This window comes from Methylomarinovum caldicuralii, from assembly GCF_033126985.1.
GTDB classification, from domain to species: Bacteria; Pseudomonadota; Gammaproteobacteria; order Methylococcales; family Methylothermaceae; genus Methylohalobius; species Methylohalobius caldicuralii.
Genome location: NZ_AP024714.1, coordinates 1,620,271 through 1,733,337, shown reverse-complemented (window position 1 = coordinate 1,733,337; position 113,067 = coordinate 1,620,271). Strand labels below are relative to the sequence as shown.

Genomic DNA, 113,067 nt, shown 5'->3' with positions numbered 1-113,067 from the left:
GGAGTACCAGGGCAGGGGGGGCTTGAGCCAGCCGTAATTGACTTCCTGGATTACCCATTCGATACCCATCTCTTCGAGAAGGGCACGAAACGCGCCGTCGTCGGGCAGGACCACCAGGGGGCGAAAGCGGGAGCGATCCATATGCTGGAACACATCCCGCAGATAAATTTCCCCGCCGGCGATGTCGGAGCGGCTGGCGATGTAGAGGATGGTGTTCATGATGAGACTCTTATCGGGCGCAATCTAACGGCCTCGCGCAGGCTTTGGAGGATGAACCCCAGTTTCGCCATGTGCCAAGCACGGGCGTAAAAAGGCAATCCGCGGATGTGCCAAAGGATTTTTCTGGGATTCCAGGAGGGTCCTTTGAGCCTGTGGAACAAATCGCGCGTTTCTCTGGCTGCCTGGGATACCAGGGACCCCCGGCTCAAGGGAGAATCGATTTGCCGGTGAACGACATCTGAAATCCCTTGCCAATAGCTGCGCCTGAGCACCCAGGATTTTTCGGTGCGCGCTGCCGGGATCCGGTGCCAAAGCACGGCAAAAGGAGTATAGAGGACTTGATAGCCTGCAGCGTACACTCGCTTGAAAAAATCGGCCTCTTCGCCGGAAAGCAGTGATTTGCCAATCCTGCCCAGCCTGGGGTCAAACAATCCGACTCGCTCGAAGACCTGCCGACGAAAAGCCATATTTACCCCGTAAGGATGCTTGGGAGGATCAAACCAGCAGATCGCATCTCCCGAATTGGTGGCGCCATACATATAAAGCAGTTGCTCATGTAGCCAAGGCGGTTCTCCACTTTCGAACAGAGGAATGGTCTTGCCGCCCACACAACCTGCGTCGGGATGGATACGAAACGCTTCGGCCAAGGCTTTCAGCCAGGCGTTGTCAAAAAAGACGTCGTCGTCAGCGAACGCCAGGATGTCACCACGCGCTTCCTGGATGCCGCGGTTTCGCGCATAGGACAGTCCGGTTTCGGGTTCAAACACATAGCGCGCCCACGCATGGCCGGCGGCAAAACATTTGCCGATTTCTCCGGTCGCGTCGCTTGAATGGTTGTCGACGAGGATCAGTTCCACTGCAACGCCGTTTGCCTCTGCTTCCCCCACGGCAGGCACCAGGCTTGCCAGCGTATCGCCTAGAATATCTCCCCGGTTGTGGGTGCAGATGATCACACTGATCATGCTTTGTACTCGGCGATGACCTGCAAGGCTTCCTCCCGGCTCAAGTGGGGGGTGGCCGCAAGGAAAGATTCCATTTCCCGAAACGCCGCATCTTCACGATAGGCTTTGGCCGGTGGGCGCAGCGAATGCCGTACCGGGGTCTGGTCGACGATGCCCAGGCGCAGACCTTGCCGCTCCAAAATCACCGGCCAGACGAAATCCAGCCCCCACCCCATTGGACTGGTGTCGGGAAAAGGCAGAAGTAAGGGAAGGGCATCCTGCCGGATACTGAACAGTGGGCCGATCTCCACGAACCGGGTCTGCCTGGCGATCATGCCCGGAACCTGGCGGACGATGGCGTGGTCGAGGTGGCTGTTGGGGGTGCGTGCCGGCTGGGCGAGGGCGAAGTCGTAGCGCTGCTGGAGGGTGAGAAATTCGTCCAAGAATCCGGCAGGAAGCTGGATGTCGTCGTCGCATACCAGCACGAACGCGTATTTTTCCAGGGGGATGCCGGCCAGCAGGCGGTTGAGCAACTGGAATTTCGGAATTTTCCGGTCAGGTCTTAAGGCAGTCGCCCTGGTCACATGCGGGGCGGGAGGCGGGCCGCCGACGGCGGCCCAGCGCTGGGTGACCCGGAACAGGCGGCTTTCGCCCAACTCCTGCACGATGTGGCGGATGAGGTTTTTCCGGTCGGCAAGATAGACGCCGGCGACCAGCACCCTGGGACAGCCTAGTCGCGCAGGATTGGCGCGCCGGAGGAGGCGGCCGATTTTACGCCGGATTCTTACGGTAAGATCGTTCATCGAACTTTTTCAAGCACCAACAGCCAGTCGGAGCCGGCAGGCCTTGCCGGCAGGGTGAGGTATCCCCCGCTGGCGGGGGAGAGCGCCTTCGGCAGGGAGGCGAACACCCCCAGGCGCGGATCGAACCACTTGCCGGCATAGACGCCCTGCGGCATCTCCTGCAACCGGACCGGGTGGCTGGCATCCAGATAGCGGGGAAAATAGACCGCCCACCACCGAACACCATCGCTTTTTACCAGCACGCGCCTTTTGTCATCATCGCCGATGTTATCGATCACCTGCCCCGGCCGGGGAGCCATATTCCACCACGACAGGGACTCATAGAACCGGCGCAGATAACCCATCTGCTCTGCGCCTGGGCGTTTGAGGGCCTGCCACCAGGGCAATGCCTTCCCCCATGCCTCCAATGAAGGGATTTTCTCATCCGGATACAGCAGCGGCAGCCATAAGCCGTGGCTGCCGTAAGTATAGCCGAAGCTTCCGGTCTGGATGGCCCGGTAGGCGGCGTGGCGCACATCGTCCGGTCCGGCGTTGAAGATGCCCTCGTAGCGGGCTTCGGTCTCCAGGAAGGGTTTGGCGGGAGGACGGTTGAAGATCGAAAGGTAATATTTTATCGGCGGTGGATAGCCGTGCCCTCCCTGAACCATGATGAAGTCGTACCAGGGCCTGTCCCAGAGCTGGCGCTTTTCCTTGGTGTAAAGCCAAGGGTGAACGCTCATCGCCCGTTTGTAGGGGTCGAGTTTTTTGATGTACTCTCCAAGTTCATCGACCTTGGCGACGCGTCGGCCGTCGTTTTGAAAATTGTATTCCCCCACGATCAGCCAGCCGACCGCATATGCCCCGTAGCGGGCGATGAGATAGCGCCACAACAATTTCAGCTGGGATAAGGGAACCTTGTCCAGGGCTTTGTGAAAGCCAGTGCCCAAAACCGGGATCAGTCCTTTTTGATTGGCATAGGAAATATAAGAGTCGACAAAACGCCAATTGCGCAGATAGCTTTCGTCCCACTGGCCCGGGTACAGGAATGTGGGACTATGGCCGGCAAAAAGCATCAGCGCCGTCGTATATCCCTGCTCCGCCCGCACATCCACCATGTGCTTGTACATGGAACCAATTTTAGGATTTGATAATCGATTGATTGGGCATCGGCGTCCGGGGCAGAACCACCAGGTGTCGCCCAGCCAGAAAAAGGGGGTTCCATCAGTATAGGTGAGATAGTGCCGGTTTGCCGAGACTTGGAGAAAGCCGCCGTGTCGAAACAGGGGGTTGGTGGAGTGGGAGGTCTCCACCTTGAAGGTTCCCTCTTTCCCCTTGAGACTAGCTTCCGAGGCATAGGTCCGGTAAGTCCAGGTGCCTGGCAGGGTGGGGGTAAAGCGGATCTTGAAAGTTCGGCCGCCGTCCCAGAATCCGGGAACGGTCAGCCGGGATTGCTCCGGCCCTCGGAAAACTGCGCCGAATTTGACGCCTAGCGGGTGTGGGATAGATCGGTTAACTTCGAACTGGAGTTCGGTGGGGTGCCACTGGATAGCAGTGCGTGCTTCAGCGTCAGCAATAATGACGAGCAGAAAAAACAGCAATCTGATCATGTCCTAAAGCGCCACGCTAAGTGGCGCTCGTATTCGATTTGCAGAGATTTGGTCAGGCGTTCCCGCCAGGGTAAAGGTTTCGGTTGACTAGCCAGGATGTTTTCAAAGGTCTCCAACACCTGATGTCTCAAGGATTCTTCAGAATAATGTTCACGGATGAAGTCCCAGCCGGCAAGCCGGATTTTTTCGTAGAGGATTGGATCTTTACATAAGCTGACGATGTGCTCGGCAAAGACTTCAGGCGTATCGCCGACCAAGATATGCTCGCCTGGGGTGCATCCAAAGCCTTCTGCGCCAACGGACGTGGTGACCACCGGGAGACCTGCAGCCATAGCCTCGCCGATCTTGCCTTTCATGCCCGCGCCGTAACGCAAAGGCGCGATGGAAATGTGGCTGCGTTTCAAATACGGTAGAGTGTCTTCGACGTGCCCGGTGACAAAAATCGAGTTGCTATTTAGCTTGCACAGTTGCGGCGGAGGGGATGAGCCAATTATATAAACCTCAACTGGAATCCGGGCTGCTATTCGGGGGAGCACATCGCGGCAAAAGTACAGCACCGCGTCGATATTAGGATCATGCTGAAAACCGCCTACAAATACCAGGCGACAGGTGTTTTCCGGGGAGTTGAGCTCCGGTGAGTGGATTTGGTGAATATTGGGGACGAGGGCTGTTTTTGCTTTGGGAAGATAATGGTTAATGTGCTGTTGATCCGTTTCCGTGACGGCAAGGATAAAATCGGCGCGATTGTAAGCTAAAAGCTCTCCTCTGCGGGTTTTTTCAGCTTGCTCAAAGTCCTTTCGTTCGCCGGTGATTTTGGCCTTTTCATGCAGGCGCTTGAAATGGACATCGACGGAATCTATAACAAGCTTGGCCTTGGGGTTATGGTATCTGGCTTCGATGATCCATTCGGGCCGGGCAGCATGGTAGAATTCAAATGCGATGATTTCCCAATCTCCCGAGCGCAAGAGAGCAGGCACATGTCCTAAGTGGAGATGGATTCCATGCTTAGAAAGCAGCGATTGGTAGTGATCGAATCTTGTTTCTCCGAGCTTTGCTTTTTGTGCGGGCCAGCCAAAAACAGCAAGATGGACTTCGCTGGTTGCTGTTAGGATGTTTAATAGGGAGAAAAACCTGAGGTCACCGGAGGCATGGTCGGGTAGGGGGAGCTTTTCAGAAATAAATAAGGTTCTTGTCATAAAAAAATTCATGAAGAAAAATTGTTCGCTGCTAACCGATAAACTGCATCCAGCTTACTTCGTACGATGGTCTGCAGTTCCAGCCGGTTCTCGATCAGTCGACGAAGAACTGTTGAAAAGGCATCTAGATCAAGGCGGATTGCATCCGGTAACAACAAGCCCTCCAATCCGAAAAGTTCCATTAAGCCTTCGAATTTACCTTGGTAACCAATAGCGGCGATTGGTACGCCTTGGGAAAGACAGGCAATGCCAAAATGCATGCGGCAGGTGAATGCGGCATCCAACTGAGCGCAAACTGCCTTTGTTTCAGCGCTATTGAGGGGTTCTGCCAAATGTACGATTTGATTTTTACCTAATTGTCCCTCTAGGCCTGCTGCCAGTCTTTCAGATAAAACCCGGTCATTCATCGGGCCACGTAAATCATGCGGAATTAATACGAAACTGATGTTTTGTTTTAGAGTTGCTATCTCAAGAAGCGTGCTCCTGACTTGAGCAAGCAAGGAATCTATATTAGCCAGTGTAGGAGCTTTCCCCAATATCAGATAAGACACATTAATGCCGACTAAGATACGGCCTTCGCGTTTAAGGCTAAGCAGCTGATCTACTAAATTTCTTACTGCTGATCGGCTCGTATCTGGTGGAAGGAGAAAGGCCAAGTCTGCACTGAATAGAATGTTACGGCCAAGATGCTTTGAAAGGCGGCGATGAGATACTGGGTCGCGCGCATTAACATTAACATGATCCGGAAAGGTTTTTAATGCATTAACGCACGCCTCGTCTGGATTGGCGTTAAAGCTAAATCCTAATAAGGTCGTTTTAAGTCCGCATAGGGCTGCCACTCTGGCGAGTTCTATTTTTGCGATTGTCTCTGCGCGCGAATAATACCCGTCCATTACATCTGCGCCTATCAAGTAAAAGTGCGTGTGCTTTTGAGCATGTGCGACAAAACGCAATAGTCCCTCTTCCGATTTGAACCTAAAAAAGTCCCTCATTTGGTAATGCGTGATATTTGGATCAAGTGTATATTTATCAGAAATATTGTAAGTAAGGATGCCAATCTTGTGAACACCATGCTGCTTGAGCATGTGCAATGTAGCTAGCAACATTGCTTCATCTCCAAGACTGCCGGGAGGTGCCGGTGGAAGTATGAGTGCGGCAAAGCCGGGATGCCGCATGCTGCGCCGTAGTCGGCACAATGCAAAGTGATAATGTAACTTGGCAGAGATGCTAAACATTTTATATTCGACGAACCAGTAATTTTTTGAACTCTTCTTTGATGGATTCACGAGTCATCCAGGATCTCCAAACTGGCCACAATAATTTGAATAAGGTATTACGCCACCCTATTACCCACATCTTCCCCCTTCTCATAGGAATCAATGTCTTATCCGTTTTCTCTGAGGGAACTTGGTTACCGTTCACGGGCTTGCCACTGGAAGTGGTTGAGGTTCCGGCAGGGGCAGGCGGAAGGTGACCTCGCCCTCTGCCATGCCCTGGGCGCAGATGGTCCGCAGGGTCTGATAGACGCCGATCTTGAGGCGCTTGCAGGTTTCGACCAGCGACAGGATCATGGGCCGGAAGCAGTCACCGCGATGCGACTGGCTGAAGAAACTGGTCTTGCGCCAGATGACATAGGGGCGTAGGGCACGCTCTGCCGTGTTGTTGGTCATCGGTACCCCGGGATGGTCCAGGAAGGTCCAGAACCTGGGAAAATCGTCCAACAACTTGCGGCAGCTGCGACCGGTTTTGTTGTCGCCATGTCTTTGGGCGGCCTGTTCCAGTTCGCGCCGGAAGAGGGCTTTGAGGCGTTCCAATCGCCTTCGGTAGCGGTCGGATGGGTAATGGCTCTGTTGCCAGAGCTTGCCGCAGTGAACCGTCAGGCGGGCGGCCCGGAGCAGGCGTTCGCCATCTTCGCCGGCCTGTCCCTTGCGCCCGGCGATCCGTTCCAGGTTGCGGATGAGATGCGCCCAGCAGTATTGGTGTGAGTCCTGGGGATGGTCGTTGTAGGCCCCGTGGCGGTCGGTCACCAGGATCCCCTGGAAATCCCCCAACCGCTCACCGGCCGCACCCTTGCCGCGGGAATAATGGGTCAGGAAATACGCCATCTGATCGGTCGTCAGCGCCCACAGCCAATAGATGCTGCGGCCCCGGTAGTGGCGGGTCTCGTCGGCATGGGCGATCAGCGCTTTTCTGGCCGCCTCGCCAATCTGGTTGTAGACCGGACCCAGCCACGCCTGCAGCGGGATCTGGCTCTGGCTGATCGCCCCCAGGCTGAATTTCAGACCCCATTGTTCTTCCAGCAGCGCTTCGACTTCCCGCAGCGACAGGTGATAGCGCCCCGTCATCAAGCCAATCCACGCCACCAGCCCAGGTCCCATCTGGCCGCGGGGCACCTCATCCGGTAGCCGCCCCTGGTGCTTCTCACCACAACACCCACAGCGGCCTTCATACACCCGGTGTTCGACCACCCGGTAACGAATCTCGGGCAGGTCGAACACCTGATGGGGACGGAATCCCCGCACCGCCACCGACCCACCGCACTCGCAGCGGCCATGGGGAAAGTAATGCCGGACCTCGTCCACTGCTTCTGCCGGAACCAGAGCCCGCTCGTGCCTGGGATGTCCCACCTGCGCCCCTTTCTTGCGTCCCGTCGGTCGCTTGCCCTTGCGCTCGGCGCGCTTCTTCGGGCTGTCCCGGGAAGGTGGTTGGGAGGAATTGTCGGACCCCAAGGCCACCTGTTCCTCCAGTTCTTCCACCCGCGCCTTGAGCTGCTGAAATTCTCCCAGCGCCCGCCAAAGCGCTTCGATCACCCGGTGGCATTCCTCCACCGTCCCGGGCAAGGGAGGTGGGCGGCTCAGGTCCAGATCAAGTCTTTCCATGCCCGCATTCTCCTGAATCTTCAGGCACTTGGCAAGACCGTGAACGGGTACCCCGCGACGCCGCCGGATTTGGGCGCCATCGTCCGCATTGTGGCCGGCTTTGGCGGCTGGCTGGGGCGCAAAAACGATCCCCCACCCGGCCCCAAAGCCCTGTGGCAGGGCATGACCAAACTGAGCGCCTACGTGGAGGCCGTGACCGCCATCCGGGCGGCCGAGATCAAGTTCCCTCAGAGAAAACGGATAAGACATTGATTCCTATGAAAAGGGGGAAGATGTGGGTAATAGGGTGGCTTTAGGGCACCCTATTACCCACATCTCTCGCCCCTGTAGTAAGATATTGATTTCTTTGGATAGGCGTTGACATGAGCTGGGCTGAACAAGAATTTTTTCCCTGGCGCTGGGCGATGCCCGCCTGAACCGGCGGCTGTGCCGGGTGATAGAAGCGATGGCAAACGATCCGATGGCGAGCGTTCCCAACGTTTGCGGGGGTGGCTGGGCGGAGACCAAGGCGGCCTACCGGCTGCTGGACAATGCCAGGCTGGATTTTCGGGAGGTGTTGCGGGCCCACAGTGTGCCGACCCTGGAACGGATCCGGCAGCAGTCGCGGGTGCTGTGCCTGCAGGACACCACCGAGCTGGATTATTCCGGGCGGCCGTCGATGGCGGGGTTGGGACGGCTGAATTACGAGCAGCGTCAGGGGTTGTACCTGCATCCGACGCTGGTGATCAGTGAGGCGGGCGTGGCCCTGGGGGTGACCGACTGCTGGCACTGGGCGCGTTTGCCCAAGGGGGAACCGGACCTGGCCGAAAGCCTGCGTTGGGTGGAAGGTTATGAGCGGGTGGCCGAGATGGCCGCCCTGGCGCCCGAGACCCGGCTGGTGTATGTCGCCGACCGCGAAGGTGACCTTCGGGCCCTGATCGACCGGGCCGAACAGCTGGGCTTTGCCGCCGATTACCTGATCCGGGTGCAGCACGACCGTAAGCTCAATGACCCCCTCGATGGCAAACTGCGGGCCGCGGTCGAAGCCCAGCCGGTGTTGGGGACGATCGCCTTTGACCTGCCGGCCGGCGGCAACCGCCCGGCCCGGCAGGTCACACAAACAATCCGGCTCGCCCGGCTCGAACTGAAGACCCGAAGCGGCCCGGGTCCCCAAGTCACCGTCATCCTGGCCCGGGAAGAGGCGCCCCCCGAAGGCCAGGAAGCGGTCGAATGGTGCCTGATCACCAACGAAGAAATCACCACCCTGGAACAGGCCAGAGCGCGCATCGAATGGTACCGCAAACGGTGGTGGATCGAGGTCTACTTCCGCATCCTCAAAAGCGGCTGCCGCATCGAAGCCCTGCAACTTCGCACCCGGGAACGCCTGGAACGGGCCCTGGTGCTGTATCTGATCGTCGCCTGGCGCATCCTGATGCTGATGACGCTCGGGCGGGAACATCCCGAGTGGTGCTGTGAAGTGGTGTTCTCTGTCGAAGAATGGCAGACCGCCTGGGCCATCCACCATCGCACCCCGCCGCCCGCGACGCCGCCGGATTTGGGCACCATCGTCCGCATCGTGGCCGGCTTTGGCGGCTGGCTGGGGCGCAAGAACGATCCCCCGCCCGGTCCCAAAGCCCTGTGGCAGGGCATGACCAAACTGAGCGCCTACGTGGAGGCCGTGACCGCCATCTGGGCGGCCGAGATCAAGTTCCCTCAGAGAAAACGGATAAGACATTGATTCCTATGAGAAGGGGGAAGATACGGGTAATAGGGTGGGCTTTAGGGAACTTAATCATGGCTAGATGGTAGGCCTCACCACGCTGATTGAAGATAGATTGTTTTGGTATCATACATTATATTAAATGTTTCTTATCACTCTAATAGATCAAAACATTAGCGGACTGGTAAGTATCATTCCATTTCTTCGGGTTGGGAAGAGCTTTCATAATCCACCTTTTCTGGGGTCTTAACTTCGTCGATCCACCATTCACAATTCATTCTAACGAAACCTTCTATATCTTTATTGAATTTTGGATGAGTTACTTGAAAATGCTTTAGATTTTCACCATAGAAGACAGTGCTGCTGTATACTCCAGCATCAATACTTACCCGCAATGAATATAAGCGTGGGATGAAGGGAAAGTTGCGAATTTTACACAAGACAGTATAAACTCCAGGTTCTAGTATAGATCTAATGCTTGTTCCCTCCGTAGCTAAATATAAGAAGTCTGTGGTATGAATTCCTAATGCTATTTTTGGATGAAACAAGGGTTTTTTAATTTGTATTTGAATTTTGACGAAGGCGTCTTCTCCATAGTTGATTACATCAACAGGGATGCCACAGCCGTCTGTTAATTGAATATTCAGTAGATGGACTTCCTCTGTTGATTGAATTTTCGTGGTCGCGCCAGCCCTGTTTGTCTGGATCCTTTTCTCGCTTAACTCATAAAACATGTTGCAAGTTGGTTCTGGATTTCCATCTTGAATTATTTTGCCGTGGTCAAGGAGAATTACACGGGTAGATAACCTCTGTATCTGCCTGAGGTTATGGCTTACTACTAGAACAGTCTTCCCCCGGCGCTTAATTAGTTCCTCCATCCGGTCAAAACACTTCCGCTGAAACGCCAGATCCCCCACCGCCAGCACCTCGTCGATGATCAAAATCTCCGCATCCAGGCTGGTGGCGATGGCAAAGCCCAGCTTCACCTGCATCCCGGAGCTGTAGCGCTTCACCGGGGTGTCGATGAACTGCTCCAGCTCCGAGAACTCGATGATCTCGTCGATCTTGCGGCGGATGATCTTCTTGGGGATGCCGAGGATCGAGGCGTTGAGGTAGATGTTCTCGCGGCCGGTCAGCTCCGGGTTGATGCCGGCGCCAACCTCAATCAGGGGGGCGACCGAGCCGCCCACGTACACCCGTCCCTTGGTGGGGGTGGTGACCTTGGCCAGAATCTTGAGCAGGGTGGACTTTCCGGCGCCGTTGTGGCCGATGATGCCGACCACCTCGCCCTCCTCGACGCTGAAGCTGACGTCGTCCAAAGCCTTGAAACGCTCGCGCTCGAGGGGAGGGCGGCCGGTCAGGCGCCGGCCCAGGTTGGTAAGACTGTCCCTGAGGCTGGTGAGGGTTCCCAGGCGGTATTCCTTGGTGAGGTGTTCGACTTCGATGATGGGCATGACCGCTTCAAATTTCCACGTTTCTAAGTTGGGTAGCCAGTTGTCGCATGGCCTGATGGAAAGCCGGCAGCTGTTCGTAGATGGCCAGGGCGTTTTCGGCGTGATAAGTGTGGGACATGCGGTTTCTGGCCGTCAGCATTTCCATCCAAAGGTTCTCGTCGTCGATCCAGCCCTGTTGGAAGGCAAGTTTCAGACAGGCCTTGGGCGAATTGCATTCCAGGCCGAGTTCGGCGGCGACAGCCTTGATCGCCTTCCAGACCGGTTCGAAGCAGAATTCGAAGTACTTGATACAGCCGGCCTTGATGAGGTCGGTGTCCGCCGGCGTTTCCAGGGCTGCGGCAAGTTGGCCCAGTGCGCGCTCGAAATCATCCAGAATTCTTTCAGGCTTCATAAATCACCTAGCCTTCCTTCAGGGCTTCTTCCTTATAGTGTAGCCGATGTGCGGTTCAAGTCCACCCAACAGGGCAATCGCATCAGGGCAATCGCATGAATGAACGCCCACTCAAAGATCATAGGGTTACAAGGCTAACAAGCGCGCCGTAGGCCGGATAAGCGTAGCGCATCCGGCACGATGCGTCCTCCAGGCATGCCGGATGCAGCGCTTGACGCGCCTTATCCGGCCTACGAACCGGTACCGGCCGGTGACCCGCATTTTCGACCCTGTTCATGCGATTGCCCTGGTGTCGTTATAGGGGCATTTTTGCATGTCGCCTCACAGTCGGCGTAGCCGGTCCAAGGGGCAGGATCCCCTGCATCTGGTCAGTGCCTTTGCGGCTCAGTACCGGTTGGTGGTCGGTCAAGAGGCGGTGGCCGACAAATCCAACGAGAAGACGGCCATTCCCGCCCTGCTGGAGACCCTGGCCTTGAAAGGATGCGTGGTGACCCTCGATGCCATGGGGACCGATCCCAAGATTGCCAAGGCCATCCGTGACCGGGGGGCCGACTATGTACTGGCGGTCAAGGACAACCAGAAAGGTCTGGCCGAATCGATCCGGGATTTCTTCCAAGCCTTCCAGGACGCGCCGGACAAAACCCCACATCAGCAATGCGAGACGGTCGACAAGGCGCATGGTCGCCTGGAAGTGCGCCGCTGCTATGTGTTCGACCAGCTCGACGGCCTGGACCGGCCCCAGCGCTGGCCGGATCTGGCCTGCTTTGCCGTGGTCGAGTCCGAACGTACCCGTTCATTGCGCCAGGCCAAGCCTGGAGAAGGAGGAAGTTATGTAGAAGGAAAGACATCGCTGAAACCTTCAGAGCGACCTGACAGGTGCAAGTCCTGTCCGGCCAAGGCTGGCCACCAGCCGGAACCGAGTGTTGCGTGGTCGAGGAGCGATCCCGACTGCGAAGCGTACACAGGGGGCCTGTAGGCCGCGTGATGGAGCCTCGAAAGTACGGAATGCGGAGCCGACGTTGTTGAACGGACGGAAGGCAACAGGGGTGGTGCTGTACTGGCCTGGCATCATCCCTCCGCCGGGGTCGAAGAGCGGGGCATGCAGGGCAAGGGTCGCCCAGGAACCTGGGAGGGCTCGATCACTCCTTGCGGGAAGAGCGGTGCGGGCGCCGTGTGAGAAAAGGCCCAGGCCCATCGGAGCGGTGTCCGGCCGATGGGAGCGAACGGGACACGAAGCAGGGTACCGGCGCGCGAAGGCGACGAAGCGCGCTGGGAAGGTGATCGAGCAATCGGAGCCTGCCGATAGTACCTGGGAAGTCGGGGAACCTGCCCCAAGGGACCCGATGGAGGGAAGCGGCAGGTCGGACGATGGGGCTTTCGGAGGGACAGATGGCCGGGACATCGAGCCAGGAGAACATCTCAACACGACAACGGAAGCTAGCGGAACTGGCCCGGATCGAACCGAAGCTGGAACTGACCACGATTGCCCACCACATCGACGTGGTGTGGCTGGAAGAAGCCTGGCGGCGCACCCGCAAGGACGGGGCCGCCGGGGTGGACGGCGTGACTGCATCCCAATACGCAGCCGACTTAGAGGAGAACCTGACGCGCCTGCTGGAACGGTTCAAGACCGGCCGGTATCGGGCGCCTGCGGTACGGCGCGTCCACCTGCCCAAGCCGGGAACGGGAAAGACCCGCCCGATCGGCATTCCCACGCTGGAAGACAAGGTGCTGCAACGGGCGGTGCTGATGGCGCTGGAACCCATCTTCGAGCAGGACTTTCTCGACTGCGCCTACGGGTTCCGGCCCGGACGCAGTGCCCACCAGGCCCTGGAGAGGCTATGGGGCGGGCTGATGGCCATGGGCGGTGGCTGGGTCATCGACCTGGACATCCAAAACTTCTTCGACGATGTGGACCGGGACCGGCTGCGGAACTTTCTGGGGCAGAGGGTGCGCGACGGCGTGATCTGCCGCGTGATCGGTAAATGGCTGAATGCCGGCGTCATGGAGAGCGGACAGCTTCACTACCCCGAACAAGGGACACCGCAAGGTGGGGTGATCTCCCCGCTGCTGGCCAACCTCTACCTGCATCACGTGCTCGACCTGTGGTTCGAGCAGACGGTCAAACCGCGACTGCAAGGCAGCGCCTTCGAAGTCCGGTTCGCCGACGATGCGGTCCTGGTGTTCGAACGGGAAGAAGACGCCCGGCGGGTATTGGCCGTTCCGGGCAAGCGCCTGGCCAAATACGGCCTGCGCCTGCACCCGGACAAAACCCGCCTGCTCGACTTCAGAAAACCCGGACGGAAAGGCCAGAGCTTCCAATACCTGGGATTCACCCACTACTGGGGACGCTCAGGGAAAGGGCGTTGGGTCGTCAAACGCAAGACCGCCCAAGCCCGGCTCAGCCGCTCCCTGCAGGCGATCAACCACTGGTGCCGGATGCACCGCCACTGGCCGGTTGCAGACCAACAAGCGGCCCTGAGCCGCAAACTCAAGGGGCATTATGCCTACTATGGGATCGTCGGCAACAGCCAATCGCTGGCCCGCTTCCTGTACGAGGTCAGACGGCGCTGGTACAAATGGTTGTCCCGCCGCAACCGGGAACGGATGAACCGGGACCATTTTGGGCGGCTGTACAAACGATACCCACTCCCCCCACCGCGCGTGGTTCACGGAATTTCCCGTTGCGTAGCGACGCCATAGTCCGAGGAGCCGGATGCCTTAATCGGGCACGTCCGGATCTGTGGGAACCGCGGGTGAGCAATCGCCCGCGGTCACCCGGCCGGTCTTGCCAAGTGCCTGAAGATTCAGGAGAATGCGGGCCATGGAAAGACTTGATCTGGACCTGAGCCGCCCACCTCCCTTGCCCGGGACGGTGGAGGAATGCCACCGGGTGATCGAAGCGCTTTGGCGGGCGCTGGGAGAATTTCAGCAGATCCAGGCGCGAGTGGAAGAACTGGAGGAACAGTTGGCCTTGGGGTCCGACAATTCCTCCCAACCACCTTCCCAGGACAGCCCGAAGAAGCGCGCCGAGCGCAAGGGCAAGCGACCGACGGGACGCAAGAAAGGGGCGCAGGTGGGACATCCCAGGCACGAGCGGGCTCTGGTTCCGGCAGAAGCAGTGGACGAGGTCCGGCATTACTTTCCCCATGGCCGCTGTGAGTGCGGTGGGTCGGTGGCGGTGCGGGGATTCCGTCCCCATCAGGTGTTCGACCTGCCCGAGATTCGTTACCGGGTGGTCGAACACCGGGTGTATGAAGGCCGCTGTGGGTGTTGTGGTCAGAAGCACCAGGGGCGGCTACCGGATGAGGTGCCCCGCGGCCAGATGGGACCTGGGCTGGTGGCGTGGATTGGCTTGATGACGGGGCGCTATCACCTGTCGCTGCGGGAAGTCGAAGCGCTGCTGGAAGAACAATGGGGTCTGAGATTCAGCCTGGGGGCGATCAGCCAGAGCCAGATCCCGCTGCAGGCGTGGCTGGGTCCGGTCTACAACCAGATTGGCGAAGCGGTCAGAAAAGCGCTGATCGCCCATGCCGACGAGACCCGCCCCTACCGGGGCCGCAGCATCTATTGGCTGTGGGCGCTGACGACCGATCAGATGGCGTATTTCCTGACCCATTATTCCCGCGGCAAGGGTGCGGCCGGTGAGCTGTTGGGGGATTTCCAGGGGATCCTGGTGACCGACCGCCACGGGGCCTACAACGACCATCCCCAGGACTCACACCAATACTGCTGGGCGCATCTCATCCGCAACCTGGAACGGATCGCCGGGCGCAAGGGACAGGCCGGCGAAGATGGCGAACGCCTGCTCCGGGCCGCCCGCCTGACGGTTCACTGCGGCAAGCTCTGGCAACAGAGCCATTACCCATCCGACCGCTACCGAAGGCGATTGGAACGCCTCAAAGCCCTCTTCCGGCGCGAACTGGAACAGGCCGCCCAAAGACATGGCGACAACAAAACCGGTCGCAGCTGCCGCAAGTTGTTGGACGATTTTCCCAGGTTCTGGACCTTCCTGGACCATCCCGGGGTACCGATGACCAACAACACGGCAGAGCGTGCCCTACGCCCCTATGTCATCTGGCGCAAGACCAGTTTCTTCAGCCAGTCGCATCGCGGTGATTGCTTCCGACCCATGATCCTGTCGCTGGTCGAAACCTGCAAGCGCCTCAAGATCGGCGTCTATCAGACCCTGCGGACCATCTGCGCCCAGGGCATGGCAGAGGGCGAGGTCACCTTCCGCCTGCCCCTGCCGGAACCTCAACCACTTCCAGTGGCAAGCCCGTGAACGGTAACCCATCTGGGCGATGAGCATTTCAAAGCGCTTGTCGATTTGCTCGAAGCGTTTGTCCACCTGCTCGAAACGCTTCTCCATCAGGCGGAAGCCCTGTTCCATCAGCTCGCCCTGATGGCGGATGGCCTCCTCCACCCGCACGAGGCGCTCGCGCAGCTCGATGTCGCGTTCGGCCACGAAGGCGCGAAGCTTCTCCTCCACGATCCGTTCCACCAGTTCGCGGACGTGATTGTCGTCTTCTGTCACCGGCATGATGCGTTTGTCTGTCGATCCTGAGCGTCAGTATACCGCGTCTGCCTCAGATCACATCGGCGAACCAGCTTTCCGCCCGTTTGAAGAACAGATAACTGAAAGGCAGCATCACCGCGGTGACGATGGCGCCGGGAATCAGGGTGTCCCAGTCCGGCGGCAGGCCCTTGAGCAGGACCCGCTGGAAGGCGTCGATGATGCCGGCCAGGGGGTTGCACAGGTACAGGGTGTAGAGCCGTTCCGACCAAACGCCGGCGGCCTGTTCCACCAGCAGCTTCTGCTTGACCAGGTCGAGGGGATAGATGATGGGGGAGGCGTACATCAGCAGCGACAGGGCCACCGGCAGCATCTGGGCCACGTCGCGGTAATAGACGTTGAGGGCGGCGCCGAAGAAGCTGACGGTCAGGGCCACCACCATGGTGTAAAGGATGATGGCCGGCACCCAGACGGCATGGACGGTCGGCACCATGCGGTAGTAGTACATCAGCCCGGCCAGGATCAGGAAGTTGATCCCCAGTTCCACGGTCTTGGTGACCATGGCGGTGAGGGGAAAGACCTCGCGGGGGAAATAGATCTTGCGGATCAGGGCCGCGTTGCTGGTGACGCTGTTGACTCCCTCCGCCGCCGATTCCTGAAAGAAGATCCAGGGCATCAGGGCGGCGAAGGTGAGCACCGGGTAGGGGATGTTACCAGTGTCGATGCCGACGAAGCTGCGCACCAGGGTGAAGATCAGCATCAGCATCACCGGCTTGAGCACCGACCAGAGGATGCCGAGATAGGCCTGCTTGTAGCGGACGATGATGTTTTTCCAGGCCAGGGCGGCGATCAGTTCGCGGTAGGTGTAGAGGTTTTTGGCGACTTGGAGCATGTCAGCATCAGCATTGATTGATGTTACGATTTTGATTTCAGTTTTTTGATTCTTGCCAGTTTTTTCTTTATGTAGGCTTCATGGCGCGGATTCTTTTGAATTTTGAGGGCATATTTCAGCGTCTTTTCGGCCTTGTCGTATTGTTTGGTTCTGATAAAGGCATCGGCAAGGCGGATGTAGGCAGGCAGATATTTGCGGTTCTTGCGGATTGCGGTCAGATATTCCTGAATCGCCCGGAAATAATCGCCAGCCTCATTGAAGAAGTTGCCATATTCGGTATAGAGATAAGGCAACATAGGGTGGTTATTGAGCTTTTTTTGTTTTGCGTTGGCGATCAAATCATTGATCCCTTTTGCCAGGGCGACCAAACAGGCCCTGCGATCCTTGCCAGAATACCTGAGGCAAATATGGTGTTTTACCTTTGAGTCACAATAATGGTTCACGCCGGAAAGCCCTGGTCCCCGCCAACCCGGTCCGCTTTTCGGGCTGAGGGTATGCTCGCAGAATACCGGCACCGGTTCCGGGGTGCGTATTTCCTTCCAATAACCGCGCAGTGCTTCCGGCCAGGGAGGCAGGGCTTGGGATTGGAGTGGAACAAGGGACAGAGCTGCCAGCAGGACGGTGGCCAGTTTTATCTCGGCTTTCGAATATAGTATTTCCAGGTGCATTTTTCGTGGGGTTGGGGTTTTTCTGGTTTGTCGGCAAAGAATTCATCGATCGCCTTGGTCGCTCCGGGCCAGCGTTGGTCACCGTATTCGTCGAACATAACGATGCCGCCCGGGGCCGCCTTGTCGTATAAAGTCTCCAGGGCGATCTTATAGGATTCGTATAGATCGCAGTCGAGATGGAGCAGGGCGATGGTGCCTTGGTATTGCGGGAGGGTGTCCTGGAACCAGCCCTTGACCAAATGGATGTATTCCCGGATGACCTGTTCCGGGAGGCGGCCGTCCCGCAGGACTTTCATCACGGTTTCCGGTGGGCTGGCCCAGAATCCCTTGCCTTTGATCGGTGTGGTTTCATCCTTGTCGATGGGGTCAGGAAAACCCTCGAAAGAATCGAAGCCATAATAGTGGCGCATCTTCCCCAGGTATTCGTTCATCAAGGTGAACAGCAGGGCGCCGTGGCCGATGGAAACGCCGCATTCGACGATGTCACCGTCTATCTCCCTGACCTTCTCCAGCTGATCCAGGAAGTACAAGTAGCGATCCAGGGCGCCGCGGTATATCCGGGGCAGAAAGGGGGAACGGTTGTAGTCTGCTGGGATGGATTCTTCCAGAGGATCCAGACGTTCGACCTTGAGGCCGAGGGTGCGGAAAGATTTCTTAACGATTTGTTTCAACATGGGGTGTTCCCTGGATTTCGCTGACGACGTAACGATATTTGCCGGATTTTTCGGCAGGAATGTGTCCTACTAGGTCGATGTTTATGGCGACCTCCTGCCCCAGGCGCTGCCGCAGTCCCCGACGGATGGTGTCGAGATTCGCATCCTGCCATAGATCGGGTTCGGGAACGATGAGCACCTCCACCTGGGTCGGCCGCTGCTGGATGATTTTGAACCGGCGGACGCCCGGGATTTCCCGCAAAATATAAATGAGCGCCAGAGCATGCATGACGGTACCGTCCGGAGAGACGATGAAGTCGGTGGACCTTCCCTCAACCTCCTCCAGTACCTCGAGGCCGCGCCCCTGGCGGCAGGGTGTAGCGCTGCGGCGGGCCCGGTCGCCGGTGCGGTAGCGGATGAAGGGCTGGGCCTCGGAAGCCAGGTTGGTGATCACCACTTCCCCGCTTTCCCCGTCGGGGACCGGGTTTCCCTTATCGTCCAGAATTTCGACGATGAGCCACTCGGAGTTGACCAAAAGCTGGCCTGCCGGGGATTCCAGGGCGATCAGTCCGGCATCGCGGGCGCCGTATTCCCGGGCTACGGGAGCGGCGAACACCCGGGCGATGATTTCCTTCTGGTGGGGGTAGAGGGGTTCGCCGGTGGCATAGACAACCTTGAGCTGGGGCAGGTGTGGGACGCGGTTGCGTTTTTCCGCATGCTCGGCCAGGAGGGCCAGACTGCTGGCATAGCCGTAGATCACTTTGGGCTGGTAAGCCTCCACCTGATCCAGGTAGGCGTCCATGCGGGCCTCGGACATCTCGAAGGCGTTGAGGAGCAGCTGGTTGCACAGCCGGTCGCGCAGCGTTTTGAGCCGGTCGGTGCGGTTCAGTTCCACCGGTGCGCCCCAGAGCAGCACTTCCCGGTCCCCCGGCTCCACGCCCCACCAGCGCCGGGCCCGGATGCGGCAGGCGGCGTCGGCGGCCTGGCGTTTGCGGCCGAAGTAGAAGATCAGCGGCTCGCCCGAGGAGCCGCCGGTGTTGTAGCGGTAAATGCCGCCCGGTGCCTCCCGCCAGACCATCTCATCCCCGTGGCGGCTGGCATCCTCCCGGGTCATGGTCGGCAGGCGGCGGAAATCCTCCCAGGTGAGGTTTTCCGGATCAATGCCGCTGTTGCGAATGCGGCGGGCGTGCCAGGGACAGTGGGCCAGGCATATGGCCAGCAGCGCCCGCAGTTTCTGCAGCTGGAGCGATTCCAGTTCCTCTCTGGCAAGCCATTGGTTGTGTTCCAGGTCGCCAAGATAGGCAAAAGTCGGTCTTTTCAGGGCTTGCTCCTGGAGGCGGTACAGAGTTCTCGACAGTGGAGGCGGCAGGCTGACCATGGCTTTCAGGAGTTCCGGAGGTTCCGGATGGTTTCAGCGCCCAGTCGGGCATACCGGCCGTTTTTGAAGCGGCAGCTGCCCACGAAATGGATGAAATGGGTGTCCGGGGTCATTTTGCTGCAGTCGGTGTATTTTGGGTGGGGCAGAACCCGGGCTTCGGGAAGGTTGGCAATGACCACGTTGGACATCACCTGCTCACTGCCCCATTCGTGCCACTTGGACCCGAGCAGGCTTTCCATTGCCTGGGAGAATTCGGAGATGAAGCCGCGTTCGATCGATCCGGCAGGAAATCCGGCGAAGCCGGCGCAACCACGCACATAGTTGAGTTCGTCGACACGGGGCAGGCGGATGAAGGCGGCCTCGGCTGCCAGCTGCACGTGGGCGCACTCAAGGCTGGAGACCCGCTGCTGCACCCGTTCGGAGCAGGCGCGCATCGTCTCAATCCCCTGCCGGTCCCAGGTGCCGATGACAAAAGCGGTGTTGCTGTCAATGTGGTTGCAAACCTCCTCCAGAGGCGCCCGGGTCAGGGTGTCGCTGTCCAGTTGGATCACATAGCGGTCCCTGCTGAATTCGGCAATTGCCAGCAGCCGCTCCCAGGCTCCTCCCGCGGGACAGGCGGGATCCCGGAAGCGGGTGATGGGAATTGTCCGGGAATGGGGGATATGGTGGCCGATGGTTTGACGGTCTCGGGGGGTAAGGCTGCCGTCATCCAATATGATTGCCTCGCGAAACGGGACCCGGCTGGCAAACGACTTGATGGCGACCAGATACAGAATGACGTCGCAGTGACGGAGTTGGGTGACCACGGTCACCGGCAGGGCATTACGGGTGTCCAGGGGAGGGGTGGCATAAATTTTCCGGCACGCCCAGGCAAAGTGGGTGCGTCCTGCGGTCGTCTTGAGTCGGTAAAGCATCGGTTCTGTTATCCGTTATCCGTTACTTGTCTTCGTCGAGCAGTAGCCTATACAATACACTCCCGCAGCGGGTGTAGTTCAATGGTAGAACCTCAGCTTCCCAAGCTGATGACGGGGGTTCGATTCCCCTCACCCGCTCCAGTCTCACCGCCCGATCCCGTAGTAGTGGAACCCCATCCCCCGCAGGATGGCCGGGTCGTAGATGTTCCTGCCGTCGAAGAGCACCGGCTGTTTCAGCTTTTCCCGCAGGGCGGGGAAATCGGGGCTGCGGAAGACGCGCCACTCGGTCACCACCGCCAGGGCGTCGGCCCCTTGCACCGCCTCCATGGGGGAGTCGGCCAGCACCAGATCCTCGCGTTCGCCGTAGATGCGGCGGGCCTCGTTCATGGCCACCGGGTCGTGGGCCTGCACCCGGGCACCCGCCTGCCATAGCTGCTCCATCAGCACCCGGCTCGGGGCCTCGCGCATGTCGTCGGTGTTGGGCTTGAAGGCCAGGCCCCAGAGGGCGATGGTCCTGCCCGCCAAATCGCCGTTGAAGTGGTCGCAGATCTTCTCGAACAGCCGGCGTTTCTGGCGCTCGTTGACCTGCTCCACCGCCTGCAGCAGGCAGGCCTCGTAGCCGGCTTCCCGGGCGGTGCGTTCCAGGGCTTTGACGTCCTTGGGAAAGCAGGAGCCGCCGTAACCGCAGCCGGGATAGATGAAGTGGTAGCCTATGCGGGGATCGGAGCCGATGCCGACGCGGACCTTCTCGATGTCGGCATCGAGCTTCTCCGCCAGATTGGCCAGTTCGTTCATGAAGCTGATCTTGGTGGCCAGCATGGCGTTGGCGGCGTACTTGGTCAGCTCCGCCGAGCGCACGTCCATGGCGATGAGGCGGTCGTGGTTGCGGTTGAAGGGGGCGTACAGCACCCGCAGCAGCTCGGCGGTGCGGGGGTTGTCGGTGCCGACGATGATGCGGTCCGGCTTCATGAAGTCGTCGATAGCGGCCCCTTCCTTGAGGAATTCGGGATTGGACACCACATCGAATTCCAGCACCTTGCCCCGCCGGGCCAGAATTTCCTGGATCCGGTCGCGGACCCGGTCGGCGGTGCCCACCGGCACGGTGGACTTGTTCACCACGATGCGGTAGTCGTCCATGTGCTCAGCGATGGTGGCGGCCACCGCCAGCACGTGGCGCAGGTCGGCGGAGCCATCCTCGTCCGGCGGGGTGCCGACGGCGATGAACTGGAACAGCCCGTGGGACACGGCCTCGGCCGGATCGGTGGTGAAGGACAGGCGTCCGGCGGCGGCATTGCGCGCCACCAGCTTGTCCAGATCCGGCTCGTAGATGGGGATCTCCCCGCGTTTGAGGCGGTCGATCTTGTCCCGGTCCACGTCCATGCACAGGACTTCGTTGCCGACTTCCGCCAGACAGGCGCCGGTGACCAGGCCCACGTAGCCGGTGCCGAAAATGGTGATTTTCAAAGCCTTACTCCATCATGCAGGTTCCGCCGCCGCAGGCGGGCATGCCACAGGTGCCGCCGCCGCAGGGCTCCGGATTCTTCAGACTGGCGCTGGAAACCACGTGGCCGCCGGTGATCAGCCGTTCCACGGGCGCATCACCCGGGGTGTCGCCGGGGTCGATGCCGGCCAGTTGGCACAGCTCGCCCCAGGTGCGCACGGTTTTGGCCATCGGATGGCGCACTTCCACGACCTTGCCGTTGGTTTTGCAAAGGTAATCGTAAGTGGGCATGATGTCCTCCTTGCTTCCAAGTATAGACGACCGAATACGATAACCCAATCAGGAGAGGGGAATGGAGCGTTTCGTGCTCGACACCAGCATTTTCACCAATCCGGACGTTTACAGCCAGTTCGGTGAAGAGCCGGATGTGGCGATGCTCGCCTTCCTCAGCCTGGCCAGGCGCACCGGCGCCAGATTCTACATGCCGACTTCGGTGTTTGGCGAGCTGCAGCTGATGCGGGAGAAGATCGGGGTCCCGCCGGAATTCGAGGCGGTGGTGCGGATCCGCTCGCCGCGGCGCTTCAATCTGACGATTCCGGCGGGGATTCTCTACGAATTCATCGACGAGGTGCGTCTGCGCATCGACCGGGGGCTGCGGATCGCCGAGGAACACGCCAAGCTGGTCAAGGACGGGGCCGAGCAGGAAGCGGTCGGCAAGGTCATCAACCGGCTGCGGGGGCGCTACCGGGAGGCGCTGCGCCAGGGCATCATCGACAGCCGCGAGGACATGGACGTGCTGCTTCTGGCCTACGAACTGGACGCGGTGTTGCTGTCGGCGGACGCGGGGCTGCGGACGTGGGCCGACAAGGTGGGGGTGATGATTGTCCGCCCGGAGCATCTGATGCCGGTGCTGGAAAAGCTGGTGGAATACCGCGAAAGCTGAGTCAGTCGAAGACCAGCCGGCCCGCCAGTAGATCCCCGAGCATGCCGGTCAGCGACGGGTAGATGCGGTCGAACGCCAGCAGCCAGTGATCGCCCTCGCGGCGCAGTTCACGCCGGCGGATCTGAACCTGGTGGCTGGCTCGCCTGAGGTGCTCGAACATCAGTTCGGCGTTTTCCCGCTCCCGGAACCGGCAGCGGAAAGTGGTATAGACGCGGTGTTCGCGGCGGAATTTGGCGACCGCCTGATGCAGCCCCTCGAGCAGGGCCGCCCCCAGGGCGCGTTCCAGCTCCGCATCCACGGGCAGGCCGTGTTCCTCCACGAACAGGCTCAGGCGCAGCAGGCGGTTGGTGACGTATTCCGCCGGCAGGTCGAGTAGGTTGTCGGCCGCCGCGCGCAGGTCGTCGATGTTGATGTTGCCGGTGACGTACTTGGCCCGGTGGTCGCGTGGCGAGTCCTCCTTGAACACCAGTCCCTCGCGCCATTCCTCGTGCAGACGCAGCATGATCTGGCGGATGCGCCCGACCTCGTGGGGATGGAAATAACCATGCAAAGGCACCGGCGGCAGGTTGAAGGTCTCGATCAGCCGCTGCTTGTCGCGGTAGGGCAGAAAGCCGGCCTGGTTCTTCCGCATCAGGTCGAAGACGAACAGTTCCACGTCCTCCTTGACGAAAGGAGGGCTGCTTTCCAGATAAGGGTTGTCCGGGCCGGCCACCTCGGCGCAGACGATCAGATCCGGGTGCCGCGCGAAGATCTCCAGCGGCATCAGGTCGGGCAGCCGGTCGGTGGTGAAGGGGCAGACGAAGCCGCCGCGGGAAAGGGCCAGAACCTGGTCGCCGATGCGGGCGATGCGGACGTTGAAGCCGTTGATCTTTTCCTCGGCCCAGAAGGGTGCCTGGAAATGGGCCTTGAGCCCGGCCTCGAGTGCCAGGACCCGGCCGATGTGGGGGTAGCCGTAGATCACCGTGTCGCCGAAGACCGCCGTGCCCCGGGGTATGTGGCGCCAGGCGTCACGGTAGTGACGATAGTCGATGTCCTTGAAGCGGCGCTCCAGGGCCTTACGCTGCTGCAACGCCTCGGGCAGCTGGTCGATGACCGTGACGGGGTTGGGAACCTGGCTCATGGGAATCCGGATTTGTCATGGGGGAGCGATGATTGTAGCCTTGTCCGATGCCTGACACCATGATTTGCCGTCCCGGCTGCGGGGCCTGCTGCATCGCCCCCTCCATCACTTCCCCCATTCCCGGCATGCCCGATGGCAAGCCCGCCGGTGTCCGCTGTATCCATCTAGGCGAAGATGACCGCTGCCGCCTGTTCGGCCGGCCCGAGCGGCCGGCGGTGTGCGAACGGTTTCAGGCCGAACCGGAAACCTGCGGGGAAAGCCGCGCCGAGGCGCTTGTCAGGCTGCAGCGGCTGGAGAAACTGACCCAATCGTGCCGCACGAGTCCCTGATCTAAGCAACGGGATAAGCTGCGCCCTTCAAGTCCGTGTGTCGCTGGCATCGGCCGCTCGGGTACAAGATAATAGTCTGGTTTGCAGACCGATAACGAAAAATGGGAGGAATCACATGGGTTTTTTGCAAGGCAAGCGTGCATTGATCGTGGGATTGGCCAGCAACCGTTCCATCGCCTGGGGCATCGCCCAGGCCATGCACCGGGAGGGAGCGGAGCTGGCCTTCACCTATCAGAACGACAAGCTCAAGGAGCGGGTGGAAAAGCTGGCGGGGGAATGCGGTTCCGATCTCACCGTTGCCTGTGATGTGAGCAGCGACGAGCAGATTCAGGGGGTGTTCGAATATCTCAAGCCCCACTGGGAGGACGGCCTCGACATCATCGTCCATTCGGTGGCCTACGCCCCCCGCCGCGCACTCGAAGGGGATTACCTGGAGTCGGTGGACCGGGAGGCCTTTGGCATCGCCCACGACATCAGTTCCTACAGCTTCGCCGCCCTGGCCAAGGCCGGCCGCGCCATGCTGCGTTCCGGCGGCGCGCTGCTGACCCTGAGCTACCTGGGGGCCGAACGGGTGATTCCCAATTACAACGTCATGGGAGTCGCCAAGGCCAGCCTGGAGGCGAACGTACGCTACATGGCCGCCTCCCTGGGGCCACAGGGAGTGCGGGTCAATGCCGTCTCCGCAGGGCCTATCCGGACCCTGGCGGCTTCCGGCATCAGCAATTTCCGGGAGATGCTCAGCAAGGCCGAAAACGCCTCGCCGCTGCGCCGCAACGTCACCATCGAGGAGGTCGGCAACGCCGCCGCCTTCCTGTGTTCCGATCTGGCCTCCGGGATCACGGGTGAGGTGGTGTATGTCGATGCCGGTTACAACATCATGGGGCTGGCGTTCGGGGCTTGACCGTATCACGCGCCTGGCGGTACCTGGCTTCGAACTGCGCCAGCGGCAGCGGCCTGCCGAACAGGTAACCCTGGCCTTCGTCGCAGCCGAACCGGCGCAGGCTTTCCCACTGGCTTCGGGTTTCGATGCCTTCTGCCAGCGTGGTCAGGCCGAGGCTGTGGCCCAGCTGGATGATCCCGTGGACGATGGCCTTGCTGCCGGCATCTTCCGGCATGGGGCGGACGAAACTCTGGTCGATCTTGAGAGTGTCGAGGGGAAAACGGCGCAGGTGGTTCAGGGACGAGTAGCCGGTGCCGAAGTCGTCGAGGGCAAGGCGGATGCCGAGGTCCTTCAGCTGCCGCAGGATGCGGATCGTATGGTCCACATCGAACATGGCGGCGGTTTCGGTGATTTCCAGTTCCAGTTTTCCCGGATCGACCGGATGGCGCTTCAGGGCGGCCTGCAGCAGTTCCGGCAGGCGCTGCTGATGGAACTGGTAGGCGGAAATGTTGATCGCCAGGCGCAGCCGGGCGAATTCGCTTTCCCGCCAGCGTTCCAGTTGGCACAGCGCCTGTTCCAGCAGCCATTGGGTGATCGGGCCGATGAGACCGGTTTCCTCGGCCAGGGGAATGAACCGCTCCGGGGGCAGCAGCCCGTGTTGGGGATGATGCCAGCGCAGGGTGATTTCGGCCCCCAGGAGGCCGCCGTCATCGAGGCGGACCTGGGGCTGGAAGTACAGTTCCAGCTCGTCGTATTCGACGGCGTGACGCAGATAGCCTTCCAGCGCCAGCGGCTGGCCAAGGGCGGGTTCCAGTTGCGGGCGGTAGCGACAGCAGGTGCCGCCGCCACGGCGCTGGGCCTGGCGCAGCGCCAGTTCTGCCGCCCGTATCAGGGCGGGCAGGGTTTGGCCGTCAGCGGGATAGCAGCTGATGCCGATGCTGACCGAAAGCCAGAATTCCCGGTGATCGACATGGACGGGGCGGTGGAGCGCCTCGATCAGGCGGCGGGCGGTCTGGGTGGCGGTGGCGCCTTCATGGAGCACCAGCGCGAAGGTATCGGTTTCCAGCTGGTAAAGACAGGCGTTCTTTTCCGGAACCGCCGCCGCCAGACGGTTCGCGACGGCCCTGAGCAGGCGGTCGCAGGCCGAGTGCCCCAGATTGCCGAGGAACAGGCGGAAACGGTCGATCTGAAGCAACAGGATGGCGGTCTGCCGCCGCCCTTGGAGCATCGGGCCGGTCCGGTGATAGAAGAGGCGCCGGTTCGGCAGGCCGGTGACGGGATCGTGATGGGCCTGCCACTCGAGCCTTCGCAGGGTCAGATGCGTCAGCATCGCGCGCGCCAGCGAGGCCAGGCAGAGCAGGACGAGCAAGGCGGTGGGCAAAGGATCGGCGTGACGCCAGAAAAGCGGCGCCAGTACCGACAACAGCCCGACGATCGCGATGTCCAGCGCGGTGGCCAAGCGGGCGAGCTGGTGGGACGAAAGGCGGACTCCCATGAATGCCTCTGCCGTATCGGGAACCCCATTCTAATCCAGCAGGCAGATTCAGGGGGGACAAAACCGCCGGCCCGGGGAGATCGGGATGCTATAATCGCCAGCTTGAATCTTGGGTCCGGGGATTCCGGTGTGTCGCCAACCGCATGTGAGGATAAGCAACGACCATGAAATGGCTTAATCTCGGTTTGATCCGTCTGTTCGAATTCATCACTTTGCTGCTGTATTCCTTCTTCGTCCTGACTTATTTCAGCGCTTTCCTGCTGTTGCCGCTGGACGCGGTGACTTTGCTGGTCAGGGCGTTGGGGCTGGTAGGGTTGCCGGCGCTGGCGAGCCTACCGGTCGCCGTCGCGGTGACGGCGTATCTGTGTTATCTGGTCTATCGCCTGCCCGGTCTGGTCCAGACCGTACTGAAAGGCGGCATGGAGCTGACCAATGCGGGCTATGCCCAGCTGCGTCAGCTCGAGGCGGTCGCTGCCCAGATCAACGGCAAGCCGGCCGGGGCTTCGGCGGCAGCTTGAGGTCATGATCCGCGGTTTTCTCGCCGCAGTTTTCCTGCTCCTGATGACGGCCGCTACGGCGGCCGTTTTTCAATGGCGTGATTCCCAGGGGCATTACCATTTCAGCGACCGCCCCCTGGCGGCGGACGCCAAGGCGCTGCAGTTGGAGCGCCTCCCCCGTTATCACCGGGTCGCCCACATTTACGATGGCGATACCGTCCGTCTTGCCGACGGGCGCAAGGTACGCCTCCTCAATATCAACACCCCGGAGATCGAAACCGAGCGCAAGCGCGGCGAGCCGGGCGGGGAGGAGGCGAAGCGGCAGCTGGAGGCCCTGCTCGAGGGGCAGCAGGTGCGGCTGGAGTATGACGTGGAACGGCGCGACAAATACGGGCGGACCCTGGCCTATCTGTTTCGCCGCGATGGTCTGCATGTGAACCTGAGGCTGGTCGCCCTGGGATGGGCGATCGCCAACATCCATCCGCCCAACCTCAAGTACGCCGCTGCGATTCTCGAAGATCAGCAGCAAGCGGAGCAGGCCCGGCGGGGAATCTGGGGGATGGCGGCCTATGCGCCCAAGCCGATCGAGGTCCTGCGCCGCAAGCGGTTGCACGGCTGGCAGCGGCTGGTGGGGGTGCCCAAGGCTGTGAAGCCGGGGCGCAAGTATGTCCGATTGTTGTTCGCCGCCGATCTCTATGTGACCATCCCCCGGGCCAATTTGCGCTGGTTTCCGCCCCTGGAATCCTATCTCGGCCACCGGGTCGAAGTGCGCGGCTGGCCGTCCAGGCGGGGGCGCCAGTACGCGATTCTGGTTCGCCATCCCAGCGCCCTGATCGTGCTGGACCGGTAGCAGGGCTTGACAGTGAAAACCGCTCCGGGAATAATATGCGCTTCCTTGCGACGGCTACGTAGCTCAGCTGGTTAGAGCACAGCACTCATAATGCTGGGGTCGGTGGTTCGAGTCCACCCGTAGCCACTCTCCCTTTCTTGTCCCTCTCCGCGCCGTCGGCGTCCTCATATAAACATTTTCTTATGCTAACTTTTCCACGCCGTGATTTGGTAAAGTGGGGGGCGGCCTTCATTTGTCGTACCTGATTTGGCACAATACGAAGAGCCCGTATTCCATAACAACCTAGAGAGTGGAGGAGCTATGCGCAGTTTATTCCAATTTTTCGTTGCCCTGATGCTGGGATTCGCTTCCCTGACGCCGGCTTTCGCCGATGGTGGTGGCGGCGGTGGCGGTGATTTCTGCCGCGTTCTTGTCGGTGACTTCACCCTGATGTTTTCCGCCTATCAACCCCAGCTGACCGGCGACCGGAAGTATTGTACCCAGCTGCCCGGCCTGGGCCGCACCAACCTGGTGTTCGACTATGAATCCAAGGAAGGGACCACCTCCGTCGGTGCGACGCGGGCGCTGGATCAGAAGATCAAGGAAATGAAGCTGACCTTCAAGGTGGTTCGCGAGTCCGACGGGACGGTGATCGCCGAGGTGCCGCCGAAAAAGATGCGCGGCGGCATCGTGGAAACCGTGGTGGATTTCGAGCAGCCGGGAAACTATGAGGTCGAGGTCAAGCTGGTCGATCCCAACGGCAAGGAATACGAAAACCATCTGGAATTGCTCGTGGGCGTCGACAGCGGTTCCCAGATGCGCCTTTACATGATCGTCGGCGTCGTGCTGCTGGCGCTCGTTTACATCCTGTACCTGTCCCACGCCGGTTTCCGCGCCAAAGTGGATGTGGTATTGGGCAAGTTCAAGAACTTCTGACGATAAAACCAACAACTCCATGCAGCGATACAGTATGACTTTGGCAGGGGGCGTTTTCGCCCTCTGCTTCTCTTTTGCCGTGACGGCGGACGTCTCATCGATGCCGGACGCCCATGCCAAACCCGCCCAGGCGGCGGCACCGGAACCCTTCTGTCCTCCCGAACGCCCCGTGCAGTGGCGTGACGCCCAGAAGATCGACGGGGTGGAAATCGAGGAAGAGCGCGTCTGTCTGCCGGACAATCCCTATGACATCGCTGCTTTCGTCAAGGGAACCAACAACATCTCCATGCCGACCCTGATGAAGACCCGGCTGGCGGCCGACAGCGTCATCAAGCGCAACGACCGCGACGGGGACGGGGATCCGGACGAGATCATCATCAAGCTGGAGGTCGCCGAACTCAACGGCGCCTCCCCCGATACCACCGAGCCGGTTCACAGCTTCGCCATCGCCCCCGGGATCAAGCCGGCCTTCTGGGTCTTCGCGCCCAAGGTGCGCGGCATGGCGACCAAGGACGCCCACAGTATCGAGGCCAATCCGTTGTTGCGCCCCCCGTCGCCGACGATCCGCGTGGAGCAGGGGGACACGATCAAGATCGTGCTCGAGAACACCCATTACTTTCCCCACACCATCCACCTCCACGGTGTGGATCATCCCTACGTCGACGCCAAGGGGGAAGGCAACGACGGTGTGCCCCAGACCAGCGAAGGGTTCGTCATTCCAGGGCAGGCACGGACCTACGACATCACCCCGCGCCAGCCGGGTACCTTCATCTATCACTGTCACGTCCAGACCCACACCCACCTGGCGATGGGGCTGATCGGCATGGTGGTGGTGGAAGAGAACCGCCCCGACAACTGGGTGCAGACCCTGAATGTCGGCGCCGGCAAGGTCCGCCATCCTTCCAAGGCGGTGCGGGAGGAATACGATCAGGAATACGATCTGGTCTATCAGGCGGTGGACAAGGAGTTGCACGGGATCGTGCAGTCCTCTAACGACCCGCGGGTCATCGCCAAGCGCATGAACCGCGAATATGACTTGACCGACGCCACCGAGGACTACTTCCTGCTCAACGGCCGTTCCTTCCCCTACACCTTGAGGGAATCCCTGCTGGTGGTCGAGCCGGATCAGAACATCAAACTCCGCATGCTCAACGCCCAGGGCGAGCTTCTGGCGGTGCATACCCACGGCCACAAGGCGACCATCACCCATTACGACGGCGTCGCCGTCAATCCCCAGGCCCGGATCACGCGGGACATCTTCGATCTCGCCCCAGCCCAGCGCGTCGATCTCAGGCTCACCACCACCGACGACGGCCTGCACAATTACGGTCAGGGAATCTGGGTGTTCCACGACCACGTCGAGCGCGGCATCACCACCGACGGCATGAACCCCGGCGGCAACATCAGCGCCATCGTTTACAAATCCTATCTGGGGCCGGGAGACGTTCCCAAGGTGCAGGGCGTCGATCTCAGCCGCTATTTCACTGAAGCCTTCCACCAGCGCAAACTGCCGGTTTGGCAGAACATCGACGCGTGGGACAGCCTGGGCGATCCCGAAGCCCGCAGTCAGGAAACGGCCCAACCACCGGAGGCCGGGGAGGAAGCCTCTCCGTGGGGGCGTTTTTGGATCGGCCTGTTGATCGGCCTTCTCGCCTACGTGCTGTTTTCCAATCGCGAACGTGCCCGTGAGCTGTTCTGCCGCTATGTTCTGGAGAAATCATAAGATGAAACGGACTGGCCTCTGGATCTTGTGGGGGGTGCTGCTGTCTCTGCCCGCTTGGGCGGCGAAGATGCCGATGATGAACCACGGCCGCATGCTCATGGACATGGGCGGCAAGATGGTGATGGGGCAGAACACCGACCAGCTGCCGCCGGGTTGCCGCCGGATTTCGGAGGACGTGAAACTGACCGTCCATGCCGGCCACAAGTATTCGCGCGACTTCCCCGGCACCATGTTCGGTTACGACCGGCGCAAGTGGCAGGTCGAGCCCTGCGCCCGGGTCACCGTCACCCTGGTCAACGAGGACCATATCCGCCATCAGTGGATGCTCCACGGCCTGCCCGAGGAAGTCTATCCCCGCGGCATGTTCCACCTGGAGGTGACCGGTCCCGGCGAGGTGACCGGAACCTTCATCGCCCCGGCTGAAGACCGGACCTATCTGGTCCATTGCGACATCACCCAACACACCGAGAAAGGCATGAAGGCCGAGCTGGTGGTCGGTGAGGGCAGTGGTGACCTGCCCGGAATCGCCGGCATCACTCCGCCGGCGGTCGTCTATCCGGATCATGGCGAGGCGGGCGGGCCGGTGGCGGCGGACGCTGGGGCACCGACGCCGGAGTCCGGCCGCCGCCCCCTGCTGTCGGGCCTGCTGGTTCTCGGTTTGGTGCTGGCGATGCTCGGCGCCCCCTATCTGTTCGACTGGGTGGGACGGCGTTTCTTCGGCATGAGCGGCCGGGAGCTGAACGCCTATCTGTTCGAACGGATCATGGCGCTCTTCTGCCGGTTGATCAGGCTGATCCGGTCGTTGACGGCCGCAGGTTCGACCAGCTGAACCTTTCTCTTCCGGACGGTGAAACAAAAGCCCTCCTCTGCGAGGGCTTTTTTGACGGGCGCATGATCGAATCCTTTCCCCTGTTGGCGCTGTTCGCCAGCGCCTTCGTGTCGGCCACGCTGGCGCCGGGCGGCTCGGAGGCGTTGCTGGCCTGGTGGGTGCTGCAGACGCCGGAAGCGGCGCTGCCGTTGTGGTTCAGCGCGACCCTGGGAAACACGTTGGGGGCGATGACGACCTGGTGGTTGGGCTGGATGCTGGCGAGGGGATGGTCGCCGCAGCGGCTTCTGGCCCGCAAGGTGCCGGAAGCGGCATTGGTAAAGGTGCGTCGTTACGGCCTGCCGGTGCTGTTGTTGTCGTGGCTGCCACTGATCGGTGACGGGCTGTGCCTTGCGGCCGGCTGGCTGCGTCTGCCGTGGCTGCCCGGTCTGATACTGATCGCCGTCGGCAAGGGGGTGCGGTATGCGGCTTTGGTCTGGTGGCTGGGATGAGGCCGTCCCTGGCCTTGGAGTGTCATCGATAGAGCGCGTAGGCGCCGAAACGCATCTGATGGGGGCGACCCAGTTTCTCCTTGAGGAAGTCGATCTGGAACAGGGGGGTCAATTCCTTGCCGTCCCAGCGGTAGGCTTTGACGAACTGTTCGTTGTCCTTGCCTTTCTTGTCCCACTTCGACAGCAGCGATGAGCTGAAATAGACCCGCTTGCCGTCCCAGCTCTGGGACACCATGTTCACCTGGCTGCCGATCTTTTTCTGATAGATCTGCTTGGGGTGGAAGGGGTCGGAGATGTCGAACAGGCGGGCGTTGCCGTCCATGAAGGTGGTCACCCACAGGCGCCGGTCATCGCTTTCGATGGAAATGTCCACCGGCAGGGGGATCTTGGCGGGATCGCCGATGTCCGCCACCGCCTGGGCGTGCCATTTCCCCTGGTCGTCCAGATACACCAGCCAGATCTTGGCGGTCAGGGCGGTGCTGGTGAAGCAGTAGTTGTGGTTCGGCTCCCAGGCGCAGCGGATTTCCAGGGGGGAACCCGGTACGTCGAAGATCAGCTTCGGTTTGCGGTCGTGCAGATCCCACAGCACCATGGTTTTGCCGAATTCCTGCATCGCCTGCTTGTCCTGCATCAGCTCCCCCAGATCGCGCATGTAGTTGCGGTGACCGGTGAATGAGGAGGTCAGCATGATGTCGAGGCGGGGCAGGGCGCGGACGTCGTAGCCGTAGCCGTCGGCATACTTGCCGGTCTTGACGGCGCCCTGCAGGTTGTCGTCGGTGGGCATCCAGTAGGTGGCGACGTACTGGCCGTCGTTGGTGTATTCCACCAGGGCGGTGCGGCCGCCGTAATCCTTGTCGTTGGACAGCCCGCTGATGATCATGCGGCCAGGCAGGGCGTAGGTGGTGTGGGGGCCGACCACGCCGCCGCTTTTCTCCACGAAGTCGTCGATCACCTTAACCAGCTTCGGCCTGGCGGGATTGGTATGGACGTCGAAGATGAAGATCTTGCTGGTGTCCAGGCCGCCGGCCCACAAATAATTGCGGTCGTCGGTGAAGCCGGAGTGGTGGGCCTCGTGACGGCCGCCCACGGAGACGGTGTGGATGACCTTGCCGAAGGTCTTGGATTTGGGATTGGCGTCGATGGTGACGAGCTTGTCCGAGCCGTCTCCCAGCCCCTCGATGCCCAGGGTCCAGACGTAGATGAAATCCTCTTGGCCGACGATCTTGGGCATGTAGGGGGACAGCGGCGTTTCATCGGCGCTGGCGGGGAGGGCGGCGGCCAGAAGGCTCAGGCTCAGCAGTAACATTCGGATCATGGCATACCTCTTCGAGAGGGCGGGCAGTGCCCGCCCGATAGTTATTTTTCTTCGATGGCAAGTGCGCCGGAGGGGCACAGGCTGACCACCCGGCGGATTTCCGCCTCCGCGGCGGCCTCGGCGTCGATCTTGAACTGGCCGTCCTCGACCTTGAACACCTGTGGCAGTTCCTTCACGCAGATGCCGGCGTGGCAGCAGCGTTCCTCGTCCCAGTGGATCTTCATGGCTCAGCCCTCCGCCGTGGTGGGGTCGATCTTCGTCTTCACCTCGCTGATGCGGTCGGCGGGAAAGCCGCCCTTGGCCGCGTGCTCGCGCACGGCTTCTTCATTGGGAGCGATATAGACGCAATAGATCTTGTCCTGGGTGACATAGCTTTCCACCCATTGGATCTGGGGTCCCATTTCCCGCAGGATGCCGCAGGACTTCTGCGAGATGGCGGTCAGCTCCTCCGGCGACAGGTTGCCGGCGCCGGGGATCTCCCGTTCGATGACGTACTTGGGCATGGTGCTTCTCCTTTCAGGTTTCACTTGACGCAGGGTGAAGGCCGGTCCTCGGACCGGCCGCCTCTCCGGGCAACAGTTCCCGGAAAATCTGATTCATGAAGCGTTCCAGGGGGGCGTTGCTGCGTTCGACCTTCATCCGCAGCAACGCCCCCTGCCAGTTGTCGACGATGCAGTCGGCCAGTTCCTCCGCCGTCCGGTCCCGGCGGACGAAGCCGGCCGCCTGGGCCTGGGCCAGCATCGCGGCGATCTTGTCGCGGTAACGGTGGAGGGCGCGCCGCAGCGCCTGGCGGCACAGCTCACTGGTGTCTCCCACCTCCCCCATCAGATTGCCCAGCAGGCAACCGCCTTTGAAATCGTTGCCCTGGAGTTCTTCGATCAGGGCGCGGAAGTAGTCTTGCAGCGCCTGGAGCGGCGTGGCCGCGTTCTGGCCGAGGTGGTGATCCAGTTGCTGGATGAAAGGCTCGATGTAATGTTCGATCACCGCCGCGCTGAAGGCCTCCTTGCTGGGAAAATAGTTGTAGAAGGAGCCTTTGGGAATCCCGGCCCGGGAGAGGATCTCCTGCAGGCCGGTGCCGTGATAGCCCCGGGCCAGCAGCAGCCGCAGGCCTTCGTCGAGCAGTTGGCGTTTTTTGGCCTCTTTGTGCGTTGTCGCCTTCATGGGGAAAATAATACGACCGGTCGTCTCGAAACACAAGCAAAAGAAAAGGGGGCATCGCCCCCTTTGTCAGTCTTCCGCTGCCACGTGCACCCATTCCGGGGCCGAGAGCCATTGTCTGAGGGCGGCCGGCAGGGTCTGCAGGCGCTGCCATTGCAGAAGCAGCCAGCCGGCGCCGAACAGGGCCACCGCATCCACCAGACAGTACCAGGCGGCGACGCCGCTGGGCGGGTTTCCCTGGGGCAGCGACAGCACCGGATCGATGGGCACCCAGGTCCAGGTTTTCAGGGCGGTGCCGATCAGCTCCAGATGGGTGGTGACGAAGAAAGCCGCCAGGTAGACCAGCGGCGCCCGGCCCCACAGCACACAGGGAACATAGACCAGAAACAGCAGCATGCCGACCCAGTCGCCCCGTTCGGCGAAGGTCACCCCCCACAACGACCACAACCCCATGACCAGCAGCACTCCCCAGGTGACCGGTTTCTGCCACAGCTGGAACAGCGGGGAGCGGGCCATGGCCACGGCGGTCAGATAGACCATGCCGTGCCCCGGGGGAATGTATGCGGGGATGTTGTGGAAGTAGTAAATGTAGCCGTGCATCATGCCGGAGGCGAAGTGTTCGCCGGCGGTGGCGAAGGCGACCGCGATCAGCACCTGCAGCCGCACCAGATTGCTTTCCCACAGCAGCAGGCCGATGAGGACGACCCAGGCGCATTTTCCTAGGGCGTTCTGCAGCTCGAGGTCGTGAAACGAATCCAGATAGAGACAGCCGGCAATGCCGGCGAAAGTGATGGCGGTGATGATGAGGTCGTGGATGCTGTTTCTGGCGGCCTGAAGAAACATCGGTTCTCCCGCGCGTTGCTCGGATCCAAAGTAAACTACACCGGAATCGGGCCGGGCTCAAGCCCTGCTGGCCAAGGCAACGGCGAGGCGGTATCCTTCCCTCTTCCCAAGGGGAGAGAAACTTGCCGCCACGGCCGGCGTCGAAATAAAGATAAGGTCGAAGACTGGAGTGAGGAATCATGTTCGAGAAACTGGTGCGCAACAAATACTCGATGTTGTTGCTGGCGATCTATATCGTCGCCCTTTACGTCATCCTGAACAAGGCCATCGTGCCGTTCGTCTTCAAGACGCTCGAGGCGGACTTTTTCACCGGCGATCCCTCCAAATCGGGGCAGGTGACCGAAGTGCACGACAACCGTACCGCCATGGCGCTGTTGCAGTGCAACCGCTACGTCCGCGAGCGCTTCGACGACAAGGCCGATTTGACCTTCGAAAACAAGGATTACCATTCCTGGGACATCGGCTTCGGCCGTTTCCTGGTCAAATCCAGCGTGGATGTGACCGAGCCGGGTGAGGCGATGGTGCGCAAGAACTACGTATGCGAGATCAAGCACACCGGCGGCGACCTGGCGGACCAGGATAACTGGAAGCTGACGGGGCTGGCGCTGAACGACGTGAAACAGCCGTAAGCGCCGGGCATTGACCTGTCCCCCGATGGGGGTTAGGGTTTAACGGCCGGGATCTGCCCGGCCTCGTTGTTTTTGTTGGGTCCATGAACAGCCAGTTCAGCAACATTTATCTGGTCGGTCCGATGGGGGCCGGCAAGACCACCGTCGGCCGTTTGCTGGCGCGGGAGCTGGAAAAACAGTTTTATGACAGCGACCGGGAGATCGAAACCCGCACCGGCGTGGACATTCCGACCATTTTCGAATACGAAGGCGAGGAAGGCTTCAGGCGCCGGGAAGCGGAGGTGCTGCACGATTTGGTGGCGTTGGAAGACATCGTGCTGGCCACCGGCGGGGGGATTATCCTGCGCGAGGAAAACCGGCGGCTGTTGCGGGATCACGGTTTCGTCGTTTACTTGTATTGCCCGGTGGCAAAGCAGGTGGAACGCACCGCCCGTGACACCCACCGGCCGCTGCTGCAGACCGCGGATCCGAAAAAACGCCTGACGGAGCTGCTGGCGGTGCGGGCGCCGCTGTACGAATCCATCGCCGATTACACCATCAACACCGGCGAATGCGCCAGCCGTCAGGCGGTCAAGAAAATCATCCAGGCTTACAGGAATTCATGAAAACGCTGACCATCGATCTGGGGGAACGCGGCTATCCCATACACATCGGCACCGGCCTGCTTTCCCAGTGGGATCTGTTCACCCCGCATATCGGCGGCGAGCAGGTCATGGTGGTGACCAACGACGTCGTCGGTCCCCTGTATCTGGAGCGGTTGCTCGCCACGCTCGGGTTGCCGGACGAAGCCGCCCTGGTGCTGCCCGACGGGGAACGCTGCAAGACCCTGGAAACCGTCAACCGCATCTTCGATGCCCTGCTGGAGCGTCGCTACAGCCGCAACGCCACCCTGGTCGCCCTGGGGGGCGGGGTGATCGGCGACATCGTCGGTTTCGCCGCCGCCTGTTATCAGCGCGGAATCGACTTCATCCAGGTGCCGACCACCCTGCTGGCCCAGGTGGATTCCTCCGTCGGCGGCAAGACCGGTGTCAACCACCCGCTGGGAAAGAACATGATCGGGGCCTTTCACCAGCCCCGGGCGGTCATCGCCGACATCGCCACCCTCGACACCCTGCCCGAGCGGGAACTTCAGGCCGGGATCGCCGAAGTGATCAAATACGGTCTGATCCGTGACGCCCCGTTCTTCGCCTGGCTGGAGGCGCACATCGAGGCGCTGCGGCAACGCGATCCCGATGCCCTGGCCTATGCGGTCGAGCGTTCCTGCCGCAACAAGGCGGAAGTGGTGGCGGCCGATGAGCGTGAAGGGGGTCTCAGGGCCATTCTCAATTTCGGTCATACCTTCGGCCATGCCATCGAGGCGGGGATGGGGTACGGGCGTTACCTGCACGGGGAGGCGGTCGCCATCGGCATGTGCCAGGCGGCGGATCTGTCCGCCCGCCTCGGCCTGCTGTCCCGCCGCGACGTGCAGCGGATCGAGTCCCTGCTGGCGCGGGCGGGGCTTCCCACCGTACCGCCCGCGGCGATGGACGCAGAGGCGTTTCTGCGCCACATGGCGGTGGACAAGAAGAACCGCGACGGCCAAATCCGTCTGATTCTGCTGGAGGAAATCGGTCGCGCCACCCTTCCCCGTCCGGTCCCCCGGGAATCACTGGAAGCGACTTTGCATGAGTACGGCAGAAGCGGTGCTTGAAACGGCTCCCGAGCGCTCCCGGACAGGGTTCGATTTCCTGTCTTCCGAACGGCAGCAGAAGTTCGATCTGCTGCTGCACCTGCTGGCCAATCTGCCGCGCCCGCTGCTGGTGTCCGGGCCCGAAGGGATCGGCAAATCCACTTTTTTGCGGTTGTTGCAGCAGGCCACGCAGGATGGATGGCGGATCTGCCGCCTGCAAGGCGGGGAGGATCTGAGTTTCGAAGGAGTGCAGCGGCAGCTGGCCGAGTGCCTGGGGCTGGCGAATGCCGGTGAACTGGACCGGGCCCTGGCGCAGCGCGAGGCCGGCGGGGAGCTGGTCATCCTCGCCATCGACGATGGCGGCGATCTGTTGCCCGGCGTGCTCGACGCCGTCTGCCGGCTGGCGGTACACCATCCAGCCTTGCGGGTCGTCGTCACCCTGCGGCCGGACGATCTGCACGTCAAGACCGTCACCGACGCCTGGGCCATCGAGGAAGGGCAGGTGATCGAACTGCCGCCGCTGGACCTGCCCCGGACGCGGGACTACGTCCTGGCCCTGGGAGCCCGTGCCGGGCAGGGGACGGTGGACGAGGCCCTGGTCCGGGAGATCTACCACCGCAGTCACGGCATTCCCGCCCGCATCCGCGAGCAAACCCAGGCGCATATCGGCAAGCCGCCGTTGCGCTGGCATCAGGCACTGGCCAAGCCGGTTTACATCGCCCTGGCGCTGCTCATCGCCGTGGCCGCCGCCCTGACCTACTGGCAGCAGCGTTCAGGCGGGGCAAAGACGCAGGCGGATGCGTCGGCCGCCGTGGCGGTCGAACCCGTTGCAAAACCGCCGCCGGTGGCTGCAGAACCCCAGCTTGTCGCCGGCGCAACCGAACCGCAGGTTTCCGAACTTGCACCGCAGCCCCCGGCGCCGCCGCCTTCTCCGGAGGAGGCGGTGACAGAACCGGTGGCCGAAAGCCCCGCGCTGGATGCAGCGCCCGCAGCGGAACCGGTGGCGGAGACCGCCGCGGCCGAGGCGCAGCCGCTGACACCGGCGGAAATCCTCGTCAGCCTCGGCGTCCACACGAGCGACTGGCTGCTGCAGCAGCCCGGGCAATATTTCACCTTGCAGATCGCCGCCTTCGACAAACTGGAGGAGCTTGCCGGCTTCGTGCGCGAACATTCAGCCTTGCAGCCGCTGGCATATTACCGCAAACAGCGCCGGGGGCGTGCCTGGTATCCGCTGCTCTACGGCGTGTTCCCGACTCTGGAAGCCGCCCGTCAGGCCCAGACGAAACTGCCGCCGGGTCTCAGGAAGCCCTGGCTGCGGCGCCTGCGTTCGGTGCAGAAGGAAATCCGCGCTCTCCAATCTCCTTAAATTAAACCCAGCATCAAGGACTGTCCATGCCTGAATCCTTCATCTTCATCGACGCCCTGCTGCGTCGTCCCGTGCCCCGCACCCCGGTCTGGTTCATGCGCCAGGCCGGCCGCTATCTGCCGGAATACCGCAAAGTGCGCGAGCGGGCCGGCAGTTTCATGAATCTGTGCACCAATCCGGAACTGGCCTGCGAGGTTACCCTGCAGCCGCTGCGCCGTTTCCGTCTCGATGCGGCGATCCTGTTTTCCGACATCCTCACCATTCCCGACGCCATGGGGCTGGGGCTGTCCTTCGCCGAGGGGGAGGGGCCGCGCTTCGCCCATCCCGTTCGCAGCGAGGCCGACATCGAGCGCCTGCCCCGCATCGATCCGGAAACCGACCTGAGGTACGTCATGGAGGCGGTGCGCCTGATCCGCCGGGAACTGAACGGCAGGGCGCCGCTGATCGGCTTTTCCGGCAGTCCCTGGACCCTGGCCACCTACATGGTGGAGGGGCGGGGAAGCCGCGACTTCAGGCAGGTCAAGACCCTGCTCTACGACCGTCCCGATCTCATGACCCGGCTGCTGGACAAGCTCGCGGAGGCGGTGGCCGACTATCTCAATGCCCAGATCGCCGCCGGCGTCCAGGCGGTGATGCTGTTCGACACCTGGGGTGGGGTGCTGCCTACCGAGGACTACCGCGACTTCTCCCTGGCGGCGGCCCGCAAGGTGCGTGAGCGCCTGCAGCTGGGCGCGGGGGAAAGCCGCATTCCGGCGATTCTCTTCACCAAGGGCGGCGGACAGTGGCTGGAGCTGCAGGCCGAAACCGGCTTCGACGCCCTGGGGCTGGACTGGACCTGCGACATCGGCCAGGCCCGCCGCCGGGTCGGTGACCGGGTCGCCCTGCAGGGCAACCTCGATCCCGTCACCCTGTACGCCTCGCCAGCCGCCATCCGGGAGCGGGTCGGCCGCATCCTCGAAAATTACGGGCCGGGCAGCGGCCACGTCTTCAATCTGGGGCACGGCATTCTGCCGGACGTGAACCCGGACCATGTCACCGCGATGGTCGAGGCGGTCCACGAACTGAGTCCCGCCTGGCACCGGTGAAGCCTTACCGGCTGCTGCTGTCCGCCGCGGTTTTCTTCACCCTGTGGTGGGGGGTGGATCTGGACCGTCCCGAAACCGGGGCGATGGCGGCGGTGGCCGGGCTGATGGCCTGCCTGTGGCTCACCGAGGCCATCCCCCTGGCGGTCACCGCGCTGCTGCCGCTGGTGCTGTTTCCGCTGCTGGGAATCGCCCCCACCAAGGCGGTGGCGGCCAAATACATGAACGCCACCGTGTTCCTGCTTCTGGGCGGCTTTCTCATCGCCCAGGCGCTGGAGCGCTGGCAGCTGCACCGCCGCATCGCCCTGGGCGTGCTGGGGGTGTTCGGCGGCAGGCCGGCGGCGGTGCTGGCCGGCTTCGTCTGCGCCACCGCCTTCCTGTCCATGTGGATCTCCAACACCGCCTCGACCCTGGTGATGCTGCCCATCGCTTTGGCGGTGCTGCTGTTTCTGCTGCCGGCCCGCCGGGAGGACGGCGGCCGCACCACGCTGCTCGATGCCGCTGTCTTCGCCCGTCTGCCCTGGGGGGTGGTGATCCTGTTCGGCGGCGGCTTCGCCCTGGCGTCCGGTTTCGTCGACAGCGGCCTGTCGGCCTGGCTGGCGGCGCGTCTGGGGGATGTCGCCGGGATCGGCCGCCTCGGGGCGGTGACCCTGGTGGCCGCCGGCATGACCTTCCTCACCGAACTGACCTCCAACACCGCCACCACCCAGCTGGTGCTGCCGCTGCTGGCCTCCCTCGCCCCCGTGCTGCACCTGGATCCGGTGTGGCTGATGCTGCCGGCGGCCCTGTCGGCCTCCTGCGCCTTCATGTTTCCGGTGGCCACGCCCCCCAACGCCATCGTCTTCGCCAGCGGGCGGCTGGCCATCGGCGACATGGTGAAGACCGGCCTGCTGCTGAACCTGGTCGGTATCGCCGTGGTCGTGGCGCTGACTTCGGGGCTGATCCCGCTGCTGTTCGAGGGGGCGGGCGGCTAGGCCGGCTCGCCGGTGCGGTCCAGCCCGGGCAGGATGCCGGTGACCAGAGCGAGGGGATCGCCGCTGCCGGGCGCGGCGGGCGGTTCGTCTGTCGCTGTCCGGCGCAGCAGCGTCACCGCCTCCGGCAGGGCGAACTGTTCCCCGAACTGGCCGGCGACGAAACGGCCGCCGCGGATTTCCCCCTGCGCCTCCAGACGGCGGTAGACCCGGACCAGCTCCAGCCACGGCGGCATGGCGGCCTCCCTGGCGGCCAGGGCACGGAAGACGATGCCGTAACGGCGCAGCAGAACCCGGGCGCGGTGCTCCACCGCGTCGGCATCCGTCCCGGCCGGCCGCAATCGCTGCCAGCGGCCGGCGTTTTCCAGGCCGGAAAGCAGGCGGCGATAACGGCGTTTTTTGGACTCCGGCAGCAGCAGCGCCCGCAGACCCTCGAAGCTGTCGCAGCTGACCTGCCCCTGGGCGGCCAGTTCCGCCAGGGCGTCCTCCAGCTGGCTCGGCAGCAGCCGGGTCAGTTCCTGGAGTTCGTCGAAGAACAGGGCGCCCTCCCGGGCCAGGGTTTCCAGCACCCGCAGGGCGGATGGCGACTGGGAGGCGGGGCGGTCGGGGTCGAGCCACAGGGGCAGGCGGCGGCGCGGCAGGAAGGCGACGGGCAGCCTGCGCACCGGGGTGCGTCTGCCGCTCGGGGTCAGACGGGCCCAGACGAAACGGCCCGACTGGCACAGGCGGTCGAGCCAGGCCGGGTCGTAGTCCGGCAGGCGGGCCGGCAGGAGCGCCCGTTCCCATACCGGTGCCGGCGCCTCGAAGCCTTCCAGCTGTTCCAGGACGGCCTTGAGGGCGTCGGGGCCGCGCAGCCGGGTGTCGGGATGAAGGTGCTGCCAGCGCTGCAGAAAAAAGGCCAGGAAGCGGGCGGACGACACCGGCTCGATCTCGGCCCGCAGCTTCTGCAGGGTGAGGCGGTGGATGCGGGCCAGCAGCCCCCGCTCGCACCAGCCGTAGTCGCCCTGAAGCACGCTGCCTTCCTGTTCCAGCCGCAGCAGGGCCTGTTCCACGGCGGCCGCCCCGACGCCGGTTGCGGCGGCCAGTTCGGCGGCGGTGACCGGACCGCTGATGCCGAGGCGGGCGCGGACGATGGCGGTCAGGGCTTCCTCCGCTTCCCAGGTTTCGGCCGCCAGCTCCGGCGGCAGTGCCGGAAGCGGCCGGGGGGGTTCCGCAGAGATCGACCGCCAGCGGGGCCAGTGCTCGGCGGCGATCCAGCGCGGTCCCAGGCGGCAGGCGCGCCCGGCGGCTTGGAGTTCCGTCAGCCAGGGGTGCCAGCCGGGCTCGATCTCCGTATCCAGCAGGTAGCCGCAGGCCAGGAGGGCGTCGAGCAGCTCCTCGGCGTCGCGGGGCTGGGGCCGGGCCTCGGCGCGGACCCGTTCGATGGCCTTGGGATCGAGGCGGGCCAGATCGCCGGCCTCGGCCGGGTCGAGCCAGCGCCGCTGGGAGACGGCCCGCACCCGGCGTTCCTCCAGCGGGGCGCCGTCGAGGAAGGCGTACACCCGCGCCCCCACCATTTCCGCCGCCAGGGGGGAGGGTTCCACGGTCTCCCGCGCAACCACCTCGATGGCGCCGGTCTCGATGCCGCGCAAAACGGCCTCCAGACCCTCGACGTCCATCGCTTCCCGCAGGCAGTCGTCGATGGCCTGCCGCACCAGGGGGTGGTCGGGGATTTCCCGGTCGCCCTGGATGTTCTCCAGGCAGGCGAGCTGGTCGGGGAACACCGCGGTGACCAGGTCCTCGGCTTCCATGCGCACCAGATAGGGCGGGGTGCGTTTGCCGGCGCGGAAGCGGCGCACCGCCAGGGAGATGGTCGCCACCGCGCGCCAGCGGGCGGTGAACAGGGGATTGTCGAAGATCGCCTGGGTGAGCAGGTGACGGACGCTGGCGCTGCTGAGAAACGCCTTCACGCTTTCCAGGGGAAAGCTCTGGCCGGATCCCAGCGACAGCAGCAGGGCGTCCTCGGTGGCGGCGGCCTGGAGCTCGAAGTTGAAACTGCGGCAGAAACGCTTGCGCAGGGCCAGGCCCCAGGCGCGGTTGAGGCGGCTGCCGTAGGGGCTGTGGATCACCAGATGCAGGTCGCCGGCTTCGTCGAAGAAACGCTCGAGGACGATGCGTTCCCGGGTCGGCATGGTGCCCAGGGCCTTGCCGGCGGCGGTGAGGTAATCGACGGCCTGGCGGACGGCCTCGGGATTGACCTGGAGGTGCTGTGTCGAGGCGGGTGGCGCGGGAGGGTGGGGCTCAGGGCGTTCGCGGCCCGGATGGCCGCGATTCGAGCCTCCAGGGAAGGGTTCACGGCGTCCCTGAGAACCGCCCTCCCGCGCCACTTCCCGACTTCCTGTCCATATTTCCTCCCGCAGCCGCGACACCGCATTGGCCAGCACTTCGCTGCGTCCGGGGGCTTCGCCGAACCAGAAGGGAATGGTGGGCGGCTGGCCCTGGGCGTCCTCGACCCGCAGGCCGTCCTTTTCCAGCCGCAGTACCCGCCAGCTGCTGTTGCCGAGCTGGAAGATGTCGCCGGCGAGGCTTTCGATGGCGAAATCCTCGTCCACGGTGCCGATGACCTCGCCGGAGGGTTCCAGGATGACGCGGTAGTCGGCGGTGTCGGGGATCGCCCCGCCGCAGGTGACCGCGGTCAGACGGGCGCCGCGGCGGGCCCGCAGGCGTTTCTGGATGCGGTCGCGGTGCAGGTAGGCGCCGCGGCGCCCGCGGGAGGTGGCGTAGCCTTCGGCGAGCATGGCGACGACCTGGTCGAAGGTTTCCCGGGGCAGACCGCGGTAGGGAGCGGCGCGGCGCACCAGGGCGTAGAGGTCGTCCTCGGAAAAGTCTTCCATCGCCACCGCGGCGACGATCTGCTGGGCCAGCACGTCCAGGTGGGGGCGGGCGATGGTGCAGGGTTCCAGTTCACCGCGGCGCACGGTGTCGATCAGGGCCAGGGCGGTGACCAGCTCGTCGCGGGTGGTGGGAAACAGCCGCCCCTTGGGACGGCGGCCCGGGCCGTGGCCGGCGCGCCCGATCCGCTGCAGCAGGGTGGCGACCGAGTCGGTGACGCCGAGCTGGCACACCAGGTCCACATCGCCGATGTCGATGCCCAGTTCCAGGGAGGCGGTGGCCACCAGGGCTTTGAGCTGCCCGGCCTTGAGCCGGTTCTCGGCCTCGAGGCGCTGTTGGCGCGACAGGCTGCCGTGGTGGGCGGTGACCTGGTTCTCTCCCAGGCGTTCGCTCAGGGCGCGGGCGACCCGCTCCGCCTGGCGGCGGGTGTTGACGAAGATCAGGGTGGTGCGGTGGCGGCCGATCAGCCCGGCCATGCGGTCGTGGATGGACTTGGCCGCCTCCTGGGACAGCACCGCCTCCAGGGGCAGGTCCGGCAGTTCGATGTCCAGGTCGAGCCGGCGCAGGTGGCCGGCGTCGATGAGGGTGCAATGCTCCAGGGGGATGGCCCCCAGAAGGAAACGGGCCACGGTTTTCAGCGGCCTTTGGGTGGCGGACAGGCCGATGCGGGTGAATTCGTGCCCGGTCAGGCGCTGCAGGCGTTCCAGGGACAGGGCCAGATGAGCGCCGCGCTTGGTGGCGATGACCGCGTGGATCTCGTCGACGATGACGGTCCGCACCGTGCTGAGCATGCGCCGGCCGCTGGCGGAGGTGAGCAGGATGTACAGGGATTCCGGGGTGGTGACCAAGATGTGGGGCGGGCGTTTGGCCATCGCCCGGCGGGCGGCTGTGCTGGTGTCGCTGGTGCGGCACTGGGCGCGGACGGGGGAAGCCAGGGTCAGCTGCTGCTGGATGGCCTGCAGGGGCTGGTTCAGGTTCTTCTCCACGTCGTGGCTCAGGGCCTTGAGGGGGGAGACGTAGAGCACCTGGACCGAATCGGCCAGGGTGCCGGCCGCGGCCCGGCGCACCAGATCGTCGATGGCGGCGAGGAAGGCGGCCAGGGTCTTGCCGGCGCCGGTGGGGGCGGCGATGAGGGCGTGGCGGCCGCGGCTCAGCGCCTCCCAAGCCTGCAACTGGCAGGGGGTGGGGGTGGTGAACGTCCCGCGGAACCAGGCGGTGACGGCGGGATGGAAACGGTCGGGAAAGGTCATGGCTGCAATAGGCCGCCCCGGTAGTCCGGGGCGGCATCCGGCCGGGTCAGGCCGCCTGCTGCAGGTTCCAGCCCAGGTTGAGGGGATCGCCCGGCGGGCCCAAGGGCGGGGTCTTGTCCAGCACCTCGAAGGCGTCGTGGCGGATGTGGTTCTGAGCCATTTCCTCCCGCAGCAGTTCTTCGGTGACGATGCCCTTTTCCAGGCATTCCTTGAGCAGGCCGAAGAAGAAGCGTTCCTGGTTGCGGTCGGGATGGCGCACGTACCTGCCCAGCAGGGCGTGATCGCCCAGCAGGCGCCGGCGGGCGCGCATCAGCCAGCCGATGGGGGGGAACAGGCGGAAGCGGTCCGCCGGGGTCCAGTCGATGGGAAGGCCCGTCTTCCAGGGCTGGGTGAGACGGCGGGTGTTGTGGAGCAGCTTGGTGGCGGGGGTCAGCCTGTCGAAGTCGTTCCATTCCGGCTCGAACAGGCCGATGCTGTCCTTGGGTTCCTTGCGCAGGCCGATCCAGTCCATGTAGTCGAGCTTGAAGTCGAACATGGCGCGGAACTGATCCTCGCAGCGCCAGTGGGTCAGCTTGGCGTTGTCGAGCAGCATGACGCTGGAGGCGTAGCAGCGGTCGAGCCACCATTTGGGACCGGAGCGGGGCCGGCACAGGATCGCCTTGCCCTGCATATCGCGCGACAGCAGTTCCCACACGTCGCCGACGGCGAAGATGTCGGGATCGACCACCACCGCCCGGCCCCGGTAACCCATCAGCTCCGGCGGCATGAAGCGCAGCGGGGTGAAGGACTGGAGGTCGTCGTTGCGCCAGATGCGCTCGACCCCGTCGCGCAGGAAGGGTTTGCCCTCCATCTCCTGGAAGAAGGGGTAATCCTTGTGATGGATGATGCGTACGTCGAACTTGTCGGGATTCGCCGAGTTGCGCTTCATCGAATACTGGGCCACCAGGGCGCCGATCCACTGCTTGTGGTTGGTGTGGACGAAGACGCAGTAGTCTTTGGTTTCGCTCATGGGGTCACCTCGCTTCGGTGTAGCCGTAGACCGGATCGAGCCGGCTTTCCACCAGTTCGTTGATCCGGGCCACCTGCTCGTCGTCGAAATAGTCGCGCCAGCCGCCCACCTTGGCGCGCCGGACCTTGTAGGAATTGGGATTGGACTTGTCCTTGGGGACCATGCGGCTGCCGCTGAGCCAGAATTTCTTCTCCTGCTCCAGCTTGCGCATGTTCTCCACCGAGGCGTAGTCCACCGCGTCCCGGATTTGTTCCTCGGTGCCGGGGGTGCCGAGAAATTCCGTCAGGCGCCGCAGCTGGCCGGGGGTGTCGGCGCGCAGGTCCTCGTAGCGCACCAGCAGGAATTCCTCGATCCTGGGCATCTCCCGGGCCCACAGGTTCAGGAAGTCGATGATCTTGGGGAGACCTGCGGTTTCGTGCATGACGAAATCGTACAGGGAGATGTCGGCCCCGTGGGGCGGGTACTGATTGAGCTTCTTCTTCGCCGGGCGCATGCGGAATTTCCACTGGAAGAACTGGGACACGGCCACGTCGCGGGGGTCGCGGGCCAGCAGCACCACCTTGTGGCCGTAGTAGTCCTGCTTGGAATCGCGGTGGCCGGTGTAGTCCTTCAGATAGTTGTCGTGGGTGAAGAACAGCTTGGGGATGGCCGGGTCTTTGCGGTGCAGGTTGTCGAAACCGATCAGCTGGTCGCCGGGCAGGCCGTGCCGGGTTTTGTAGAAACGCGACAACATCACCCGCAGCCAGGTGCGGCCGCTCTTGCCGTAGGAGACGATGACCGCATCGCAAAGGCGCAGTTTGCGCGCTTCCTCCTTGCCGCGCAGGTAGCGCTCCAGGGCGATCTTGCGTGCTTCCGGGAGGAAGAAGGCCAGTTTCAGGGTCAGTTGCCGGGAGAGGATTTTCCAGAGGTTGTACATGGGCCGTCGGGTTTGGGTTGAGGAAATTTCGGATAGACTGTAGTGGATTTGCAAAAAAAATACAATTTGTTGTTTTTTGTCTGCTATACTCTCTACCGCCTCCTTAAGCGACAAGGGAATGATGGGGTAAACGGTGATGAGACGCCAGTCACAATCGGCTGCCACAGTCACGCCACGGGTTTGGGTGCTGTTGAATCACCGCGCCGGTGAGAACAACCAGATCCTGGCGCTGGCCGAAGCGCTCGGCTGGCCGTTCGAGATCAAGCGCTTTACCTACCGCCGGGGAGTTCCCTATCTGCTCCTCGGTGCCTCTCTTGCCGCCATCGACCGCCTGCGTTCCGACCCGCTCACCCCGCCGTGGCCGGATCTGATCATTTCCGCCTCCGCCCGCAACGAGGCCATCTGCCGCTGGATCCAGCGTGAGGCCGCCCGCGACGGCCACCGGGTGCGGCTGGTCCATATCGGTAGACCGTTCAACCGCCTCAATCGTTTCGATCTGGTGATCACCACCCCCCAGTACCGCCTGCCGCGGCGGCCCAACGTGCTCCACAACACCACCACCCTGCACCGGGTGATGCCGCAGCGGCTGGCCGGGGAGGCCGCCCGCTGGCAGGATCGGTTCGCCCATTTGCCCGGGCCCAAGGTGGCGGTGCTGATCGGCGGCTCCAGCGGCCCTTACGTGATGAACGCTGTCGCGGCCCGGGCGCTGGCGCGGCAGGCCCAGGCGCTGGCGGCGGGCAAGGGTGGCAGCCTGCTGGTGACCACCAGCGCCCGCACCCGCCGCGGGGTTCTGGAGGCGTTTCTGGAAAACGTCGAGGTGCCCGTGTGCGCCTATCAGTGGCGCCGCGACGATCCCGACAACCCCTATTTCGCCTATCTGGCGCTGGCGGACGAAATCGTGGTGACCTGCGACAGTCTGTCCATGCTGACCGAAGCCTGCGCCACCGGCAAGCCCGTCCATCTGTTCGATCTGGAGGCGGTCCGCCGTTCCCCCTGGGACTGGCACCCCGAACGCCTGCGGGCGGCGCTCTATCGCTGGGCCATGGACTGGCTGCCCAAGCGTTTGACCCGCGATCTCTCCCTGGTTCACCGTCAACTGGCGGTCGAAGGACGGGTCGTCTGGCTGGGGGAGACGGCCCGGCCCGTCACCCCCCTCAATCCCCCGTCGTTGACCGACATCGAACGGGCGACAAGACGCGTCCGCGCCCTGTTTCGGGAACAGCCCCGGATTCAGCCGCTGCTGAACGCCGCTTTTTCCTGACCCCTCCCGCTTGACCCGCTTTCCCCTTTGTGCCTACGATGGCGCCTGATCTTCGCCGTCGGCGGGATCGCTTGCGACCAAGAATAAGCATCAAAGGGGAGAGAGAACGTCATGAGAATCGGGGTACCAAGAGAGGTCCACGAGGGGGAGCGCCGGGTGGCGACGACCCCCCAGGTGGCCGAGCAATTGCGAAAGCTGGGGTTTACGGTTGCCGTCGAGAAGGGCGCCGGGGAAGCGGCCAACTTCCCTGACGACGCCTATCGTGAGGCCGGGGCGGAAATCATCGACGATGCCCGCCGGCTGTGGGCCGAGTCCGACATTGTCCTCAAAGTCCGCCCGCCCGAGGTCCATCCCTTCTGCGGCCCGGAAGTCGAACTGTTGCGGGAAGGGGGGACGCTGATCGGTTTCGTCTGGCCGGCCCAGAATCAGGATTTGTTGCAACAGTTCGCCGCCAGAAAGGCCACGGTGCTGGCGATGGACTGCATTCCGCGCATCTCCCGCGCCCAGAAGATGGACGCCTTGAGCTCCATGGCCAACTGTGCCGGCTACCGGGCGGTGATCGAGGCCGCCGAACATTTCGGTAGTTTCTTCACCGGCCAGGTGACCGCCGCCGGCAAGGTGCCCCCGGCCAAGGTGCTGGTCATCGGCGCCGGGGTGGCCGGGCTGGCCGCCATCGGGGCGGCGGTGGGCATGGGCGCGATCGTGCGCGCCTTCGACGTCCGTCCCGAAGTGCGCGACCAGGTGGAAAGTCTGGGGGCCGAGTTCCTCCAGGTGGAAATGGACGAGGAGGCGGTCAAGACCGAAGGGGGATACGCCAAGGAGGTCAAGGAGGCGTTCATCAAGAAGGAGATGGAGCTGTTCGCCCGCCAGGCCGAGGAGGTGGACATCATCATCACCACCGCCCTGATTCCCGGCAAGCCGGCGCCGACGCTGATCACCGCCGGCATGGTGGAATCGATGAAGACCGGCAGCGTCATCGTCGATCTGGCCGCCGAGCAGGGCGGCAACTGCGAACTGACCGAGCCGGGCAAGGTGGTGAAGAAGTACGGGGTCACCATCGTCGGCTACACCGATCTGCCCAGCCGCATGCCCACCACCGCCAGCCAGCTCTATGCCACCAACCTGCGCCATCTGCTGGGCGAGCTTTGTCCGGAGAAGGACGGAATCATCCACGTGGACATGGACGACGTGGTGATCCGCAGCGCCACCGTGGTCAAGGAAGGCCAGATCACCTGGCCGCCGCCGCCGATTCCCGTCTCCAAGGAAGAAAAGAAACCGGCCGCTCCGCCGCCGGTGAAGGAAAAGCAACCGGAGGCGGAGAAGAAGCGGATTCCGCAGGAATGGATCACCCTGGGGTTGATGGCCCTGGCCGGCCTGGGACTGTACGGCCTGGGGCTGGTGACGCCGCCGGAATTCCTGTCCCACTTCACCGTGTTCGTGCTGGCCTGCTTCGTGGGCTACATGGTGATCTGGAACGTCACCCCGGCGCTGCACACGCCGCTGATGAGTGTCACCAACGCCATCTCCGGCATCATCGTCATCGGTGCCCTGATCCAGATCTCGTCACCGGGCATCGTCCTGAAACTGCTCGCCTTCATCGCGGTGCTGATCGCCAGCGTCAATATCTTCGGCGGTTTCTGGGTGACCCAACGCATGCTCGGCATGTTCAAAAAAGGACAATAAAGGAGGTGTGACATGCCAGAGAGCGTCATTATCGTTTCCTACATCGCCGCGACCATCCTGTTCATCCTCGCCCTCAAGGGGCTGAGTCACCCGGAAACCGCCCGCATGGGCAACCTGTTCGGCATCGTCGGCATGGCCCTGGCGATCATCGCCACGGTGTTGTCGGACAGGGTGAACGCCTACGGCCTGGTGATCGCCGCCATGGCCATCGGCGGGGCGGTGGGCATTTATGTGGCCCGCAAGGTGCAGATGACCCAGATGCCGGAGCTGGTGGCCATCCTCCACAGCCTGGTGGGGTTGGCGGCGGTGCTGATCGGTTACGCCAACTATCTCGATCCCACCGCCGCCTTCGAAGGGGTGGCCAAGACCATTCACGAGACGGAGATCTATCTCGGGGTCCTGATCGGGGCGGTGACCTTCACCGGCTCGGTGATCGCCTGGGGCAAGCTGTGCGGCAAGATCTCCGGCAAGCCGGTGCTGCTGCCCGGGCGGCATTGGATCAACCTGGCGCTGCTGGTGGCGGCGGTCGTGCTGGGCAAGTGGTTCCTCAACGCCGAGAGCATCGGGATCGGCCTGATCCCGCTGATCCTGATGACCCTCATCGCCTTCGCCTTCGGGGTGCACATGGTGATGGCCATCGGCGGCGCGGACATGCCGGTGGTGGTGTCGATGCTAAACAGCTACTCGGGCTGGGCGGCCTCGGCCACCGGTTTCATGCTTTCCAACGACCTGCTCATCGTCACCGGCGCTCTGGTGGGCTCCTCCGGGGCCATCCTCAGCTACATCATGTGCCGGGCGATGAATCGCAACTTCCTCAGCGTCATCGCCGGCGGTTTCGGTACCGAGGGCGGTGCGGGCGCCGCCAGGGTGGAAGGCGAGGTGCAGGCTATCGATCCGCAAGAGGCCGCCGCCCTGCTGGAAAACGCCAAGAAGGTCATCATCGTGCCCGGTTACGGCATGGCGGTGGCCCAGGCCCAGTACGTGGTTGCCGAGATCGTCAAGACCCTGCGGGAGAAGGGCGTGGACGTGCGTTTCGCCATCCATCCGGTGGCAGGGCGGATGCCGGGGCACATGAACGTGTTGCTGGCCGAGTCCAAGATCCCCTACGACATCGTCTACGAAATGGACGAGATCAACGACGCGTTCCCGGAAACCGACGTGGCGGTGGTCATCGGCGCCAACGACATCGTCAATCCGGCCGCCGAGGAGGACCCCGACAGCCCCATCGCCGGCATGCCGGTGCTGGAGGTCTGGAAGGCCAGGACCTGCATCGTCCTCAAGCGCAGCATGGCCACCGGCTATGCCGGCGTGGACAATCCGCTGTTCTTCCGCGACAACACCCGGATGCTGTTCGGGGACGCCAAGGATAGTCTGGAGAAGGTGCTCGGCGCATTAAAGCACTCATAGCCTCTCAACGCCGGAACGCAAAAGCATTGTGTTCCGGCGTCCTTTTCAGGCCGGATTGTCGCAGGGCAGATAGACGCATTCCACCGGAAAGGCCGCCTGCACCCTGGCCATCAGATCCTGGATGCCGAACTGTTCGGTGGCGTGGTGACCGCCGGCGAACATGTGGATGCCCGCCTCCTGGCTTTCGTGCCAGTCGTGCTCGCTCATCTCCCCGGTCAGGTAAGCGTCGAGCCCCGCCGCCAGGGCCTGACGCCATTCGCCGTTGGCGCCGCCGGTGATGATGCCCAGGGTGCGAACCGGGGCCTTCGGATCGGGGGAGGCGAGCAGGACCGGGTGATCGAGAACCGCCTCCAGCCGTTGCCGCAGCGCCGCCGGCCGGCAGGGTTCGGGCAGCTGCCCCTGGACGCCGGTGCTGACCCCCTGGTAATCGCCGAAGGGTTCCCAGCCGCTCATCCCCAGGCGCCGGGCCAGGGCGGCGGCGTTGCCCACTTCCAGGTGGGCGTCGAGCGGCAGGTGGTAGCCGTACAGGTTGACCGCATTCCTGACCAGGGGAAAGACCCGGCGGGCGAAGGGGCCGGTCAGGGGGCGGGCGCCGTGGAACTTCCAGAACAGGCCATGATGGACCACCAGCGCCTGGGCGCCGGTCGCTACGGCCGCCTCGGCAGACTGCACCGTGGCCGAGACGGCGAAGGCAATCCTTTCGATATTTTCGCAGCCCTCGATCTGCAGGCCGTTGGGTCCGTAGTCCGGGAATCGTCCCGGCTGCAGCAGTTCGGTGAAGAAAGCCGTCAGGTCGTCGCGCCGTATCGCCATCGCTCAGAAATCCGCCGGGCTGACCACCGGCGGCAGGCCAGGTTTGTTGAGCACGTGAGTATAAATCATGGTGGTGGAAACGTCCGCATGCCCGAGCAGTTCCTGCACCGTACGGATGTCGTAGCCGGCCTCCAGCAGATGGGTGGCGAAGGAATGGCGCAGGGCGTGGCAGTTGACCCGTTTGGGAATGGCGGCCCGCTGGGCGGCTTTCTGGATCGCCTTCTGCAGGGTGTTCTCGTGGATGTGATGGCGGCGCCGCTGGCCGGAGCGCGGGTCGTGGGACAGACGGCCGGAGGCGAACACATACTGCCAGCGCCAGTCGGTGGCGGCATTGGGATACTTGCGCGCCAGCGCATCGGGCAGATAGACGGATATCGGTCCTTCGATCCGGTCACGTTCGAACTGACGGCGGCGGGCCTCCAGATGCCGCCGCAGGGCGTCGCGATAGCGCTGCGGCAGGGGAACGACGCGGTCCTTGCGCCCCTTGCCGTCGCGCACCACGATCAGCTGGCGTTCGAAATCCACGTCCTGCACCCTAAGGCGGATCAATTCCATGAGGCGCATACCGGTGCCATACAGAAGCCCAGCCATCAGCTGTGCCGTCCCTTCCAGCTCATCCAACAGACGGGCGACCTCGTCACGGCTCAACACCACCGGCAGGCGGCGGCCACGTTTGGCGGGGCGAAACCCGTCACCCAAATCCAGTTCTCGCTCCAGCAGGTGACGGAAAAAGAAGTTGAGGGCGTTCAGCGCCTGCCGCTGGGTACTTTGGGAAACCCGTCTTTCCATCGCCAGATGGGACAGGAAGGCACAGACATCCCTGGATTCCAGCGCCTCCGGCGGACGGCCGGTGAGGGCGAGAAAACGCAGCACCCAGTCGCGGTAAGCCGCTTCGGTGCGAATGGAGTAGTGGTGAGTGCGCAGGATCCTGACCATCTGGATCACCGCGTCGCGAGACGCTTCCGGCAAATCCTCCGGCTGAAGCGCCTTGCGCAACAGCGCCTCAGGCGGCAGCTCCCGGGCCAGCGTTGGGTGGTCCTGAGAAATCGTCTTTCCCATTTCAGCCCAGTAATTCCAGTCGATCATCATTGCCTGGCGATTTCCCGCCAACTCCAGCAGCAGACGGATCGCATCCACTTTCTGGCGCAGCTGCCAGTCGGCCTGGGTGTTGCGGGCTAGCTGGGCCAGATAATCGCCCAGCTCGTCATGGCCGATTTCCCGAAGCCTGCGTCCGGGGAAAGCAGCCAGAAACGCCTCGACATGACGGACGTACCACCGCCGGCAGCGCTCCGGCACCTGATGCCGTTCCAGTAGATCGAGATAACGCTGCCAGTTGGAATAGGGCTTGACAGGGAGGGTTGACTCAGAACTTTTTCGTATGGTAGGTTCGACCATGGAGGTGATGGTAGAGGATTAGGCGGAATCTGTCTAGTCTTGATGAGATGGATTCTGTCTATTTTACTGTTGGGCTGTTCCTTGCAAAATCTATAACTGAAAATATTTAATCAGGAGAATGAACCATGCCTAAAGTTGAAGAAACAGATGGTCAAATCGTTTTCATTGAAAAAGTGCCCAATGGAGTAAGAATCTTTCTGGCTATCGTTGGTCTATTCCCGATGTTCCTTGCGCCTTATGAACTTCTTATCCGCCCCAAGTGGAATGGATTTAGCCTTTATTTGATAATCCCTATTCTCATTTCTGTTGGCGCAATTTTGGTAGGTGGTTTATTTGTAGCGGCTGGACTTTTTGGGTTGAATCAAACTTTTATATTTTTGGCAAAATCCAAGACCATTCACCATTCTTACGAATCTGCACTCATGCCTCTCCGAAGGAAAACTTATAAATTTAGCGATATTGCCAAAAGTTCAATCAACACACATGATTGGACTGATGGTCCATCCACTTATAGCCTGCAATTTATCTTCAAGGATGGGCAAAAAATCGAGATAAGTAGTTTTGAAACAAGAAACGAAGCCGAACAATCCCTGAACAAGGTTGAGAATTTGATTCGGTAAAAGCAAGGTTGCTTTAAAATGAAAACAGCCCAACAAAGCGTGCACCTGACGTGTGGGATTCTGCGGCATTTACAAGCATTTTTCTGGCCTCAGCATTTTCCTGCTCCCAAGCATTGTCCACGCCCGCCCACACGCAGGTAACGCAAACCGATAAGCGGACCCGTCCTGGGCCCGCTTATCGCGGAGCTGAGCGACGGGAAGGATTCAGGGAAGGAAAATGGTGGATTGAAGGGAATGAAGGGGGGTTCTTTGACGGCGGAGCCTTTTGACAATCGAAGCCAAGGTGGCACCGATGAAAAAATATACACTGCCAAGAATCAACGGAACAATGCAGGGCTCCGCCTATCAAGGCGCTAGAGTCGAACATCCGTCCTGCCGGCCCATCCAGGGCCGACAGAACGGAAGTCGCTCAGCTCCGCGTTGGGAGGATTAGAGAATGTCGAACTATCTCTTGGTGTTAGTGATTGCTTTTGTAATGTCGGGATGTGCGAGCATAATTAGCGATTCCACTTATCCTGTCACAATAAATAGTTCTCCAAATGGCGCTGAATTTGAAATCAAGGATGAGGACGGAATGATTGTGCACAAAGGAAGAACTCCCGCAATGGTTACTTTATCTGCAAGCTCAGGTTATTTCGATTGTGCGGATTACACCATTATTTTTAAAAAGAAAGGATATGAGCCTCAAATGACAACTTTGTCGTGTAAACTTGATGGTTGGTATATTGGAAACATATTATTTGGTGGGCTCATTGGCTTTCTGATCATAGACCCAGCAACCGGAGCAATGTGGAAACTTCCAAAAATTGTGTCTGTATCGCTTTATGAAAAACAAGCACGAATAATCAATTATAAAGGAATTTATGTAATGTCGATTGATGATGTTCCTGAAGAGTATAAGTCCCAGCTGATAAGGATAAATTGATTTCATAAATTCCCAACAAATTGCTTCACCTGCTGCGGTTCCGCTGCGCTCCACCGCAGCAGGTGAGCTTGTGCGATAAGCGGACCCGGTACCCGTTCATTGCGCCAGGCCAAGCCTGGAGAAGGAGGAAGTTATGTAGAAGGAAAGACATCGCTGAAACCTTCAGAGCGACCTGACAGGTGCAAGTCCTGTCCGGCCAAGGCTGGCCACCAGCCGGAACCGAGTGTTGCGTGGTCGAGGAGCGATCCCGACTGCGAAGCGTACACAGGGGGCCTGTAGGCCGCGTGATGGAGCCTCGAAAGTACGGAATGCGGAGCCGACGTTATTGAACGGACGGAAGGCAACAGGGGTGGTGCTGTACTGGCCTGGCATCATCCCTCCGCCGGGGTCGAAGAGCGGGGCATGCAGGGCAAGGGTCGCCCAGGAACCTGGGAGGGCTCGAACACTCCCTGCGGGAAGAGCGGTGCGGGCGCCGTGTGAGAAAAGGCCCAGGCCCATCGGAGCGGTGTCCGGCCGATGGGAGCGAACGGGACACGAAGCAGGGTACCGGCGCGCGAAGGCGACGAAGCGCGCTGGGAAGGTGATCGAGCAATCGGAGCCTGCCGATAGTACCTGGGAAGTCGGGGAACCTGCCCCAAGGGACCCGATGGAGGGAAGCGGCAGGTCGGACGATGGGGCTTTCGGAGGGGCAGATGGCCGGGACATCGAGCCAGGAAAACATCTCAACACGACAACGGAAGCTAGTGGAACTGGCCCGGATCGAACCGAAGCTGGAACTGACCACGATTGCCCACCACATCGACGTGGTGTGGCTGGAAGAAGCCTGGCGGCGCACCCGCAAGGACGGGGCCGCCGGGGTGGACGGCGTGACTGCATCCCAATACGCAGCCGCCTTAGAGGAGAACCTGACGCGCCTGCTGGAACGGTTCAAGACCGGCCGGTATCGGGCGCCTGCGGTACGGCGCGTCCACCTGCCCAAGCCGGGAACGGGAAAGACCCGCCCGATCGGCATTCCCACGCTGGAAGACAAGGTGCTGCAACGGGCGGTGCTGATGGCGCTGGAACCCATCTTCGAGCAGGACTTTCTCGACTGCGCCTACGGGTTCCGGCCCGGACGCAGTGCCCACCAGGCCCTGGAGAGGCTATGGGGCGGGCTGATGGCCATGGGCGGTGGCTGGGTCATCGACCTGGACATCCAAAACTTCTTCGACGACGTGGACCGGGACCGGCTGCGGAACTTTCTGGGGCAGAGGGTGCGCGACGGCGTGATCTGCCGCGTGATCGGTAAATGGCTGAATGCCGGCGTCATGGAGAGCGGACAGCTTCACTACCCCGAACAAGGGACACCGCAAGGTGGGGTGATCTCCCCGCTGCTGGCCAACCTCTACCTGCATCACGTGCTCGACCTGTGGTTCGAGCAGACGGTCAAACCGCGACTGCAAGGCAGCGCCTTCGAAGTCCGGTTCGCCGACGATGCGGTCCTGGTGTTCGAACGGGAAGAAGACGCCCGGCGGGTATTGGCCGTTCTGGGCAAGCGCCTGGCCAAATACGGCCTGCGCCTGCACCCGGACAAAACCCGCCTGCTCGACTTCAGAAAACCCGGACGGAAAGGCCAGAGCTTCCAATACCTGGGATTCACCCACTACTGGGGACGCTCAAGGAAAGGGCGTTGGGTCGTCAAACGCAAGACCGCCCAAGCCCGGCTCAGCCGCTCCCTGCAGGCGATCAACCACTGGTGCCGGATGCACCGCCACTGGCCGGTTGCAGACCAACAAGCGGCCCTGAGCCGCAAACTCAAGGGGCATTATGCCTACTATGGGATCGTCGGCAACAGCCAATCGCTGGCCCGCTTCCTGTACGAGGTCAGACGGCGCTGGTACAAATGGTTGTCCCGCCGCAACCGGGAACGGATGAACCGGGACCATTTTGGGCGGCTGTACAAACGATACCCACTCCCCCCACCGCGCGTGGTTCACGGAATTGCCCGTTGCGTAGCGACGCCATAGTCCGAGGAGCCGGATGCCTTAATCGGGCACGTCCGGATCTGTGGGAACCGCGGGTGAGCAATCGCCCGCGGTCACCCGGCCGGTCTTGCCAAGTGCCTGAAGATTCAGGAGAATGCGGGCCATGGAAAGACTTGATCTGGACCTGAGCCGCCCACCTCCCTTGCCCGAGACGGTGGAGGAATGCCACCGGGTGATCGAAGCGCTTTGGCGGGCGCTGGGAGAATTTCAGCAGATCCAGGCGCGGGTGGAAGAACTGGAGGAACAGTTGGCCTTGGGGTCCGACAATTCCTCCCAACCACCTTCCCAGGACAGCCCGAAGAAGCGCGCCGAGCGCAAGGGCAAGCGACCGACGGGACGCAAGAAAGGGGCGCAGGTGGGACATCCCGGGCACGAGCGGGCTCTGGTTCCGGCAGAAGCAGTGGACGAGGTCCGGCATTACTTTCCCCATGGCCGCTGCGAGTGCGGTGGGTCGGTGGCGGTGCGGGGATTCCGTCCCCATCAGGTGTTCGACCTGCCCGAGATTCGTTACCGGGTGGTCGAACACCGGGTGTATGAAGGCCGCTGTGGGTGTTGTGGTCAGAAGCACCAGGGGCGGCTACCGGATGAGGTGCCCCGCGGCCAGATGGGACCTGGGCTGGTGGCGTGGATTGGCTTGATGACGGGGCGCTATCACCTGTCGCTGCGGGAAGTCGAAGCGCTGCTGGAAGAACAATGGGGTCTGAGATTCAGCCTGGGGGCGATCAGCCAGAGCCAGATCCCGCTGCAGGCGTGGCTGGGTCCGGTCTACAACCAGATTGGCGAAGCGGTCAGAAAAGCGCTGATCGCCCATGCCGACGAGACCCGCCACTACCGGGGCCGCAGCATCTATTGGCTGTGGGCGCTGACGACCGATCAGATGGCGTATTTCCTGACCCATTATTCCCGCGGCAAGGGTGCGGCCGGTGAGCTGTTGGGGGATTTCCAGGGAATCCTGGTGACCGACCGCCACGGGGCCTACAACGACCATCCCCAGGACTCACACCAATACTGCTGGGCGCATCTCATCCGCAACCTGGAACGGATCGCCGGGCGCAAGGGACAGGCCGGCGAAGATGGCGAACGCCTGCTCCGGGCCGCCCGCCTGACGGTTCACTACGGCAAGCTCTGGCAACAGAGCCATTACCCATCCGACCGCTACCGAAGGCGATTGGAACGCCTCAAAGCCCTCTTCCGGCGCGAACTGGAACAGGCCGCCCAAAGACATGGCGACAACAAAACCGGTCGCAGCTGCCGCAAGTTGTTGGACGATTTTCCCAGGTTCTGGACCTTCCTGGACCATCCCGGGGTACCGATGACCAACAACACGGCAGAGCGTGCCCTACGCCCCTATGTCATCTGGCGCAAGACCAGTTTCTTCAGCCAGTCGCATCGCGGTGACTGCTTCCGACCCATGATCCTGTCGCTGGTCGAAACCTGCAAGCGCCTCAAGATCGGCGTCTATCAGACCCTGCGGACCATCTGCGCCCAGGGCATGGCAGAGGGCGAGGTCACCTTCCGCCTGCCCCTGCCGGAACCTCAACCACTTCCAGTGGCAAGCCCGTGAACGGTAACAAAAGGCAGCGTAATGGTTGAGTTTTTTACCCATGTGAGATCTGAGATTTTGGATGAGCGAAAGTTGTCGCAACTTTCTCAGTCCGCATTAGGCAGAAGCTTAATTGAAATCTTTTCCACCCAGAACTTAACGACGTATTTTCAGCCCATCGTAGACCTTCAGTCGCATCAAGTTTATGCGGTGGAAGCCTTGACCAGAGGGCCGGAGCAGTCGGCGCTGTTTAGTCCCTTAAACCTGTTTAGAGCGGCCAGCGATCTGGACTGTTTGGAGGAGATGGATTGGCTGGCTCGCCAGACAGCCATCGGCAGCTATAAAGAGATGGTCGGCATTCACCAAAACCGGGTCAAACTTTTTTTAAACGTAACGGTTAACCTGTTGCAAAAAGGGATGCAACAGGGAAGAACCCTGGAGTGTTTGCGTGATTTGGGGCTGAGCCCAGCGCAAGTGGTCATTGAGTTGACCGAGCTTCAGCCGGTAGAAAACTACGAGCAGTTTTTAAGCTCCATCCGCTACTATCGCGAGATGGGGTTTTCCGTTTCAGTGGATGATTTGGGTAGCGGTTACAACGGCTTGCGGATCTGGTCGGAGGTCAAGCCCGATTATGTGAAAATCGATCGCCACTTTATTCAAGAGATTCACCGATACCCGGAGAAGCAAAACTTTTTGGAGGTCATGGTCTCCTTGTCCAAAAAGATGGGGACAAAGGTCATTGCAGAAGGAATTGAAACTCCTGAAGAGTTGAGTGTTTTAGAGACGCTGGGAGTGGATTATGTTCAAGGGTTTCTGTTGGCAAGGCCGCAACCCCAAATTGTAATGCAACCGAAATTTCAATGGCAGCACAGAACTAGTGCGCACGAAATCGGGTTTGAGGAGCGCGTGGAGAGCTTGATAGAGGATTGCGTGACGGTGCCGGAAGACTTTTCCGCCTCTGAATTGGGAACCCTGTTCTTGAAGGAGAACGATTTGGAGTGGGTGGTTGTCGTCGATAAAAATCATAAGCCCATGGGAATGTTTTACCGGGATCAGTTCGTTAGCACTTTGGCAAAGCCGTTTATGCGCGAGCTTTATACCCGTAAAAAAGTAACTGAGTTGATGGATAAAGAGCTATTCGTGTTTGACTCCAGTACCTCTTTGATAGAAGCCAGTCGCCGGTTTACCAATAAAAAAAGTGGCAAACGAAACGCATTCGTGGTGCGCAATGAAGCAACAGGAAAATTAATGGGCGTGGCCTCTTTCATTTCGTTGCTTAAGGCAATGACCAATCTACAGATTCAAAGCGCCCAATATGCCAATCCACTCACCAGATTGCCAGGCAATAAGCCGATAAAGCAGTGCATTCAAAAGCACCTGTCTGGAACTAACCCTTTTGCGGTCATCTATGTGGACGTGGATAACTTTAAACCCTTCAACGACCATTACAGTTTTGAAGAGGGGGATCAGGTCATTATTGAAATTGCACGAATCTTGTCGAAAGTCTCAAGCCAGTACGGTAGTTTTGTCGGACACATCGGTGGAGATGACTTTGTTTTAATTATGGATGGCGACAAGCCGATTCAGCAGGTTTGCGAAAGAATTTTGTTGGAATTTAGAAGTAATATTGAGCGTTTTTACTCGCCGGAAGACCAGAAGCGCGGCGGTATTCGAGCGTTAAACCGAGAGGGCGAAGAGGTTTTCTTTCCTCTGATGAGTTTGTCGTTGGGGGTGTTAAAGGTCAATCCGCAAAACATTGGACACCCGCAAAAACTGGCCTCGGAAGCGACCAAAGCCAAAAAGGCCGCCAAGCATCAAGGCGGCAATACCTTTGTGGTGAGGGAGGTATAAAGGCCACCCTATGTTACCGTTCATTGCGCCAGGCCAAGCCTGGAGAAGGAGGAAGTTATGTAGAAGGAAAGACATCGCTGAAACCTTCAGAGCGACCTGACAGGTGCAAGTCCTGTCCGGCCAAGGCTGGCCACCAGCCGGAACCGAGTGTTGCGTGGTCGAGGAGCGATCCCGACTGCGAAGCGTACACAGGGGGCCTGTAGGCCGCGTGATGGAGCCTCGAAAGTACGGAATGCGGAGCCGACGTTGTTGAACGGACGGAAGGCAACAGGGGTGGTGCTGTACTGGCCTGGCATCATCCCTCCGCCGGGGTCGAAGAGCGGGGCATGCAGGGCAAGGGTCGCCCAGGAACCTGGGAGGGCTCGATCACTCCTTGCGGGAAGAGCGGTGCGGGCGCCGTGTGAGAAAAGGCCCAGGCCCATCGGAGCGGTGTCCGGCCGATGGGAGCGAACGGGACACGAAGCAGGGTACCGGCGCGCGAAGGCGACGAAGCGCGCTGGGAAGGTGATCGAGCAATCGGAGCCTGCCGATAGTACCTGGGAAGTCGGGGAACCTGCCCCAAGGGACCCGATGGAGGGAAGCGGCAGGTCGGACGATGGGGCTTTCGGAGGGACAGATGGCCGGGACATCGAGCCAGGAGAACATCTCAACACGACAACGGAAGCTAGCGGAACTGGCCCGGATCGAACCGAAGCTGGAACTGACCACGATTGCCCACCACATCGACGTGGTGTGGCTGGAAGAAGCCTGGCGGCGCACCCGCAAGGACGGGGCCGCCGGGGTGGACGGCGTGACTGCATCCCAATACGCAGCCGACTTAGAGGAGAACCTGACGCGCCTGCTGGAACGGTTCAAGACCGGCCGGTATCGGGCGCCTGCGGTACGGCGCGTCCACCTGCCCAAGCCGGGAACGGGAAAGACCCGCCCGATCGGCATTCCCACGCTGGAAGACAAGGTGCTGCAACGGGCGGTGCTGATGGCGCTGGAACCCATCTTCGAGCAGGACTTTCTCGACTGCGCCTACGGGTTCCGGCCCGGACGCAGTGCCCACCAGGCCCTGGAGAGGCTATGGGGCGGGCTGATGGCCATGGGCGGTGGCTGGGTCATCGACCTGGACATCCAAAACTTCTTCGACGATGTGGACCGGGACCGGCTGCGGAACTTTCTGGGGCAGAGGGTGCGCGACGGCGTGATCTGCCGCGTGATCGGTAAATGGCTGAATGCCGGTGTCATGGAAGGCGGACAGCTTCACTACCCCGAACAAGGGACACCGCAAGGTGGGGTGATCTCCCCACTGCTGGCCAACCTCTACCTGCATCACGTGCTCGACCTGTGGTTCGAGCAGACGGTCAAACCGCGACTGCAAGGCAGCGCCTTCGAAGTCCGGTTCGCCGACGATGCGGTCCTGGTGTTCAAACGGGAAGAAGACGCCCGGCGGGTATTGGCCGTTCTGGGCAAGCGCCTGGCCAAATACGGCCTGCGCCTGCACCCGGACAAAACCCGCCTGCTCGACTTCAGAAAACCCGGACGGAAAGGCCAGAGCTTCCAATACCTGGGATTCACCCACTACTGGGGACGCTCAAGGAAAGGGCGTTGGGTCGTCAAACGCAAGACCGCCCAAGCCCGGCTCAGCCGCTCCCTGCAGGCGATCAACCACTGGTGCCGGATGCACCGCCACTGGCCGGTTGCAGACCAACAAGCGGCCCTGAGCCGCAAACTCAAGGGGCATTATGCCTACTATGGGATCGTCGGCAACAGCCAATCGCTGGCCCGCTTCCTGTACGAGGTCAGACGGCGCTGGTACAAATGGTTGTCCCGCCGCAACCGGGAACGGATGAACCGGGACCATTTTGGGCGGCTGTACAAACGATACCCACTCCCCCCACCGCGCGTGGTTCACGGAATTGCCCGTTGCGTAGCGACGCCATAGTCCGAGGAGCCGGATGCCTTAATCGGGCACGTCCGGATCTGTGGGAACCGCGGGTGAGCAATCGCCCGCGGTCACCCGGCCGGGCTTGCCACTGGAAGTGGTTGAGGTTCCGGCAGGGGCAGGCGGAAGGTGACCTCGCCCTCTGCCATGCCCTGGGCGCAGATGGTCCGCAGGGTCTGATAGACGCCGATCTTGAGGCGCTTGCAGGTTTCGACCAGCGACAGGATCATGGGTCGGAAGCAGTCACCGCGATGCGACTGGCTGAAGAAACTGGTCTTGCGCCAGATGACATAGGGGCGTAGGGCACGCTCTGCCGTGTTGTTGGTCATCGGTACCCCGGGATGGTCCAGGAAGGTCCAGAACCTGGGAAAATCGTCCAACAACTTGCGGCAGCTGCGACCGGTTTTGTTGTCGCCATGTCTTTGGGCGGCCTGTTCCAGTTCGCGCCGGAAGAGGGCTTTGAGGCGTTCCAATCGCCTTCGGTAGCGGTCGGATGGGTAATGGCTCTGTTGCCAGAGCTTGCCGCAGTGAACCGTCAGGCGGGCGGCCCGGAGCAGGCGTTCGCCATCTTCGCCGGCCTGTCCCTTGCGCCCGGCGATCCGTTCCAGGTTGCGGATGAGATGCGCCCAGCAGTATTGGTGTGAGTCCTGGGGATGGTCGTTGTAGGCCCCGTGGCGGTCGGTCACCAGGATTCCCTGGAAATCCCCCAACAGCTCACCGGCCGCACCCTTGCCGCGGGAATAATGGGTCAGGAAATACGCCATCTGATCGGTCGTCAGCGCCCACAGCCAATAGATGCTGCGGCCCCGGTAGTGGCCACCCTATTACCCACATCGCTCGCCCCTGTAGTAAGATATTGATTTCTTTGGATAGGCGTTGAAATGAGCTGGGCTGAACAAGAATTTTTTCCCTGGCGCTGGGCGATGCCCGCCTGAACCGGCGGCTGTGCCGGGTGATAGAAGCGATGGCAAGCGATCCGATGGCGAGCGTTCCCAACGTTTGCGGGGGTGGCTGGGCGGAGACCAAGGCGGCCTACCGGCTGCTGGACAATGCCAGGCTGGATTTTCGGGAGGTGTTGCGGGCCCACAGTGTGCCGACCCTGGAACGGATCCGGCAGCAGTCGCGGGTGCTGTGCCTGCAGGACACCACCGAGCTGGATTATTCCGGGCGGCCGTCGATGGCGGGGTTGGGAAGGCTGAATTACGAGCAGCGTCAGGGGTTGTACCTGCATCCGACACTGGTGATCAGTGAGGCGGGCGTGGCCCTGGGGGTGACCGACTGCTGGCACTGGGCGCGTTTGCCCAAGGGGGAGCCGGACCTGGCCGAAAGCCTGCGTTGGGTGGAAGGTTATGAGCGGGTGGCCGAGATGGCCGCCCTGGCGCCCGAGACCCGGCTGGTGTATGTCGCCGACCGCGAAGGTGACCTTCGGGCCCTGATCGACCGGGCCGAACAGCTGGGCTTTGCCGCCGATTACCTGATCCGGGTGCAGCACGACCGTAAGCTCAATGACCCCCTCGATGGCAAACTGCGGGCCGCGGTCGAAGCCCAGCCGGTGCTGGGGACGATCGCCTTTGACCTGCCGGCCGGCGGCAACCGCCCGGCCCGGCAGGTCACACAAACAATCCGTCTCGCCCGGGTCGAACTGAAGACCCGCAGCGGCCCGGGTCCCCAAGTCACCGTCATCCTGGCCCGGGAAGAGGCGCCCCCAGAAGGCCAGGAAGCGGTCGAATGGTGTCTGATCACCAACGAAGAAATCACCACCCTGGAACAGGCCAGAGCGCGCATCGAATGGTACCGCAAACGGTGGTGGATCGAGGTCTACTTCCGCATCCTCAAAAGCGGCTGCCGCATCGAAGCCCTGCAACTTCGCACCCGGGAACGCCTGGAACGGGCCCTGGTGCTGTATCTGATCGTCGCCTGGCGCATCCTGATGCTGATGACGCTCGGGCGGGAACATCCCGAGTGGTGCTGTGAAGTGGTGTTCTCTGTCGAAGAATGGCAGACCGCCTGGGCCATCCACCATCGCACCCCGCCGCCCGCGACGCCGCCGGATTTGGGCACCATCGTCCGCATCGTGGCCGGCTTTGGCGGCTGGCTGGGGCGCAAGAACGATCCCCCGCCCGGTCCCAAAGCCCTGTGGCAGGGCATGACCAAACTGAGCGCCTACGTGGAGGCCGTGACCGCCATCCGGGCGGCCGAGATCAAGTTCCCTCAGAGAAAACGGATAAGACATTGATTCCTATGAGAAGGGGGAAGATGTGGGTAATAGGGTGGGTAGTGGCGGGTCTCGTCGGCATGGGCGATCAGCGCTTTTCTGACCGCCTCGCCAATCTGGTTGTAGACCGGACCCAGCCACGCCTGCAGCGGGATCTGGCTCTGGCTGATCGCCCCCAGGCTGAATCTCAGACCCCATTGTTCTTCCAGCAGCGCTTCGACTTCCCGCAGCGACAGGTGATAGCGCCCCGTCATCAAGCCAATCCACGCCACCAGCCCAGGTCCCATCTGGCCGCGGGGAACCTCATCCGGTAGCCGCCCCTGGTGCTTCTGACCACACCACCCACAGCGGCCTTCATACACCCGGTGTTCGACCACCCGGTAACGAATCTCGGGCAGGTCGAACACCTGATGGGGACGGAATCCCCGCACCGCCACCGACCCACCGCACTCGCAGCGGCCATGGGGAAAGTAATGCCGGACCTCGTCCACTGCTTCTGCCGGAACCAGAGCCCGCTCGTGCCTGGGATGTCCCACCTGCGCCCCTTTCTTGCGTCCCGTCGGTCGCTTGCCCTTGCGCTCGGCGCGCTTCTTCGTGCTGTCCTGGGAAGGTGGTTGGGAGGAATTGTCGGACCCCAAGGCCAACTGTTCCTCCAGTTCTTCCACTCGCGCCTGGATCTGCTGAAATTCTCCCAGCGCCCGCCAAAGCGCTTCGATCACCCGGTGGCATTCCTCCACTGTCCCGGGCAAGGGAGGTGGGCGGCTCAGGTCCAGATCAAGTCTTTCCATGGCCCGTATTCTCTTGGTTCTTCAGGCACTTGGCAAGACCGTGAACGGGTACCACCCTATTACCTGTTGGGTCCCGTGTGATCATATTCCCAAAAGGAGCTATCCTTTGTTCCGTGCCTGGGATATTCTGAGTGAGCTGATGGCAGAGGCCCAGGCCAGAAAGACGACTCAAGCCTGACGGACGAGGAGGAAGTTATGGTCATCCGTCTTCACAAGAAAGCCCGCACCACCCCTGAGATCCGCCGGGAGATCCAGAACTCCGATCTGCCGGCCACGGTCCTAGCCCACCCTATTACCCATATCTTCCCCCTTCTCATAGGAATCAATGTCTTATCCGTTTTCTCTGAGGGAACTTGATCTCAGCCGCCCGGATGGCGGTCACGGCCTCCACGTAGGCGCTCAGTTTGGTCATGCCCTGCCACAGGGCTTTGGGGCCGGGTGGGGGATCGTTCTTGCGCCCCAGCCAGCCGCCAAAGCCGGCCACAATGCGGACGATGGCGCCCAAATCCGGCGGCGTCGCGGGCGGCGGGGTGCGATGGTGGATGGCCCAGGCGGTCTGCCATTCTTCGACAGAGAACACCACTTCACAGCACCACTCGGGATGTTCCCGCCCGAGCGTCATCAGCATCAGGATGCGCCAGGCGACGATCAGATACAGCACCAGGGCCCGTTCCAGGCGTTCCCGGGTGCGAAGTTGCAGGGCTTCGATGCGGCAGCCGCTTTTGAGGATGCGGAAGTAGACCTCGATCCACCAGCGTTTGCGGTACCATTCGATGCGCGCTCTGGCCTGTTCCAGGGTGGTGATCTTTTCGTTGGTGATCAGGCACCATTCGACCGCTTCCTGGCCTTCGGGGGGCGCCTCTTCCCGGGCCAGGATGACGGTGACTTGGGGACCCGGGCCGCTGCGGGTCTTCAGTTCGACCCGGGCGAGACGGATTGTTTGTGTGACCTGCCGGGCCGGGCGGTTGCCGCCGGCCGGCAGGTCAAAGGCGATCGTCCCCAACACCGGCTGGGCTTCGACCGCGGCCCGCAGTTTGCCATCGAGAGGGTCGTTGAGCTTACGGTCGTGCTGCACCCGGATCAGGTAATCGGCGGCAAAGCCCAGCTGTTCGGCCCGGTCGATCAGGGCCCGAAGGTCACCTTCGCGGTCGGCGACATACACCAGCCGGGTCTCGGGCGCCAGGGCGGCCATCTCGGCCACCCGCTCATAACCTTCCACCCAACGCAGGCTTTCGGCCAGGTCCGGTTCCCCCTTGGGCAAACGCGCCCAGTGCCAGCAGTCGGTCACCCCCAGGGCCACGCCCGCCTCACTGATCACCAGCGTCGGATGCAGGTACAACCCCTGACGCTGCTCGTAATTCAGCCGTCCCAACCCCGCCATCGACGGCCACCCGGAATAATCCAGCTCGGTGGTGTCCTGCAGGCACAGCACCCGCGACTGCTGCCGGATCCGTTCCAGGGTCGGCACACTGTGGGCCCGCAACACCTCCCGAAAATCCAGCCTGGCATTGTCCAGCAGCCGGTAGGCCGCCTTGGTCTCCGCCCAGCCACCCCCGCAGACGTTGGGAACGCTCGCCATCGGATCGCTTGCCATCGCTTCTATCACCCGGCACAGCCGCCGGTTCAGGCGGGCATCGCCCAGCGCCAGGGAAAAAATTCTTGTTCAGCCCAGCTCATGTCAACGCCTATCCAAAGAAATCAATATCTTACTGCAGGGGCGAGAGATGTGGGTAATAGGGTGGTCCTAGCCAGGAAATACGGCGTTCATCGTCATACCATCCGCAAGTGGCGCCAGCGCGATTCGGTCGAGGACGCCTCGCACCGGCCCCATCGCATCCATGCCACCCTGACCCCGCAGCAGGAAGCGATCGCCGTCTGTCTGCGCGAAACCCTGCTGCTGCCCCTGGACGACCTGCTGGCGGTCGTGCACCGCTTCATCCATCCCAAGATGTCCCGCTCGGCTCTGGACCGGCTGCTGCGCCGCCATGGGGTCTCCAATCTCAAGGAACTGATCGCTGCCAAGGAAGGGGAGAACGCCCCCGCCAAGGCCAAAAAGAAAGGCTTCAAGGACTACGAGCCCGGGTTTGTCCACATCGACATCAAGTACCTGCCCAAGATGCCCGATGAGACTCGGGGCCGTTACCTCTTCGTCGCCATCGACCGGGCCAGTCGCCGGGTCTGCCTGGAAATCCATCCCACCAAGGAAGCCCAGGTCGCCGCCGGCTTCCTCGACCGCCTGATCGCCAAGGCCCCCTTCAAAATCACCAAGGTCCTGACCGACAACGGCAAAGAGTTCACTGACCGCTTCTGCGCCACCGGGGAACGCGAACCGACCGGCCGTCACCTTTTCGACCAGACCTGCCAACGCCATGGCATCGAGCACCGCCTCATCCCACCCAAACACCCGCAGACCAACGGCATGGTAGAACGTTTCAACGGTCGGATCGCCGAGATCCTCAAAACCACCCGCTTCCGCAGCAGCCAGGATCTGGAACGGACCTTGATGCAGTATGCCAGTGTCTACAACCATCAGATCCCCCAGAAGGCCCTGGGACACATATCACCAGTACCGGCCCTCAAAGACTGGCAGAAGAAGCGGCCGGAGCTCTTCAAAAAACGTGTATACAATCTCACGGGGCTTGACAATTAGTCGGTGCAATTGATAAAGTAGGAATTTTACCTGTAGCTGTTACTTGGGTTTTGGCGGCCTACAAATACTTTGATAAAGGAGCATTGGTTTTTAGTGAGGTAGACTGGCTGCTTTATGGATTAATGGGCATCTATATCGTAGCGGTTCCAATATTGTTCTTTATCCATAAACTTCAACGTTATATTTTGGTTATTGAGACAACATTGAATATCAAAGAAGCTAACAAATAGCTCCAGCGGACAATTCAAAGCGGCACTTGTTTTGCATTCGCAAAAACGCGTTGCTTTTAATTGCCGCTGAGCAAGGCGTTAGGCTGAATAATGGAGGGTAAACAAGTGTCACTTTTTGATGAATTTCTATATGTTCCATCACATAGACGAGACGATAAGCGGACCCGTCCTGGGGCCGCTTATCGCGGAGCTGAACGACGGGGAGGATTCAGAAGCGTTTTTTCCTCGTTTTCATCCCCAATCTGCAAACCCGCCGGTACGATCGCAAGGCATTTCTCGTCCAGAGCACCAAGCACACGGACAGGTTCGCCTTTGCTGATGGTGAAATCCGATGACGCTAGCCAGACGAACTCGCGTATCCGGATATCACCCTTCTTCCCCGGCGTAATCGGCTGAAGGGCGAATCCGACAGCGCCAACCATCTTCTCGGCATGCGAGGTCCTTCTGCCAAGCACGGTCCGCGCCTTTCGTAGGAACACGAAAAGCGCCAACAGGACGCAGAAGACCGAAACAGCCAATGCCAGAACGCGCATTCAAATCTCCAGCATCATTTCTCGTAGCCGAACCTTACATGCAGTTGATCTAAATTGTAGTGTAATTTTGACGCCTGCGGCACCAACGAAAAAGGCCGGCGATGAGCCGGCCTTTTTCACTGTATTGATTGGTGGGCCATGTAGGATTCGAACCTACGACCTACGGATTAAGAGTCCGCTGCTCTACCAGCTGAGCTAATGGCCCGAAGTGGGGTGGGTGACCGGACTCGAACCGGCGACCACTGGAATCACAATCCAGGGCTCTACCAACTGAGCTACACCCACCGTCGGAGATCGGTAATTATAGCGGGAATTCCTTCAGATGCCAAGGCGGCGACGACAAAGTTCCATTCCCAGACTGCGCACGGCCATGAAGGCGCAGAAGGCGAACCACAGCCCTGTGTTGCCCCAGGGACGCGACCACCACCAGGCGGGCAGATAGACCAGCAATACGCTGACGGCCATGACGTTGCGCATTTCCCGTGCCCGGGTCAGGCCGATGAAGACGCCGTCGAGCACGAAACTCCAGGCGGAAATCAGCGGCAGGATGACCGCCCAAAGCAAGAATTGGACCGCCATGCGGCGTACCGGTTCCTGGTCGGTGAGCAGGGCGATGAGCCGGTGTCCGCCGACAGCATAGGTCAGGCTGAACAGGGCGGCGAATCCCAGGGAGAAAACGGCGGCGAGCCGGACGGTGCGGCGCAGCAATATCCGGTTCCCGTCCCCTTTGGCCCGTCCCGCCAGGGCCTCGGCGGCGTGGGCGAAGCTATCGAGCACGTAGGCCATGAAGCTCTGCAAATTGAGGAGGATGGTGTTGGCGGCGAGGATCACATCGCCCAGGCGGGCGCTTTGGGCGGTGAAGAAGGCAAAGGCGAACAACAACAGCAGGGTCCGGACGAACAGGTGCAGGTTGACGGCAATTAGGCGCCGCCATTCCCGCCACTGGACAATCTGGCGCCAGGCAGGCGTGGGGCGCTGACGCCAGCGCCGCCAGGCCAGGGGAAGGGCCACGGCGGTGCCTAGGTATTCGGCCAGCACCGAGGCCAGGGCCACGCCGGCGACCTGCCAGTGCCAGACCCAGACGAACCAGAAGTCCAGGACGATGTTGCACAGATTGGCCAGGAGCATCAGTGCCAGGGGCAGGCGGGTGTTCTGGAGGCCGATGAACCAGCCGATACAGGCGTAGTTGATCAGGGTGGCCGGGGCGCTGAAGATGCGGATCGCCACATAACGGCGGGCCTGGGCTTCGGCCGCCGGGCTGCCCTGCAGCAGGGCGAAGGCCAGTTCGCTCACAAGCTTCCTCGACAGGATCAGGATGCCCGCCAACAGCAGGGCCAGTAACAGGGCGCGGCCCAGGGTGGCGTTCACCTGCAGTCCGTCATCCTTTCCCAGCGCCTGGGCGGTGATGCCGGTGGTTCCCATGCGCAGGAAACCGAATCCCCAGTAAAGGAAGCTGAAGATCGTCCCGCCCAGGGCGACGCCGCCCAGATAGTAAGGATGCTCGAGATGACCGACGACCGCGGTATCGACCATGCCCAGCAGCGGCACGGACAGGTTGGAGAGCATCATCGGCAGGGCCAGCCGCCAGAATTCACGCCGGAGACGGTCGCTGTGCATCGGTCGTCGGTTTTTCGGTCAAAGGTGAGGATTGTACTAAGATTGCGGTATCCCTCTGGAGTCGACGACATGCTGCAATTACCCGAACTGGCCCGAGAGCCGACCGCCACCCTGACCCCGGAAGCGCTGCAGCGCTGTTTGCAACAGCCGCTGGAAGAAGCCAGTCTGCCGCGCTGGCTAGAAACGCTGGCGGCATGGCCCGATTCCCGGGACCACGAACGCGCGCTTGCACAGACCCTGCAACGCCTGGAAACGCTGCAGGCGCGATGGCCGTTGCCGCAGGGTTTCCCCCTGGACGAGGCGGAATACGCGCGTTATCACGATATGAGCCGGCTCTGGTTGGAAGCGGCGCGCGGCTACACGCGGATCTATCTGGGGCAGCCGGCGCAATTCCGCTATCTGGCGCAGCTGCTCGACTGTCTCCGCCGCTCCCTGGTGACGGCGGCCCAGGCGCATCAGCCCTGGCCGGCGGCGTTGTGGCCGGAGATCCACCGTCTCTATCTCGACGCCCGGGGGCGGGCCGGTCGCCGTGACCGGGCGTTTTCCCAGGCGGCGCGGCATTACCTGCGTCTGTTGTTGCTGGGCCTGGCGGACCTTCCCGGTCTCCATGCCCGGGAAGTGGCGATGCTCGACGCCCTGAGCGAAAAATGGGCGCCTCTGCTTGCGGTCGAAGAAAGTCAAGAAGCGGGTTGGCGGATCGATACCGAGGCGCCGGTTCCGGCCCGCTGGCAGGCGGCCGGCGACCGCGCCTGGCGGGTGGATCTGCAGCGGTTGTTCGACATGCTGACGGCGCACCGGGATCTGGCGGCCGAGCAGGGGCGTTACGAGGCTCTCCGCCAGCCTTCTGAAACCATCAGCTGTGACTGGCTTGAAGCTCTGCTGGAGCGCTGGCAGGGGCGGATGGCCGAATTTGCGCCGGCCGCCGCTGAATCCGTGGAATTGGTGGCCGGACTGGCGTCGATTTTCGATTGTCTGCGGGGGGAGGCGGTTCGGCGCGAGACGGCGCGCCGGCGGCAGTCCCACTGGGAGGTGAAGGGCGGCGCCTGGCAGCCGGGGGAACTGGTGGGGGTGTTCGAAGCCGGAAACTACTCCCTGCTGCAGCTCGGGGTCATCACCCATTTGCGTCAGCCGGCCCCGGAGCGGGTGGAACTGAACTGGCACCTCCTGGCGGAGGAGGTGACGGCCGTCGGCCTGCAGCCGGCCCACCTGCCGGGCGGGAGCCGCTATCAGCGTGCCCTGCTGGTGCATGACGAAGAGCCTCCCCGCCTGCTGCTGGCATCCCAGCCTTTGGAGGCCGAGGCGGTGGTGGTGCTGGTCGCCGGCGCGCGGCGCTATGCGGTCAGGCTGGCCGAATACCGCAATCCGGCGCTGGGGGTGCTTGATTGCCGCTGCCTGCCGGCCCGGCTTCAGAAGTAGTACTGCAGCTCCGCCTGGATGTAGTTCTCCTTGCGGAACACGTGGCCGGCGTCCTTCGGGTCGGTGTTGACGAAACCGCGCATTTCCAGATACACCTTCCAGTGTTCGCCGAAGCGGCGGCTGGCCTCGACGTTGTAGGCGGTGGTGCCGGTGTCGAAATCCATGATGGCGCCGGCGAGCAGTTCGGTGCTCTGGACGTCGTTGAGGGCCAGGCGGGTGCCGACGAAAATGTCCTTCTCGAACGGCACGAAATTGAGCAGCGGCAGCTGGTTTTCGCGGTTGTCGTAGAGGAATTCCATCAGGAAGCCCCAGTCGGCCCCGGTGCCGAACACGCCGCTGAAGGTGTATTCGAAGCCGGCGGTCAGCTGCTGGAAGGTCTTGCCCTGGCCGGCACGGTGGAAGCCCTCGAACTTCCACAGCCAGTTGCCGGTGACGCCCTGGACGTCGAGGCTGACCTGGTCGATGACTTCGTACACCGGCCGTAGGCTGACCGGGCGGAAGAATTCGTTGAACTGGACCCGGAAGCGGGGGCGGCGGGTGACGCCGTGGAAATAGGTCAGGCCCACGTCCCAGTAGCCGAAGGTTCTGGCCCAGCGCAGGGCGAAATCCGGGTGGGTGGGACTGGCGTTGCCGTCGTGATCGACGGAGGCGGTGATGGGCAGCGGCGGGCGCAGACGGCCGTGCCTGCCGGGATAGGTGCGCTTGCGCGACACCGGCAGATAGAAGGCGCTGACCGTGCCCCAGCGCAGGTCGCTGTAGTCGATGCGCAGCATCGGCTGGCCCAGTTTTTCCTCGGTGTCGCTGTTTTCGATCAGGTCGGTCTGATTGATGATGTCCACGGTGTGGCGGGATTCGGTCACCCCCCAGAAGACCTTGTCGATGCCGGCGTGCACGGTCCATTTGTCCCAGCTTCCCTGCCAGACCAGTTCGCGGATGTCGAAATGGGTGCGGCGGCTGTCGTGCTGGTCGTAGCGCCAGAAGGGTTTGAAGCGAAACCGGTGGCGTCCGCTGCGGTAGCTGAATTCCGGCTGCAGATAGAAGGAGAAGTTGTGGTGGTAGTCCATGCCCGAGTCGAGGCCGTGGTCGTGGAAGAAGCGGTATTCCAGCCCCACATCTCCGCCGAATTTCACCGGAAACGGCGCCGGCGCCGGTGGGGAAGTTTCCTCCACCGCCCCGAAGAGGTCCGCCCCTTCCGCTTCGCCGCCCGGTTCCAGGGTTTCTTCGCCGGAATCGAGCTCGATGGTGGTTTCGTCATCCGCGAACAGATCCGCCTCGCCGGCCATCGCCGCCCCCATCCCCATCAGCAATACCGCAAGCCACCCCGCTGGATTCATGTCGTGCTCCGTGTGTCTTCCCCGTTCTTTAGCATAGTCGGTTTTCGTCTCGGCCTGAGGTCGCCGGTTGCGCTATAATGCCGCTTTTTCCGGATTCCCCCCATGACCGCCGCATTCGATCACCTCCACACCATCCGGGACTTCATCCGCTGGGGCGCGAGCCGCTTCAACGCCGCCGGCCTGCACTTCGGGCACGGGACCGACAATGCCCTGGACGAGGCCGCCGCCCTGGTGCTCCACAGCCTGCACCTGCCCTACGACCTGCCGGACTTCTATCTCGAGGCCTGTCTCACTCCGGAGGAGAAACGCCAGCTGGCGGACATTCTCGACCGCCGCATCGAAACCCGCAAGCCTGCCGCCTACCTCACCCACGAAGCCCTGTTTTGCGGTCTGTCCTTCTACGTGGACGAGCGGGTGCTGGTGCCGCGCTCGCCCATCGCGGAGCTGATCGAACAGCGCTTCTCCCCGTGGCTCGACGGTGTCGGGGTGGAGCGGGTCCTCGATCTGTGCACCGGCTCGGGCTGCATCGCCGTCGCCTGTGCCTACGCCTTTCCCGAAGCCCGCGTGGATGCGGTGGATCTGTCCGCCGACGCCCTGGAGGTGGCGCGCATCAACGTCCGCCGTCACCATCTGGCAGAGCGGATCGAGCTGCTCGCCGGTGATCTGTTCGAGCCGGTGGCAGGGCGCCGTTATCAGCTCATCGTCAGCAACCCCCCCTATGTAGGCCGGGAGGCATGGCGGAAGCTGCCGCCGGAATATCACGCCGAACCGAAAATGGGGCTGGAAAGCGGCCCCGAGGGGCTGGACTGCGTGCTGCGGATTCTCGCCGGAGCCGGGGACCACCTCAGCGATGACGGCGTGCTGGTGGTGGAGGTGGGCGCCAGCGCCGAGGCGCTGCGGCGCCGCTGCCCCCAGGTGCCGTTCCTGTGGCTCGAGTTTGAGCGCGGCGGGGAGGGGGTGTTTCTGCTCAGCGCCGAGCAGGTGCGCCGCCACCGCGACGATTTCAGCAGCGATTGAGGATTGGATTCATGTCGGGAAACACCTTTGGCAGACTGTTCACCGTCACCACCTTCGGCGAAAGCCACGGCCCGGCCCTGGGGGCCATCGTCGACGGCTGCCCGCCGGGGCTGGAGCTGACGGAAGCCGACCTGCAGCGGGAGCTCGACCGCCGCCGTCCGGGCCAGTCGCGCTTCACCACCCAGCGGCGCGAACCGGACCGGGTCAGGATTCTCTCCGGGGTGTTCGAGGGGCGTACTACCGGCACCCCCATCGGCCTGCTGATCGAGAACGTGGATCAGCGCTCCAAGGATTATTCCAATATCGCCGACCGCTTCCGTCCCGGCCATGCCGATTACGTCTACACCCAGAAGTACGGTTTTCGCGACTACCGCGGCGGCGGCCGCGCCAGTGCCCGGGAGACGGCGATGCGGGTGGCGGCCGGCGCCATCGCCAAAAAGTATCTGCGCCAGCGGCTGGGGGTGGAGATCCGCGGCTGCCTGTCCCAGCTCGGTCCCATCGAGCTGGAACTGGTGTCGTGGGAGGCGGTGGCCCAGAACCCCTTCTTCTGCCCGGATCCGGACAAGGTCCCGGCGCTGGAGCGCTTCATGAAGTCCCTCAAGGGGGATTCGGTGGGGGCGAAGGTGACGGTGGTGGCCACCGGGGTGCCGCCGGGGCTGGGGGAGCCGATCTTTGACCGCCTCGACGCCGAGCTGGCCCACGCCCTGATGAGCATCAACGCGGTCAAGGGGGTGGAGATCGGCGACGGGTTCAAGTGCGTCGATGCCCGCGGCACCGAATTCCGTGACGAGATGACCCCGGAAGGCTTTTTGAGCAACCACGCCGGCGGCATCCTCGGCGGCATCTCCAGCGGTCAGGACATCGTCGCCCACATCGCCCTCAAGCCCACCTCCAGCCTGCCGATTCCGGGGCGCAGCATCGACGTTCACGGCCGGCCGGTGGAAGTGGTCACCAAGGGGCGGCATGATCCCTGTGTCGGCATCCGCGCCGTGCCCATCGCCGAGGCCATGACGGCCATCGTGCTGATGGACCATTATCTGCGCCACCGGGCCCAGAATCTCGACGTGACCCCGCCGCTGGTGCCGATTCCGGGAGCGGCCGGCTGATCTCCCATTCGTGGATGGCGGGTGGATGCGGCCAGCCGCCTGCGCATGAGGTCGTCTGGTGCGGAAGGATTCCATGAGCGCTGCGGTTCCCTATGCCCGGCTGGCGGCGTTCTACTTTTTCTATTTCGCCTCCCTGGGGGCGCTGCTGCCTTACTGGAGCCTGTACCTGCGCGACCTGGGGCTGAAACCGCTGCAGATCGGCACGGTCATGGCGTTGCTGTCGGCCACCAAGGTCGCCGCCCCCAATCTGCTGGGCTGGATCGCCGACCATACCGGGCGGCGGATTCCCTGGGTGCGGGTGGCTTGCCTGCTGGCGGCGACATTCTTCCTGCCGTTCCTGTATCTGCGCGACTATCCGAAGCTGCTGGCGGCGACGCTGGCCTTCGGCTTCTGCTGGAGTGCGGCGCTGTCCCAGTTCGAGGCGGTGACCTTGGCGCATCTGCACGACCGCATCGACCGCTATCCGTGGGTGCGGCTGTGGGGATCGGTGGGCTTCATCGTTGCCGTTTTGGCGCTGGGGATGGGGCTCGACCGTTACGGCACCGGGCTGCTGCCCCGGGTGGTGGCGGGGATTCTGGGGCTGATCTGGCTCAGCACCCAGGTGGTGCCGGAACCGCCGCCCCCGCTTCAGGCCCACCACGAGCCCTGGGGGCGGTTGCTGTGGCGCCTGAAGGTGCTGGCCTTCCTGGCGGTGATCTTCCTGATCCAAGTCGCCCACGGTCCCTATTACGTCTTTTATTCCCTTCATCTTCAGGCCCACGGCTGTTCGGGCGCCCTGATCGGCGGGCTGTGGACCCTGGGGGTGATCGCCGAAATCGCCCTGTTCCTGATCTTTCCCTGGCTGCTGCGCCGGTTGCCGCTGCGCGGCCTGTGGCTGGCGAGCATCGCCCTGGGGGCGCTGCGCTGGCACCTGATCGGCCACTATCCCGACGATCTTGCCGTTCTGGCCGCGGCCCAGACCCTCCATGCGGCCACCTTCGCCGTCAACCATGCGGTGGCGATGCAGCTGTTGCGCCAGTTCTTCGGCCCCCGGCATCAGGGCAAGGGGCAGGCGCTCTACAGCAGCCTCAGCTTCGGCCTCGGCAGCATGACCGGCAGCTATCTGGCGGGGCTGTACTGGCAGTCCTGGGGGGCGGCGTGGGTGTTCGACGCCGCCGCCGGGGTCAGCCTGCTGGCCTGCCTGATCGCCCTGCCGGTCAGGACCCGTTGAGCAGGTAGTGCGCCACGATGCTGGCGGCGTAGCCCAGCACGATCACCGGGCTCCAGCGCAGATGCAGCAGGGAGGTGTAGTAGGCGCGCGCCTGGCCCAGCATCGCCACCCCCGCGGCCGAGCCCACCGCCAGCATCGAACCGCCGACCCCGGCGGTCAGCGTCACCAGTTGCCACTGGAACACGTCCATCTCCGGCTCCATCTGCAGCACCGCCAGCATCACCGGAACGTTGTCCACCACCGCCGACAGGAAGCCCACCAGAATGTTGGCGATGTCAGGGCCCAGATCGGTGTAGATCTTTTTCGAGGCCAGGGCCAGATAGCCGAGATAGCGCAGGCCGCCGACCGCAAACACTACCCCGAAGAAGAACAGCAGGGTGTCCCATTCCACCGTGCGCATCTGATGGAAGATGTCGAAACTTTCATCGGGATGGCGCCGTTCCATGTGATAGGCGTAGAACATCAGCAGCGCCAGGCCCGCCATCATCCCCAGATAAGGAGGCAGTTCGAACACCTGCTCGAACACCACGGCGATGAGGATGGTGGTGAAGAACAACGCCAGGATGATCCAGGTGCCCCGCCTGGTGCCCAGTTCGCAGACTTCCGGGTAGGGGGGGACGCCTTTGGGGACGGCCCAGTGGAGGCACAGCGCCGGCACCAGGAAATTCATCAGCGCCGGCAGGAACAGCGGAAAGAACTGGACGAAATCCAGTTTGTCCTGCTGCCATACCATCAGGGTGGTGATGTCGCCGAAGGGGCTGAAGGCGCCGCCGGCGTTGGAGGCGATTACCGCGCTCAGGCAGGTGAGGGCGATGAAGCGGGGATTGTCGCGGCCGATCATCAAGGTCACGGTGGCGACGATCAGGGCCGTGGTCAGGTTGTTGACCACGGTGGAAAGCAGGAAGCTGATCCAGCCGAGCATCCAGAACAGGCTGCGGTAATCGATCCGGCGTGAGGCGATGCGGCAGCACAGCATTTTGAACAGGCCGCGCTCGTCGAGCAGGTTGACGTAAACGGTGGCCACCAGCAGGAACAGGAACAGCTCGGCGTATTCCACCAACTCAGCGCGCAGCACGTACCTGGCCCTGGCGGGCAGAATCCCCAGGTGCCGGTCGAGCAGGGAGATCAGCACCCAAATGACCGCCGCCGCCAGCAGGATGGGCTTGGATTTGCGCAGCTCCAGCACGTCTTCGAGCATGACCAGGACGTAGGCGAACGCGAAGATGGCCACGCAGGCCAAGGCGACCGGATGGTCCACCAGCGGCATCTTCAGGGGAGGCATTTCGTGGGTGGCCCAGGCCAGGGAAGGAAGGCACAGCGACAGCAGGAGGAAAAAACGCGACATCGGGTGAACTCCTGATTGTTATTGACGACATCCTGGCGGAGATTGCCCTATATTATATTGAATTGAAGACGGGGTAACGGTGATGCGCATTCTGGTTGTCTGGCTGCTGGCCGGCATGGTGGGCGTGGCGGTGGCGGCCACGGAGCCGGATTCCCGCCGCGCCCGTTTCCTTGAGGCGGAAAAAGCCCTGGCGGGCGGGAAGATCGAGCGATTCCGTCAGCTCATGGCCCAGCTGGCGGATTATCCCCTGGCACCTTATCTGTGGGCCCGCCACTACCGCCGCAGCCCCGAGCCCGTGGCCGAGGTCGAGGATTTCCTGCAGCGTTACCGCCAGACGCCTTATGCCAGGCCGGTGCGCATCGCCCTGCTGAAACACCTGGCCGAGACGGGACGGTGGGGCGACTTTCTGCGTCTTTACCGCGATTCGGGCGTCTCGGCCCTGGCGTGCCACCGGGCCTGGGGCCTGTATCGGGTGGGGAAAGCCGATGCCGCCTGGAAGGCGGCGCGTGCGCTCTGGTTGGCGGGGCGCTCCCAGCCCAAGGCCTGCGACCGGGTGTTCGCCCTGTGGCGGAACAAGGGGAGAATCGGTCCCAAACTGATCGAACAGCGCTTCCGCCTGGCGCTGGCGGAAAACCATCCGCAGCTGGCGGCTTACCTGGCGCGGCAATTGCGCGGAAAGCGGCGGCAGCGGGCCGAATTCTGGCTTCAGGTCCACCGGGATCCGGCCCGCTTCGTCTGCCGTCCATGGCCCAAAGCCTGGCGCCGGGACGGGGAAATCTTCGTCCACGGCCTCAAACGCCTGGCAAGGCACGATCTGCCCCGGGCCCTGGCGTGGTGGCGGGAATCCGCCGGGACGTTTCCCCTGACCGCCGCACAGCGTCACGAGGCGATGCGCGCCTTGGGATTGCGTCTTGCCTGGCGTCACGATCCCCGCGCCTGGAACTGGTTGGCGGCGCTGCCCGATACCGCCGGCGATGCCGACGTGGCCGCCTGGCGGGTGCGCAGCGCCCTGCGGCAGCAACGCTGGCAGCAGGCGGCGGAAGCCCTGAAGCGCCTGCCGCGGGCGTTGCAGGTGACGCCGCAATGGCGTTACTGGGAGGCGCGGGTGCAGGAACGGATCCAGGGCAAAGAAGCCGCCCTGCCGCTCTATCGCACCACCGCCCAGTCGGCCGACTTCTACGGCTTTCTCGCCGCCGACCGCCTGAGGCAAGACTATGCCATCGATCATCGTCCCATCGCCCCTTCTGAAGCGGCGTTGGCGGCATTGCGCGGTAGCCGTTCGCTGGCGGCGGTGCGGGAATTTTTCGCCCTCGACCGCTATTGGGACGCGCGGCGGGAGTGGTGGCACCTGCTCCAGCACGCCGCTCACGATACCTTGCTGGCGGCCGCCCGGGTGGCGCAGGAAATGGAATGGCCGCAGATGGCGATCGTCGCCGCCGCCCGGGCGGCGCATTGGGACGATCTGGAAGTCCGTTTCCCGCTGCAGTTTCTCGCCCAGGTGCGGCGTCACGCCGGCGCGCAACGGCTCGATCCGGCCTATGTCTACGGCATCATCCGCCGGGAAAGCGCCTTCGACGTCCGGGCCCGCTCGGGCGTGGGGGCGCGCGGCCTGATGCAGTTGATGCCGGCGACTGCGCGGCGGGTCGCCAGACGGCTCGGTGAGCGGCTGCCTTCCCTGCGGCGCCTGGAACGGCCCGAGACCAACATCCGTTACGGCACCGCCTATTTCCGCACTCTGCTGGAGCGCTTCGAGGGCCATTTCGTGCTTGCCACCGCCGCCTACAACGCCGGACCCCATTGGGTCGAGCGCTGGCTGCCGGCGCAAACGCTGCCCGCCGACATCTGGATCGAGACCATCCCTTTTCGCGAGACTCGCCGTTACGTCCGCGCCGTGCTCGCCTACGCGATGATCTATCAGAAGCGTCTGGACGAAAACCGGCACCGTCTCAGCGATTACACGGCGCCGGTTCCGGGCCGTCCCCGGCCGGAGGCGCCGCCTCCCGCGCGCTGTCCTGCCGATTAGAATTTATCCGCCATCTGTTGGATAATAGCGGGCTGTATTTTTGATGGACTGGCCTGGTTTCATGCAGCAAAAACAAAGCCGTTACGACTACGAGGATCTGATCCGCTGTGGGCATGGCGAACTGTTCGGCCCCGGCAACGCCCGCCTGCCGTTGCCGCCGATGCTGATGTTAGACCGCATCACCCATATCAGCGACGAAGGGGGGCGGTTCGGCAAGGGGGAGATCGTGGCTGAGCTCGACATCAAACCCGACCTGTGGTTCTTCCAATGCCACTTCGAATCCGACCCGGTGATGCCCGGGTGTCTGGGTCTCGACGCCATGTGGCAGCTGGTGGGTTTTTTCCTCGGCTGGATGGGGGCGCCGGGACGCGGCCGCGCCCTGGGCGCCGGTGAGGTCAAGTTCCGCGGCCAGGTATTGCCCCACTACCAGAAAGTGACCTACCACATCGACCTCAAGCGGGTCATGCTGCGCAAGCTGGTGATGGGCATCGCCGACGCCACCCTGGCGTGCGACGGCAGGACCTTGTACGAGGCCAGAGATCTTCGGGTTGGACTGTTCACATCGACGGAGGGATTTTGAGCATGAGACGGGTGGTCGTTACCGGCTTTGGCATCGTTTCCAGCATCGGCAACAACAAGGACGAGGTGCTCGCCTCCCTGCGCGAAGGTCGCAGCGGGATCGAATTCTCCGAGGAATACCGGGATCTGGGGCTGCGCAGTCACGTCTACGGTCCGATCCGGCTCGATCCGGCCGAGCACATCGACCGCAAGATCCTGCGCTTCATGGGGGAGGGGGCGGCCTACAACTACATCGCCATGCAGGAGGCCATCGCCGACGCCGGTCTGGAGGAAAGTGAGGTTTCCAACGAGCGCACCGGCATCGTCATGGGCTCCGGGGGGCCTTCCACCAAGGACATCGTTGAGGCGGCCGACATCCTGCGGGAGAAAGGGATCAAGCGGGTCGGACCCTACCGGGTGCCGCGGGTGATGTCGAGCACCCATTCCGCCTGCCTGGCCACGCCGTTTAGGATCAAGGGGGTCAACTACTCCATCAGTTCCGCTTGTTCCACCAGCGCCCACTGCATCGGTCACGGGGTGGAACTGATCCAGATGGGCAAGCAGGACCGGGTTTTCGCCGGCGGCGGCGAAATGATTCACTGGACTTTGACCCTGACCTTCGACGCCATGGGGGCGCTGTCCACCAAGTACAACGACCGGCCCCAGGCCGCTTCCCGGCCCTACGACGCCAATCGCGACGGTTTCGTGATCTCCGGCGGCGCCGGGGTAGTGGTGCTGGAAGATTTGGAAGTGGCCAAAGCCCGCGGCGCCAGGATCTATGCCGAGGTGGTCGGTTATGGCGCCACCTCCGACGGTTACGACATGGTCCAGCCCTCCGGCGAAGGGGCGGTGCGCTGCATGCGCCAGGCCCTGGCCACCACCGGGGGCCGGATCGATTACATCAATGCCCACGGCACCTCCACCCCCGTGGGCGACATCAAGGAGCTGGAGGCGCTGCGCGAAGTCTTCGGGGATGCGGTGCCGCCGGTCAGTTCCACCAAATCCCTCACCGGCCATGCGCTGGGCGGGGCCGGGGTGATGGAGGCGATCTACAGTCTGCTGATGATGGAAAACGGTTTCATCGCCGCTTCGGCCAATATCGAAAACCTCGATCCGGGTGCCGAGGGGATTCCCATCGTCCGCGAGCGTATCGACGGGGTGGAATTGAACACGGTGATGTCCAACAGCTTCGGCTTCGGCGGCACCAACGCCACCCTGATCCTGCAACGCTACCGGGATTGATGCAGGCCGCACGCAAACCGGCCGATGCCCTGACGGGAAAACGGCGCTACGAATTCAACAAGCTGCAGAAGCGCCTGCGCCGCCAGGTGGGGCAGGCCATCGCCGATTACGCCATGATCCAGGACGGCGACAAGGTGATGGTCTGCGTCTCCGGCGGCAAGGATTCCTTCACCCTGCTGGAGATTCTCCTCAATCTGCAGCGGACCGCGCCGGTTGCCTTCGAGGTGCACGCGGTCAATCTGGATCAGAAGCAGCCCGGTTTTCCCGCCGACGTATTGCCGCGCTATTTCCAGCGGCGCGGCGTGCCCTATCACATCATCGAGCGTGACACCTACAGCGTGGTCAAGGAGATCGTCCCCGAGGGCAAGACCACCTGCGGCCTGTGTTCGCGCCTGCGCCGCGGCATTCTCTACGGCTTTGCCGAAGCGCACGGTTTCACCAAAATCGCCCTCGGCCACCACCGCGACGACATCCTGGAAACCTTCTTCCTCAACCTGTTCTACGGCGGCCGCCTCAAGGCCATGCCGCCCAAGCTGCTCAGCGACGACAAGAAGCACATCGTCATCCGCCCCCTGGCCTATTGCCGGGAAAGCGACATCGCCGCCTACGCCGAGGCCATGGGCTTCCCCGTCATTCCCTGCAACCTGTGCGGCTCCCAGGACAACCTGCAGCGTCAGGCCATGAAGGCGATGCTGCAGGCTTGGGAGCAGCGCCATCCCGGCCGCCTGGAGACCATCTTCCGGGCGCTGCAGAACGTCTCTCCTTCTCAGCTGGCCGACCGTAAGCTGTTCGACTTCGTCGGCCTGGAGCAGCGGCGTCTCGGTGCCGAGGCGCCCGCCGGGGCCGATGACGCACCGCTGGACTGGGCCGAATTCTAATCGGCCCCGGCGACCATGAATTGTTGCACCCGGTTGACCTTGTCCTCGAACGGCTTTTCTCCGTCGCCGGCGCTGACGATTTTGAGCACCCCGTACAGGCGCGGTCTGCCGGCCTGATGCAGCGCCTGGTGGCAGGCGCGGATGGCCGTCATCACCGTATCCCAGTCGCCTTCGATGTTGGTGCCCATGGCATGCAGTTCCACGTGCAGGCCGTGTTCGAGGAGGATCTGCTGACAGCGGGCGATGTCGCGGGCCAGGTGCGGATCGCCGCCGATTGGGACGATGGAAAATTCCACTTGGATTTGCATGGGGCGTCTCCATGAATGGGATCGCCGCTATCATAATCCCCCCACCCACGGAAAGACAGGAACACACGCCATGATCGTGATGTTCACCGATTTCGGCTGTCACGGTCCCTATCTGGGCCAGATGGAGGCCGTGCTGCGGCGTGAGGCCCCCGGCATCGACGTCATCGACCTGGTCAACGACGCCCCGCGCACCGATCCCGGGCACAGCGCCTATCTGCTCGCCGCCCTGGCGCGCTGGTGGCCCGGGGGAACGGTATTCCTGGCCGTGGTCGATCCCGGCGTCGGCGGCAGGCGCCGCCCGGTGGTGCTGGAGGCCGACGGCAAATGGTTCGTCGGGCCGGACAACGGGCTGTTCAACCCCGTGGCGGTGCAGCGCGGCGATCCTGTGAACTGGTTCGAGATCGTCTGGCGTCCGCCGCAGCTGTCGGCCAGTTTTCACGGCCGCGACCTGTTCGCCCCGGTGGCAGCGGCCCTTGCCTGCGGCAAAGCCGAGGGAATGCTGCGGCCCTGGGAGGGACCGGATCTGAGCGCCTGGCCGGCGGATCTGGCGGAGGTCGTCTATCTCGATCATTACGGCAACGCCATCACCGGTTTGACCTTCCGCCATGACCGGGAGGGGAAAGTCCTGCGGGCCGCCGGTCGTGAAATCCCCCAGGCCGGGACCTTCAGCGAGGTTCCCGAAGGGGCGGCCTTCTGGTACTGCAATTCCACGGGACTGGTGGAGATCGCCGTCAACCGCGGCAGCGCCGCCCAAGCGCTGGGACTGGCCATCGGCACACCGGTCGCCTGGGTGGCATAGATTCGGGTTCGGGCCTCCGTTTGGCCGCCTGCGGCCGCCTGCGCTATACTTTCCGGCTCGATTCAGCCTAGGGAGTCACCATGCAGGAGCTCAATCCGTTCGGTAGCCGCATCCGTCTCCGCGACGGGGTCGAATACTTCAGTCTCGAAGCCTTGGAGCGGGCCGGTCTCGGTTCCGTGTCGCAGTTGCCCTTCAGCATCAAGGTGCTGCTGGAGAGCGTGCTGCGTAACTGCGACGGCCGCCTGATCCGGGAACAGGACGTGGCCGCCCTGGCCGGCTGGAAGCCCCAGGGGCGCAACGAGGCCGAGATCCCCTTCATGCCGGCGCGGGTGCTGCTGCAGGACTTCACCGGCGTCCCCGCGCTGGTGGACCTGGCGGCGATGCGCTCCGCCATGGCGCGTTTCGGCAAGGATCCGGCCCGGGTGGAGCCGCTGATTCCCGCAGAGCTGGTGGTGGACCATTCGATCCAGGTGGACTACTATGCCTCCCCCGACGCCCTGGAAAAGAACATGCAGCTGGAGTTCCGGCGCAACCTGGAACGCTACCAGTTCCTCAAGTGGGGGCAGCAGGCGTTCCAATCCTTCAAGGTGATTCCCCCGGGCGTCGGCATCGTCCACCAGGTCAATCTCGAATATCTGGCCCGCGGTGTCTTCCTCCAGGACGGTGTGGCTTGGCCCGACAGTCTGGTGGGGACCGACTCCCATACCACCATGATCAACGGCCTGGGGATCGTCGGCTGGGGCGTGGGGGGCATCGAGGCCGAAGCCGGGATGCTGGGGCAGCCGCTGTACATGCTGCCGCCGGAGGTGATCGGCTTCGAACTGACCGGCGAGCTGCCGGAAGGGGCCACCGCCACCGATCTGGTCCTCAGGGTGACCGAAATGCTGCGCCGCCACGGGGTGGTGGGCAAGTTCGTCGAATTCTACGGCAGCGGCCTGTCGTCCATCAGCGTCCCCGACCGCACCACGGTGGCCAACATGGCGCCGGAGTACGGGGCCACCATCGGATTCTTCCCCATCGACGCGGCGGTGATCGACTTCCTGCGCGCCACCGGCCGCCCCGCCGAACAGGTAGCCCTGGTGGAGGATTACTGCAAGGCCCAGGGGTTGTTCCGCACCGACGTCACGGCGGCGCCGCGGTTCACCGAAACCCTGAGCCTGGATCTGAGCACCGTCGAGCCCAGCCTCGCCGGCCCGCGCCGGCCCCAGGACCGGGTCACCGTGGCCGATCTCAAGGCTTCATTCGAAAAGGCCCTGACCGCGCCGGTGGCCGAGGGCGGTTTCGGCGTGCCCGAGGGCGAAAAGGATACCCGCATACCGGTGACCGTCAACGGGCGCGAAGGCGCGCTGGGCCACGGTTCGGTGGTGATCGCCGCCATCACCAGCTGCACCAACACCAGCAATCCCTCGGTGATGCTGGGGGCGGGGCTGCTGGCCAAGAAGGCCGCCGAACGCGGGCTGGTCCCGCCGGCCACGGTCAAGACCAGTCTGGCGCCGGGCTCGCGGGTGGTGACCGAATACCTCAGGGACAGCGGCCTGCAACCCTATCTGGACCAGCTTGGCTTCTACACCGTCGGCTACGGCTGCACCACCTGCATCGGCAACAGCGGCCCGCTGCCGGAGCCGGTGGCCAAGGCGATCCGCGACGGCAGGCTGGTGGCGGCGGCGGTGCTGTCGGGCAACCGCAATTTCGAGGGCCGGGTCCATCCCCTGACCCGGGCCAACTATCTGGCTTCGCCGCCGCTGGTGGTGGCCTATGCCTTGGCCGGCACCATCGACATCGACTTGACCTCCGAACCCCTGGGGAACGACCGCGACGGCAAGCCGGTCTATCTGCGCGACATCTGGCCCAGCAGGGCGGAACTGGCCGAGGTATTGCGCCGCGCGCTGGACCCGGACAAGTTCCACCAGGTCTACGAACACCTGGACGCGTTCAATCCCGACTGGAACGCCATCGAAGTGCCGGCCTCGGTCCTCTATGACTGGCCGCCGGAATCGACCTACATCCAGGAGCCGCCCTTCTTCAAGGACATGCCCCTGGAGCCGCCGCCGGTCGAGCCCATCGAGGCGGCGCGGGTGCTGGTGCTGCTGGGGGATTCGGTGACCACCGACCATATTTCCCCGGCCGGGGTGATTCCCGAGGGGCCGGCGGCGGAATACCTGCGATCCAAGGGCGTCGATCCCAAGGACTTCAACACCTTCGGTGCCCGCCGCGGCAACCACGAGGTGATGATGCGCGGCACCTTTGCCAACGTGCGCCTGCGCAACCTGCTGGTGCCGGATAAGGAAGGCGGCGTCACCCGCCATCTGCCCGACGGCGAGGAAATGTGGATCTTCGACGCCGCCATGCGCTATCGCCAGGAGGGGGTGCCGCTGATCGTCATCGCCGGCAAGGATTACGGCATGGGCAGCTCCCGCGACTGGGCCGCCAAGGGCCCTAAGCTGCTGGGGGTGCGGGCGGTGATCGCCGAGAGCTTCGAGCGTATCCACCGCAGCAACCTGGTGGGTATGGGCATCCTGCCGCTGACCTTCAAGCTGGGCCAGAACCGGGAAACCCTGGGCCTGAGCGGGCGGGAGCGCTACACCATTCCGGTGAACGACGCCAGCCTGCGGGCGGGCGGCGAACTGGAGGTGACCGCCACCGCCGATGACGGCGGCCGTGTCACTTTCCCGGTGGACGTGCGCCTGAACAGCGCCGCGGAGGTGGAATACTACCGCAACGGCGGCATCCTCCACACCGTGCTGCGGGGAATGCTGAAGCGCGCCTGATGGGGCAGGGGGGCCGTTTTCCCGCAGCCTCAAGCATGTGAAAGATTGCAGCCATGAGCAGCGTTCCGGCCTTCGATGTCGAAGCCTTTCTCGCCACCCTGACCACCTGTCCGGGCGTCTACCAGATGCTCGATGCCGAAGGACGGCCGCTGTACATCGGCAAGGCCGCCAATCTCAAAAAACGGGTTTCCAGCTATTTCCGCGGCACCCCCGCGCCCAAACAGCGGGCCATGCTCGCCAAGCTGGCGCGGATCGAGGTCACCGTCACCCGCACCGAGGGGGAGGCGTTGCTGCTCGAGCATCAGCTGGTCAAGCGCCACCGGCCCCGCTACAACATCTGCCTCAAGGACGACAAGAGCTACCCCTACATCTACGTCGCCACCGAACACCCGTTCCCGCGGGTGACCTTCCACCGCGGCGCCCACAAACGCCCGGGGCGTTACTTCGGCCCTTATCCCAGCGCCTCGGCGGTGCGCCAGACCCTGAAACTGCTGCAGCGGGCGTTTCCGGTGCGCCAGTGCGAGGACAGCTATTACGCCCACCGCAGCCGCCCCTGCCTGCAGTACCAGATCAAACGCTGCACCGCTCCCTGCGTCGGCCGGGTGGACCGGGAAACCTACCGCCGCGACGTGGAGGACACCCTGCGGTTCCTCGAGGGCGACGGTCAGGCGGTGGTGGACGACCTGGTGCGGCGCATGGAGGCGGCCGCGGCGGAACTGGATTTCGAGCGGGCCGCCCGCTACCGCGATCAGATCGCCGCCCTGCGGGAAATTCTGGAAACCCAGGTGGTGGCCGGCCCCGGCGGCGATCTGGACGTGATCGCCTGTCACATCGAGGGGGGCATCGCCTGTATCCAGGTGGCCTGGATCCGCGGCGGCCGCTATCTGGGGGACAAAGCCTACTTCCCCAGCCGCAGCGAGGGCCACGGCGCGGCCCGGATACTGGCTGCCTTCCTGGGACAGTATTATCTCGACAAGCCGGTGCCGGCGGAGATCCTCCTCAGTCACGAACCGGAGGACGCCGAGCTGCTGCGGGCCATGCTCAGCGACCAGGCCGGGCGTCAGGTGCGCTGGGTCAGCGCCCCCCGGGGGCGGCGCCGCGACTGGCTGGAGATGACCCGGGCCAATGCCGAGGTCGCCCTGCGCCAGCGCCTGGCGTTGCGGGCCGGCCAGCAGCAGCGGCGCCAAGCCCTGCAGGCGCTATTGGGTTTGGAAACGCCCCCGGCGCGGATCGAGTGTTTCGACATCAGCCACCTCCAGGGGCAGCAGACGGTGGCTTCCTGCGTGGTCTTCGATGCCGAGGGTCCGGTCAAGTCCGCCTACCGCCGTTTCAACATCGAAGGGATCACCCCCGGCGACGATTATGCCGCCCTGGCCCAGGCGGTACAGCGCCGGTTTCAGCGCCTGCAGCGGGAAGGCAAAAGCCCGCCGGACCTGCTGCTGATCGACGGCGGCAAGGGGCAGGTGCAGGCGGTGTTGCCGGTGCTAAAGGAACTGGGGCTGGGGGATCTGCCGGTGGTTGGGGTGGCCAAAGGGCCTGCGCGCCGCGACGGCGACGAGGACCTGTACCTGGCCTGGAGCGGGCGCTGGCTCCATCCCGGTGAACACCATCCGGGGCTGCTGCTGATCCGCCAGCTACGCGACGAGGCCCACCGTTTCGCCGTCGGCGGCCACCGCCAGCGCCGCGGCAGGGCCAAGCGCACCTCGCCCCTGGAAGCCATCGCCGGACTGGGCCCCCGGCGGCGTCAGCGCCTGTTGCAGCAGTTCGGCGGCCTGCAGGCGATCAAGAAGGCCAGCGTCGAGGCTCTGGCTTCGGTGGAGGGCATCAGCCCGACCCTGGCGCGCCGCATTTACGAAACCTTCCACGCACCGGAAACCTGACATGTCCCGATTCAATCTCGCCACCTGGCTGACCTTGCTGCGCATCGCCCTGATTCCGGTGCTGGTGGTTTGCTTCTATCTGCCCTGGCCGGGAATGCGGGTGCTGGCGGCCTTCGTATTCGTGGTCGCTTCGGTGACCGACTGGCTCGACGGCTGGTTGGCCCGTCGCCTGGGCCAGACCACCCGCTTCGGCGCCTTTCTCGATCCGGTGGCCGACAAGCTGATGGTGGCCTCGGCCCTGGTGTTGCTGGTGCAGTACGATCCGGAGCCGGGGATGGCGATCGCCGCGGTCATCATCATCGGCCGCGAGATCACCATCGCCTCGCTGCGGGAATGGATGGCGGAGATCGGGCAGCGCGGTGTGGTGGAGGTGTCCTGGCTCGGCAAAGTCAAGACCACGCTGCAGATGGCGGCGATCACCCTGCTGCTGTTCGGAATCGAATGGTGGCATGGGGTGCTGTGGCCGCTGGGACGGGCGGGTTTGTACCTGGCCGCGGTCATGACCCTGTGGTCGATGGTCAACTATCTGCGGGCGGCCTGGCCGGCGCTGATGCGGGGTCGCTGACTGCGGCCTCAAAATGATAGAATGAGCGAATTTTCCAAGCCTTCTCGGCTCCATATCTAAATTGCAGGACATGCCGCTATGCCCAATCGTTATCAGACCGAGAATCTGCGCATCCGCGAGCTCAAGGAGGTAATTCCGCCCGTGCAGGTGCACGAGGAATTGCCCATCACGGAAACCGCCGCCCACACCGTGTTCGAAGCCCGCCGGGCGATCCACGACATTCTCAGCGGTGACGACGACCGCCTGCTGGTGGTCATCGGTCCCTGTTCCATCCACGATCCCGATGCCGCCCGCGAATATGCCAGTCGCCTGGTGAAGTGGCGGGAATCCCTCGCCGACGAGCTGATGGTGGTGATGCGGGTCTATTTCGAAAAGCCCCGCACCCGGGTCGGCTGGAAGGGGCTGATCAACGATCCGGATCTGGACGAAAGCTTCAACATCAACAAGGGCCTCAGAATCGGCCGCCGGCTGCTGCTGGATATCAACGATCTGGGGCTGCCGGCGGCGACCGAGTTTCTGGATCTCATCACGCCCCAGTACCTTGCCGACCTGGTTTCCTGGGGGGCCATCGGCGCCCGCACCACCGAAAGCCAGGTCCATCGGGAACTGGCCTCGGGGCTGTCGTGTCCGGTCGGCTTCAAGAACGCCACCGACGGCACCGTCCAGGTGGCGGTGGACGCCATTGCCTCTGCCAGCCGCCCGCACCACTTCCTGTCCCTTACCAAGGAGGGGCGCTCGGCGATCTTCTCCACCACCGGCAACGAGGACTGCCACTTGATCCTGCGCGGCGGCAGGCATCCCAATTACGACGCCGAAAGCGTCAACCAGGCCGCCGAATCCCTGGAACAGGCGGGCCTGCCGCCGCGGTTGATGATCGACTTCAGCCACGGCAACAGCCTCAAACAGTACAAGCGCCAGCTGTTGGTGTGCGACGACGTCGCCGGCCAGATCGCCGCCGGTGACGACCGCATCATCGGGGTGATGGTGGAGAGCAACCTCAAGGAAGGCCGTCAGGATCTCAAGCCCGGCGTCCCGCTGGAATACGGCAAGAGCATCACCGACGCCTGCATCGGCTGGGAGGATACCGAACACGTGCTGCAGAAGCTGGCGGAAGCCGTGCGGGAGCGGCGGGGTAACGGCGTATGAGCACCACGGTGGAGATTTTCGTCAACGGCGAGTGCCACCGGGTCGCGGTCGGCAGTTCGGTGGCGGATCTGGTGGCCGAGCTGGGGCTGGTCGGTCAGCGGATCGCGGTCGAGCGCAACGGTCGGATCGTCCCCCGTGACCACTACCGGGAAGAAAGCCTGGCCGCCGGCGACCGCGTCGAGATCGTCCGCGCCATCGGCGGCGGTCAGGGCGGGGACGATCCTCTGGTGATCGCCGGTCGGACTTATCGCTCCCGCCTGCTGGTGGGCACCGGCAAGTACAAGGATCTGGCCGAGACCAAGGCGGCGATCGAGGCCAGCGGCGCCGAGATCGTCACCGTCGCCATCCGTCGTACCAACATCGGTCAGCATGCCGACGAGCCTAACCTGCTCGACGTGATTTCGCCGGAAAAATACACCATCCTCCCCAATACCGCCGGCTGCTACACGGTGGCGGACGCCGTCCGCACCTGTCAGCTGGCGCGGGAGCTTCTCGGCGGTCACCGACTGGTGAAGCTGGAAGTGCTGGGCGACGAGAAGACCCTTTATCCGGACGTGGTCGCCACCCTGGAGGCGGCCAGGATCCTGGTGGACGACGGCTTCGAGGTCATGGTCTACACCAACGACGACCCGGTGGTGGCGAAAAAGCTCGAGGACGTCGGCTGCATCGCGGTGATGCCGTTGGCGGCCCCCATCGGCTCCGGCCTTGGCATCCGCAATCCCTACAACATCCGCACCATCGTCGAAAACGCCTCGGTGCCGATCCTGGTGGACGCCGGGGTGGGGACCGCCTCCGATGCGGCGGTGGCGATGGAACTGGGCTGCGATGGGGTGCTGATGAACACCGCCATCGCCGAGGCCAAAAATCCGGTGCTGATGGCCGAGGCCATGAAGCTGGGCGTCGAAGCCGGCCGCAAGGCCTATCTGGCCGGACGGATGCCGCGGCGCCGTTATGCCTCGGCTTCCTCGCCCCTGGACGGAACCTTTTTCTGAAGTATGCCGATGAAATCTTCCCGACAATTGTTCGAACGTGCCCAGCAGGTGATTCCCGGCGGGGTCAACTCCCCGGTGCGGGCCTTTAAGGGGGTGGGTGGCACCCCGCCGTTCATCGAACGGGCCAAGGGGCCGTTCGTGTACGACGTGGAGGGACGGCGTTACATCGATTACGTCGGATCCTGGGGGCCGATGATCCTGGGCCACGCCCATCCGGAGGTGCTCGCGGCAGTCCGGGCGGCGGCGGAAAAGGGCCTGAGCTTCGGCGCTCCCACCGAGATCGAGGTGCGCATGGCCGAGCTGCTGTGCCGCCTGGTGCCGTCGCTGGAAATGGTGCGGATGGTCAATTCCGGCACCGAGGCCACCATGAGCGCCATCCGTCTGGCCCGCGGCTACACCGGGCGCGACAAGGTGGTGAAGTTCGAGGGCTGTTATCACGGCCACGCCGACGCCCTGTTGGTCAAGGCCGGCTCCGGCGCCCTGACCTGCGGGGTGCCCGGTTCCCCCGGGGTCCCGACCAGCGTCGCCGAACACACCCTGACCCTGCCGTACAACGACAGCGACGCGGTGCGGGAACTGTTCGAGCGCCAGGGCGGGGAGATCGCCTGCATCATCGTCGAGCCGGTGGCCGGCAACATGAACTGCGTGCCGCCAAAGCCCGGTTTTCTCCAGACCCTGCGGGAAGTGTGCGACCGCCACGGGGCGGTGCTGATCTTCGACGAGGTCATGACCGGTTTCCGCGTCGCCCTGGGCGGGGCCCAGCAGCGTTTCGGCATCACCCCGGACCTGACCTGTCTGGGCAAGGTCATCGGCGGCGGCATGCCCGTGGGGGCCTTCGGCGGCAGGCGGGAGATCATGGAACGGCTGGCCCCGGTCGGGCCGGTGTATCAGGCCGGCACCCTGTCGGGCAATCCGGTGGCCATGGCCGCAGGTCTTAGAACCCTCGAACTGGTGTCCGAAACCGGCTTCTTCGAGCGCCTGGAGGAGAAGACCGAGTCCTTGTGCGCCGGCCTGCGCCAGCGGGCCGAGTCGGCGGGGGTGGCGCTGCGGACCAACTGCGTCGGCGGCATGTTCGGCCTGTTCTTCACCGAGGCGGACGAGGTGGCCGATTTTGCCGCGGTGATGGCCTGCGACCAGGAACGCTTCAAACGCTTCTTCCACGGTATGCTGGAAGAGGGGGTGTATCTGGCGCCGTCGGCGTTCGAGGCCGGTTTCGTCTCCGCCGTCCACGACGACGACGCCATTACCGCCACCCTGGCCGCGGCCGAACGGGTGCTGCGCCGCCTGTAAGGCCGCGTCCGGGGACGGCCGTCCGTCACCGATGTCCCCGCTGCTGACCCAGATCTCTCAATGGCTCGCCCGGCATCCCCACTGGGCGGCTTTTTCGTCTTTTTCCGTGCGGTGGCGGCCGGCCCGGTCGTGACGTGCGTTGGCTGACGCCGGAGGTGGATTTGAGTTTGACCCGGGTGCCGGTGTTGCCGCGGTTTCACGTCGGTCATCCCGAAGCGCTGGTGCTGCTCAAAGCGATCACCGACGATGGCGCCCTGGTACTGCGGCTGTGGGCGAGCCGGTTCCAGCTGGCGACGGTCTGGCTCGGGTGCGGTCGGAGGGCTCAGGTTGCAGCGGACGTTCGGCGGTCGGCTGTGGTTCGCCACCGAGGCGGAGGGTTTCGATCCGGAGGCGCTGCAGGTTTTGCTGGCCGACGTGCAGGCGGTAGAATGGTGTGCCGAGGCCCGACAGGCGCAGCCGCCGCTGTGGCGGGTTTGGGATTGCCGTCAGGCCCGTTTCATCGCCTCGAAGAACTCCGCGTTGGTCTTGGTCTTGCGCAGGCGGTCGAGGAGGAATTCGATGGCGGCGATCTCGTCCATCGGTTGCAGGATCTTGCGCAGGATCCAGGCCTTCTGCAGTTCGTCCGGAGGCACCAGGAACTCCTCGCGGCGGGTGCCGGAACGGTTGATGTTGATGGCCGGGTAGATGCGCTTTTCGGCGATCTTGCGTTCCAGGTGCAGCTCCATGTTGCCGGTGCCCTTGAATTCCTCGTAGATGACATCGTCCATGCGTGAGCCGGTTTCCACCAGCGCGGTGGCGATGATGGTGAGGCTGCCGCCTTCCTCGATGTTGCGGGCGGCGCCGAAGAAGCGCTTGGGCTTTTCCAGGGCGTTGGCGTCCACGCCGCCGGTCAGCAGTTTGCCGGAGGAGGGCACCACGGTGTTGTAGGCCCGTGCCAGGCGGGTGATGGAATCGAGCAGGATGACCACGTCGCGCTTGTGCTCCACCAGGCGTTTGGCCTTCTCGATCACCATCTCCGCCACCTGGACGTGGCGGGCCGGCGGCTCGTCGAAGGTGCTCGACACCACCTCGCCGCGGACGCTGCGGGTCATCTCCGTCACTTCCTCTGGACGCTCGTCGATCAGCAGCACGATCAGGTAGCATTCCGGGTTCTTGATGGCGATGGAGTGGGCGATGTTCTGCAGGATCATGGTCTTGCCCGCCTTCGGCGGCGAGACGATCAGGCCGCGCTGGCCCTTGCCGATGGGGGCGACCAGGTCGATGACCCGGGCGGTCAGGTCTTCGGTGCTGCCGTTGCCGATCTCGAGCACGAAGCGTTCCTGGGGGAACAGCGGCGTCAGGTTGGAGAAATCCACCTTGTGCTTGGCGTTCTCCGGTGGCTCGAAGTTGATCTTCTCCACCTTGAGCATGGCGAAATAGCGTTCGCCTTCCTTCGGCGGGCGGATCTTGCCGGAGACGGTGTCTCCGGTGCGCAGGCTGAAGCGGCGGATCTGGCTGGGGGAGACGTAGATGTCATCCGGCCCTGCCAGGTAGGAAGCGTCGGGCGAGCGCAGGAAGCCGAAGCCGTCCTGGAGGATCTCCAGCACCCCTTCGCTGTAGATGTCCTCGCCGTTTTTGGCGACCTTCTTGAGAATGGCGAAGATCAGATCCTGCTTGCGGCTGCGGGAAACCCCCTCGATTCCGAGGGATTCGGCGATTTCCAGCAACTCGGCCGCGGATTTGCGTTTCAGTTCGGTAAGGTTCATAGTCGGATTGCGGATTGGATGTTGTAAAGATTCGGGTCCGCCGGGAAGCGGGGAGGAAGAGCGTGGGGACGGCGGGAGGGAAGCCCGCGCTCCGGAAGAGGGCGGGCGTGCCTGGAAGTTAGAGGTTCTGTTCCAGGAAAGCCTCCAGTTGGGATTTGCTCAGGGCCCCCACCTTGGTGGCCTCCACTTCACCGTCTTTGAACAGCATCAGGGTCGGAATGCCGCGAACCCCGTAATGCTGCGGGGTCTTGGGGCTCTCGTCGATGTTCAGCTTGGCGACTTTGAGACGCTCCTGATATTCCTCGGCGATCTGGTCCAGAATGGGGGCGATCATCTTGCAGGGGCCGCACCATTCCGCCCAGAAGTCCACCAGCACCGGCAATTTGGATTTTAGTACTTCTTCTTCGAAATTGTCGTCGGTTACATGAACGATTGCGTCACTCACGCGGGTCACCACATGGGCAGTTTCAGGAAGTTGAATCGGAAAGACTCCGGCAGGCTCCGATTTGCCGGACATTTCAGCTTAATCGTTGCTGAATTTCAAGTGTTTCCGCCGTCGGAGCCGGGTGGGAGCAGGCATTGTAAGTCTTCCACCGCCGGAAAGCCATCGATGCGGCGCTCAGGCTGGCGGCTGTCCGGGCGGCTGATGGCGATCTGGTGGGCGATGCCGAATCGCCGGGCCGCTTCGAGCACCGGCAGACTGTCGTCGATCATCAGCGCCCGTTCCCGCGGAAACGGGTGCTCGCGGTGCAATGCCTGCCAGAACGCCTGTGATTCCTTGGGGTGCCCGTAGTGATGGCTGCAGACGATTCGGTCGAAGAAGCGCTGCAGGCAGGTGCGCTCCAGCTTCAGCGCCAGGGCCTGGGGATGGGCGTTGGTCACCAGCCACAGGCGCTGACCGGCGTCGTTGACGGCGCTGAGGAAATCGTCGACATGGGGCAGGGTTTGGATCAGACCGGCGATTTCCGCCTTCAGACCCGCCAGGTCGAGGCGAAGTTCCCGGTTCCAGTAATCCAGGCAGTACCATTCCAGTTTGCCCTTCAGGGCCTCGAAGCGGGGCATCAGCTCGGCCTTGGCGCGGGCGACCGTCAGGCCGTGTTTCTCGGCATAGCGGGCGGGGACGAATTCGAGCCAGAAGTGATTGTCGAAGTTGAGATCCAACAGCGTGCCGTCCATGTCCATGAGCACGAGGTCGATCTCCTGCCAGGACAAGGCGGGCCGGTTCGTTTGCGGGGAGGCAGTCATAGTAAAATGTTGCCTTTGTTCAACCGAGGTAAGGAGCAATGCAAAATCTGCCATTGGCGCGCCTGCTGACGCCGGTCATCGACACCGCGCGCTGGGCCGGGCAGCGGATCATGAAAATCTACGCGTCGGATTTCAACGTCGCGTTCAAGGACGATCGATCCCCGCTCACCGCCGCCGACACTGCTGCCCACCGCTGTATCGTCGATTCCCTGTCCCGGCTCGATCCGGCGTTTCCCATCCTCTCCGAGGAAGCCAGCGACCTTCCCTACGAGGAGCGCTGCCAGTGGCGCACCTACTGGCTGGTCGATCCCCTCGACGGCACCAAGGAATTCATCCACCGCAACGGCCAGTTTACCGTCAACATCGCCCTGGTTCACGATCACGAACCGGTGCTCGGGGTGGTTTACGTTCCGGCGGAAGGGACGCTCTATTACGGTGCTGCAGGCCAGGGAGCCTTCAAGCAGGTTGCCGATGGCTCGCCGCAGCCGATCCGGGTGCGGAAGCCGGTGCCGGAGAGGCTGGTCATCGTCGGCAGCCGTTCCCACCAGACGCCGGAATTTGCCGAATATCTCCGCCGCCTCGACGGCGACTATGAACTGATCTCCATCGGCAGCTCCCTCAAATTCTGCCTGGTGGCCGAGGGCAGTGCCGATCTCTATCCACGCCTGGGGCCCACCTCCGAGTGGGATACCGCCGCCGCCCATTGCGTGGTGGTGCAGGCCGGGGGCTTCGTCGTCGATCTGAGCGGCAAACCGCTGCGCTACAACACCAAGGCGTCGGTGCTGAATCCCTACTTTCTGGCCTACGGCGACGATTCCCGCGACTGGCTGCGCTATCTTCCGGAATCCCTGTGAGCCGTTTCTGCAGGTGTTCGATCCGCGCCGGTTGGCCCGGCCTGAGGGCCAGTTCCGTCAGAAACACGTCCATGGCTTTAGGGCGCCGGTGCCTGATCCCGCCAGTTCCGATAGGGATTCTGGGCCAAGCAGGTGTTGTAGTAGCGCGGATCTTCGGTCACTTCGCGGCCGATCCAGGGTGGTTTGACGAAGGGTTCATGGGGATGGTTCAGTTCGATTTCGGCCACCACCAGTCCGGCGTTGTCCCCTTCGAAGACGTCGATCTCCCACAGATGCCCTTGGTGTTCCACGAAATAGCGGGTCTTTTCGATCAGGGGAGGCCGGCACAGGGTGTCCAGCATCTCCTCGGCGTCCTGCCAGGGAATCTCGTACTCGTATTCGTGACGCCGGGCGCCGATGGTGACGCTTTTGATGTTGAGCCAGCCGTGTCCGTCGGCGCTGCGGACCCGCACCGAACAGTTTTTGGCCTGGTTTAGATATCCTTGGCGGATACGGCTCTGGCGTGACACCAGGGCGCGCCAGCGGTCGTCCCGCACCAGAAACTTGCGCTCGATTTCCAGTGCCATCTCAGTCGTCGAGGGCCTTGTGGCTGCCGTCGCACAGGGGGGGATTTTTGGTGTGTTTGCAGGCGCAGAAATAGACGGTGGCGCTTTTGTCCGCGCTCCAGGCCAGAGGGGTGAACCCGGTTCCCTTGTGGGAGCCGTCACAGAAGGGCTGATCCTTGCTGCGGCCGCAGCTGCACCAGTAATAGGTCTTGCCGGCCTCGACCTCGACGGGGATGGGGGATTTCTGCGCCACGACAGGTTCGCTCATGGAGACACCTCCTGGATGAAGATTTTGCGGACAGGCATTATGGTAAGGCCGATGGGGCCTGAAAGCCATAGCCGCCTCCCGGGAGGGGGATGTCAGGAGCTTTCGCGTCGTATCAGCCCGCGGTCGTCGATGACCCGGTTGCGGCCTTGGCGCTTGGCTTCGTAAAGGGCCTGGTCGGCGCGCTCAATGAGGCTGTCGACGGTGTCGTTCTCCTCGAGGCCCGCAATGCCGATGGAGAGGGTGACCTGGCCGAGGGTTTCCTCGTTGTCGCGCCGTTTCAGGCGGCTTTTGGCCAGGGTCTCGCGGATCTGCTCGGCCAGGCGGAGTGCTTGCGCGCGGTCGAAGCCCTGCAGCAGGACGGCCATTTCCTCACCACCGTAGCGGGCGGCGATCTGGCCCGGGGGCAGGTGTTTCCTGATGACCTCGGCGGTGAAGCGCAGGACCTTGTCACCGGTCAGATGACCGTATTGGTCGTTGATCTTTTTAAAGTGATCCAGGTCCAAGAGGAGCAGAAAACTGGTGCCGACCGGGGCGTTGGCGAGCAACTGCTGGATCTTCATGTCGAAGGCCCGGCGGTTCAGCAGGCCGGTGAGGGCGTCGGTGAAGGCAGCCTCTTTCATCATTTCCAGCTCGGCCCGCAGTTGGTGGATTTCCCGGTTGGTGGCCTGCAGGTTGCTGCGCAGTTCACTGCCGGCGGCGGCCAGGTTGCGGGTTTCCTGGATCACGTTCTGGAGGACCTCGGCGATCTGTGCCGGCTCCTGTTGCTGCAGCAGGGCGGCCTGCTGCTCCAGCGTGGCGGCCGAGTGGCCCGCTTGGGTTTCGGTCTTTTCCACTTCTGACAGGGTGTTGCCAACTAGATGCTGGAGTGAGTCGCCGACCTTCTCGAAGCGGCGGGCGGCCTCATCGAGGATGTATTCCTTGTAGAAGCGGATGCACAGCTCCGGCGTCAGGGGCTGGTGGGTCTGCTGGAGCCGGTCGATGGCCTCCCGCAGAGGGCGGTTATTGCCGGCGACGTAGTCGTAGCCTATGGCATAATTGACTGGATTGACCGGTAGCCGGTGCTTGCTCAGCAAGGGCAGGGTCAGGCGGAGATATTCGGCCGCCTGATCGGGCGTCTCGTGATAGCGGGGGATGAAGGAGATGCGGTCTTCAGCCATGTGAGGTTTTGTCAGGCTATTTTCTGTTGTTGCTGACCAATTATTGTAGCTTCATTTTTTGATTGTTTTATGAATCTCGACGAACTGCAGACTCAGCTGGAACGCTGCCAGAGCCGGGACCGCCATCGGCTGGCGCGTCAGTTGCAGCGCCTGAAGGATCTGGACCCGGCGCGGCTGGAACGCTTGCGCCGGGAGCTGGAGGCTTCCGTCGCCGCCACCGAGGCCCGCCGGTCCCGCATTCCGCCGCTGGCGTATCCCGAGCTGCCGGTGGCGGCCAAGAAGGACGACATCGCCGCCGCCCTTCAGGAACACCAGGTGGTCGTGGTCTGCGGCGAGACCGGCTCGGGCAAGACCACCCAGCTGCCCAAGATCTGTCTCGAGATCGGTCGCGGCACCCGCGGCATGATCGGCCACACCCAGCCGCGCCGCATCGCCGCCCGCAGCGTCGCCGCCCGCATCGCCGCCGAGCTCAAGACCCCGCTGGGGGCGCTGGTGGGATTCAAGGTGCGCTTTTCCGACCACACCCGGCCGGAAACCCTGGTCAAGCTGATGACCGACGGCATCCTGCTGGCGGAAACCCAAAGCGACCGCTATCTGACCCAGTACGACGCCCTCATCATCGACGAGGCCCACGAGCGCAGCCTCAACATTGACTTCCTCCTCGGCTACCTCAAGTGGCTGCTGCCGCGGCGGCCCGATCTCAAGCTCATCGTCACTTCCGCTACCATCGACCCCCAGCGTTTTTCCGAGCACTTCGGCGGGGCGCCGATCATCGAGGTGTCCGGGCGCAGCTATCCGGTCGAGGTCCGCTACCGTCCCCTGGCGGGCGAAGGGGAAAGCAGCGACCAGGATCTGATCCAGGCGATTCTGGAGGGCGTCGACGAACTGGCGGCCGAGCGCCTGGCCGACATCCTGGTGTTCCTCACCGGCGAGCGCGACATCCGCGATGCCGCCGAGGCCCTGCGCAAGCACCATCCGGAGAAGTACGAGATCCTGCCCCTGTACGCCCGCCTCAGCGCCCGCGAACAGCAGAAGGTGTTCCAACCGGGCGGCAGGCCCCGGATCGTGCTGGCCACCAACGTGGCGGAAACCTCCCTGACGGTGCCCGGCATCCGCGCCGTCATCGATTCGGGCCTGGCGCGCATCAGCCGCTACAGTCCCCGCAGCAAGCTCCAGCGCCTGCCCATCGAACCCGTCTCCCAGGCATCGGCCCGGCAGCGGGCTGGGCGCTGCGGCCGCATCGCCCCCGGGGTGTGCCTGCGGCTGTATTCCGAAGAGGATTTCCTCAGCCGTCCGGCCTTCACCGATCCGGAAATCCGCCGCACCAACCTGGCGGCGGTTATCCTGCAGATGAAGGCCCTGCGCCTGGGGGACATTGAGACTTTCCCCTTCATCGATCCCCCCGACCCCAGGCAGATCCGCGCCGGGATCAAACTGCTGCAGGAACTCCAGGCTCTGGACGGGAAGGGGGAACTGACCGCCATCGGCCGGCAGCTCATCAAGTTCCCCATCGACCCGCGGCTGGCGCGGATGCTGGTGGCGGCCCGGGATGAGAACTGCCTGACCGAGCTGACCGTCATCGCCGCCGCCCTCAGCATCCAGGACCCGCGCGAGCGGCCCGCCGACCAGGCCCAGGCCGCCGACGAGAAGCATGCCCTGTGGCGCGACGAGAAGTCCGACTTTCTCGGTTTCCTCAAGCTGTGGAATGGGTATCAGCAGCAGCGCCGCCATCTCTCCAACACCCAGCTGCGCAAGTGGTGCAAGGCCCATTTCCTGTCCTATCTGCGCATGCGCGAGTGGCTCGACCTCCACGGCCAGCTGCTGGAGATCGTCAAGGGGGAACTGGGCTGGCGCCCCAACCAGCAGCCGGCGGAATACGACGCCATCCACCGCGCCATCCTCAGCGGATTGCTGTCCCAGATCGGCTTCCGCCGCGACAAGTACGAGTACGAGGGGGTGCGGGGGCTGAAGTTCTTCATCTTCCCCGGCTCCGGCCTGTTCCAGACCCGCCCGCGCTGGCTGGTGTCGGCCGAACAGGTGGAAACCAGCAAGGTGTACGCCCGCATCAACGCCCAGGTGGAGCCGGCCTGGATCGAGCAGTGCGCCGGCCATCTGCTCAAGCGCCACCATTACGATCCCCACTGGGAGCGCAAGGCCCGCCGGGTGGCGGCCTTCGAGCGCGTCACCCTGTGCGGCCTCACCCTGGTGGAGCGGCGCAAGGTGGCCTACGAGAAGATCGATCCCAAAAAGGCGCGGGAGATCTTCATCGCCCAGGCCCTGGTGCAGCAGGACTACGACTGCAATCTCGACTTCTTCTGCCACAACCGGGCCCTGCTGCGGGAACTGGACCTGCTCCAGCACAAGGCCCGCCAGGGGGATCTGCTGCTGGACGAGCGCTGGCTCTACGACTTCTACGACCGCCAGATTCCGGCACGTCTAGCCAATGCCGACGATTTCGAACGCTGGTACCGGCGCCAGGTCCGCAACCGTCCGGACCTGCTCAAGCTCGACCGCGACGCGGTGATCCGCCATCTCGACGGCGTCGATCAGGCCGATTTCCCCGACCACTGGGAAGACGGCGACCTGCGTCTGGCGCTGCGTTACCGCTTCGAGCCGGGGCACGAGGCCGACGGCGTCAGCGTCCTGGTGCCGGTGGCGGTGCTGCCCCAGCTCGATGCGCGGCCCTTCGCCTGGCTGGTGCCGGGGCTGCTGGAGGAAAATGTGGTCTTTATCCTGAAGGGCCTGCCCCGCAGCCTGCGCCGCCGGCTGGTGCCGATTCCCGATACCGCCTGGCGGGTCTGCCGGGAACTGCAGGGCCGGGACGGGGATTTCTGGGCCGAGCTATCGCGGGCGCTGCTGCGGGTCACGGGGGTCGAGGTCGGCGCCGATGCCCTCAAGACGGTGGAACTGCCCGACCATCTGCAGATGAACTTCCAGGTCCTCGGTGAGCGCGGCCGGGTGCTGGCTCAGGGGCGGGATCTGGAGCGGCTCAAGACCAAGCTGGCGCTGTCGGCGCGGGAAACCTTCGCCCGCAGCGATGCCGGCGATCTGACCCGCACCGGCCTGAAACGCTGGGACTTCGGCCCGCTGCCCCGGTCCCACAAGATGAGGCGGAAGGGCCAGCTGGTAATCGGTTTTCCGGCGCTGGTGGACGAGGGCGACAGCTGCGCTGTGCGTCTGTTTCCCACCTCGGGTGAGGCGCGCCGCGCCCACCGCCGCGGCCTGATCCGCATGCTCCAGTTCCAGCTCGGCGGCGATTTCCGCCGTCTCAAAAAGCAGCTGCCCTTCAGCACCGCCGACGAGATCGCCTATGCCCGCTTGCCTGCCCATCCCTGGCGCGACACCGGCCCCCGGCGCCCGCTGCTGGACGAGGTGGCCGACCGGGTGATCGAGGAGGTATTCCTCGGCGACGACCCCGACATCCGCGACGCCGAGGCCCTGGCATCCTGTCTGGCCGCCCACCGCAGCCGGCTGTTCGAAACCGCCCAGCGCCTGGGGACGCTGGTGCGCGACATCCTCCAGGGACTGCAGGCCTGTCGCCGCCGCCGCGGCGAACTGAAGCATCTGGAGAAGTCCCCCAGCGGCGCCGACATCGACCAGCAGCTGACCCTGTTGGGGTACCAGGGCTTCGTCGCCCGCATCCCGATGGCGCAGCTGCAACACCTGCCGCGCTATCTCAAGGCCTTGCAATACCGGCTCGACAAGGCAGAATACGAACTGGCCAAGGACGAGGCGCGGGTGGCGAAGATCCGCCCTTTTTGGGACGCCTACTGGCGGCAGGCCGAGGCCGGCACCATCGAAGACCCGGATTCCGACCCCTTCCGCTGGAGCCTGGAGGAGTTCCGGGTGTCGCTGTTCGCCCAGCAGATCAAGACCGCCTATCCGGTGTCGGAAAAGCGTCTGGCCAAGGCCTGGGCGGAATACCAGGCCGCCTGATGGCCGCTGCGGGAGCCAGGCTTCAGGCACGCCGTGAACCCGTCCTTGGGGGCTCGGACCCGGCCATCCAGGCCGGGTACGGCCTTCAGCCTGCCTCCCGCAGCGGTCTTTTGTTAATTGATGTGGAGATTCATTCATGCACATCGGCACCCCTCTGACCGCCAGCGCCACCAAGGTCATGCTTCTGGGCAGCGGCGAGCTGGGCAAGGAGATTGCAATCTGCTGCCAGCGCCTCGGCCTGGAAGTGATCGCCGTGGACCGCTATGAAAATGCCCCGGCCCAGCAGGTGGCCCATTCGGCCCACGTCATCGACATGACCGACCCGATCCAGCTCGAGGCCCTGCTGGCGCGGGAAAAACCTCACTGGATCGTGCCGGAGATCGAGGCCCTGGCCACCGATACCCTGGCGCGGATCGAGGAACGAGGGCTTGCCACCGTGGTGCCCTGCGCCCGGGCGGTGCAACTGACCATGGACCGGGAAGGCATCCGCCGCCTGGCCGCCGAGGAGCTGGGGCTTCCCACCTCCCGTTACGCCTTCGCCGCCTCCCTGGAGGAACTGGAGGCGGCGGTGAAGGGAGTGGGGCTGCCCTGTTTCGTCAAGCCCACCATGTCCTCCTCCGGCAAGGGCCAGTCGCACCTGACCGCCCCGGATCAGATATCCGCCGCCTGGGACAAGGCCCGAAGCGGCGGGCGGGTGGACCGGGGGCGGGTGATCGTCGAGGAAAAGATAGATTTTGACTTCGAGATCACCCTGCTGACGGTGCGGGCGCTGGATGAAAGCGGCCGGTCGCAGATCCATTTCTGCCAGCCCATCGGCCACCGTCAGGAACAGGGCGATTACGTGGAAAGCTGGCAGCCCCAGCCCATGACCCCCAAGGCGTTGGAAGCCGCCCAGGCCATCGCCGCCAGGGTGGTCGAGGCCCTGGGCGGGCTGGGGCTGTTCGGGGTGGAGCTGTTCGTCAAAGGCGATCAGGTCTGGTTCAGCGAGGTCAGCCCCAGACCCCACGATACCGGTATGGTGACCATGGCGAGCCAGGTGCAAAGCGAGTTCGAGCTGCACGTGCGCGCCTTTCTGGGCCTGCCGGTGGACACCACGCTGCGACGGCCCGGGGCCAGCGCCGTGATCTATGGCAGCGTGGAAGGGGCGGGGCTGGTGTACGAAGGAATCGAAAACGCCTTGGCGGTGCCGGAATCCAGCCTGCGCCTGTTCGGCAAACCGCTCGCCTATCCGCGCCGGCGCATGGGGGTGGCGCTGGCGACGGCGGAAACCATCGAAGCGGCCCGGCAGGGGGCCCGGCGCTGCGCCGCCGGGGTGCGCCCGGAATTGGGCTAAACTGAAACAGGGACGAACAACAGGGTGCAAGCGTTCGATGTGGCGACGACTGGGATGGTTGCTGTGGCTGACGGGCTGGGTTCCGGTGGCGGGGGCGGACGTCTATAAATACGTCGATGCCAACGGCCGGGTGTATTACGCCGACGAGCGCAAGCACCCCGGCTACCGTCTCATCATCCGCACCCCCAGGCCCCGTCCGGCATCCGGCGGCGGGATGCTGCCGCGGCGGCGCAGCCGTTTCGCCCCCCTCATTGAACAGGTGGCCAAAAAATACGCCCTCGATCCCCGCCTGCTGCACGCGGTGATCCGGGCGGAATCGGCCTACGACCCCAAGGCGGTTTCCCCCAAGGGGGCGGTCGGGCTGATGCAGCTGCTGCCCCGGACCGCCCGTCGCTATGGCATCGACGACCCCCGCGATCCCAAGGCCAATCTCGAGGCAGGGGCCCGTTACCTGCGGGATTTGCTGCGCCGCTTCAAGGATGTCAGACTGGCGGTGGCGGCCTACAATGCCGGGGAGGCGGCGGTGGAGAAATACGGCAACCGCATCCCGCCCTACCGGGAAACCCGCCGCTACGTGGCGCGGGTCATGCAATTTTATGGGTCCTGACATGACACAACCCCTCTCTCCCGCACAACTGCTGGAAGATGACCGGGAATTGCCCTCCCTGCCGGACGTGGTGGTCCGGCTTCGGGCCGCCATCGACGATCCGGCCTCCACCGCCGACACCCTGGCCGAGATCATCGCCAGTGATCCGGCTCTGACCGCCCGGTTGCTGAAGCTGGCCAATAGCCCGCTGTACGGTTTCGGCGGCCGTATCGACACTATCAGCCGGGCGGTGACCCTGGTGGGACTGGAGCCTATCTATCATCTGGCGCTGGCGACCACCGCGGTCAGCGTCTTCCGGGGCATTCCCGCCCATCTGATCGACATGGACGAATTCTGGGTGCAGAGCACCTATTGCGGCGTGGTCGCCCGCCTGCTGGCCCGGGCCGCCGGGGTGCTGCACCCGGAGCGTCTGTTCGTCGCCGGCCTGCTGCACGGGATCGGCAGTTTGGTCCTGTACGTCAAATTGCCGGACCCATCCAGGGAAGTGCTGCTCGCCAGTCAGGGGCGGCGGGAGCTGATCCCGCTGCTGGAGAAGGATCTGCTCGGCTTCACCTATGCCGACGTCGGCGGCGAGATCGCCCGCCGCTGGAAACTGCCGCCCTGGCTGCAGACCGCCATCGCCTGGCAGCTCAATCCGGAGCAGGCGGGCGATTTCGGGATGGCAACCGGGATTCTCTGCCTCGCCAACCGCCTCACGGACGTGCTGGTCCACGGCGATGCCATCGAGGACATTCTGGCGGAGGTTCCCGCCGGCGTCAGGGAGCTGGTGCCTTTGGCAGAGGGCCAGATACTGGGGGTGATGACCGAAGTGACCAGCGAATTCACCGAGGTCGCCGCCGTGCTGCTGTCGGTATGATGGGGCGACTGGGTGTCTTGCTGTGCGGCTGGCTGCTGGCCGCCGCCGCCCTTGCCGGACTGCCGGAGACCATCGTCCGCGTCAAGCCTGCGGTCGTCGCCGTCGGTACCTATCAGCGCACCCGGGCGCCGGCGGCGGTGTTCCGGGGGACGGGGTTCGCCGTCGCCGACGGCCTGCACCTGCTCACCAACGCCCACGTGCTTCCGGAGAAGCTGGCGGCTGACAAGGGCGAGATTCTGGCGATCTTCTTCAAGACCGAAGGCCGCGACCGTCTGCGCCGGGCCGAAGTGGTGGCGGTGGACAGGACACATGACGTCGCCCTGCTGCGAGTCGGCGGCAAGCCACTCCCAACGCTCTCTCTGGGGGATTCCGACCGGGTGAGGGAAGGGGCGCTGTACGCCTTTACCGGCTATCCCATCGGCATGGTGCTGGGCCTGTATCCGGTGACCCACCGGGGTATCGTCTCCAGCATCACCCCCATCGCCATTCCCGCCCCCCGTGCCGGTTTCCTCGACCCCAAACTGCTGCGCCGCCTCAACCAGCCCTACCGCGTGTTCCAGCTCGACGCCACCGCCTATCCCGGCAACAGCGGCAGCCCCCTGTACGACCCGGAAACCGGTGCGGTGGTCGGCATCATCAACAAGGTGTTCGTCAAGGAGAGCAAGGAAAATTTGCTCAGCAAGCCCAGCGGGATCAGTTACGCGATCCCGATCCGTTACGCGGAGCGGCTGCTGCGGCAGGTGGGGTTGCGCTAGACCGTGGAAATCCGCCATGCCATATAGCCGGTTTGCATAGCCAAATATGTGTTATATGAATATATGTTTTTTTAATAAGAGAGCGGATTACGCTACAATCCCGGGCAACTCAAGTAATGCCAACCGGGGAAAACAGCATGACACTTGCCATTCTGCTCTCGCTGCTGATCGGGATCACCCTCGGGCTGCTGGGGGGCGGCGGATCGATCCTGACCGTTCCCATCCTGGTCTATGCCCTGCACGTGGAGGCCAAAGAGGCCATCGCCACCTCGCTGCTGGTGGTGGGGGTGACCAGCTTCGTCGCCATGCTCCAGCACGCCCGCCGCGGTTCGGTCAGCTGGCGGGTGGGGCTGGTGTTCGGGCTGGCGGGGATGGCCGGCGCCTATCTGGGCGGCTGGATGGCGCGTTTCATTCCCTCGCCCCTCCTGTTGCTCTTCTTCGCCCTCATCATGTTCGCCACCGCCTGGGCGATGCTGCGCAACGGCCACAAAGCCGAACAGCCGCGCAATCCCGGCGACTGCCTCGACTGCATCCCGCTGGGGGAGGTGATTGTGCACGGCCTGGTGGTGGGGGCGGTGACCGGTCTGGTGGGCGCAGGCGGCGGCTTTTTGGTGGTGCCGGCCCTGACCCTGCTGGGGGGATTGCCCATGCACCTGGCCATCGGCACCTCGCTGCTGGTGATCGCGATGAAATCCGCCGCCGGTTTCCTGGGGTATCTGACCCACGTCAGCGTGGATTACAAGTTGGCCTCCGTGGTGGCCGGTTCCGCCGTGGCCGGTTCCTTTCTCGGCAGCTGGCTGGCCCACCGCATCCATGCCCGTCATCTGCGCAAGGGGTTCGCCTGGTTCGTCATCGCCATGGCCTGTTACATCCTCTACCGGGAACGTTTGAAGATTCTGCCGTCCCTGCTGGATCTGTGGGCGCATTTGCAGGTTCTCGCCGCACCGCTGTTTTCCTGAAATTTCATCGATCAAAGGAGATTCGCCATGACTTCACCGACCGTTCAACCGTTTTTCCACGATCAGTCCGATACCTTCAGCTACGTGGTAAGCTGCCCGGAAACCCGGCAGTGTGCAATCATTGACGCCTGCCTGGATTTCGCCTACAACGCCGGGCGAATTCGCACCGAAAGCGCCGATAAGATCGTTGCCTACGTCGAGGACAACGGCCTGACGGTGCAATGGATCCTGGAAACCCACGCCCACGCCGACCATCTGAGCGCGGCCGCCTACCTGAAAAGCAAACTGGGCGGGAAGATCGCCATCGGCGAGCACGTCAAGGAGGTGCAGCAGTTCTTCAAGGGATTGTATAACGTTGACGACGTTTCCGGGGACGGGCGCGAGTTCGACCGGCTGTTCGCCGACGGAGACACTTTCCAGATCGGCAACGTGCCGGTGCGGGTGATGCACACGCCGGGACACACGCCCGCCTGTATCACCTACGTGGTCAACGAGGAATGCGCCTTCGTGGGGGATACCGTGTTCATGCCCGACTACGGCACCGCCCGTTGCGATTTCCCCAACGGCAGTTCGCGGCAACTGTACCGTTCCATCCGCGATAAGATCCTGGCGCTGCCGGAGGACACCAAGCTCTACATGTGCCACGACTACCGCCCCAATGCGCCGGGGCCGCGCTACGTCACCACGGTGAAGGAGGAACGCGAACGCAATCCCCTGGTGCACGACGGTACCAGCGAGGACCAGTTCGTCAAGATCCGCGACGGCATCGACCGGGTGCTGCCGGCGCCGCAGTACATCCTGCCGTCGCTGCAGGTCAACATCCGCGCCGGACACATGCCGCCGCCGGAGGCGGGCGGCAAGCGTTACCTGAAGCTGCCGCTCAATGTCCTGGGCAGCAACAACGTCGATCTGGATTTCTAAAGCGGCTTGTTTTTTGTGATTCGCCGCCAAATAGAGATTTGAAGCTGTCCAACTGTAACCGGAGGGGAAAATGGCCAAGATTCTGATTTCCGCCAAACACGGCACTAACAATCCAACCCTGGCGACGCTGCCTTATATCGCCGCCAAGACCGCCAAGGAGCAGGGACACGAGCCTATCATCTTCCTGTGGGATGAGGCGACGGCTCTGGCCCGCCCCGGAGCGGCCGACTGCATTCAGGGAGTCAACATTAAACCGCTGAAGGAGGTTCTGGCGACGGTGATCGAGCAGCAGATTCCGGTCTGGGTTTGCAAGGGCTGCGCCCTGGCCCGCGGGGTCGATCCAGACAACATGATTCCCAACGCCGAAATCAAGGAGATGGGGGATTTCATCCGGGCCCTGGCCGAATGCGACAAGAACGTCGAATACTGAGCCTGGTATCGGTCTGAAATGAAAAAACCCGCTAAACTCAGCGGGTTTTTTCATCGGACGGCCTGCAGGCTCAGGGGGTGATCTTCAGGCGCTTGAGCAATTCCTCGTCGCGGTAATGGACATCGGTCCAGCAGCGCGGCAATTCCTCCCCGGAGGGGAAGCAAAGGTCGGCCTTGGTGAACTTTTCCGGATCGCCCGGTTCCTCGCCGTAGTGAAGGCGACCGATGATCTCCTTGTGCAGCGGGTTGACAAGGTCGTTGAGGCTGAGGACTTCGACCAGATGCCCGTCTTGTTTTCTTTTTAGGAACATGATGACCTCCTGTACGGTCGGTTTGTAAATTGTGTACCCCGATTTTAACGTTGCCGTCGGGGCTTGTCGAAACGGGTTAGCTTTTCTCCGCTGGGGAATCGCCGGTTTCCAGTCTGGTCCCGCAGTAGCTGCAGTATGGGCCATCATCGCGGCGATGGGCGCCGCAGGCCGGACAGGTATTGAGCTTTTTGGGCAACTGGCCCAGTTTGCCGCCGAAGGCGAGAACGCCGGCGATCAGTTCCGGGGCGTGGCAATAACTGGTCCACACCAGCCAGGCGGCGGTGGCGATGACCAGGAGCCAGAACAGCAGCACCAGCAGGTGTTCCCCCCACAGTGCCAGATACGGCGCCACGATATCGAGGATGAGGTTCTGTGCCAGCAGCAAAATCACCAGAGTGGCCAGGGGCGGCAGGATCGCGCGCAGAAACGAGGCGATGCGGCCGTTTTCCGGCAGGGCGGCCTGAATCTGGCGCGCCAGCACGAAGAGCAGCACCAGGATGACCAGCTGGGTGAGAAACAGGGCCAGATCCGCCAGCGACAGTCCCCGCAGCAGCGGGGTTTCGGCGAACAGGTCGCTGCTGGCGACCACGACACCGATCAGCCAGGTGAAGAGGATTGCGACCAGGGATTGTAGCGGCTTCCGCCAGGCCTGCATCGCTCAGCCCCGGCGCTGGTTGATGAAAGAGCCGTCGGCGTTGAAGTACAGCTCCCATTCCCCCGCAGGGGTTTCGACTTCCACTTCATAGGCGAGCGGCTCGCCCTGGGCGTTGACGACCACCTCCGCCTCTTCGATTTTCCCGTCCGGGAAACGCTGCCTTACCTGCGCCTTGACGGCGGGCGGCAGCAGGCCGGGTGACAGCTTGCGTTCATACCCGAAAAAACTGCCGTCGGTGTGATAGAGCGCCTCTTCCTTGTGGCTGTTACGGCGGAACTCGAACTCGTACAGCGGTTCATCGTATTCGTCAGCTTCGTATTCCACTTCCACGTCGCGCGCATTCGGATGAGCTTTCTGAAATGCCTGCCGGACCGCTTCGGGCACCTGTTCGAGGGAGATCTCCTCCGCCTGGAGGTTCAATCCGAAACCGCCCAGCAGTGCCGCGGTGATGAGCCATTTGCCGTTCATCGTTCCTCCCGGAATGTGGCTGCTTCGTCACAAGCGATTATGGGGGCGGCGCCCTGCGAACTCAAGGCGCATCCACCGTCACCGGCCAGTGGACGATGTGACGCAGCTCAAAACGTTCCCGCAGGCGGGGGATGACGGCCGCAACCCGCTCTGAGGTGTCGAAAAACTCGATGATCAGCGGCAGTTGCAGCGACAGGGACAACAGGGCCGTCGTATGCAGCTTGCCGGAATCGCCATAACCGGCAACGGCGCGGATCAGGGTGACGCCGCTGACCCGTTCCTCGTCGTGGAGGAAACGCAGCACGTCGTCGACGGGGGCTTCGCCCTCCAGGGTATAGATGCGGACCAATTGATGATTCTGGCTCATGTGGAAGCCCTCCCTATGATGAGTCCCAGCCAGGCAGCCAGGATGCAGAGCAGGGTATTGAACAGAAAAACCGCCAGGGGCAGATTCCATGAATGGTTCAGGTCATGGCCCCGTTCCAGCAGGTGGAACACCAGATACAGTCCCGAGGCCAGCACGAAGACGCCCAGCAATGAGATCAGCACCAGGGCGCGTCCCTCCATGCTGAGCTGGCTGTGGGCGCTGGCCAGGTGAAACACGAAGCCGATCAAAAAGGCGCCGATGATGTTGAGCAGCAACTGTCCATAGGGCAGCCAGTGGCCCGGTGCCAGATGGGCGGGCAACAGCAACAGGCTGCGGCCCAGCACCACGCCCAGGGCGACAGCGCTCAAGCACAGCAGTACGCTGGCGAACACATTGGCCAGGGCGCGCCAGAACTGCCCCTGTGCGATCAGATTGAGGGTTTCCAGGGAGAAGGTGGAAAAGGTGGTGAAGGCGCCGAGAAAGCCCACCAGCAGGGCGGGACGGTAGAGGACGGCCAGCCGCCCCACCGGCTCGGCCAGCAGCCCTTCGCTGAGCAGGCCGATCAGGAAGGAACCGATGACGTTGACCGCCAGGGTGCCGTAGGGGAAATCCCGTCCCAGCCACTGATAGATTCCCGAGGACGCCAGAAACCGCAGCAGGGCGCCGGCCGCCCCGCCCATCATGATGGCAACGGCCTGCAGGGCGGTCATGGCACCAGCGACAGTAGGACCCCGGCCGCCACCGCCGAGCCGATCACCCCGGCCACGTTCGGCCCCATGGCGTGCATCAGCAGGAAGTTGTGGGGATTGCTTTCCAGCCCCACCTTGTTGGCGACCCGGGCCGCCATGGGCACCGCCGATACCCCGGCGGCGCCGATGAGGGGATTGATGGGAACCCTGCCGATCCGGTTCATCAGCTTGGCCATAAGCACGCCTGAGGCGGTGCCCATGGCGAAGGCGATGGCCCCCAGGAGCAGAATCCCCAGGGTTTCCAAGGTGAGAAAGCTGTCGGCCTTGAGCTTGGAACCCACCGACAGTCCCAGGAAGATGGTGACGATGTTGATCAGTTCGTTCTGGGCGGTCCTGGCCAGCCGCTCCACCACGCCGCTCTCGCGCATCAGATTGCCGAAGGCGAACATGCCGATCAGGGGCGCTGCGGAAGGCAGCAGCAGGGCGGTGAGGACGATGAGCATGAGGGGAAACACGATCTTCTCCCGCCGGCTGACGGGGCGCAGCTGCAGCATTTCGATGCGGCGTTCCCGCTCGGAGGTCAGGGCGCGCATGATCGGCGGCTGGATCAGCGGCACCAGGGCCATATAGGAATAGGAGGCCACGGCGATGGCGCCGAGCAGCTCCGGCGCCAGGCGCGAGGCCACGTAGATCGAGGTGGGGCCGTCGGCGCCGCCGATGATGGCGATGGCCGCCGCATCCCGGAGGCTGAATTCCAGCCCCGGTATCCAGTTGAGGGCGATGGCGCCGAGCAGGGTGCCGAAGATACCGAACTGGGCCGCCGCCCCCAGAAACAGGGTGCGGGGATTGGCGAGCATGGGCCCGAAGTCGGTCAGCGCTCCCACGCCCATGAAGATCAACAGCGGGAAGACGCCGGTCTTGATGCCGTAATAGAGGTAATGGAGGATGCCGCCTTCGTCGGAGATGCCGGCGACCGGAATGTTGCTGAGGATGGCGCCGAAACCGATGGGCACCAGCAGCAGCGGTTCGAAGCCCTTGCGGATGGCCAGATACAGCAGCAGCAGGCCGACGCCGATCATCAGCGCCTGGCCGCCGCTGAAGTTAGCCAGGCCGGTACTTTGCCACAGCAGTTGCAGATTTCCCATACCGGCCTCAGCTCAGGGTCAGCAATACGTCGTCCACCGCCACGGCGTCCCCCTCCTTGACCATGACCCCCTGGACCGTGCCGCCCTGCTTGGCGCGCACCTCGGTTTCCATTTTCATGGCTTCCATGACCACCACCACGTCACCCTCCTTGACCACGTCTCCGGGGGTGACGTTGACCTTGAGGATGGTGCCGGCCATGGGCGCGGTGACGGGGTGGCTCTCTCCGCCGCTCGCCGGCGCGGTTTGCGGCGTACCGGGCCGGACCGAGGTGACCTGGCCGCTGGGGGCCACTTCCACGTGATAGACTTTCTGGTTGACCGTCACCGTATAGCTGGCCGGACCGTCTCCGGCAGCTGCTGCCGGGGCCGGGGCTTTTTCCGTTTCGGTTTCGGCCTCGGGCGGGGGTTCGAAGGCGGCCGGGTTGCCCCTTTCCTGAAGGAACTTCCAGCCCACCTGGGGGAACAGGGCATAGATCAAAACGTCCTCGATCTCGTTCTCCGCCAGCTTGACGCCGTGTTCCCGGGACAGTTTGCGCAGCTCCCCGGTGAGTTTTTCCATCTCCGGCGGCAAGAGGTCCGCGGGCCGGCAGGTGATGGGCTTTTCCCCCTGCAGCACCCGCTGCTGCAGTTCTGGGTCCACCGGCGCCGGGGGGGCACCGTATTCGCCCCGCAGCAGCGCCTGGACCTCCTTGGTGATGGTCTTGTAACGCGCGCCGGAAAGAACATTGATCACCGCCTGGGTGCCGACGATCTGGGAGGAGGGGGTGACCAGGGGGATGTAGCCCAGATCCTTGCGCACCCGGGGGATTTCTTCCAGGACTTCGTCGAGTTTGCCTGCGGCGTTCTGCTCCTTGAGCTGGTTTTCCATGTTGGTGAGCATGCCGCCGGGAACCTGGGCCACCACGATGCGGCTGTCCACGCCCTTGAGGTTGCCCTCGAAGCGGGCGTATTTCTTCCGCACCTCGCGGAAGTACAGGCCGATTTCCTCCACCAGCTCCAGATCCAGGCCGGTGTCGCGCGCGTGGCCCTGGAACATGGCGATCAGGGTTTCGGTGGGGCTGTGGCTGTAGGTCATGCTCATGGAGGAAACCGCGGTATCGACGTTGTCGATGCCCGCTTCGGCGGCCGCGTACAAGGTGGCGACGCTGAGGCCGGTGGTGGCGTGGCTGTGGAGGTGGACCGGGATCTCCAGGTGCTGTTTCAGGCGGGTCACCAGCTCGGTGGCCACGTGGGGGGTGAGGAGGCCCGCCATGTCCTTGATGCAGACCGAGTGGGCGCCCATGTCCTCGATGCGGCGGCCCAGATCCACCCAGGTGTCGATGGTATGGACCGGGCTGGTGGTGTAGGACAGGGTTCCCTGGGCGTGCTTGCCGCAGGCGATCACCGCCTTGACCGCGTGCTCGATGTTGCGCAGGTCATTGAGGGCGTCGAAGATGCGGAACACGTCCATGCCATTGGCGGCGGCCCGTTCGACGAAGGCATCGACCACGTCGTCGGCGTAGTGGCGGTAGCCGAGCAGGTTCTGACCCCGCAGCAGCATCTGCAGGCGGGTGTTGGGCAGCGCCTTGCGGAAGGCGCGCAGCCGTTCCCAGGGATCTTCCCCCAGGTAGCGGATGCAGGCATCGAAGGTGGCCCCGCCCCACACTTCCAGCGACCAGAAGCCGACCTGGTCCAGCTTGGGA

Annotated in this window: 103 protein-coding genes, 4 tRNA genes and 3 pseudogenes (2 of these 110 cut by a window edge); 58 read left to right on the top strand and 52 right to left on the bottom strand. The window is 63.2% G+C overall.

The genetic code is table 11. The features are described 5' to 3' along the window. The 7 genes from MCIT9_RS08840 to tnpC (MCIT9_RS08810) form a co-directional block, all read right to left on the bottom strand. Positions 1-219: the 5' portion of a glycosyltransferase family 4 protein gene (locus MCIT9_RS08840; RefSeq protein ID WP_317704532.1), read on the bottom strand. 1,143 nt of this gene lie to the left of the window's left edge; the window shows 219 of its 1,362 coding nt (coding positions 1-219); it begins with the start codon at positions 217-219; the stop codon falls past the left edge of the window. Then, positions 216-1,181, bottom strand: coding sequence for a glycosyltransferase family 2 protein (locus MCIT9_RS08835; protein WP_317704531.1), 966 nt, complete (start codon positions 1,179-1,181; stop codon positions 216-218). The genes MCIT9_RS08840 and MCIT9_RS08835 overlap by 4 nt, the downstream gene beginning before the upstream one ends. Next, entirely contained in the window at positions 1,178-1,963 is a 786-nt protein-coding gene (locus MCIT9_RS08830; protein WP_317704530.1) for a glycosyltransferase family protein, read from the bottom strand. The genes MCIT9_RS08835 and MCIT9_RS08830 overlap by 4 nt, the downstream gene beginning before the upstream one ends. Continuing rightward, entirely contained in the window at positions 1,960-3,549 is a 1,590-nt protein-coding gene (locus MCIT9_RS08825; protein WP_317704529.1) for a glycoside hydrolase family 140 protein, read from the bottom strand. Before MCIT9_RS08825 ends, MCIT9_RS08830 begins: the two co-directional genes overlap by 4 nt. Next, the gene (locus tag MCIT9_RS08820) at positions 3,546-4,745 is read right to left on the bottom strand and encodes a glycosyltransferase (protein WP_317704528.1); all 1,200 of its coding nucleotides are present in this window, start codon (positions 4,743-4,745) and stop codon (positions 3,546-3,548) included. Before MCIT9_RS08820 ends, MCIT9_RS08825 begins: the two co-directional genes overlap by 4 nt. An 8-nt stretch (positions 4,746-4,753) precedes the next feature. Next, on the bottom strand, positions 4,754-5,920 hold the full coding sequence (locus MCIT9_RS08815; protein ID WP_317704527.1) for a polysaccharide pyruvyl transferase family protein: 1,167 nt from the start codon (positions 5,918-5,920) through the stop codon (positions 4,754-4,756). Between the two features lie 243 nt (positions 5,921-6,163). Further along, positions 6,164-7,624: an IS66 family transposase gene (tnpC, locus tag MCIT9_RS08810; RefSeq protein WP_317704526.1), complete on the bottom strand. Its 1,461-nt coding sequence runs from the start codon at positions 7,622-7,624 to the stop codon at positions 6,164-6,166. 39 nt (positions 7,625-7,663) lie between these two features. Between tnpC (MCIT9_RS08810) and MCIT9_RS08805 the strand changes: the two genes are divergently transcribed. Further along, positions 7,664-7,876 carry an IS4 family transposase gene (locus tag MCIT9_RS08805; protein ID WP_317704525.1) on the top strand — a complete coding sequence of 71 codons (213 nt, stop codon included), beginning with the start codon at positions 7,664-7,666 and terminating at the stop codon, positions 7,874-7,876. A 130-nt stretch (positions 7,877-8,006) separates the two neighbouring features. Beyond that, positions 8,007-9,341, top strand: a complete 1,335-nt coding sequence (locus tag MCIT9_RS08800) for an IS4 family transposase (protein WP_317706723.1) — start codon at positions 8,007-8,009, stop codon at positions 9,339-9,341. 173 nt (positions 9,342-9,514) lie between these two features. Here MCIT9_RS08800 and MCIT9_RS13700 read toward each other — a convergent pair. From MCIT9_RS13700 to MCIT9_RS08790, 3 genes and pseudogenes are all read right to left on the bottom strand, one after another. After that, positions 9,515-9,982: pseudogene (locus MCIT9_RS13700) on the bottom strand (Wzt carbohydrate-binding domain-containing protein); the annotation flags it as partial. 113 nt (positions 9,983-10,095) lie between these two features. After that, positions 10,096-10,777: pseudogene (locus tag MCIT9_RS13695) on the bottom strand (ABC transporter ATP-binding protein); the annotation flags it as partial. 7 nt (positions 10,778-10,784) lie between these two features. Continuing rightward, complete coding sequence (locus tag MCIT9_RS08790; protein WP_317704523.1) at positions 10,785-11,168, bottom strand: HI0074 family nucleotidyltransferase substrate-binding subunit; 384 nt, start codon at positions 11,166-11,168, stop codon at positions 10,785-10,787. A gap of 325 nt (positions 11,169-11,493) precedes the next feature. Between MCIT9_RS08790 and MCIT9_RS08785 the strand changes: the two are divergent. From MCIT9_RS08785 to MCIT9_RS08770, 4 genes and pseudogenes are all read left to right on the top strand, one after another. After that, positions 11,494-11,958, top strand: a pseudogene (locus MCIT9_RS08785) (ISAs1 family transposase); the annotation flags it as partial. A gap of 578 nt (positions 11,959-12,536) precedes the next feature. After that, a complete protein-coding gene (ltrA, locus tag MCIT9_RS08780) occupies positions 12,537-13,871 on the top strand; it encodes a group II intron reverse transcriptase/maturase (protein ID WP_317704522.1) in 1,335 nt (444 codons plus the stop codon). A 121-nt stretch (positions 13,872-13,992) separates the two neighbouring features. Next, entirely contained in the window at positions 13,993-15,453 is a 1,461-nt protein-coding gene (tnpC, locus tag MCIT9_RS08775; protein WP_317704521.1) for an IS66 family transposase, read from the top strand. A 45-nt stretch (positions 15,454-15,498) separates the two neighbouring features. Continuing rightward, on the top strand, positions 15,499-15,735 hold the full coding sequence (locus MCIT9_RS08770) for a hypothetical protein (RefSeq protein WP_317704520.1): 237 nt from the start codon (positions 15,499-15,501) through the stop codon (positions 15,733-15,735). 22 nt (positions 15,736-15,757) lie between these two features. Here MCIT9_RS08770 and MCIT9_RS08765 read toward each other — a convergent pair whose 3' ends face one another. The 5 genes from MCIT9_RS08765 to MCIT9_RS08745 are packed head-to-tail and all read right to left on the bottom strand — an operon-like array spanning position 15,758 to position 20,189. Further along, positions 15,758-16,576: an ABC transporter permease gene (locus MCIT9_RS08765; RefSeq protein ID WP_317704519.1), complete on the bottom strand. Its 819-nt coding sequence runs from the start codon at positions 16,574-16,576 to the stop codon at positions 15,758-15,760. A 23-nt stretch (positions 16,577-16,599) separates the two neighbouring features. Beyond that, positions 16,600-17,244, bottom strand: coding sequence for a tetratricopeptide repeat protein (locus MCIT9_RS08760; RefSeq protein WP_317704518.1), 645 nt, complete (start codon positions 17,242-17,244; stop codon positions 16,600-16,602). Further along, the gene (locus MCIT9_RS08755) at positions 17,208-17,918 is read right to left on the bottom strand and encodes a TylF/MycF/NovP-related O-methyltransferase (protein ID WP_317704517.1); all 711 of its coding nucleotides are present in this window, start codon (positions 17,916-17,918) and stop codon (positions 17,208-17,210) included. Before MCIT9_RS08755 ends, MCIT9_RS08760 begins: the two co-directional genes overlap by 37 nt. Beyond that, positions 17,899-19,275: a phenylacetate--CoA ligase family protein gene (locus MCIT9_RS08750; protein WP_317704516.1), complete on the bottom strand. Its 1,377-nt coding sequence runs from the start codon at positions 19,273-19,275 to the stop codon at positions 17,899-17,901. Before MCIT9_RS08750 ends, MCIT9_RS08755 begins: the two co-directional genes overlap by 20 nt. Before the next feature lie 5 nt (positions 19,276-19,280). Continuing rightward, complete coding sequence (locus MCIT9_RS08745; protein ID WP_317704515.1) at positions 19,281-20,189, bottom strand: hypothetical protein; 909 nt, start codon at positions 20,187-20,189, stop codon at positions 19,281-19,283. 67 nt (positions 20,190-20,256) lie between these two features. Here MCIT9_RS08745 and MCIT9_RS08740 point away from each other — a divergent pair. After that, positions 20,257-20,330 (top strand) — tRNA-Gly (locus MCIT9_RS08740). A gap of 3 nt (positions 20,331-20,333) precedes the next feature. Here the strand turns inward: MCIT9_RS08740 and MCIT9_RS08735 are convergent. Together MCIT9_RS08735 and MCIT9_RS08730 are read right to left on the bottom strand one after the other, a co-directional pair. Beyond that, the gene (locus MCIT9_RS08735) at positions 20,334-21,653 is read right to left on the bottom strand and encodes a UDP-glucose dehydrogenase family protein (RefSeq protein ID WP_317704514.1); all 1,320 of its coding nucleotides are present in this window, start codon (positions 21,651-21,653) and stop codon (positions 20,334-20,336) included. A gap of 4 nt (positions 21,654-21,657) precedes the next feature. Further along, complete coding sequence (locus MCIT9_RS08730) at positions 21,658-21,921, bottom strand: zinc ribbon domain-containing protein (RefSeq protein WP_317704513.1); 264 nt, start codon at positions 21,919-21,921, stop codon at positions 21,658-21,660. Between the two features lie 61 nt (positions 21,922-21,982). Between MCIT9_RS08730 and MCIT9_RS08725 the strand changes: the two genes are divergently transcribed. Next, positions 21,983-22,573, top strand: a complete 591-nt coding sequence (locus MCIT9_RS08725; protein ID WP_317704512.1) for an RNA ligase partner protein — start codon at positions 21,983-21,985, stop codon at positions 22,571-22,573. A gap of 1 nt (position 22,574) precedes the next feature. Here the strand turns inward: MCIT9_RS08725 and MCIT9_RS08720 are convergent, their stop codons facing one another. Then, a complete protein-coding gene (locus tag MCIT9_RS08720; protein WP_317704511.1) occupies positions 22,575-23,693 on the bottom strand; it encodes an RNA ligase in 1,119 nt (372 codons plus the stop codon). Positions 23,694-23,740: 47 nt separating this feature from the next. On the opposite strand from MCIT9_RS08720, the gene MCIT9_RS08715 reads away from it, so the two are divergent. Together MCIT9_RS08715 and MCIT9_RS08710 are read left to right on the top strand one after the other, a co-directional pair. After that, complete coding sequence (locus MCIT9_RS08715; protein WP_317704510.1) at positions 23,741-24,022, top strand: YkgJ family cysteine cluster protein; 282 nt, start codon at positions 23,741-23,743, stop codon at positions 24,020-24,022. Between the two features lie 115 nt (positions 24,023-24,137). After that, positions 24,138-24,923, top strand: coding sequence for an enoyl-ACP reductase FabI (locus tag MCIT9_RS08710; protein ID WP_317704509.1), 786 nt, complete (start codon positions 24,138-24,140; stop codon positions 24,921-24,923). Here the strand turns inward: MCIT9_RS08710 and MCIT9_RS08705 are convergent. Then, positions 24,898-26,397 (bottom strand): putative bifunctional diguanylate cyclase/phosphodiesterase, encoded by a 1,500-nt coding sequence (locus MCIT9_RS08705; RefSeq protein WP_317704508.1) that lies wholly within the window; start codon positions 26,395-26,397, stop codon positions 24,898-24,900. The genes MCIT9_RS08710 and MCIT9_RS08705 overlap by 26 nt on opposite strands. A 164-nt stretch (positions 26,398-26,561) precedes the next feature. Here MCIT9_RS08705 and MCIT9_RS08700 point away from each other — a divergent pair, with 164 nt between their 5' ends. The 7 genes from MCIT9_RS08700 to MCIT9_RS08670 all read left to right on the top strand — a co-directional run bounded on the left by MCIT9_RS08700 (position 26,562) and on the right by MCIT9_RS08670 (position 31,699). Then, positions 26,562-26,915, top strand: a complete 354-nt coding sequence (locus MCIT9_RS08700) for a hypothetical protein (protein WP_317704507.1) — start codon at positions 26,562-26,564, stop codon at positions 26,913-26,915. A gap of 43 nt (positions 26,916-26,958) precedes the next feature. Further along, on the top strand, positions 26,959-27,744 hold the full coding sequence (locus MCIT9_RS08695) for a thermonuclease family protein (RefSeq protein ID WP_422880175.1): 786 nt from the start codon (positions 26,959-26,961) through the stop codon (positions 27,742-27,744). 52 nt (positions 27,745-27,796) lie between these two features. After that, positions 27,797-27,870, top strand: a tRNA-Met gene (locus MCIT9_RS08690). 174 nt (positions 27,871-28,044) lie between these two features. Continuing rightward, a complete protein-coding gene (locus MCIT9_RS08685; protein ID WP_317704505.1) occupies positions 28,045-28,659 on the top strand; it encodes a hypothetical protein in 615 nt (204 codons plus the stop codon). 79 nt (positions 28,660-28,738) lie between these two features. Continuing rightward, positions 28,739-30,382 (top strand): multicopper oxidase domain-containing protein, encoded by a 1,644-nt coding sequence (locus MCIT9_RS08680; protein ID WP_422880174.1) that lies wholly within the window; start codon positions 28,739-28,741, stop codon positions 30,380-30,382. Between the two features lies 1 nt (position 30,383). Next, complete coding sequence (locus tag MCIT9_RS08675) at positions 30,384-31,211, top strand: multicopper oxidase domain-containing protein (protein ID WP_317704503.1); 828 nt, start codon at positions 30,384-30,386, stop codon at positions 31,209-31,211. Between the two features lie 62 nt (positions 31,212-31,273). Further along, the gene (locus MCIT9_RS08670) at positions 31,274-31,699 is read left to right on the top strand and encodes a YqaA family protein (protein WP_317704502.1); all 426 of its coding nucleotides are present in this window, start codon (positions 31,274-31,276) and stop codon (positions 31,697-31,699) included. Between the two features lie 22 nt (positions 31,700-31,721). Here MCIT9_RS08670 and mtoX read toward each other — a convergent pair whose 3' ends face one another. The 5 genes from mtoX to MCIT9_RS08645 all read right to left on the bottom strand — a co-directional run bounded on the left by mtoX (position 31,722) and on the right by MCIT9_RS08645 (position 35,015). Further along, positions 31,722-33,014: a methanethiol oxidase gene (mtoX, locus tag MCIT9_RS08665; protein ID WP_317704501.1), complete on the bottom strand. Its 1,293-nt coding sequence runs from the start codon at positions 33,012-33,014 to the stop codon at positions 31,722-31,724. A gap of 41 nt (positions 33,015-33,055) precedes the next feature. Continuing rightward, positions 33,056-33,238 (bottom strand): (4Fe-4S)-binding protein, encoded by a 183-nt coding sequence (locus MCIT9_RS08660; protein ID WP_317704500.1) that lies wholly within the window; start codon positions 33,236-33,238, stop codon positions 33,056-33,058. A gap of 3 nt (positions 33,239-33,241) precedes the next feature. After that, on the bottom strand, positions 33,242-33,517 hold the full coding sequence (locus MCIT9_RS08655; protein WP_317704499.1) for a DUF4242 domain-containing protein: 276 nt from the start codon (positions 33,515-33,517) through the stop codon (positions 33,242-33,244). Between the two features lie 13 nt (positions 33,518-33,530). After that, positions 33,531-34,175, bottom strand: coding sequence for a TetR family transcriptional regulator C-terminal domain-containing protein (locus MCIT9_RS08650; RefSeq protein ID WP_317704498.1), 645 nt, complete (start codon positions 34,173-34,175; stop codon positions 33,531-33,533). Between the two features lie 66 nt (positions 34,176-34,241). Further along, positions 34,242-35,015, bottom strand: a complete 774-nt coding sequence (locus MCIT9_RS08645) for a hypothetical protein (protein ID WP_317704497.1) — start codon at positions 35,013-35,015, stop codon at positions 34,242-34,244. A gap of 179 nt (positions 35,016-35,194) precedes the next feature. On the opposite strand from MCIT9_RS08645, the gene MCIT9_RS08640 reads away from it, so the two are divergent. The 6 genes from MCIT9_RS08640 to MCIT9_RS08615 all read left to right on the top strand — a co-directional run bounded on the left by MCIT9_RS08640 (position 35,195) and on the right by MCIT9_RS08615 (position 40,735). Next, positions 35,195-35,644, top strand: coding sequence for a hypothetical protein (locus MCIT9_RS08640; RefSeq protein ID WP_317704496.1), 450 nt, complete (start codon positions 35,195-35,197; stop codon positions 35,642-35,644). Between the two features lie 83 nt (positions 35,645-35,727). Beyond that, the gene (gene aroK / locus MCIT9_RS08635) at positions 35,728-36,249 is read left to right on the top strand and encodes a shikimate kinase AroK (RefSeq protein WP_317704495.1); all 522 of its coding nucleotides are present in this window, start codon (positions 35,728-35,730) and stop codon (positions 36,247-36,249) included. Beyond that, positions 36,246-37,334 (top strand): 3-dehydroquinate synthase, encoded by a 1,089-nt coding sequence (gene aroB / locus MCIT9_RS08630; RefSeq protein ID WP_317704494.1) that lies wholly within the window; start codon positions 36,246-36,248, stop codon positions 37,332-37,334. Before aroK ends, aroB begins: the two co-directional genes overlap by 4 nt. Next, positions 37,309-38,679 (top strand): SPOR domain-containing protein, encoded by a 1,371-nt coding sequence (locus tag MCIT9_RS08625; RefSeq protein WP_317704493.1) that lies wholly within the window; start codon positions 37,309-37,311, stop codon positions 38,677-38,679. The genes aroB and MCIT9_RS08625 overlap by 26 nt, the downstream gene beginning before the upstream one ends. Before the next feature lie 26 nt (positions 38,680-38,705). Further along, a complete protein-coding gene (gene hemE / locus MCIT9_RS08620; RefSeq protein ID WP_317704492.1) occupies positions 38,706-39,764 on the top strand; it encodes a uroporphyrinogen decarboxylase in 1,059 nt (352 codons plus the stop codon). Next, positions 39,761-40,735, top strand: coding sequence for an SLC13 family permease (locus MCIT9_RS08615; RefSeq protein WP_317704491.1), 975 nt, complete (start codon positions 39,761-39,763; stop codon positions 40,733-40,735). Before hemE ends, MCIT9_RS08615 begins: the two co-directional genes overlap by 4 nt. Here MCIT9_RS08615 and MCIT9_RS08610 read toward each other — a convergent pair. Genes MCIT9_RS08610 through MCIT9_RS08600 form a run of 3 tightly spaced genes read right to left on the bottom strand, consistent with a single transcriptional unit; the run spans position 40,732 to position 46,778 of the window. Next, the gene (locus MCIT9_RS08610; protein WP_317704490.1) at positions 40,732-44,853 is read right to left on the bottom strand and encodes a DEAD/DEAH box helicase; all 4,122 of its coding nucleotides are present in this window, start codon (positions 44,851-44,853) and stop codon (positions 40,732-40,734) included. The two genes, MCIT9_RS08615 and MCIT9_RS08610, sit on opposite strands and share 4 nt — an antisense overlap. A 46-nt stretch (positions 44,854-44,899) precedes the next feature. Further along, entirely contained in the window at positions 44,900-45,862 is a 963-nt protein-coding gene (locus tag MCIT9_RS08605) for a hypothetical protein (RefSeq protein WP_317704489.1), read from the bottom strand. Between the two features lie 4 nt (positions 45,863-45,866). Continuing rightward, entirely contained in the window at positions 45,867-46,778 is a 912-nt protein-coding gene (locus tag MCIT9_RS08600) for a sulfotransferase domain-containing protein (RefSeq protein WP_317704488.1), read from the bottom strand. Between the two features lie 184 nt (positions 46,779-46,962). On the opposite strand from MCIT9_RS08600, the gene MCIT9_RS08595 reads away from it, so the two are divergent. The 3 genes from MCIT9_RS08595 (at position 46,963) to pntB (ending at position 51,129) form a co-directional block, all read left to right on the top strand. After that, a complete protein-coding gene (locus tag MCIT9_RS08595; RefSeq protein ID WP_317704487.1) occupies positions 46,963-48,039 on the top strand; it encodes a mitochondrial fission ELM1 family protein in 1,077 nt (358 codons plus the stop codon). A 111-nt stretch (positions 48,040-48,150) separates the two neighbouring features. Continuing rightward, a complete protein-coding gene (locus MCIT9_RS08590; protein WP_317704486.1) occupies positions 48,151-49,722 on the top strand; it encodes a Re/Si-specific NAD(P)(+) transhydrogenase subunit alpha in 1,572 nt (523 codons plus the stop codon). A 12-nt stretch (positions 49,723-49,734) separates the two neighbouring features. Beyond that, on the top strand, positions 49,735-51,129 hold the full coding sequence (gene pntB, locus MCIT9_RS08585; protein ID WP_317704485.1) for a Re/Si-specific NAD(P)(+) transhydrogenase subunit beta: 1,395 nt from the start codon (positions 49,735-49,737) through the stop codon (positions 51,127-51,129). Between the two features lie 45 nt (positions 51,130-51,174). Here pntB and MCIT9_RS08580 read toward each other — a convergent pair whose 3' ends face one another. Both MCIT9_RS08580 and MCIT9_RS08575 read right to left on the bottom strand, forming a co-directional pair. Then, on the bottom strand, positions 51,175-51,942 hold the full coding sequence (locus MCIT9_RS08580; RefSeq protein WP_317704484.1) for a Nif3-like dinuclear metal center hexameric protein: 768 nt from the start codon (positions 51,940-51,942) through the stop codon (positions 51,175-51,177). 3 nt (positions 51,943-51,945) lie between these two features. Further along, positions 51,946-53,337, bottom strand: a complete 1,392-nt coding sequence (locus MCIT9_RS08575; protein WP_317704483.1) for an integron integrase — start codon at positions 53,335-53,337, stop codon at positions 51,946-51,948. Positions 53,338-53,462: 125 nt separating this feature from the next. Here MCIT9_RS08575 and MCIT9_RS08570 point away from each other — a divergent pair, with 125 nt between their 5' ends. The 6 genes from MCIT9_RS08570 to ltrA (MCIT9_RS08545) all read left to right on the top strand — a co-directional run bounded on the left by MCIT9_RS08570 (position 53,463) and on the right by ltrA (MCIT9_RS08545) (position 62,230). Next, positions 53,463-53,957, top strand: a complete 495-nt coding sequence (locus tag MCIT9_RS08570; protein ID WP_317704482.1) for a hypothetical protein — start codon at positions 53,463-53,465, stop codon at positions 53,955-53,957. 436 nt (positions 53,958-54,393) lie between these two features. Next, positions 54,394-54,882: a hypothetical protein gene (locus MCIT9_RS08565; RefSeq protein ID WP_317704481.1), complete on the top strand. Its 489-nt coding sequence runs from the start codon at positions 54,394-54,396 to the stop codon at positions 54,880-54,882. 671 nt (positions 54,883-55,553) lie between these two features. Beyond that, on the top strand, positions 55,554-56,888 hold the full coding sequence (ltrA, locus tag MCIT9_RS08560) for a group II intron reverse transcriptase/maturase (protein ID WP_317704480.1): 1,335 nt from the start codon (positions 55,554-55,556) through the stop codon (positions 56,886-56,888). Positions 56,889-57,009: 121 nt separating this feature from the next. Beyond that, entirely contained in the window at positions 57,010-58,470 is a 1,461-nt protein-coding gene (gene tnpC, locus MCIT9_RS08555) for an IS66 family transposase (RefSeq protein WP_317704479.1), read from the top strand. Positions 58,471-58,512: 42 nt separating this feature from the next. Further along, positions 58,513-60,300 (top strand): GGDEF domain-containing protein, encoded by a 1,788-nt coding sequence (locus MCIT9_RS08550; protein WP_317704478.1) that lies wholly within the window; start codon positions 58,513-58,515, stop codon positions 60,298-60,300. Positions 60,301-60,895: 595 nt separating this feature from the next. Next, on the top strand, positions 60,896-62,230 hold the full coding sequence (gene ltrA / locus MCIT9_RS08545) for a group II intron reverse transcriptase/maturase (protein ID WP_317704477.1): 1,335 nt from the start codon (positions 60,896-60,898) through the stop codon (positions 62,228-62,230). 71 nt (positions 62,231-62,301) lie between these two features. Here the strand turns inward: ltrA (MCIT9_RS08545) and tnpC (MCIT9_RS08540) are convergent, their stop codons facing one another. After that, on the bottom strand, positions 62,302-63,018 hold the full coding sequence (tnpC, locus tag MCIT9_RS08540; protein ID WP_317706722.1) for an IS66 family transposase: 717 nt from the start codon (positions 63,016-63,018) through the stop codon (positions 62,302-62,304). A 113-nt stretch (positions 63,019-63,131) separates the two neighbouring features. Between tnpC (MCIT9_RS08540) and MCIT9_RS08535 the strand changes: the two genes are divergently transcribed. Beyond that, positions 63,132-64,466, top strand: coding sequence for an IS4 family transposase (locus MCIT9_RS08535; RefSeq protein WP_317706721.1), 1,335 nt, complete (start codon positions 63,132-63,134; stop codon positions 64,464-64,466). Here MCIT9_RS08535 and MCIT9_RS08530 read toward each other — a convergent pair. Together MCIT9_RS08530 and MCIT9_RS08525 are read right to left on the bottom strand one after the other, a co-directional pair. After that, the gene (locus tag MCIT9_RS08530; RefSeq protein WP_317704476.1) at positions 64,442-65,233 is read right to left on the bottom strand and encodes a DUF6444 domain-containing protein; all 792 of its coding nucleotides are present in this window, start codon (positions 65,231-65,233) and stop codon (positions 64,442-64,444) included. The genes MCIT9_RS08535 and MCIT9_RS08530 overlap by 25 nt on opposite strands. Positions 65,234-65,555: 322 nt before the next feature. Further along, on the bottom strand, positions 65,556-66,875 hold the full coding sequence (locus MCIT9_RS08525; protein WP_317706720.1) for an IS4 family transposase: 1,320 nt from the start codon (positions 66,873-66,875) through the stop codon (positions 65,556-65,558). A 33-nt stretch (positions 66,876-66,908) separates the two neighbouring features. On the opposite strand from MCIT9_RS08525, the gene MCIT9_RS08520 reads away from it, so the two are divergent. Beyond that, the gene (locus tag MCIT9_RS08520; protein ID WP_422880173.1) at positions 66,909-67,883 is read left to right on the top strand and encodes an IS481 family transposase; all 975 of its coding nucleotides are present in this window, start codon (positions 66,909-66,911) and stop codon (positions 67,881-67,883) included. Positions 67,884-68,292: 409 nt separating this feature from the next. Here MCIT9_RS08520 and MCIT9_RS08515 read toward each other — a convergent pair whose 3' ends face one another. From MCIT9_RS08515 to MCIT9_RS08500, 4 genes are all read right to left on the bottom strand, one after another. Then, the gene (locus tag MCIT9_RS08515) at positions 68,293-68,646 is read right to left on the bottom strand and encodes an NfeD family protein (protein ID WP_317704475.1); all 354 of its coding nucleotides are present in this window, start codon (positions 68,644-68,646) and stop codon (positions 68,293-68,295) included. 129 nt (positions 68,647-68,775) lie between these two features. Next, positions 68,776-68,851: transfer RNA gene (locus tag MCIT9_RS08510), tRNA-Lys, on the bottom strand. A gap of 4 nt (positions 68,852-68,855) precedes the next feature. Further along, positions 68,856-68,931: transfer RNA gene (locus MCIT9_RS08505), tRNA-His, on the bottom strand. A gap of 33 nt (positions 68,932-68,964) precedes the next feature. Next, positions 68,965-70,263 (bottom strand): MATE family efflux transporter, encoded by a 1,299-nt coding sequence (locus MCIT9_RS08500; protein ID WP_317704474.1) that lies wholly within the window; start codon positions 70,261-70,263, stop codon positions 68,965-68,967. Positions 70,264-70,332: 69 nt separating this feature from the next. Here MCIT9_RS08500 and MCIT9_RS08495 point away from each other — a divergent pair, with 69 nt between their 5' ends. Next, the gene (locus MCIT9_RS08495; protein ID WP_317704473.1) at positions 70,333-71,679 is read left to right on the top strand and encodes a hypothetical protein; all 1,347 of its coding nucleotides are present in this window, start codon (positions 70,333-70,335) and stop codon (positions 71,677-71,679) included. Here the strand turns inward: MCIT9_RS08495 and MCIT9_RS08490 are convergent. Continuing rightward, positions 71,670-73,013, bottom strand: coding sequence for a hypothetical protein (locus MCIT9_RS08490; protein ID WP_317704472.1), 1,344 nt, complete (start codon positions 73,011-73,013; stop codon positions 71,670-71,672). The genes MCIT9_RS08495 and MCIT9_RS08490 overlap by 10 nt on opposite strands. Positions 73,014-73,115: 102 nt before the next feature. On the opposite strand from MCIT9_RS08490, the gene prmB reads away from it, so the two are divergent. The 3 genes from prmB (at position 73,116) to MCIT9_RS08475 (ending at position 76,346) form a co-directional block, all read left to right on the top strand. Then, positions 73,116-74,030, top strand: a complete 915-nt coding sequence (prmB, locus tag MCIT9_RS08485) for a 50S ribosomal protein L3 N(5)-glutamine methyltransferase (RefSeq protein ID WP_317704471.1) — start codon at positions 73,116-73,118, stop codon at positions 74,028-74,030. Positions 74,031-74,041: 11 nt separating this feature from the next. Further along, complete coding sequence (gene aroC, locus MCIT9_RS08480) at positions 74,042-75,136, top strand: chorismate synthase (protein ID WP_317704470.1); 1,095 nt, start codon at positions 74,042-74,044, stop codon at positions 75,134-75,136. A gap of 73 nt (positions 75,137-75,209) precedes the next feature. Next, a complete protein-coding gene (locus tag MCIT9_RS08475; protein WP_317704469.1) occupies positions 75,210-76,346 on the top strand; it encodes an MFS transporter in 1,137 nt (378 codons plus the stop codon). Here MCIT9_RS08475 and nhaD read toward each other — a convergent pair. Then, positions 76,333-77,691, bottom strand: a complete 1,359-nt coding sequence (nhaD, locus tag MCIT9_RS08470) for a sodium:proton antiporter NhaD (protein ID WP_317704468.1) — start codon at positions 77,689-77,691, stop codon at positions 76,333-76,335. The two genes, MCIT9_RS08475 and nhaD, sit on opposite strands and share 14 nt — an antisense overlap. An 82-nt stretch (positions 77,692-77,773) precedes the next feature. On the opposite strand from nhaD, the gene MCIT9_RS08465 reads away from it, so the two are divergent. From MCIT9_RS08465 to ttcA, 4 genes are all read left to right on the top strand, one after another. Further along, on the top strand, positions 77,774-79,714 hold the full coding sequence (locus MCIT9_RS08465) for a transglycosylase SLT domain-containing protein (protein ID WP_317704467.1): 1,941 nt from the start codon (positions 77,774-77,776) through the stop codon (positions 79,712-79,714). A gap of 61 nt (positions 79,715-79,775) precedes the next feature. After that, complete coding sequence (gene fabA / locus MCIT9_RS08460; RefSeq protein WP_317704466.1) at positions 79,776-80,294, top strand: 3-hydroxyacyl-[acyl-carrier-protein] dehydratase FabA; 519 nt, start codon at positions 79,776-79,778, stop codon at positions 80,292-80,294. Between the two features lie 2 nt (positions 80,295-80,296). Beyond that, positions 80,297-81,514 (top strand): beta-ketoacyl-ACP synthase I, encoded by a 1,218-nt coding sequence (gene fabB, locus MCIT9_RS08455; protein ID WP_317704465.1) that lies wholly within the window; start codon positions 80,297-80,299, stop codon positions 81,512-81,514. Then, a complete protein-coding gene (gene ttcA, locus MCIT9_RS08450; RefSeq protein WP_317706719.1) occupies positions 81,514-82,392 on the top strand; it encodes a tRNA 2-thiocytidine(32) synthetase TtcA in 879 nt (292 codons plus the stop codon). Before fabB ends, ttcA begins: the two co-directional genes overlap by 1 nt. Here ttcA and MCIT9_RS08445 read toward each other — a convergent pair. Then, complete coding sequence (locus MCIT9_RS08445; protein WP_317704464.1) at positions 82,389-82,700, bottom strand: MTH1187 family thiamine-binding protein; 312 nt, start codon at positions 82,698-82,700, stop codon at positions 82,389-82,391. The genes ttcA and MCIT9_RS08445 overlap by 4 nt on opposite strands. A 70-nt stretch (positions 82,701-82,770) precedes the next feature. Between MCIT9_RS08445 and MCIT9_RS08440 the strand changes: the two genes are divergently transcribed. The 7 genes from MCIT9_RS08440 (at position 82,771) to hemL (ending at position 92,140) form a co-directional block, all read left to right on the top strand. Beyond that, a complete protein-coding gene (locus MCIT9_RS08440; RefSeq protein ID WP_317704463.1) occupies positions 82,771-83,499 on the top strand; it encodes an SAM hydrolase/SAM-dependent halogenase family protein in 729 nt (242 codons plus the stop codon). An 80-nt stretch (positions 83,500-83,579) separates the two neighbouring features. Beyond that, on the top strand, positions 83,580-86,267 hold the full coding sequence (gene acnA / locus MCIT9_RS08435; protein WP_317704462.1) for an aconitate hydratase AcnA: 2,688 nt from the start codon (positions 83,580-83,582) through the stop codon (positions 86,265-86,267). A 53-nt stretch (positions 86,268-86,320) separates the two neighbouring features. After that, positions 86,321-88,147, top strand: coding sequence for an excinuclease ABC subunit UvrC (uvrC, locus tag MCIT9_RS08430; protein ID WP_317704461.1), 1,827 nt, complete (start codon positions 86,321-86,323; stop codon positions 88,145-88,147). A 1-nt stretch (position 88,148) separates the two neighbouring features. Then, positions 88,149-88,712 (top strand): CDP-diacylglycerol--glycerol-3-phosphate 3-phosphatidyltransferase, encoded by a 564-nt coding sequence (gene pgsA, locus MCIT9_RS08425; RefSeq protein ID WP_317704460.1) that lies wholly within the window; start codon positions 88,149-88,151, stop codon positions 88,710-88,712. A gap of 78 nt (positions 88,713-88,790) precedes the next feature. Beyond that, positions 88,791-89,858: a 3-deoxy-7-phosphoheptulonate synthase AroG gene (gene aroG, locus MCIT9_RS08420; protein WP_317704459.1), complete on the top strand. Its 1,068-nt coding sequence runs from the start codon at positions 88,791-88,793 to the stop codon at positions 89,856-89,858. Between the two features lie 8 nt (positions 89,859-89,866). Beyond that, the gene (gene thiS / locus MCIT9_RS08415; protein ID WP_422880208.1) at positions 89,867-90,850 is read left to right on the top strand and encodes a sulfur carrier protein ThiS; all 984 of its coding nucleotides are present in this window, start codon (positions 89,867-89,869) and stop codon (positions 90,848-90,850) included. Between the two features lie 9 nt (positions 90,851-90,859). Then, positions 90,860-92,140 (top strand): glutamate-1-semialdehyde 2,1-aminomutase, encoded by a 1,281-nt coding sequence (gene hemL, locus MCIT9_RS08410; protein ID WP_317704457.1) that lies wholly within the window; start codon positions 90,860-90,862, stop codon positions 92,138-92,140. 485 nt (positions 92,141-92,625) lie between these two features. On the opposite strand, the gene rho is transcribed toward hemL, so the two are convergent. The 3 genes from rho to yrfG all read right to left on the bottom strand — a co-directional run bounded on the left by rho (position 92,626) and on the right by yrfG (position 95,097). Continuing rightward, positions 92,626-93,885, bottom strand: coding sequence for a transcription termination factor Rho (rho, locus tag MCIT9_RS08405; RefSeq protein WP_317704456.1), 1,260 nt, complete (start codon positions 93,883-93,885; stop codon positions 92,626-92,628). 118 nt (positions 93,886-94,003) lie between these two features. After that, positions 94,004-94,330, bottom strand: a complete 327-nt coding sequence (gene trxA / locus MCIT9_RS08400; protein ID WP_317704455.1) for a thioredoxin TrxA — start codon at positions 94,328-94,330, stop codon at positions 94,004-94,006. A 95-nt stretch (positions 94,331-94,425) separates the two neighbouring features. Further along, positions 94,426-95,097 (bottom strand): GMP/IMP nucleotidase, encoded by a 672-nt coding sequence (gene yrfG / locus MCIT9_RS08395; protein WP_317704454.1) that lies wholly within the window; start codon positions 95,095-95,097, stop codon positions 94,426-94,428. Between the two features lie 71 nt (positions 95,098-95,168). On the opposite strand from yrfG, the gene cysQ reads away from it, so the two are divergent. Continuing rightward, positions 95,169-95,984 (top strand): 3'(2'),5'-bisphosphate nucleotidase CysQ, encoded by an 816-nt coding sequence (gene cysQ / locus MCIT9_RS08390; RefSeq protein ID WP_317704453.1) that lies wholly within the window; start codon positions 95,169-95,171, stop codon positions 95,982-95,984. A gap of 77 nt (positions 95,985-96,061) precedes the next feature. Here cysQ and MCIT9_RS08385 read toward each other — a convergent pair whose 3' ends face one another. From MCIT9_RS08385 to MCIT9_RS08375, 3 genes are all read right to left on the bottom strand, one after another. Continuing rightward, complete coding sequence (locus MCIT9_RS08385; protein WP_317704452.1) at positions 96,062-96,550, bottom strand: CYTH domain-containing protein; 489 nt, start codon at positions 96,548-96,550, stop codon at positions 96,062-96,064. A gap of 1 nt (position 96,551) precedes the next feature. Beyond that, positions 96,552-96,797, bottom strand: coding sequence for a CDGSH iron-sulfur domain-containing protein (locus tag MCIT9_RS08380; protein WP_317704451.1), 246 nt, complete (start codon positions 96,795-96,797; stop codon positions 96,552-96,554). A 92-nt stretch (positions 96,798-96,889) separates the two neighbouring features. After that, the gene (locus MCIT9_RS08375; RefSeq protein WP_317704450.1) at positions 96,890-97,954 is read right to left on the bottom strand and encodes a GGDEF domain-containing protein; all 1,065 of its coding nucleotides are present in this window, start codon (positions 97,952-97,954) and stop codon (positions 96,890-96,892) included. Between the two features lie 69 nt (positions 97,955-98,023). Between MCIT9_RS08375 and hrpA the strand changes: the two genes are divergently transcribed. The 8 genes from hrpA (at position 98,024) to MCIT9_RS08335 (ending at position 107,751) form a co-directional block, all read left to right on the top strand. After that, positions 98,024-101,890: an ATP-dependent RNA helicase HrpA gene (hrpA, locus tag MCIT9_RS08370; RefSeq protein WP_317704449.1), complete on the top strand. Its 3,867-nt coding sequence runs from the start codon at positions 98,024-98,026 to the stop codon at positions 101,888-101,890. A gap of 136 nt (positions 101,891-102,026) precedes the next feature. Next, on the top strand, positions 102,027-103,223 hold the full coding sequence (gene purT / locus MCIT9_RS08365) for a formate-dependent phosphoribosylglycinamide formyltransferase (RefSeq protein ID WP_317704448.1): 1,197 nt from the start codon (positions 102,027-102,029) through the stop codon (positions 103,221-103,223). A 37-nt stretch (positions 103,224-103,260) separates the two neighbouring features. Further along, positions 103,261-103,830: a transglycosylase SLT domain-containing protein gene (locus MCIT9_RS08360; RefSeq protein WP_317704447.1), complete on the top strand. Its 570-nt coding sequence runs from the start codon at positions 103,261-103,263 to the stop codon at positions 103,828-103,830. A 1-nt stretch (position 103,831) separates the two neighbouring features. Then, entirely contained in the window at positions 103,832-104,686 is an 855-nt protein-coding gene (locus MCIT9_RS08355) for an HDOD domain-containing protein (protein ID WP_317704446.1), read from the top strand. Next, positions 104,686-105,441: a S1 family peptidase gene (locus tag MCIT9_RS08350; protein ID WP_317704445.1), complete on the top strand. Its 756-nt coding sequence runs from the start codon at positions 104,686-104,688 to the stop codon at positions 105,439-105,441. Before MCIT9_RS08355 ends, MCIT9_RS08350 begins: the two co-directional genes overlap by 1 nt. Positions 105,442-105,578: 137 nt before the next feature. Beyond that, positions 105,579-106,400, top strand: a complete 822-nt coding sequence (locus MCIT9_RS08345) for a sulfite exporter TauE/SafE family protein (RefSeq protein ID WP_317704444.1) — start codon at positions 105,579-105,581, stop codon at positions 106,398-106,400. A gap of 27 nt (positions 106,401-106,427) precedes the next feature. Beyond that, positions 106,428-107,321 (top strand): MBL fold metallo-hydrolase, encoded by an 894-nt coding sequence (locus tag MCIT9_RS08340; RefSeq protein WP_317704443.1) that lies wholly within the window; start codon positions 106,428-106,430, stop codon positions 107,319-107,321. Between the two features lie 70 nt (positions 107,322-107,391). Then, the gene (locus tag MCIT9_RS08335; protein WP_317704442.1) at positions 107,392-107,751 is read left to right on the top strand and encodes a DsrE family protein; all 360 of its coding nucleotides are present in this window, start codon (positions 107,392-107,394) and stop codon (positions 107,749-107,751) included. A 70-nt stretch (positions 107,752-107,821) separates the two neighbouring features. Here MCIT9_RS08335 and MCIT9_RS08330 read toward each other — a convergent pair whose 3' ends face one another. From MCIT9_RS08330 to oadA, 7 genes are all read right to left on the bottom strand, one after another. Continuing rightward, the gene (locus MCIT9_RS08330; RefSeq protein ID WP_317704441.1) at positions 107,822-108,061 is read right to left on the bottom strand and encodes an acetyltransferase; all 240 of its coding nucleotides are present in this window, start codon (positions 108,059-108,061) and stop codon (positions 107,822-107,824) included. A gap of 76 nt (positions 108,062-108,137) precedes the next feature. Beyond that, positions 108,138-108,716 carry a zinc ribbon domain-containing protein gene (locus tag MCIT9_RS08325; protein ID WP_317704440.1) on the bottom strand — a complete coding sequence of 193 codons (579 nt, stop codon included), beginning with the start codon at positions 108,714-108,716 and terminating at the stop codon, positions 108,138-108,140. Positions 108,717-108,719: 3 nt separating this feature from the next. Continuing rightward, on the bottom strand, positions 108,720-109,184 hold the full coding sequence (locus MCIT9_RS08320; RefSeq protein WP_317704439.1) for a PepSY-like domain-containing protein: 465 nt from the start codon (positions 109,182-109,184) through the stop codon (positions 108,720-108,722). Positions 109,185-109,245: 61 nt separating this feature from the next. Then, positions 109,246-109,551 carry a DUF190 domain-containing protein gene (locus MCIT9_RS08315; protein ID WP_317704438.1) on the bottom strand — a complete coding sequence of 102 codons (306 nt, stop codon included), beginning with the start codon at positions 109,549-109,551 and terminating at the stop codon, positions 109,246-109,248. Then, the gene (gene crcB, locus MCIT9_RS08310; protein WP_317704437.1) at positions 109,548-110,261 is read right to left on the bottom strand and encodes a fluoride efflux transporter CrcB; all 714 of its coding nucleotides are present in this window, start codon (positions 110,259-110,261) and stop codon (positions 109,548-109,550) included. The genes MCIT9_RS08315 and crcB overlap by 4 nt, the downstream gene beginning before the upstream one ends. Beyond that, on the bottom strand, positions 110,258-111,385 hold the full coding sequence (locus MCIT9_RS08305) for a sodium ion-translocating decarboxylase subunit beta (protein ID WP_317704436.1): 1,128 nt from the start codon (positions 111,383-111,385) through the stop codon (positions 110,258-110,260). The genes crcB and MCIT9_RS08305 overlap by 4 nt, the downstream gene beginning before the upstream one ends. 7 nt (positions 111,386-111,392) lie before the next feature. Next, positions 111,393-113,067, bottom strand: the 3' portion of a protein-coding gene (oadA, locus tag MCIT9_RS08300) for a sodium-extruding oxaloacetate decarboxylase subunit alpha (protein WP_317704435.1). Its footprint extends 98 nt past the window's final position; the window shows 1,675 of its 1,773 coding nt (coding positions 99-1,773); its start codon lies off the right edge, out of view; it ends in the stop codon at positions 111,393-111,395.

Bases quoted from the DNA above. Each gene is read 5' to 3' on its own strand.
- MCIT9_RS08835 (WP_317704531.1), bottom strand. From the start codon at position 1,181: ATGATCAGTGTGATCATCTGCACCCACAACCGGGGAGATATTCTAGGC.
- MCIT9_RS08830 (WP_317704530.1), bottom strand. From the start codon at position 1,963: ATGAACGATCTTACCGTAAGAATCCGGCGTAAAATCGGCCGCCTCCTC.
- MCIT9_RS08825 (WP_317704529.1), bottom strand. From the start codon at position 3,549: ATGATCAGATTGCTGTTTTTTCTGCTCGTCATTATTGCTGACGCTGAA.
- MCIT9_RS08820 (WP_317704528.1), bottom strand. From the start codon at position 4,745: ATGACAAGAACCTTATTTATTTCTGAAAAGCTCCCCCTACCCGACCAT.
- MCIT9_RS08815 (WP_317704527.1), bottom strand. From the start codon at position 5,920: ATGCGGCATCCCGGCTTTGCCGCACTCATACTTCCACCGGCACCTCCC.
- tnpC (WP_317704526.1), bottom strand. From the start codon at position 7,624: ATGGAAAGACTTGATCTGGACCTGAGCCGCCCACCTCCCTTGCCCGGG.
- MCIT9_RS08790 (WP_317704523.1), bottom strand. From the start codon at position 11,168: ATGAAGCCTGAAAGAATTCTGGATGATTTCGAGCGCGCACTGGGCCAA.
- ltrA (WP_317704522.1), top strand. From the start codon at position 12,537: ATGGGGCTTTCGGAGGGACAGATGGCCGGGACATCGAGCCAGGAGAAC.
- tnpC (WP_317704521.1), top strand. From the start codon at position 13,993: ATGGAAAGACTTGATCTGGACCTGAGCCGCCCACCTCCCTTGCCCGGG.
- MCIT9_RS08765 (WP_317704519.1), bottom strand. From the start codon at position 16,576: ATGCTCCAAGTCGCCAAAAACCTCTACACCTACCGCGAACTGATCGCC.
- MCIT9_RS08760 (WP_317704518.1), bottom strand. From the start codon at position 17,244: ATGCACCTGGAAATACTATATTCGAAAGCCGAGATAAAACTGGCCACC.
- MCIT9_RS08755 (WP_317704517.1), bottom strand. From the start codon at position 17,918: ATGTTGAAACAAATCGTTAAGAAATCTTTCCGCACCCTCGGCCTCAAG.
- MCIT9_RS08750 (WP_317704516.1), bottom strand. From the start codon at position 19,275: ATGGTCAGCCTGCCGCCTCCACTGTCGAGAACTCTGTACCGCCTCCAG.
- MCIT9_RS08745 (WP_317704515.1), bottom strand. From the start codon at position 20,189: ATGCTTTACCGACTCAAGACGACCGCAGGACGCACCCACTTTGCCTGG.
- MCIT9_RS08730 (WP_317704513.1), bottom strand. From the start codon at position 21,921: ATGCCCACTTACGATTACCTTTGCAAAACCAACGGCAAGGTCGTGGAA.
- MCIT9_RS08725 (WP_317704512.1), top strand. From the start codon at position 21,983: ATGGAGCGTTTCGTGCTCGACACCAGCATTTTCACCAATCCGGACGTT.
- MCIT9_RS08720 (WP_317704511.1), bottom strand. From the start codon at position 23,693: ATGAGCCAGGTTCCCAACCCCGTCACGGTCATCGACCAGCTGCCCGAG.
- MCIT9_RS08715 (WP_317704510.1), top strand. From the start codon at position 23,741: ATGCCTGACACCATGATTTGCCGTCCCGGCTGCGGGGCCTGCTGCATC.
- MCIT9_RS08710 (WP_317704509.1), top strand. From the start codon at position 24,138: ATGGGTTTTTTGCAAGGCAAGCGTGCATTGATCGTGGGATTGGCCAGC.
- MCIT9_RS08705 (WP_317704508.1), bottom strand. From the start codon at position 26,397: ATGGGAGTCCGCCTTTCGTCCCACCAGCTCGCCCGCTTGGCCACCGCG.
- MCIT9_RS08700 (WP_317704507.1), top strand. From the start codon at position 26,562: ATGAAATGGCTTAATCTCGGTTTGATCCGTCTGTTCGAATTCATCACT.
- MCIT9_RS08695 (WP_422880175.1), top strand. From the start codon at position 26,959: ATGACGGCCGCTACGGCGGCCGTTTTTCAATGGCGTGATTCCCAGGGG.
- MCIT9_RS08685 (WP_317704505.1), top strand. From the start codon at position 28,045: ATGCGCAGTTTATTCCAATTTTTCGTTGCCCTGATGCTGGGATTCGCT.
- MCIT9_RS08675 (WP_317704503.1), top strand. From the start codon at position 30,384: ATGAAACGGACTGGCCTCTGGATCTTGTGGGGGGTGCTGCTGTCTCTG.
- MCIT9_RS08670 (WP_317704502.1), top strand. From the start codon at position 31,274: ATGATCGAATCCTTTCCCCTGTTGGCGCTGTTCGCCAGCGCCTTCGTG.
- mtoX (WP_317704501.1), bottom strand. From the start codon at position 33,014: ATGATCCGAATGTTACTGCTGAGCCTGAGCCTTCTGGCCGCCGCCCTC.
- MCIT9_RS08660 (WP_317704500.1), bottom strand. From the start codon at position 33,238: ATGAAGATCCACTGGGACGAGGAACGCTGCTGCCACGCCGGCATCTGC.
- MCIT9_RS08655 (WP_317704499.1), bottom strand. From the start codon at position 33,517: ATGCCCAAGTACGTCATCGAACGGGAGATCCCCGGCGCCGGCAACCTG.
- MCIT9_RS08650 (WP_317704498.1), bottom strand. From the start codon at position 34,175: ATGAAGGCGACAACGCACAAAGAGGCCAAAAAACGCCAACTGCTCGAC.
- MCIT9_RS08645 (WP_317704497.1), bottom strand. From the start codon at position 35,015: ATGTTTCTTCAGGCCGCCAGAAACAGCATCCACGACCTCATCATCACC.
- MCIT9_RS08640 (WP_317704496.1), top strand. From the start codon at position 35,195: ATGTTCGAGAAACTGGTGCGCAACAAATACTCGATGTTGTTGCTGGCG.
- aroK (WP_317704495.1), top strand. From the start codon at position 35,728: ATGAACAGCCAGTTCAGCAACATTTATCTGGTCGGTCCGATGGGGGCC.
- aroB (WP_317704494.1), top strand. From the start codon at position 36,246: ATGAAAACGCTGACCATCGATCTGGGGGAACGCGGCTATCCCATACAC.
- MCIT9_RS08625 (WP_317704493.1), top strand. From the start codon at position 37,309: ATGAGTACGGCAGAAGCGGTGCTTGAAACGGCTCCCGAGCGCTCCCGG.
- hemE (WP_317704492.1), top strand. From the start codon at position 38,706: ATGCCTGAATCCTTCATCTTCATCGACGCCCTGCTGCGTCGTCCCGTG.
- MCIT9_RS08610 (WP_317704490.1), bottom strand. From the start codon at position 44,853: ATGACCTTTCCCGACCGTTTCCATCCCGCCGTCACCGCCTGGTTCCGC.
- MCIT9_RS08605 (WP_317704489.1), bottom strand. From the start codon at position 45,862: ATGAGCGAAACCAAAGACTACTGCGTCTTCGTCCACACCAACCACAAG.
- MCIT9_RS08600 (WP_317704488.1), bottom strand. From the start codon at position 46,778: ATGTACAACCTCTGGAAAATCCTCTCCCGGCAACTGACCCTGAAACTG.
- MCIT9_RS08590 (WP_317704486.1), top strand. From the start codon at position 48,151: ATGAGAATCGGGGTACCAAGAGAGGTCCACGAGGGGGAGCGCCGGGTG.
- pntB (WP_317704485.1), top strand. From the start codon at position 49,735: ATGCCAGAGAGCGTCATTATCGTTTCCTACATCGCCGCGACCATCCTG.
- MCIT9_RS08580 (WP_317704484.1), bottom strand. From the start codon at position 51,942: ATGGCGATACGGCGCGACGACCTGACGGCTTTCTTCACCGAACTGCTG.
- MCIT9_RS08575 (WP_317704483.1), bottom strand. From the start codon at position 53,337: ATGGTCGAACCTACCATACGAAAAAGTTCTGAGTCAACCCTCCCTGTC.
- MCIT9_RS08570 (WP_317704482.1), top strand. From the start codon at position 53,463: ATGCCTAAAGTTGAAGAAACAGATGGTCAAATCGTTTTCATTGAAAAA.
- MCIT9_RS08565 (WP_317704481.1), top strand. From the start codon at position 54,394: ATGTCGAACTATCTCTTGGTGTTAGTGATTGCTTTTGTAATGTCGGGA.
- ltrA (WP_317704480.1), top strand. From the start codon at position 55,554: ATGGGGCTTTCGGAGGGGCAGATGGCCGGGACATCGAGCCAGGAAAAC.
- tnpC (WP_317704479.1), top strand. From the start codon at position 57,010: ATGGAAAGACTTGATCTGGACCTGAGCCGCCCACCTCCCTTGCCCGAG.
- ltrA (WP_317704477.1), top strand. From the start codon at position 60,896: ATGGGGCTTTCGGAGGGACAGATGGCCGGGACATCGAGCCAGGAGAAC.
- MCIT9_RS08530 (WP_317704476.1), bottom strand. From the start codon at position 65,233: ATGGAAAGACTTGATCTGGACCTGAGCCGCCCACCTCCCTTGCCCGGG.
- MCIT9_RS08520 (WP_422880173.1), top strand. From the start codon at position 66,909: ATGTCAACGCCTATCCAAAGAAATCAATATCTTACTGCAGGGGCGAGA.
- MCIT9_RS08515 (WP_317704475.1), bottom strand. From the start codon at position 68,646: ATGCGCGTTCTGGCATTGGCTGTTTCGGTCTTCTGCGTCCTGTTGGCG.
- MCIT9_RS08500 (WP_317704474.1), bottom strand. From the start codon at position 70,263: ATGCACAGCGACCGTCTCCGGCGTGAATTCTGGCGGCTGGCCCTGCCG.
- MCIT9_RS08495 (WP_317704473.1), top strand. From the start codon at position 70,333: ATGCTGCAATTACCCGAACTGGCCCGAGAGCCGACCGCCACCCTGACC.
- MCIT9_RS08490 (WP_317704472.1), bottom strand. From the start codon at position 73,013: ATGAATCCAGCGGGGTGGCTTGCGGTATTGCTGATGGGGATGGGGGCG.
- prmB (WP_317704471.1), top strand. From the start codon at position 73,116: ATGACCGCCGCATTCGATCACCTCCACACCATCCGGGACTTCATCCGC.
- aroC (WP_317704470.1), top strand. From the start codon at position 74,042: ATGTCGGGAAACACCTTTGGCAGACTGTTCACCGTCACCACCTTCGGC.
- MCIT9_RS08475 (WP_317704469.1), top strand. From the start codon at position 75,210: ATGAGCGCTGCGGTTCCCTATGCCCGGCTGGCGGCGTTCTACTTTTTC.
- nhaD (WP_317704468.1), bottom strand. From the start codon at position 77,691: ATGTCGCGTTTTTTCCTCCTGCTGTCGCTGTGCCTTCCTTCCCTGGCC.
- MCIT9_RS08465 (WP_317704467.1), top strand. From the start codon at position 77,774: ATGCGCATTCTGGTTGTCTGGCTGCTGGCCGGCATGGTGGGCGTGGCG.
- fabA (WP_317704466.1), top strand. From the start codon at position 79,776: ATGCAGCAAAAACAAAGCCGTTACGACTACGAGGATCTGATCCGCTGT.
- fabB (WP_317704465.1), top strand. From the start codon at position 80,297: ATGAGACGGGTGGTCGTTACCGGCTTTGGCATCGTTTCCAGCATCGGC.
- ttcA (WP_317706719.1), top strand. From the start codon at position 81,514: ATGCAGGCCGCACGCAAACCGGCCGATGCCCTGACGGGAAAACGGCGC.
- MCIT9_RS08445 (WP_317704464.1), bottom strand. From the start codon at position 82,700: ATGCAAATCCAAGTGGAATTTTCCATCGTCCCAATCGGCGGCGATCCG.
- MCIT9_RS08440 (WP_317704463.1), top strand. From the start codon at position 82,771: ATGATCGTGATGTTCACCGATTTCGGCTGTCACGGTCCCTATCTGGGC.
- acnA (WP_317704462.1), top strand. From the start codon at position 83,580: ATGCAGGAGCTCAATCCGTTCGGTAGCCGCATCCGTCTCCGCGACGGG.
- uvrC (WP_317704461.1), top strand. From the start codon at position 86,321: ATGAGCAGCGTTCCGGCCTTCGATGTCGAAGCCTTTCTCGCCACCCTG.
- pgsA (WP_317704460.1), top strand. From the start codon at position 88,149: ATGTCCCGATTCAATCTCGCCACCTGGCTGACCTTGCTGCGCATCGCC.
- aroG (WP_317704459.1), top strand. From the start codon at position 88,791: ATGCCCAATCGTTATCAGACCGAGAATCTGCGCATCCGCGAGCTCAAG.
- hemL (WP_317704457.1), top strand. From the start codon at position 90,860: ATGAAATCTTCCCGACAATTGTTCGAACGTGCCCAGCAGGTGATTCCC.
- rho (WP_317704456.1), bottom strand. From the start codon at position 93,885: ATGAACCTTACCGAACTGAAACGCAAATCCGCGGCCGAGTTGCTGGAA.
- cysQ (WP_317704453.1), top strand. From the start codon at position 95,169: ATGCAAAATCTGCCATTGGCGCGCCTGCTGACGCCGGTCATCGACACC.
- MCIT9_RS08385 (WP_317704452.1), bottom strand. From the start codon at position 96,550: ATGGCACTGGAAATCGAGCGCAAGTTTCTGGTGCGGGACGACCGCTGG.
- MCIT9_RS08380 (WP_317704451.1), bottom strand. From the start codon at position 96,797: ATGAGCGAACCTGTCGTGGCGCAGAAATCCCCCATCCCCGTCGAGGTC.
- MCIT9_RS08375 (WP_317704450.1), bottom strand. From the start codon at position 97,954: ATGGCTGAAGACCGCATCTCCTTCATCCCCCGCTATCACGAGACGCCC.
- hrpA (WP_317704449.1), top strand. From the start codon at position 98,024: ATGAATCTCGACGAACTGCAGACTCAGCTGGAACGCTGCCAGAGCCGG.
- purT (WP_317704448.1), top strand. From the start codon at position 102,027: ATGCACATCGGCACCCCTCTGACCGCCAGCGCCACCAAGGTCATGCTT.
- MCIT9_RS08360 (WP_317704447.1), top strand. From the start codon at position 103,261: ATGTGGCGACGACTGGGATGGTTGCTGTGGCTGACGGGCTGGGTTCCG.
- MCIT9_RS08355 (WP_317704446.1), top strand. From the start codon at position 103,832: ATGACACAACCCCTCTCTCCCGCACAACTGCTGGAAGATGACCGGGAA.
- MCIT9_RS08350 (WP_317704445.1), top strand. From the start codon at position 104,686: ATGGGGCGACTGGGTGTCTTGCTGTGCGGCTGGCTGCTGGCCGCCGCC.
- MCIT9_RS08345 (WP_317704444.1), top strand. From the start codon at position 105,579: ATGACACTTGCCATTCTGCTCTCGCTGCTGATCGGGATCACCCTCGGG.
- MCIT9_RS08340 (WP_317704443.1), top strand. From the start codon at position 106,428: ATGACTTCACCGACCGTTCAACCGTTTTTCCACGATCAGTCCGATACC.
- MCIT9_RS08335 (WP_317704442.1), top strand. From the start codon at position 107,392: ATGGCCAAGATTCTGATTTCCGCCAAACACGGCACTAACAATCCAACC.
- MCIT9_RS08330 (WP_317704441.1), bottom strand. From the start codon at position 108,061: ATGTTCCTAAAAAGAAAACAAGACGGGCATCTGGTCGAAGTCCTCAGC.
- MCIT9_RS08325 (WP_317704440.1), bottom strand. From the start codon at position 108,716: ATGCAGGCCTGGCGGAAGCCGCTACAATCCCTGGTCGCAATCCTCTTC.
- MCIT9_RS08320 (WP_317704439.1), bottom strand. From the start codon at position 109,184: ATGAACGGCAAATGGCTCATCACCGCGGCACTGCTGGGCGGTTTCGGA.
- MCIT9_RS08315 (WP_317704438.1), bottom strand. From the start codon at position 109,551: ATGAGCCAGAATCATCAATTGGTCCGCATCTATACCCTGGAGGGCGAA.
- crcB (WP_317704437.1), bottom strand. From the start codon at position 110,261: ATGACCGCCCTGCAGGCCGTTGCCATCATGATGGGCGGGGCGGCCGGC.
- MCIT9_RS08305 (WP_317704436.1), bottom strand. From the start codon at position 111,385: ATGGGAAATCTGCAACTGCTGTGGCAAAGTACCGGCCTGGCTAACTTC.